Source organism: Thermodesulfobacteriota bacterium (assembly GCA_031082315.1).
GTDB lineage: Bacteria > Desulfobacterota > QYQD01 > QYQD01 > QYQD01 > QYQD01.
The window spans coordinates 1-99,116 of record JAVHLC010000011.1; the positions used below are offsets into that span (position 1 = coordinate 1).

At 51.2% G+C, this 99,116-nt stretch carries 89 protein-coding genes; 66 read left to right on the forward strand and 23 right to left on the reverse strand.

The annotated features are described in order from the left end of the window. Positions 1 to 371 precede the first annotated feature (371 nt). From RDU59_10355 to RDU59_10550, 40 genes are all read left to right on the forward strand, one after another. A complete protein-coding gene (locus tag RDU59_10355; protein ID MDQ7838874.1) occupies positions 372 to 1,937 on the forward strand; it encodes an FMN-binding glutamate synthase family protein in 1,566 nt (521 codons plus the stop codon). A gap of 249 nt (positions 1,938 to 2,186) precedes the next feature. Then, positions 2,187 to 2,396 (forward strand): hypothetical protein, encoded by a 210-nt coding sequence (locus tag RDU59_10360; protein ID MDQ7838875.1) that lies wholly within the window; start codon positions 2,187 to 2,189, stop codon positions 2,394 to 2,396. A 171-nt stretch (positions 2,397 to 2,567) separates the two neighbouring features. Beyond that, positions 2,568 to 4,397 (forward strand): aldehyde ferredoxin oxidoreductase family protein, encoded by a 1,830-nt coding sequence (locus tag RDU59_10365; GenBank protein ID MDQ7838876.1) that lies wholly within the window; start codon positions 2,568 to 2,570, stop codon positions 4,395 to 4,397. After that, complete coding sequence (locus RDU59_10370) at positions 4,385 to 4,759, forward strand: hypothetical protein (GenBank protein MDQ7838877.1); 375 nt, start codon at positions 4,385 to 4,387, stop codon at positions 4,757 to 4,759. The genes RDU59_10365 and RDU59_10370 overlap by 13 nt, the downstream gene beginning before the upstream one ends. Positions 4,760 to 4,785: 26 nt before the next feature. Next, entirely contained in the window at positions 4,786 to 4,980 is a 195-nt protein-coding gene (locus tag RDU59_10375) for an FAD-dependent oxidoreductase (GenBank protein MDQ7838878.1), read from the forward strand. Between the two features lie 18 nt (positions 4,981 to 4,998). After that, positions 4,999 to 8,004 (forward strand): FAD-dependent oxidoreductase, encoded by a 3,006-nt coding sequence (locus RDU59_10380; protein ID MDQ7838879.1) that lies wholly within the window; start codon positions 4,999 to 5,001, stop codon positions 8,002 to 8,004. A gap of 282 nt (positions 8,005 to 8,286) precedes the next feature. Next, positions 8,287 to 9,033 carry a hydrogenase iron-sulfur subunit gene (locus tag RDU59_10385; GenBank protein MDQ7838880.1) on the forward strand — a complete coding sequence of 249 codons (747 nt, stop codon included), beginning with the start codon at positions 8,287 to 8,289 and terminating at the stop codon, positions 9,031 to 9,033. Continuing rightward, complete coding sequence (locus RDU59_10390; protein ID MDQ7838881.1) at positions 8,999 to 9,466, forward strand: 4Fe-4S dicluster domain-containing protein; 468 nt, start codon at positions 8,999 to 9,001, stop codon at positions 9,464 to 9,466. The genes RDU59_10385 and RDU59_10390 overlap by 35 nt, the downstream gene beginning before the upstream one ends. A gap of 3 nt (positions 9,467 to 9,469) precedes the next feature. Further along, entirely contained in the window at positions 9,470 to 9,955 is a 486-nt protein-coding gene (locus RDU59_10395; protein ID MDQ7838882.1) for an NAD(P)H-dependent oxidoreductase subunit E, read from the forward strand. Further along, positions 9,942 to 11,795: an NADH-ubiquinone oxidoreductase-F iron-sulfur binding region domain-containing protein gene (locus RDU59_10400; protein MDQ7838883.1), complete on the forward strand. Its 1,854-nt coding sequence runs from the start codon at positions 9,942 to 9,944 to the stop codon at positions 11,793 to 11,795. Before RDU59_10395 ends, RDU59_10400 begins: the two co-directional genes overlap by 14 nt. Positions 11,796 to 11,811: 16 nt before the next feature. Continuing rightward, positions 11,812 to 12,534, forward strand: coding sequence for a 2Fe-2S iron-sulfur cluster-binding protein (locus RDU59_10405; GenBank protein ID MDQ7838884.1), 723 nt, complete (start codon positions 11,812 to 11,814; stop codon positions 12,532 to 12,534). A 342-nt stretch (positions 12,535 to 12,876) separates the two neighbouring features. Then, the gene (locus RDU59_10410; GenBank protein MDQ7838885.1) at positions 12,877 to 14,259 is read left to right on the forward strand and encodes a sigma 54-interacting transcriptional regulator; all 1,383 of its coding nucleotides are present in this window, start codon (positions 12,877 to 12,879) and stop codon (positions 14,257 to 14,259) included. A gap of 240 nt (positions 14,260 to 14,499) precedes the next feature. Beyond that, positions 14,500 to 14,877 carry a CGGC domain-containing protein gene (locus RDU59_10415; protein MDQ7838886.1) on the forward strand — a complete coding sequence of 126 codons (378 nt, stop codon included), beginning with the start codon at positions 14,500 to 14,502 and terminating at the stop codon, positions 14,875 to 14,877. 3 nt (positions 14,878 to 14,880) lie between these two features. Beyond that, positions 14,881 to 15,372 (forward strand): iron-sulfur cluster assembly scaffold protein, encoded by a 492-nt coding sequence (locus RDU59_10420; protein MDQ7838887.1) that lies wholly within the window; start codon positions 14,881 to 14,883, stop codon positions 15,370 to 15,372. After that, positions 15,369 to 16,004, forward strand: coding sequence for a NifB/NifX family molybdenum-iron cluster-binding protein (locus tag RDU59_10425; protein MDQ7838888.1), 636 nt, complete (start codon positions 15,369 to 15,371; stop codon positions 16,002 to 16,004). Before RDU59_10420 ends, RDU59_10425 begins: the two co-directional genes overlap by 4 nt. 49 nt (positions 16,005 to 16,053) lie before the next feature. Further along, positions 16,054 to 16,425 (forward strand): DUF5320 domain-containing protein, encoded by a 372-nt coding sequence (locus RDU59_10430; protein MDQ7838889.1) that lies wholly within the window; start codon positions 16,054 to 16,056, stop codon positions 16,423 to 16,425. Beyond that, the gene (locus RDU59_10435) at positions 16,422 to 17,327 is read left to right on the forward strand and encodes an ARMT1-like domain-containing protein (protein MDQ7838890.1); all 906 of its coding nucleotides are present in this window, start codon (positions 16,422 to 16,424) and stop codon (positions 17,325 to 17,327) included. The genes RDU59_10430 and RDU59_10435 overlap by 4 nt, the downstream gene beginning before the upstream one ends. Positions 17,328 to 17,489: 162 nt before the next feature. Then, positions 17,490 to 17,726 carry a hypothetical protein gene (locus RDU59_10440; protein ID MDQ7838891.1) on the forward strand — a complete coding sequence of 79 codons (237 nt, stop codon included), beginning with the start codon at positions 17,490 to 17,492 and terminating at the stop codon, positions 17,724 to 17,726. Next, entirely contained in the window at positions 17,714 to 17,938 is a 225-nt protein-coding gene (locus RDU59_10445) for a 4Fe-4S dicluster domain-containing protein (GenBank protein ID MDQ7838892.1), read from the forward strand. Before RDU59_10440 ends, RDU59_10445 begins: the two co-directional genes overlap by 13 nt. Before the next feature lie 24 nt (positions 17,939 to 17,962). After that, positions 17,963 to 19,009, forward strand: coding sequence for a hypothetical protein (locus RDU59_10450; GenBank protein MDQ7838893.1), 1,047 nt, complete (start codon positions 17,963 to 17,965; stop codon positions 19,007 to 19,009). A gap of 39 nt (positions 19,010 to 19,048) precedes the next feature. After that, a complete protein-coding gene (locus RDU59_10455) occupies positions 19,049 to 19,315 on the forward strand; it encodes a zinc ribbon domain-containing protein (protein MDQ7838894.1) in 267 nt (88 codons plus the stop codon). Positions 19,316 to 19,362: 47 nt separating this feature from the next. Next, positions 19,363 to 20,277, forward strand: a complete 915-nt coding sequence (locus RDU59_10460; protein ID MDQ7838895.1) for a radical SAM protein — start codon at positions 19,363 to 19,365, stop codon at positions 20,275 to 20,277. Continuing rightward, positions 20,274 to 21,107: an Mrp/NBP35 family ATP-binding protein gene (locus RDU59_10465; GenBank protein ID MDQ7838896.1), complete on the forward strand. Its 834-nt coding sequence runs from the start codon at positions 20,274 to 20,276 to the stop codon at positions 21,105 to 21,107. The genes RDU59_10460 and RDU59_10465 overlap by 4 nt, the downstream gene beginning before the upstream one ends. Then, a complete protein-coding gene (locus RDU59_10470; GenBank protein MDQ7838897.1) occupies positions 21,098 to 21,958 on the forward strand; it encodes an MBL fold metallo-hydrolase in 861 nt (286 codons plus the stop codon). The genes RDU59_10465 and RDU59_10470 overlap by 10 nt, the downstream gene beginning before the upstream one ends. Positions 21,959 to 22,070: 112 nt before the next feature. Further along, positions 22,071 to 22,688: an HAD family phosphatase gene (locus tag RDU59_10475; GenBank protein ID MDQ7838898.1), complete on the forward strand. Its 618-nt coding sequence runs from the start codon at positions 22,071 to 22,073 to the stop codon at positions 22,686 to 22,688. A 66-nt stretch (positions 22,689 to 22,754) separates the two neighbouring features. Continuing rightward, positions 22,755 to 22,919: a hypothetical protein gene (locus RDU59_10480; GenBank protein MDQ7838899.1), complete on the forward strand. Its 165-nt coding sequence runs from the start codon at positions 22,755 to 22,757 to the stop codon at positions 22,917 to 22,919. Between the two features lie 59 nt (positions 22,920 to 22,978). After that, entirely contained in the window at positions 22,979 to 24,208 is a 1,230-nt protein-coding gene (locus tag RDU59_10485; protein MDQ7838900.1) for an anion permease, read from the forward strand. A 12-nt stretch (positions 24,209 to 24,220) separates the two neighbouring features. After that, a complete protein-coding gene (locus RDU59_10490) occupies positions 24,221 to 24,889 on the forward strand; it encodes a TIGR00153 family protein (GenBank protein MDQ7838901.1) in 669 nt (222 codons plus the stop codon). A 143-nt stretch (positions 24,890 to 25,032) separates the two neighbouring features. Then, complete coding sequence (locus tag RDU59_10495; GenBank protein MDQ7838902.1) at positions 25,033 to 25,713, forward strand: glycerophosphodiester phosphodiesterase family protein; 681 nt, start codon at positions 25,033 to 25,035, stop codon at positions 25,711 to 25,713. Positions 25,714 to 26,290: 577 nt separating this feature from the next. Beyond that, positions 26,291 to 26,692, forward strand: coding sequence for a hydrogenase iron-sulfur subunit (locus RDU59_10500; GenBank protein MDQ7838903.1), 402 nt, complete (start codon positions 26,291 to 26,293; stop codon positions 26,690 to 26,692). A gap of 179 nt (positions 26,693 to 26,871) precedes the next feature. Then, complete coding sequence (locus RDU59_10505; protein ID MDQ7838904.1) at positions 26,872 to 28,113, forward strand: glutamate synthase-related protein; 1,242 nt, start codon at positions 26,872 to 26,874, stop codon at positions 28,111 to 28,113. 14 nt (positions 28,114 to 28,127) lie between these two features. Then, a complete protein-coding gene (locus RDU59_10510; GenBank protein ID MDQ7838905.1) occupies positions 28,128 to 29,645 on the forward strand; it encodes a glutamate synthase-related protein in 1,518 nt (505 codons plus the stop codon). A gap of 212 nt (positions 29,646 to 29,857) precedes the next feature. After that, positions 29,858 to 32,488, forward strand: coding sequence for a glutamate synthase (locus RDU59_10515; GenBank protein MDQ7838906.1), 2,631 nt, complete (start codon positions 29,858 to 29,860; stop codon positions 32,486 to 32,488). 200 nt (positions 32,489 to 32,688) lie between these two features. Continuing rightward, positions 32,689 to 35,751 (forward strand): FAD-dependent oxidoreductase, encoded by a 3,063-nt coding sequence (locus RDU59_10520; GenBank protein MDQ7838907.1) that lies wholly within the window; start codon positions 32,689 to 32,691, stop codon positions 35,749 to 35,751. A gap of 42 nt (positions 35,752 to 35,793) precedes the next feature. Further along, positions 35,794 to 36,234 carry a hydrogenase iron-sulfur subunit gene (locus RDU59_10525; protein ID MDQ7838908.1) on the forward strand — a complete coding sequence of 147 codons (441 nt, stop codon included), beginning with the start codon at positions 35,794 to 35,796 and terminating at the stop codon, positions 36,232 to 36,234. Positions 36,235 to 36,242: 8 nt separating this feature from the next. Next, positions 36,243 to 36,917: a methylenetetrahydrofolate reductase C-terminal domain-containing protein gene (locus RDU59_10530; protein ID MDQ7838909.1), complete on the forward strand. Its 675-nt coding sequence runs from the start codon at positions 36,243 to 36,245 to the stop codon at positions 36,915 to 36,917. After that, positions 36,914 to 37,840 carry a methylenetetrahydrofolate reductase gene (locus RDU59_10535; protein MDQ7838910.1) on the forward strand — a complete coding sequence of 309 codons (927 nt, stop codon included), beginning with the start codon at positions 36,914 to 36,916 and terminating at the stop codon, positions 37,838 to 37,840. The genes RDU59_10530 and RDU59_10535 overlap by 4 nt, the downstream gene beginning before the upstream one ends. A 41-nt stretch (positions 37,841 to 37,881) precedes the next feature. Beyond that, on the forward strand, positions 37,882 to 38,601 hold the full coding sequence (locus tag RDU59_10540) for a 4Fe-4S dicluster domain-containing protein (protein MDQ7838911.1): 720 nt from the start codon (positions 37,882 to 37,884) through the stop codon (positions 38,599 to 38,601). Positions 38,602 to 38,715: 114 nt separating this feature from the next. Then, positions 38,716 to 39,132: a (Fe-S)-binding protein gene (locus RDU59_10545; GenBank protein MDQ7838912.1), complete on the forward strand. Its 417-nt coding sequence runs from the start codon at positions 38,716 to 38,718 to the stop codon at positions 39,130 to 39,132. A gap of 280 nt (positions 39,133 to 39,412) precedes the next feature. Further along, positions 39,413 to 41,008, forward strand: a complete 1,596-nt coding sequence (locus tag RDU59_10550; GenBank protein MDQ7838913.1) for a glycogen/starch synthase — start codon at positions 39,413 to 39,415, stop codon at positions 41,006 to 41,008. Between the two features lie 108 nt (positions 41,009 to 41,116). Here RDU59_10550 and RDU59_10555 read toward each other — a convergent pair whose 3' ends face one another. The 9 genes from RDU59_10555 to RDU59_10595 form a co-directional block, all read right to left on the reverse strand. Further along, on the reverse strand, positions 41,117 to 41,905 hold the full coding sequence (locus tag RDU59_10555; protein ID MDQ7838914.1) for a hypothetical protein: 789 nt from the start codon (positions 41,903 to 41,905) through the stop codon (positions 41,117 to 41,119). Beyond that, positions 41,902 to 43,686: a RiPP maturation radical SAM C-methyltransferase gene (locus RDU59_10560; protein MDQ7838915.1), complete on the reverse strand. Its 1,785-nt coding sequence runs from the start codon at positions 43,684 to 43,686 to the stop codon at positions 41,902 to 41,904. The genes RDU59_10555 and RDU59_10560 overlap by 4 nt, the downstream gene beginning before the upstream one ends. A gap of 11 nt (positions 43,687 to 43,697) precedes the next feature. Beyond that, positions 43,698 to 44,231, reverse strand: coding sequence for a hypothetical protein (locus RDU59_10565; protein MDQ7838916.1), 534 nt, complete (start codon positions 44,229 to 44,231; stop codon positions 43,698 to 43,700). Positions 44,232 to 44,535: 304 nt separating this feature from the next. After that, a complete protein-coding gene (locus tag RDU59_10570) occupies positions 44,536 to 45,072 on the reverse strand; it encodes an EamA family transporter (protein MDQ7838917.1) in 537 nt (178 codons plus the stop codon). A gap of 106 nt (positions 45,073 to 45,178) precedes the next feature. After that, the gene (metG, locus tag RDU59_10575; GenBank protein MDQ7838918.1) at positions 45,179 to 47,080 is read right to left on the reverse strand and encodes a methionine--tRNA ligase; all 1,902 of its coding nucleotides are present in this window, start codon (positions 47,078 to 47,080) and stop codon (positions 45,179 to 45,181) included. Further along, positions 47,077 to 47,913 carry a regulatory iron-sulfur-containing complex subunit RicT gene (ricT, locus tag RDU59_10580; protein ID MDQ7838919.1) on the reverse strand — a complete coding sequence of 279 codons (837 nt, stop codon included), beginning with the start codon at positions 47,911 to 47,913 and terminating at the stop codon, positions 47,077 to 47,079. The genes metG and ricT overlap by 4 nt, the downstream gene beginning before the upstream one ends. A gap of 11 nt (positions 47,914 to 47,924) precedes the next feature. Beyond that, the gene (holB, locus tag RDU59_10585; GenBank protein ID MDQ7838920.1) at positions 47,925 to 48,911 is read right to left on the reverse strand and encodes a DNA polymerase III subunit delta'; all 987 of its coding nucleotides are present in this window, start codon (positions 48,909 to 48,911) and stop codon (positions 47,925 to 47,927) included. A gap of 1 nt (position 48,912) precedes the next feature. Beyond that, a complete protein-coding gene (locus tag RDU59_10590) occupies positions 48,913 to 49,983 on the reverse strand; it encodes an HD domain-containing protein (GenBank protein MDQ7838921.1) in 1,071 nt (356 codons plus the stop codon). 5 nt (positions 49,984 to 49,988) lie between these two features. Then, positions 49,989 to 52,967, reverse strand: coding sequence for a phosphoribosylformylglycinamidine synthase subunit PurS (locus RDU59_10595; protein MDQ7838922.1), 2,979 nt, complete (start codon positions 52,965 to 52,967; stop codon positions 49,989 to 49,991). Positions 52,968 to 53,194: 227 nt separating this feature from the next. Between RDU59_10595 and RDU59_10600 the strand changes: the two genes are divergently transcribed. The 5 genes from RDU59_10600 to RDU59_10620 all read left to right on the forward strand — a co-directional run bounded on the left by RDU59_10600 (position 53,195) and on the right by RDU59_10620 (position 56,422). Beyond that, positions 53,195 to 54,001, forward strand: coding sequence for a DNA-3-methyladenine glycosylase I (locus RDU59_10600; protein ID MDQ7838923.1), 807 nt, complete (start codon positions 53,195 to 53,197; stop codon positions 53,999 to 54,001). 163 nt (positions 54,002 to 54,164) lie between these two features. Further along, entirely contained in the window at positions 54,165 to 55,172 is a 1,008-nt protein-coding gene (locus RDU59_10605; GenBank protein ID MDQ7838924.1) for a transposase, read from the forward strand. Positions 55,173 to 55,349: 177 nt separating this feature from the next. Beyond that, a complete protein-coding gene (locus RDU59_10610; GenBank protein ID MDQ7838925.1) occupies positions 55,350 to 55,658 on the forward strand; it encodes an antitoxin in 309 nt (102 codons plus the stop codon). 140 nt (positions 55,659 to 55,798) lie between these two features. Beyond that, a complete protein-coding gene (locus tag RDU59_10615; protein MDQ7838926.1) occupies positions 55,799 to 56,077 on the forward strand; it encodes a type II toxin-antitoxin system RelE/ParE family toxin in 279 nt (92 codons plus the stop codon). Positions 56,078 to 56,089: 12 nt separating this feature from the next. Next, the gene (locus RDU59_10620) at positions 56,090 to 56,422 is read left to right on the forward strand and encodes a HigA family addiction module antitoxin (GenBank protein ID MDQ7838927.1); all 333 of its coding nucleotides are present in this window, start codon (positions 56,090 to 56,092) and stop codon (positions 56,420 to 56,422) included. A gap of 137 nt (positions 56,423 to 56,559) precedes the next feature. Here RDU59_10620 and RDU59_10625 read toward each other — a convergent pair whose 3' ends face one another. Next, positions 56,560 to 58,251, reverse strand: coding sequence for a glutamine--tRNA ligase/YqeY domain fusion protein (locus RDU59_10625; GenBank protein MDQ7838928.1), 1,692 nt, complete (start codon positions 58,249 to 58,251; stop codon positions 56,560 to 56,562). 300 nt (positions 58,252 to 58,551) lie between these two features. Here RDU59_10625 and RDU59_10630 point away from each other — a divergent pair, with 300 nt between their 5' ends. From RDU59_10630 to RDU59_10665, 8 genes are all read left to right on the forward strand, one after another. Continuing rightward, entirely contained in the window at positions 58,552 to 59,484 is a 933-nt protein-coding gene (locus RDU59_10630; protein ID MDQ7838929.1) for a DUF1566 domain-containing protein, read from the forward strand. Positions 59,485 to 59,867: 383 nt separating this feature from the next. Further along, complete coding sequence (locus RDU59_10635) at positions 59,868 to 60,587, forward strand: serine protease (protein MDQ7838930.1); 720 nt, start codon at positions 59,868 to 59,870, stop codon at positions 60,585 to 60,587. Positions 60,588 to 60,619: 32 nt separating this feature from the next. Beyond that, on the forward strand, positions 60,620 to 61,501 hold the full coding sequence (locus RDU59_10640) for a DUF429 domain-containing protein (protein MDQ7838931.1): 882 nt from the start codon (positions 60,620 to 60,622) through the stop codon (positions 61,499 to 61,501). Between the two features lie 602 nt (positions 61,502 to 62,103). Next, positions 62,104 to 62,760: a hypothetical protein gene (locus RDU59_10645; GenBank protein MDQ7838932.1), complete on the forward strand. Its 657-nt coding sequence runs from the start codon at positions 62,104 to 62,106 to the stop codon at positions 62,758 to 62,760. A 194-nt stretch (positions 62,761 to 62,954) separates the two neighbouring features. After that, positions 62,955 to 63,320 (forward strand): DUF2703 domain-containing protein, encoded by a 366-nt coding sequence (locus RDU59_10650; protein MDQ7838933.1) that lies wholly within the window; start codon positions 62,955 to 62,957, stop codon positions 63,318 to 63,320. A gap of 581 nt (positions 63,321 to 63,901) precedes the next feature. Then, a complete protein-coding gene (locus RDU59_10655) occupies positions 63,902 to 64,333 on the forward strand; it encodes a hypothetical protein (GenBank protein MDQ7838934.1) in 432 nt (143 codons plus the stop codon). Then, positions 64,330 to 64,566: a hypothetical protein gene (locus RDU59_10660; protein MDQ7838935.1), complete on the forward strand. Its 237-nt coding sequence runs from the start codon at positions 64,330 to 64,332 to the stop codon at positions 64,564 to 64,566. Before RDU59_10655 ends, RDU59_10660 begins: the two co-directional genes overlap by 4 nt. A gap of 116 nt (positions 64,567 to 64,682) precedes the next feature. Continuing rightward, the gene (locus RDU59_10665) at positions 64,683 to 66,191 is read left to right on the forward strand and encodes a catalase (GenBank protein ID MDQ7838936.1); all 1,509 of its coding nucleotides are present in this window, start codon (positions 64,683 to 64,685) and stop codon (positions 66,189 to 66,191) included. 174 nt (positions 66,192 to 66,365) lie between these two features. On the opposite strand, the gene RDU59_10670 is transcribed toward RDU59_10665, so the two are convergent. Beyond that, on the reverse strand, positions 66,366 to 67,442 hold the full coding sequence (locus RDU59_10670) for a hypothetical protein (GenBank protein MDQ7838937.1): 1,077 nt from the start codon (positions 67,440 to 67,442) through the stop codon (positions 66,366 to 66,368). 184 nt (positions 67,443 to 67,626) lie between these two features. Further along, positions 67,627 to 68,745: an SPFH domain-containing protein gene (locus RDU59_10675; protein ID MDQ7838938.1), complete on the reverse strand. Its 1,119-nt coding sequence runs from the start codon at positions 68,743 to 68,745 to the stop codon at positions 67,627 to 67,629. A 311-nt stretch (positions 68,746 to 69,056) separates the two neighbouring features. Between RDU59_10675 and RDU59_10680 the strand changes: the two genes are divergently transcribed. Beyond that, complete coding sequence (locus RDU59_10680) at positions 69,057 to 70,010, forward strand: bile acid:sodium symporter family protein (GenBank protein MDQ7838939.1); 954 nt, start codon at positions 69,057 to 69,059, stop codon at positions 70,008 to 70,010. On the opposite strand, the gene RDU59_10685 is transcribed toward RDU59_10680, so the two are convergent. Further along, positions 69,976 to 70,956: a hypothetical protein gene (locus tag RDU59_10685; GenBank protein ID MDQ7838940.1), complete on the reverse strand. Its 981-nt coding sequence runs from the start codon at positions 70,954 to 70,956 to the stop codon at positions 69,976 to 69,978. The two genes, RDU59_10680 and RDU59_10685, sit on opposite strands and share 35 nt — an antisense overlap. A 256-nt stretch (positions 70,957 to 71,212) precedes the next feature. Here RDU59_10685 and holA point away from each other — a divergent pair, with 256 nt between their 5' ends. Continuing rightward, positions 71,213 to 72,604, forward strand: a complete 1,392-nt coding sequence (gene holA, locus RDU59_10690; GenBank protein ID MDQ7838941.1) for a DNA polymerase III subunit delta — start codon at positions 71,213 to 71,215, stop codon at positions 72,602 to 72,604. Positions 72,605 to 73,036: 432 nt separating this feature from the next. On the opposite strand, the gene RDU59_10695 is transcribed toward holA, so the two are convergent. From RDU59_10695 to fusA, 3 genes are all read right to left on the reverse strand, one after another. Further along, entirely contained in the window at positions 73,037 to 73,525 is a 489-nt protein-coding gene (locus tag RDU59_10695) for a MogA/MoaB family molybdenum cofactor biosynthesis protein (GenBank protein ID MDQ7838942.1), read from the reverse strand. Between the two features lie 55 nt (positions 73,526 to 73,580). Continuing rightward, complete coding sequence (locus RDU59_10700) at positions 73,581 to 74,018, reverse strand: hypothetical protein (GenBank protein ID MDQ7838943.1); 438 nt, start codon at positions 74,016 to 74,018, stop codon at positions 73,581 to 73,583. Positions 74,019 to 74,243: 225 nt separating this feature from the next. Further along, positions 74,244 to 76,328 carry an elongation factor G gene (gene fusA / locus RDU59_10705; GenBank protein ID MDQ7838944.1) on the reverse strand — a complete coding sequence of 695 codons (2,085 nt, stop codon included), beginning with the start codon at positions 76,326 to 76,328 and terminating at the stop codon, positions 74,244 to 74,246. Between the two features lie 534 nt (positions 76,329 to 76,862). On the opposite strand from fusA, the gene RDU59_10710 reads away from it, so the two are divergent. From RDU59_10710 to RDU59_10735, 6 genes are all read left to right on the forward strand, one after another. Further along, positions 76,863 to 77,945, forward strand: coding sequence for a type IV pilus twitching motility protein PilT (locus tag RDU59_10710; GenBank protein MDQ7838945.1), 1,083 nt, complete (start codon positions 76,863 to 76,865; stop codon positions 77,943 to 77,945). Between the two features lie 9 nt (positions 77,946 to 77,954). Next, positions 77,955 to 79,127, forward strand: coding sequence for a PilT/PilU family type 4a pilus ATPase (locus RDU59_10715; protein MDQ7838946.1), 1,173 nt, complete (start codon positions 77,955 to 77,957; stop codon positions 79,125 to 79,127). A gap of 9 nt (positions 79,128 to 79,136) precedes the next feature. Further along, positions 79,137 to 79,760 (forward strand): zinc-ribbon domain-containing protein, encoded by a 624-nt coding sequence (locus RDU59_10720; GenBank protein ID MDQ7838947.1) that lies wholly within the window; start codon positions 79,137 to 79,139, stop codon positions 79,758 to 79,760. Positions 79,761 to 79,853: 93 nt separating this feature from the next. Then, complete coding sequence (locus tag RDU59_10725) at positions 79,854 to 80,228, forward strand: putative metallopeptidase (GenBank protein MDQ7838948.1); 375 nt, start codon at positions 79,854 to 79,856, stop codon at positions 80,226 to 80,228. 314 nt (positions 80,229 to 80,542) lie between these two features. Further along, entirely contained in the window at positions 80,543 to 80,890 is a 348-nt protein-coding gene (locus tag RDU59_10730) for a hypothetical protein (protein MDQ7838949.1), read from the forward strand. 565 nt (positions 80,891 to 81,455) lie between these two features. Continuing rightward, the gene (locus RDU59_10735) at positions 81,456 to 82,040 is read left to right on the forward strand and encodes a hypothetical protein (protein MDQ7838950.1); all 585 of its coding nucleotides are present in this window, start codon (positions 81,456 to 81,458) and stop codon (positions 82,038 to 82,040) included. Positions 82,041 to 82,482: 442 nt separating this feature from the next. Here RDU59_10735 and RDU59_10740 read toward each other — a convergent pair whose 3' ends face one another. Beyond that, positions 82,483 to 83,448: an ATP-binding cassette domain-containing protein gene (locus tag RDU59_10740; GenBank protein MDQ7838951.1), complete on the reverse strand. Its 966-nt coding sequence runs from the start codon at positions 83,446 to 83,448 to the stop codon at positions 82,483 to 82,485. Continuing rightward, positions 83,445 to 84,434, reverse strand: coding sequence for an ABC transporter ATP-binding protein (locus RDU59_10745; protein ID MDQ7838952.1), 990 nt, complete (start codon positions 84,432 to 84,434; stop codon positions 83,445 to 83,447). Before RDU59_10745 ends, RDU59_10740 begins: the two co-directional genes overlap by 4 nt. A 206-nt stretch (positions 84,435 to 84,640) precedes the next feature. Here RDU59_10745 and RDU59_10750 point away from each other — a divergent pair, with 206 nt between their 5' ends. The 5 genes from RDU59_10750 (at position 84,641) to RDU59_10770 (ending at position 93,625) form a co-directional block, all read left to right on the forward strand. Continuing rightward, a complete protein-coding gene (locus tag RDU59_10750) occupies positions 84,641 to 86,317 on the forward strand; it encodes a peptide-binding protein (protein MDQ7838953.1) in 1,677 nt (558 codons plus the stop codon). Between the two features lie 117 nt (positions 86,318 to 86,434). Continuing rightward, a complete protein-coding gene (locus RDU59_10755; protein ID MDQ7838954.1) occupies positions 86,435 to 87,409 on the forward strand; it encodes an ABC transporter permease in 975 nt (324 codons plus the stop codon). Positions 87,410 to 87,412: 3 nt separating this feature from the next. Next, on the forward strand, positions 87,413 to 88,267 hold the full coding sequence (locus tag RDU59_10760) for an ABC transporter permease (protein MDQ7838955.1): 855 nt from the start codon (positions 87,413 to 87,415) through the stop codon (positions 88,265 to 88,267). Further along, complete coding sequence (locus tag RDU59_10765; GenBank protein MDQ7838956.1) at positions 88,264 to 91,230, forward strand: tetratricopeptide repeat protein; 2,967 nt, start codon at positions 88,264 to 88,266, stop codon at positions 91,228 to 91,230. Before RDU59_10760 ends, RDU59_10765 begins: the two co-directional genes overlap by 4 nt. Positions 91,231 to 91,843: 613 nt before the next feature. Further along, positions 91,844 to 93,625 carry an aldehyde ferredoxin oxidoreductase family protein gene (locus tag RDU59_10770; GenBank protein MDQ7838957.1) on the forward strand — a complete coding sequence of 594 codons (1,782 nt, stop codon included), beginning with the start codon at positions 91,844 to 91,846 and terminating at the stop codon, positions 93,623 to 93,625. Positions 93,626 to 93,627: 2 nt separating this feature from the next. Here RDU59_10770 and RDU59_10775 read toward each other — a convergent pair whose 3' ends face one another. From RDU59_10775 to cimA, 5 genes are all read right to left on the reverse strand, one after another. Then, positions 93,628 to 94,362 (reverse strand): PEP-CTERM sorting domain-containing protein, encoded by a 735-nt coding sequence (locus RDU59_10775; GenBank protein ID MDQ7838958.1) that lies wholly within the window; start codon positions 94,360 to 94,362, stop codon positions 93,628 to 93,630. Positions 94,363 to 94,577: 215 nt separating this feature from the next. Further along, complete coding sequence (locus tag RDU59_10780) at positions 94,578 to 95,396, reverse strand: C39 family peptidase (GenBank protein MDQ7838959.1); 819 nt, start codon at positions 95,394 to 95,396, stop codon at positions 94,578 to 94,580. A gap of 250 nt (positions 95,397 to 95,646) precedes the next feature. Further along, positions 95,647 to 96,408, reverse strand: a complete 762-nt coding sequence (locus RDU59_10785; GenBank protein ID MDQ7838960.1) for a PEP-CTERM sorting domain-containing protein — start codon at positions 96,406 to 96,408, stop codon at positions 95,647 to 95,649. 296 nt (positions 96,409 to 96,704) lie between these two features. Continuing rightward, positions 96,705 to 97,289 (reverse strand): helix-hairpin-helix domain-containing protein, encoded by a 585-nt coding sequence (locus RDU59_10790; protein ID MDQ7838961.1) that lies wholly within the window; start codon positions 97,287 to 97,289, stop codon positions 96,705 to 96,707. 130 nt (positions 97,290 to 97,419) lie between these two features. Beyond that, positions 97,420 to 99,009, reverse strand: coding sequence for a citramalate synthase (gene cimA / locus RDU59_10795; GenBank protein MDQ7838962.1), 1,590 nt, complete (start codon positions 99,007 to 99,009; stop codon positions 97,420 to 97,422). Positions 99,010 to 99,116: the final 107 nt, after the last annotated feature.

Consider the following 99,116-nt stretch of genomic DNA (forward strand, 5'->3'; position numbering starts at 1 on the left):
GGCTTACTCCAGAACTAACAGACGCCTTTTTGCGCATTGGCAATACCTCTTCTTTCAGTTAAGATAATAAATTTCATACTCTTGATCTGTCTATGAGTCAAGATTTCTCCTGAAGATGTTCTATCAACAGAGGAGTTAGAGAAAATTAGTACAAATAACTTAGCTATTGACAAACCCCGGCTTTTATAATAGCAAGTTATCTGGTTGTGACCAACACAACGGCGTGCTGGTCGCAGATGACGATGATGTCCGCCTACCCTAAGTGGTAGTGCGGGCTTTTTTTTGCCCGGGTTGTTAAGTATAACTGTTTTGACTATTAATTTATTCAGTATAACTATCAGAAAAAACATTACACGGGAGGGAAAAGAATTATGTCATTTAGCAAACCAAATCGAAGCGCCGCCACCCTGACTACAACCAGGGTGACACCCGCCCCCGGGTCAGGAATTTGTGTGACCTGTGTGGACGGCTGTGAAGGACCGTGCGAAATCGGCCGGTCAGCCCTTAAGGGGAGAGAGGTGATATATCCTACGCCTTTTGGAGTCATCACCTCTGGTTCGGAAAAGGACTACCCGGTAGATTTCTCCCATTTTAATATCCAGGGTACGGCTGTGGGCGCTGTGGGAATTGAGGCTGATTCCGATAAGGCCACATTCCCGGCCGTGGATACGACTACGGCCGTGGGTGCGAGCGGCAACATCAAGCTGAATTTTCCAGTGTTTACCGGTGCAGTTGGGTCCACGGATATCGCCCGTATTAACTGGGAGGATGTGGCTGTGGGTGCAGCCATCTCGGGTGTGTTGGTAGTTGCGGGTGAAAATATTTGTGGCATGGATTCTCAGGCGGAATTCAAGAATGGGAAAATATCCAGGTCGCCGGAGATGGAACGTCGCATTAACGCCTTCCGTCAATGGTACGACGGGACCGGCGGTATTATTATTCAGGCCAATGTAGAAGACACCAAGTTGGGTGTGCCGGAATATGTGATTGGGCAGTTAGGCATCGAGATATTTGAATTAAAGTGGGGCCAGGGCGCCAAAGACATCGGCGGCGAAGTCAAGCTGCATTCGATCGAGAGGGCCTTGCAGTTGAAGGAGCGGGGTTATATCGTGCTCCCGGATCCAACCAATCCCGCCGTCCAAGCCGCCTTTAAGGCCGGTGGTATAACAGAATTTGAACGGCATTCCCGCCTCGGCATGGTAGATGAGGAGGCCTTTTACAAATCGGTCGAACACCTGCGGTCTGTCGGCGCAAAGCATGTGACCCTTAAGACCGGGGCCTATCGCCCGGCAGATCTGGCGCGGGCCATTAAGTTCTCTTCAAATGCCAAGATTGATCTTCTTACCATAGACGGAGCCGGCGGCGGAACCGGCATGAGTCCCTGGCGTATGATGAATGAGTGGGGGATACCCACCGTGTATTTAGAATGCCTGACCTATCAGATGTGTCAGCGGCTGGCGGCCAGGGGAGCCTATATTCCGCCCATTGCCATAGCGGGCGGTCTCTCTCTGGAAGACCATATCTTTAAGGCCTTGGCGCTGGGCGCTCCCTATGTCAAGGCCATTTGCCTGGGACGGGCCATTCTCACTGCGGCCATGGTGGGCAAGACCCATGGAAAGTTAATGGCGCAAAAAATGGAGTTGGAAGGTGAAGATGTAGAGCAAGGATACCTGCGCCTCTTTGCCGTAGGGGCGCAACTTAAAGAACGCTTTGGCAAAGACTTTATCAAACTTCCGGGCGGGGCCATAGGTATGTATTCTTATATTGATAGGCTGAAACAGGGCCTCCAGCAACTTATGGCCGGGTCCAGAAAATTTGCCCTCAAATACATTGATCGTAACGATCTGGTGGCCTTGACCAGGGATGCGGCGGAAGTTTCCGGAATTTCCTATGTCATGGAGTCCGATGCAGCAGAAGTAGATAAGATATTAGGCTAATCTTGATAAACTCGTAAAAAGTCAACATTGGGACGGCACAGTAAAAAGCTCCAGTTGCAAGGCGCGCAAATCCTATTATCCGTTGACCGTTGACCGTTGTCCGTCAACAAACCATGCACTTACGGTGAACTGTGAACGGTGAACTATTTCCATAGCTACGCCGCAGTGACGAAGGATGCCGCGCAACGCAGCAAATGGACTTTTTAAGAAGCCGTCAATCTTAAACATTAGTAAGGGAGGAAGCAAGCTATGTTAAATGTGATATGCAAACACAACTGCAAGTCCTGTTTTGCACTGCCGGTATGTGCAGTGGGGGCCATAATAGACCAGCAGGGTTCCATCTATGTGGATACCGACAAGTGCATCGGCTGCGGCTGTTGCCGCACCGTATGTGTCACCTTCGGATACGACAAGGCCCTGAAAGACAAGACCGTAGAGTGGCTTAAAGGAGCCGCGTAGGGATTTCCATCTCGGACGCAGATGAACGCAGATTGTCAAGATTTTAAATATAAAGAACTAACCGAAGTTAAAGAGAGGTTTTTGATAATTTAAGAAAAATAGTTTTCTGCGGGTATCGGCGAAAATCTGCGTCCTAAATGATTTAGCTGTAGGAAACAGGGAGAACGAGAGATGAACGGATGGATCGGGCGTTGTCTGAGGATAAACCTGACCGAAGGAAGACATAATATTGAGGAGATCGATCCCGGGCTGCTCGAAAAGTTTATAGGGGGGCGGGGCTTGGGCGCCAGGATTTTTACAGACGAAGTTTCCCCTCAGGTAGATCCTCTTTCCCCTGAAAACAAACTCGTCTTTTCTTCGGGTCCCTTGGTGGGCACAGGGGCTATAACCGGGGCCTCGTGCAATGTAATAACCAAGTCCGCATTAACCGGCGGACTGGCCTGTGCAAAGATGCGCGGACATTTTGGCGCCGAGCTGAAATTTGCCGGCTTTGACCTGCTAATCGTAGAAGGCAAGGCCGAGATGCCGGTTATTATCTCGATTATGGATGACAAGGTGAAGCTTACCCCGGCCCTGGAATACTGGGGCCGTACCACGGTGGAAACCGAGGAACTGTTTAAGAATAACCTGGGTGATCCGTGGAGCGCACGGGAAACCTATCTGGTTTCCATTGGTCCGGCAGGCGAGAAACTTTTGCCCCTGGCCAACCTGATTAATGACCGGTTCCTCCCGGTAGGGGGCGCGGGCATCGGCGCGGTTATGGGTTCAAAAAACCTTAAGGCCATTGCCGTCAAAGGCCGGCACTCCCTCCAGGTGGCGGACGGTAATCGATTTATGCAGGTGGTCACCACCCTGATTAATAAGCTCAATAGCGCCCCTCTTACCCAGTCCATGTCTCAAACCGGAACTGCTTTTCTGGTGGGTTTGTGTTACCAGAAAGGAATCCTGCCACAGAATAATTTTCGCCGCGCCCCGCTTCCGTTAAGAAATATCGCTACTGATGCCCTGAACAGCGCCTTTGCCTTGAGGAGTCGCGGCTGTTTTGCGTGCCCTATCGCCTGCATCAAAAAGGCGGATGTTAAACACTCTGCCTACGAAGGGAAAGGGATGGCTCCGACCTATCTGGCTATCGGTTCCCTGGGGGTGAATTGCGGGATTACCGACCTGACTACGATTGGTATGGCGAGTATGATGTGCGGGGAAATGGGACTTGATCCCGTGGCCACCGGAGGGACTCTCGCCACTATTATGGAATTAGTGGAGAAAAAAGTGGTCACCCCTGAGGAGTTAAAAATTGACCTGCGGTTCGGCAACGGGGAGGCCATGGTGGAGGCGCTACGCCTGATGGCCACTAAAAAAGGATATGCCAGACGCCTGGGGCAGGGCGGCCTGGCCTTGGCCAAAGAGTTCGGAAGGCCGGAGGTCTTTATGGGCGTAAAGGGTCATTCGCTGTCTCCTTTTGACCCGCGCGCCATTCAGGGCATGGGACTTCATTTTGCGACATGTAACTATGGGCCGCATCATCTATTCGCCTACACGTTCATTGACGAACTCCTTAATGTACATCAAAGTCTTGATCCATGGGAAATTGGCGGAAAGCCCTTGCTTGTGAAGGAGTATCAGGATACCACCGCTGTCATGGACTCTCTGGGGCTGTGCAATTGGCCTCTGATGGGACTCAAATTCAATAACTACGTACCCATGGTGAACAGTTGCCTGGGAACGAATTATAAGGCAGATGACCTTTTGTTTATCGGTGAAAAGATCTGGAACCTGGAGAGGATGTTTAACCTGAAAGCGGGATTTGACCGGACGCATGATACACTTCCGGAGCGGTTTATCAAGGAACCGGTTCCTGATGGGCCTGCCGAGGGGCAAGTCAGCAGGATAGGTGAGATGCTTCCGGAATATTATCATCTCAGGGGCTGGAATGAACAGGGTGAGCCACGGCCTGAGACGTTACAGGCATTGAACTTGGAGGTGGGAGAGTGCCAAGAATAAAGATCGATCATACCAAATGCACCGGGTGCAGGCATTGTGAGACGGCCTGCTCACTCAATCATGTGGCAAATACGGTAAATCCTAGACGGGCCCGTATAAGGGTGATGAGGGACGGCAATCGCTACTACCCGGTGATCGCCGGGCCGTTTGTGGATGCGGCCTGCACTTCAAAACACTACATCGTCATTGGTGAGCAGACTTATGACATGTGCGCCTTCTGCCGGGCCTCCTGTCCGGAAAAACCGTATTTCGTGGAGGCTGAGACCGGTATCCCTTTGAAATGTGATTTTTGTGGCATACCGCCCAGTCCTTCCTGTGTGCGCTGGTGCAACACCGGTGCCCTGGAACTGGTAGAGGACTAGACGCAAATATAAAAAAGATGGTCCCCATGGAGATTCAAATTAACGATAATCGACTCATCGGATCGGTAATGGTAGTCGGAGGTGGAATTGCCGGGATCCAGGCGGCTATGGATCTGGCGGATGGCGGTTTTTATGTCTATCTGATCGAAAGGTCATCGGCCATAGGCGGTATTATGGCCGGTCTGGATAAGACCTTTCCAACCAATGACTGCGCCCTCTGAATACTGGCGCCCAAGCTTGTGGAGGCCGGTCGGTCTCCCAATGTAAAAATCATTACCAACGCCGAGGTCCAGGAAGTATCGGGTACTGCCGGAAACTTCCGGGTTAAGGTACGGCGACAGCCACGTTATGTGGATGAAACCAAGTGTACGGCTTGTGGGGTCTGTGCGCAGTACTGCCCGGTTACCATCCCGGATCCCCATAACCAGAATCTATCCCAGAGAAAAGCCATTGATATTCTTTATACGCAGGCCGTGCCTTCCGCCTATGCGGTTAATCCTGATTATTGCCTGTTTTTGAACAAACGGGAGTGTAAACAGTGCACCCGGGCCTGTCAGGCCGGGGCAATCGATTTTAATCAGAGGTCAGAGGTCTCTACCTATCAGGTTGGCTCTATTATCTTAGCTACCGGCTTTAAGCAGGTCAACCCGGCAAAATTAAAGACGTATCGTTACCAGGACTCCCCTAATGTTGTTACCGGTCTGGAATTTGAAAGGATATCCAGCGCCTCCGGCCCTTACGTAGGCAGGATTCTCCGGCCTTCTGATTTACAAAAGCCCCGAAAGATCGCTTTCATACAATGTGCCGGTTCCCGGGATAATGCCTCCGGTAAAAGCTATTGTTCGTCAGTGTGCTGCAAATATGCGGTTAAAGACGCCATAGTGGCCTTAGAACATGAGCCGGATCTGGATATTACAATATTCTTTATGGATATGCGGATGTACGGCAAGGGGCTGGAGGCCTTTTATGAACGGGCGAAGGAATGCGGGATAAAATTTGTCCGCTCCAGGATCTCCGGGATCAAACGTGATCCCGAAACAGAAGACCTCACCATAAAATATGTTATAGAAGACGGCACGTTACGGCAGGATACGTTCAACCTGGTTGTATTACCGATGGGTCTGGAAGCGCCCGATGGGAATTTCTCTCTGGCCAGGGCCACGGGTATCGGGCTTAATTCATACGGATTTTGCGAAACCGGTCTGTTTTCGCCCCTTCTTACGCAGAGGGACGGCATATACGTTGCCGGTGGATTTCGCGGGCCGATGGCGCTTCCGGATAGCGTTATGCAGGCCAGCGGTGCGGCTGCCTGTGCGGCCGAACTCCTGGCTGCGGCCCGGCGTACCTGCATAGCGGATAAGGCATTTCCCGAGGAACGCCCGGTAGATCAAGAAGGGTTACGGATCGGGGTCTTTGTTTGTCACTGCGGGAAGAATATCGGTGGCGTAGTGGACGTAGGGGAGGTCAAAAAGTATGCGGCTACCCTTCCCGATGTAATTTTCAGCAAGGATAATCTCTATTCATGTTCTCAGGATACACAGGCCCTGATCAAGGAAACCATTGATAAGGAAAAGCTCAACCGGGTGGTTATTGCCGCTTGTACTCCGCGGACGCATGAACCGCTATTTCAAGAGACCATAAGAGAAGCGGGGTTAAACCGGTGTCTTTTGGAAATGGTCAATATCCGGGATCAGTGCTCCTGGGTGCATGCGCACGAAAAGGAGGCGGCTACAGAAAAGGCCAAAGACCTGATTCGTATGGCTGTGGCCAAAGCCAGGCTGATTAAACCGCTCTCTGAGCCGGTTACAGACGTAATCCCGAAGGGGTTGATTATCGGCGGCGGACTGGCCGGTATGACGGCGGCGTTGTCATTGGCCGGGCAGGGCTTTGAATGTTATCTGGTTGAGAAAACAGCTAGGCTGGGCGGCAATCTCCATAATATCCATTACACCCTGGAAGGGGAAGACCCGCAGCGTTATCTTGAAGAAATCATCCGCAAGGTAGGAAACCACAAGCTTATCCACGTACTGCTGGAGGCCGAGGTCGAGACTGTCAAAGGATTCGTGGGGAATTTCGAGACAGTGCTTACTATAAGGCAAAACCACAATGAAACACACATGTCGCATGGCGGCACAAAGGACAATGAAACTAATCCCCCCTCACTCCCCTTTACTAAAGGGGGGGATATGTTAAGCACCCCCTTGGAAGAAGACGGGGACCAATCAATTCCCCCTTTGGAAAAGGGGGATACAGGGGGATTTTCAGGTAAAAAGAAAGAGAACCTGCGGCACGGGATCATCATTATGGCTACCGGCGCCACGGCCTACAGGCCGGATGAATATCTGTACGGCCGGTCTGAGCGGGTGGTGCTCCAGCATGAACTGGAAGAAAGTCTGGCCTTCGGTCAATTCATCCCGGCTAATGAAGACACAGTGGTAATGATACAATGCGTGGGTTCCCGCGACGAGAAGCATCCATATTGCAGCAGCATCTGCTGCAGCATGGCCATTAAGAATGCGATCAAGATCAAAGAGATCAGTCCGGAAACGAACGTATACATCCTGTACCGGGATATGAGGACCTACGGATTTCACGAGGACTACTACAAACAGGCAAGAGAACAAGGGGTCGTTTTTGTCCGGTACGAGAAGGACGACAAACCCGCGGTCGCCGAGGTAGATGGGAGGCTGCGTGTCACCGTTACCGATCCGCTCATCAGAAAGAAAATCGTTATTGAAGGCAGTTTGCTGGTTTTAAGCACGGCCATCGTGCCGCGAGAGGACAAGACTCTGGAAAAGGCCGTATCCGTGCCACGTTCGGCAGACGGTTTTTTCCTGGAGTCCCACGTGCAGCTCAAACCGGTCGATTCCTATGTAGACGGAATCTATATCTGTGGCATGGCCCAGTTTCCCAAACCGGTTGATGAAGCCGTGGCTCAGGCCAAAGCGGCGGCGTCTCGGGCGGCGATCATGCTGGCCAGGGGCTACGTAAAAGCTGAACCCATCGTGTCATCCTGCGACCAGGAGAAATGCATTGGGTGCGGCATGTGCGAATATTTCTGTCCTTATGGCGCTATCCGGATGACGAAAGTGGGAAAAGTAAAGAAAGCGGAAACAATCATTGCTGCATGCAAGGGGTGCGGAATCTGCGCTTCGTACTGCCCGGCCAGGGCCATCAGCATGGGCCGGTTTACGCACGACCAGATCAGCGCTCAGATTGCGGCCTTTGGGTCAGATGGTTCATAGGGATTAGGGGATTCAGGGATTAAATCGGGCATTCACCGCAAAGGCGCAAAGGACGCAAAGAATTTAGGAAGACGTTTTAATCAGGAACGCAGGAAATCAGGAAAGTATTTTTGAGAAATTGATTTTTAGCAGTTCGGCTTATGGTTGCTCTGTTCTTTCATGAGTTCGTGAGTTCCAGATTAATAGCCTTTTCTGAGTGCGGGACTGTTTCAAACACCTAAAAAGTCTTCTCTGCGAACTCTGCGTCTCTGCGGTGAGATATTCGACTTGAGGAACAAAAGTATGGTGAATGAACCTAAAATACTTGGATTTTTATGCCACTGGTGTTGCTACGCGGCGGCGGATGCCGCGGGGGTGGCCCGGTTTCAGTATCCGTCCTACATTCGGACTATACGGGTCATGTGTACCGGCAGGATAGATCCCGTCTTTATTCTGGACGGTTTTGTCAAAGGGGCGGCCGGGATTTTCATGGGCGGGTGACACCTTGGTGAATGTCATTACCGGTCCGGTAATTTCGAAGCCATAAAAAAGATCAAATTAATCCACACCATCCTGGATCAGGTTGGAGTGGACAAGGGAAGGGTGAGGCTGGAATGGGTCTCTGCTGCCGAAGGCCCGCGTTTTGTCCAGGTGGTAACCGACTTCTCCCATCGAATCCGAGACCTTGGCCCGGTAGGGCAAAGTGAGGGCGTTGATCGCCAGCTTCTGCTCCGTAAGCTGGAGGCTGCCAGGCTGGCTGCGGAGGGCATGAAGCTGCGGGCGGTTTTTGCGAAACAGGCAAAGGAGATGAAGGAAAGCAACGCCGATTTTCCCTCTGAAGAAAAACTGAGAGCAACGCTAGTTGATGAAATGGACATCTTTGAGACTCTCCTGTTCCTTCAGAAAGACAAGAACGACATCGCAGAGCTGGCGGAATTGCTGAATCTTTCGCCGGAACGGGTCAAGTACTGTATCGACACGCTGGGCAGGAGGAATATCTGGAGCGGAGTACCGTATGGAAACAGTTCTGTTAACTCAAGCGGATCCTAATTTCAAATACGAAATCGCCGGGAAGATAGGCCTGGAGGAGATAAAGCCCTGCTATTCCTGCGGGTCATGTACGGGGGTATGCCCGGTTCGGGAGGTCATAGAGGATTTCGACCCGCGGCGCATCATACACATGATCGTTCTGGGTATGAGGGATGAGGTTCTTTCATCTGACCTTATCTGGTTTTGCTGCCTGTGCAACTCCTGCTATTTCGTTTGTCCGCAAGGGATAAAGTTCGCGCGTATAGCCACCGAGCTGCAAAAAATGGCGCTGGCCGAGGGGCGCGTTGACGATGACTTCCTGAAACGGTTGGAGCCGGTTAAGGCCTGTTTACAGGATCTATGCCGTCGTACTATGTTTATGAAGGTGAAAGAAGGCTTGCGGGGGACGCATATCATGCCCTGCTGGCGAAAGTATACGGCGAAAGCAGGTTAAACAATGGACCTCAAAAAAGTTGACTCTATATTGGAAAAGCACGGCTACCGTCACTCGGAAGTAATCGGCATCATGCAGGATTTACAGGAGATCGAGAATTACTTGCCGCAGGAAATGCTTCGCTACATATCCGGGAAGCTGGAACTCAAGCTGACAAGAATTTTCGACATTGCCACTTTCTACAAGTGTTTCAGTCTGGTGCCGAGAGGACGTCACATTATCAGAGTATGTTGCGGCACCGCCTGTCATCTTGGCGGCGCGGCGCGGAATTTGGAACAAGTAAAGAGGCTACTCAATGTGGAAGCAGGGGAAACGACAGATGACCGTAATTTCTCGTTGGAGACGGTTAACTGTCTTGGCGCCTGTGCCCTGGCGCCGGTTACCGTGGTAGACAAGGATTATTACGACGGCGTGCATCCCGGCAAAATCGAGAAAATTCTTTCGAAATATTATCCGGAGTCAAAAAGGTTACCCCATGAACAGGATTAGAGCTATATCAGACCTGGAAGAATTACGCCGATCGATTCTTGCAAAGAAAGATCCAAACAAGGTTGTAATTGGGGTTTGCTGCACCACCGGCTGTCAGGCCAGACGGTCCGGGGAGGTTATTGACGCCTTTAAAAACGAAATAAAAGAAAAAGGACTTCAAGACAAGGTAGAAATCAAAAAGACCGGATGTCATGGCTTTTGTGAAATGGGTCCTATTGTGGTCGTTGAGCCGGCTAATAGCTTCTACTGCCGGGTGAGCGCTAAAGATGTTACGGATATTGTTTCCGAGACCGCCTTAAAGGATAAGGTCATAGATCGATTATTATGGAGGCACCCGGAGACTAAAGAAGTGGTTGTGTCTCAAAAAGACATCCCTTTTTATAAAAAACAGAAGAAGGTCGTTTCTCATAACAGCGGCAGGATCGATCCGACAAATATAGAAGACTATATAGCGGTTGGGGGATATGACGCTTTGGCAAAAAGCCTGACCGCTATGACTCCGGCAGAGATAGTGGAAACCGTTGTCGCTTCCGGTATCCGGGGAAGGGGCGGAGGCGGTTTCCCCACCGGCATAAAATGGCGGATTTGCAGTAATGCGCCCGGTGACACTAAGTATATTATAGCCAATGGTGACGAGGGTGATCCTGGTGCGTACATGGATCGAAGTCTTATGGAGGGCGACCCGCATAGTATTATCGAGGGGATGATCATCGGCGGTTTTGCCATCGGGGCGCGTGAAGGCATTATATATGTGCGGGGTGAATATCCGATAGCTATTATGCACTTGTCCCGTGCTATAAAACAGGCAGAAGAATATGGCCTTCTGGGCCGGGATATTCTGGGCAGTGATTTTGATTTCACGCTTAAGATAAGCAGGGGCGCCGGAGCGTTTGTATGCGGAGAAGAAACCGCCCTCATGATTTCCATCGAGGGCAGGAGCGGCGCCCCGCGGCCCAGACCGCCTTACCCGGCCATCGAAGGATTATGGGGCAAACCTACAGTCCTGAATAACGTGGAGACCTTTGCCAATATCCCCAAGATAATTTTAAACGGCGCGTCCTGGTATTCTGATATGGGAACGGCCGGAAGCAAGGGGACAAAGATATTCTCGCTGGTGGGTAAGGTCAGGAATACGGGGTTGGTCGAAGTGGAGATGGGGACTACTCTCCGCGAAATTATTTTTGATATTGGAGGCGGGATCAGAAAAGGCAGGCGTTTCAAAGCGGTTCAGACCGGAGGGCCGTCCGGAGGGTGTATCCCTATCAGTAAGATAGGCATGTCTGTGGATTATGACAGTCTCAGGGATGTTGGGGCCATTATGGGTTCAGGCGGTATGATCGTGATGGATGAGACATCCTGCATGGTGGATGTCGCCAGGTACTTCATAAACTTCTTGATGTTCGAATCGTGCGGCAAATGTGTCCCATGCCGGGAAGGCCTGAAACAGATGCATGAGATATTGACAAATATCTGCGAGGGCCGGGGGCAGAGAGGTGATATTGAATTATTAAGTGATCTTGCCGGTGTTATGACGCCGGCCTCTCTGTGTGCCCTGGGCGGGACCGCTCCCAATCCTGTGCTCAGCACTATTCGGTACTTCCGGGATGAATATGAGGCCCATATATTTGATAAAAAGTGCCAGGCCGGGGTATGCAAAAACCTCTTTGAATATGTTATTGACGAGGAGCGTTGTAACGGTTGCACCCTTTGTCAGCTTAGATGTCCGCAGGGAGCCATTTCCGGCGAAAAAAAGAAACCCCATGTGATCGACCGTGAACGTTGTATTAAGTGCGGTATCTGTTACAGTATATGCAAGCGGGAAGCAATCAGAGTCAAATAGCCGTAGGAGAAAAAGGGTGAAGATAGCCATAATAATTGACGGCCAAAGGGTACAGATCGACCGCGGGGCTCCGATTATTGATGCGGCCAGGAAAGCCGGTATCTTTATTCCCACTCTCTGTTACCACGAGGCCCTTAAGGCGTATGGGTCGTGTCGTCTCTGTATGGTGGAGGTTATTCAGAATAGGCAGTCCAGGTTGGTGACGTCCTGCAACTTTCCGGCAGAAGGGGGGATGGAGGTCTTTACCGATACACCCAGGGTCAGAAAAATCAGAAGGGTAATCGTGGAACTCTTACTGGCGAGATGTCCTGATGTGCCGTTGTTACGGACCATGGCTGTGCAGATGGGGATTGACTTCAACCGTTTCCGGAAAAAAGAGGGGAAAGAGTGCATCCTGTGCGGACTCTGCGTCCGTTTTTGTGAAGAAGTCGTGGGGGTCGGGGCCATAGGCCTGGCCAATCGGGGTACGGAACGCGAAGTGGCGACCCCTTTTAAGGTGGCCTCGGATGTCTGTATCGGCTGTGGTTCATGCACGTATATATGCCCTACAGGGTGCATTGAGATGGTTCCTGACGAAGAAACACCAAAACTGCGGCGTATGAACCTGGGTAAACTCTCACTTTCTCCCTGCCCGAATAACTATCAGTGTGAGACATGCTCGATCGAACAAGAATTTCTTCAGGATATAAAGCAGGTTGTTGCCGATTTTCGGAGTAAGCAGAAGAGGACGCCGTTTTAAGAGCTTGTCCTCCCCCTTTTTTCCCTTTATAAAGCTGCCATATACCCGTCCGCTATTTTGGCCATTGACAAGAATACTCATACGCAAAAACCTAACCGGACAACGCTGTGTCGATTGGGACTAATCGCCTCTAAGCAAAAGAAAACTTGTTCGATGGATAAAGGTTCGGGGTTGGGTCCGGGGAGCTGGAAGATGGAAAGGCCCGATTGCATAGCTGGGCTTTTTTGTTTTTTGCAGGCATGTGGAATATATAGTATAGTATGCCTTTAAGAAAACCATCCCGATCGAAATGTAACATCGGCCGACGCAGAGAAGAATAACCTCAAGGAAGCAGTGGGAGGCATGACCCATAGAAAAGATATGAAATCCGCGAGCCTTACCCCCACCGAGGCCATCCTGGAGAGCATCTCGGACGGTGTATTCACGGTGGACTCGGGATGGCGCATCACTTCGTTCAACCGGGCGGCAGAAGAGATCACGGGCGTATCGCGTAAAGAAGCGATCGGCCAGCGATGCTCAGAGGTGTTCCGCTCCAACATGTGCGGGGCCGCCTGCGCGCTTCAAGAGACTTTGAAGACGGGCAAACCCATCATCGGGAAATCCGGATATATCATCGACTCAAGCGGAAACCACATCCCCATCAGCATCTCCACCGCCGTGCTACGGGACGCCTCTGGCCGCGTGATCGGCGGCGCGGAGACCTTTCGCGACCTTTCCGAAATTGAGGCGCTACGCCGGGAATTGAAGGGAAAGTTTCGGATCGGCGATCTTGCCAGCCGAAGTCCTTTGATGCAGCGATTGTTCGAGGTTTTGCCCGCCATCGCCGCCAGTCCCAGTACGGTTCTCATCCTCGGAGAAACCGGAACCGGCAAGGAATTGGTGGCGCGGACGGTTCACTCACTTAGCCCTCGTAACCGGGGGCCGTTCATTGCGGTCAACTGCGGAGCCTTGCCCGATACGCTTCTGGAGTCGGAGTTGTTCGGCTACAAGGCCGGGGCATTCACCGGCGCAAACAAGGACAAGCCTGGACGTTTCGCGTTGGCCAAGGGAGGGACCATTTTCCTCGACGAGATCGGCGAGGTCAGCCCGGCCCTCCAGGTCAGGCTGCTCCGTGTGCTACAGGAGCGGACATACGAGCCGCTAGGGGCAACCCGCTCGGAGACCGCCGATGAGCGGGTCGTCGTCGCCACAAACAAGGATCTGGCTGAGCTGGTACGTCAGGGCCTTTTTCGAGAGGACCTCTATTACCGCGTGAACGTGGTGCGCATTGAACTGCCTCCGTTGCGCCGGCGAAAAGAGGACATCCCCCTTTTGGTAGACCAGTTTATCACCCGGTTCAACCGGTTGCAGCAAAAAACTGTTGAGGGAATCACATCGGAAGCCACGTCTTTCCTTATGTCCCATGATTGGCCGGGAAACATTCGTGAGCTGGAAAACGCCATCGAGCATGCCTTCATTCTTTGCAATGAGGGGCGCATCGGCATCGAACACCTGCCCGAGGGGTTAATGGCTCATGTCGAGGCTGCGCGTACGGATTCCAATCTGCGGTTCGCCCACGATATTCTCGACGTCCAGGCCATTCACGCCGCTCTTGAACGCAATAACTTCAATAGGCTGGCGGCGGCAAGGGAACTTGGCATCCACAAGACCACGCTCTTTCGTAGAATGAAGAGGCTGGGCATTGCCCTCCCCCGGCAACCCGGCCATTCCACGAGCATACGGTAGCGTTTGCGCACCTCTGGCGGGCTATAATGGTAGCTTGTATGCAACATGGCCATCCCCGATATTTATCTTCTTTCATATAACAACATCGTATTTCAATAAGATATGAGTCCTGTGCCGAGGGTTACGCGTTGGCATAGTCTATGCATTATAATGGCCGAGGCGAAAAGCATATATTGAGTGAGGCATAAAATCACATTCAAAAACTACCGGTAATTGCCTTGTAATCGAAAGGAGGACGAAATGGCAAAAATTGGTTTGATCCGTTGTGAAAAAAACGAAAAGCGATGTCCCCTTACCGGTTGTCTTCAAAGTATGAAAAATACCACCCAGGGCTTTGCCCGCTATGCGGATGCCGAAATCGTGGGAGTTTTCACCTGCCGGTGTCCGGGGGAAGGCGTTGTAGAACTGGCGAAAATCCTGAAGAGTAAAGGCGCCGAGGTGATCCATTGGTGTACCTGTACCTTCGCCCGCCAGGAAAACGGGAAATGGTTGGCGGGCGGCGGCTTTTGTGACAGCGTGGATACGATCCTCAATCGTATCTCCCGGGAAGCAGAAATTACATGTGTAAAAGGTACGGCCCATCTTCCAGAGGGATATCAGCCGAAAGTATTCGAGTGAACATTGGGTGAGGTCAAGGCGATGACAGACGATTTGGATGCCTTTGTACAACAACTTCAATCAAGCGTTTTTGAGGAAACCAGGAGAGAGTGGGGTGAGAAGGCCTACCAGCGCTGGCGAAATCCCAGCTATCTGGGAGCGATGGACGATGCGGATGGCAAGGCCTCTTTGAGAGGGTCTTGCGGAGATCAAATGCAGATTTATCTAAAGGTTGATGCACATCGGGTGACCAAGGCGTCTTTTCTAACAGATGGATGCGGTCCCAGCGTGGTGTGTGGTTCTTTCGCGGCCGAAATGTCTTTGGGGAAGGATCCCGAAGAACTTTTTAAAATATCAGGGGAAGCCATTTTATCAGCCATTGGCGGCCTACCCAAAGACCATGAGCATTGCGCCTTTCTGGCCGCTGGAACTCTCCAGGCGGCGGCTAACGATTATCTTGTCAGGCAAGCGCAAAAATACAAAACCACAACAGTAGGTCAAGACGTTTGCGAATGAACAAAACCAGAATATTTGAAGGTAGGATGAATGGAGGCCGGACCGAGGCCTCTCCTTCCAGACAAGCGCTTCCTGAAACAAAAATAGCTTTCGCAACTCTGGACAATCGAATTGCACCGGTCTTTGACACCGCACGGCAGATTCACGTTATCGAGGCCAAGTTTGGACAGATTGTCCACGAAAGCCGGGAGCCGTTGGCGGACAATCTGCCGGTTCAAAGGGCGCTTCGTCTGGCGGAGTTGGAGATCAAAACGCTGGTTTGCGGCGCCATTTCCAGGCCACTGCATGCATTGGTCACCGCTTACGGAATCCGCGTTATCTCATTTGTGGCTGGCGATTTACATGATGTTGTCCGGGCCTGGCTCTCAGGGCGGGTCGATTGGAATGCCTTTGCCATGCCGGGCTGTTGCGGGCGCCGTCGCTTCAGGGGAATGCGCGACATTTATCAGGAGGGAGCCGTTATGAACGCAGGAGCGCACGGCGGAATGGGAGCATCTGGCGGCTCCTTGGCGGCCGGACCTGCCGGCTACTGCGTATGCCCACAATGCGGGCATAAAGAACCACACAAACGCGGCGTGCCCTGCATCGAGCGCAAGTGCCAAAAGTGCGGGGCCGCCATGACCAGGAAATAGAAGATGAATCAGATGTATCTTAAATAAACCATAGAAGGAGGACACGACAATGCCAGGAGGAAATGGAACCGGACCCATGGGAATGGGGCCAATGACGGGACGCGCGGCAGGATATTGCGCGGGTTCTGGGATGCCGGGATATGCGAGTTTTGCCCCGGGACGGGGTTTTGGAATGGGGTTTGGAAGGGGTCGCGGATACGGCGGACGCGGAAGGCGAAGCATGTTTTATGCCACAGGCCGTCCGGGCTGGATGCGATTTGGAGGGTATGCAGGGTCCTATGGATCCCCAATGCCATACCAGGAACCCAATGCGGAGATGGAAAAGCAGGCACTCAAGAGCCAGGCCGACGCACTGCAGTCGGAACTGGAATTAATCAAGAAGCGCCTCGCCGAGATTGAAACCGGATCTGCGAAGGCATGAATACATCTCTCGATTGCATTCCCTGCTTCATTCGCCAGGCATTAGAGGCGGTTAGGATGGTTTCTACGGACCGCATCGTTCATGAAAGAGTTGTGCGTGATGTGTTGCGCTGGACCGGTGAGATGGACTTGGATTTTCCGCCTCCCGTTATGGGCCAACGTATTCATCGGCGCCTCCGGGAGATTACCGGCGTAGAGGACCCTTACCGGCTGGCGAAAGGACATCAGAACCGCATGGCCTTGAGTCTGCTCCCGGAGCTGAAAGCTGAGATCAAAGCCGCGTCGGACCCGCTGGCCATTGCGGTGCGCCTGGCCATTGCAGGGAATGTGATCGACATGGGTGTGAACGGCAGCGTGACCGAGTCCGATGTGCGCCAATCCGTTAGCCAGGCGCTGGCGGGGGCTTTCATCGGGCAGATGGATGAATTTCGACAATTTGTCGCCAAAGCCCGAAGCATCCTGTACCTGGCCGATAACGCCGGCGAGATTGTCTTTGACCGGCTGCTGATCGAGCAACTTTCACCGGAGCGGGTCACCGTAGTCGTGCGGGGCGCGCCGGTCATCAACGACGCGACCATGGGCGACGCCCGGGACGTGGGACTCCACGAAATCGTCGAGATCATCGACAACGGTTCGGATGCGCCGGGGACGATACTTGAGGAGTGCAACCAGGAATTTCGACGGCGATTCGCCGAGGCCGACTTGATCCTTGCCAAGGGGCAAGGCAACTATGAGACACTCAACGACGGGCCGACCAATATCTTTTTTTTGTTCAAGGCCAAGTGCCCTGTAATCGCGGGCCATGCTGGACTGCCGTTGGGGACACAGGCGCTGATCCGTTCGGGAAATATGATATCAAATTTGGAGGGCGATCTTTCCGCTGAAAGATCAAATGTTCGCTGAGAGCATCAGCTTACAGGGCGCTGATTAACGAGCGTCCGGTCATCGCCGGGTTTTACCGGAAAAGGAAAATTCTGAATATGAAAATAACAGTCACAACGAAATCCAACGCCGCCAGACAACCCGATCTCGTCCCGGATTCCAAGCTTTCTCCGAGTCCTGCCCTTGACTCGACCCAAAGCGCTGGTCTGGCTTTTGCCGGTCGTGGGATGGGCGGTGGTCGTGGGATGGGCGGTGGTCGTAGGATGGGTGGTGGCCGTAGGATGGGTGGTGGCGGCCGTAGGGGTTCGATGGGCTTCGGAAGCGACATTGCCTGCGGCCGATATCCCTTGCCTGCTCATAACGGCCCCAAAGACGGAGAAATTCAATCCACACAGCAACCGAAGCAAATGCAGCAAGTGACCCCACCAGTTCAAGATATTAAGAAAAGGAAACGTTATGTCGCTATAGTTAACCAGGAACGGTGTAAGGGGTGCAACGAGTGCGTTGATATCTGCCCAATGGGGGCTATTGCTGTTAAGGGCGGCAAGGCGAGCGTTGATGCGCAAAACTGCGTTGGGTGCGGCGCATGTGTGAATATATGCCCCGCTGGGGCAATCAGTTTTCATCAATAATAGGAGGGAGCCATGAAAAGAAATTTGCTGGCCGGTTTAATTTTGGGAAGCGTTGTCGTGTTGGGAATGGCAGTTTTCAGCTTCGCACAGGGGATAAAGAAAGAGGATTGCTTTTTTTCATCCGGTCTTCACGCCACCGCCGGAGGAATGGCTTATTGGTATGACAAGTCAAGGGGGGGACTCGAAATTATCACCGGCGTCCCATACTCAGACCTTGGATGCAAAAATTGTCATGTCTCATCCTGCGATGCCTGTCATAAAAAAGAGGCTAATGGGAAATCGACGTACTCTGTTGAAACAGCTAAAAACCAAGAGAAATGCCTAAGCTGCCATGCCCGTGAGGGAGTGATCATGAAAATTGACAGGGAAGCTAATACGCCGGATGTCCATTTTGCAAACGGAATGAATTGCATGGATTGTCACACCGCGCGCGAGATTCACGGCGATGGCATTGAATACAAATCAATGAAAGAGCAAGGCGCAATGGATGTGACATGCGAAAAATGCCACGAATCCCTTACAAAAAGCGTTTCACACACGATCCATGGAAATAAGTTAGATTGCAAGGCCTGTCATGTCCGGCAGGTGGTGAGCTGCAATAATTGTCATTTTGAGACCATGATCAAAGAAAAGAAGCGGGTAAGTCTTCCTGTCTCCGGCTGGAAATTTCTAATGAACTATGAAGGGAAAGTGACCTCGGCCAATATGCAATCATTCGTTGCGCCAGGAGACAAAACATTCCTTATGTTTGCCCCCCAGTTCAGTCACTCAGTGAAGAGAGATGGGACTAAATGCGAAGAATGCCATGCCACCGAAACCGTCAAACAAATTCTTAAGGGAAGCATTGATCTTTCTTGGCTCGAGGGAGGGAAGAAGCAAAACAAAAAAGGTATTATTCCCGTTGTGAGTGGAGTTCAGTACAATTGCGTATATCAAAATTTTAACAACGGAACGTGGACGCTGATTTCCAATCCACCTGCCCCAAAGATACAGTATGTGGGTTTTGGCTCTCCACTGACTGAAAAACAGCTAAGGCAGATGGAAAAGCCTCAAAGAAGCAATAAAAAATAACGTCATGGCATATTGCCAAAGAAATATTGGAGGTGAGCCATGCCGACCTATGAATACGAATGTGAGGCATGTGGCTGGATATTCGACCGACGGCAGCGGATCATGGAGGACCCCATCAGAGCGTGTCCGGAATGCCATGGAAAGGTCCGGCGGCTAGTTAGCGGCGGTATCGGGTTTATCCTCAAGGGGTTTGGGCATAGCCGAGCAGGACAACACGGGAGCGAATATTCACCGGAACAAATGGGTAAGACCTGCTGCGGGCGAAATGAACGTTGCGGAGAATCGCCGTGCGGGGACAAATCATGAGCGTGGGCGGTTTTCGGCACGTATACGGGCCTGTTGCGTCGCGGCGCTTGGGTCGGTCTCTCGGAATCGATCTTGTGCCGTTCAAAACCTGCACCTATGACTGCGTGTACTGCCAATTGGGCCGGACTACTAATAAAACCCTTGAGCGAAAGGAATACGTCCCGGTTAAAGATGTCTTGGCCGAACTGGGACAGAAGCTGGCTGTGGGGGATGTTCCTGATTACATTAGCCTTGCGGGCTCCGGCGAACCCACGCTGAATTCCGGCATCGGTGACCTGATCCGCAAGATCAAGGGGTTGACGGATATCCCGGTGGCCGTCCTGACCAATGGCTCGCTGTTATGGATGAGTGAAGTCCATGATGCCCTGATGACAGCCGACCTTGTGCTTCCATCGCTGGACGCTGGTGATGAGCCGCTTTTTAGATACGTCAATCGTCCGCATGAAGATATCTCCTTTGAGCAAATGGTCGATGGCGTTGCTTCCTTTAGTAAACGCTTTCCGGGGGAGCTGTGGCTGGAGGTTCTTCTGCTTGGCGGCGTTACGGGAATCCCCGCTGAAGTTGAGAAAATCGCCGCCATCATTAGGCAAATCCAACCGGCACGGGTGCAACTGAACACCGTTGTTCGTCCACCCTCTGAAGAATTTGTCTTTCCTCTCTCGCCCGACCAGCTTCTCGCCCTGAAAGGATTTTTCCCGGGTCAAGTGGACATCATCAGCGGGAACGAACGTGACCTCTCGCACGCCACAGCCCTTTCCGGCTCCAGAAATGAGGAGGTCCTGGCGTTGCTTAGCAGGCGACCGTGTACCTCCGCCGATATTGCAAGCGGTCTTGGCATTCATATCACGGAAGCGGTCAAGCAACTCGATGCGCTCAAATCTGCTGGAAAGGTGACAACGGTTCTCGTGGGTGGACGGGTTTTCTATACCGTTATCGGATCGACAGAAGCTTCGAGGTCATGAAAAAGGAAAATGAAAGCGATGAGGAGTTTGATGATCGTCAAAAACTCCAAAACCGGCTCTCTCGTATTTGTCACAAAGTGGTGGTGTTGTCGGGCAAAGGCGGGGTAGGCAAGAGCACGGTGGCGGTAAATATAGCTATGGCGCTGATGATGTGGGGAAAGCGCGTTGGATTGCTTGATGTCGATATTCATGGCCCAAGCGTTCCCACCATGCTGGGCCTCGAAGGAAAAACAATCGAAGGTGGTGCGGAAGGCCTGCTTCCGGTTGAGCTGGGCGACATGAAGGTTATGTCCTTGGGGTTTCTGTTGCGCAACCAGGACGACGCCGTAATCTGGCGCGGACCGAAGAAAACGGGCGCGATCAAACAGTTACTCAAGGATGTGGCCTGGGGCGACTTGGACTATCTTATTATCGATTGTCCGCCGGGAACCGGAGATGAGCCGCTCTCGGTCTGTCAGTTCATCGGCAGGCTGGACGGAGCAGTAGTCGTTACCACGCCCCAGAAGGTGGCTGCGGTGGATGTGCGCAAATCCATCACATTCTGCCGGCAGCTGCAGGTGCCGGTAATCGGAGTAGTGGAAAACATGAGCGGGTTCGCTTGTCCGAAGTGTGGTGAAGTCACTCAAATCTTATGTTCGGGGAGTGGTAAACGAATCGCCGAAGACATGGATGTGCCATTTCTAGGTGCCCTTCCGTTGGACCCCAAGATCGCTGAGGCCGGTGACAGCGGAAAGGCTTTCGTTGATCACTATGCCGAAACATCCACGGCGGAAATCATGCGGGCCATTATCAAGCCCATTATGGCGTGGGCCGAGGCCAAATGCATATAGAAAAGACCTCCTTAATGAATGCGCATCGATTTCGGATAACGATATTGGTCGATAACCAGGCCGCTCCCGGGCTGATGTCTGAGCATGGCCTTTCATTATGGATTGAAGCTGAAGACAAAAGCATCCTTTTCGATACGGGACAAGGAAGTGCGTTGGCCGCAAATGCCTCGGTACTTGGCGTGGACCTGAGTGAAATCGACATCCTTGTGTTGAGCCACGGGCATTACGACCATACCGGCGGAATTCCCCAAGTCCTGAAGGTCAACGAAAAGATTGAGGCCTATTGCCATCCTGGAGTTGTGCAGCCCCGATACGCCATCCGGGATGGGACGCCAAAACCGATTCAGATGCCGCGTGAATCCATAGTGGCCATTAACAAGCTGCCCGCGCAACGTCTCCACTGGGTTTCACAACCGTTGTTGCTGTCCGAGAGAATCGGCATCACTGGTCCCATTCCCCGCCAGACAAGCTACGAGGACACGGGCGGCCCGTTCTTCCTCGATCCGGAGGGAAGACGCGTAGATCCGATTGACGATGATTTCGCCCTGTGGATTCAGACGGAAGATGGTTTGGTCATCTGTGTCGGGTGCTGCCATGCGGGATTGGTGAATACACTGAACCACGTTCGATGCCTGAATAAGGGGTCGAGGGTACGAGCCGTCATTGGCGGCTTCCACCTGCTCACCGCGAGCAGTCAACGTATCGATCAGACTCTGGCCGCGCTGAGATCCCTGGAACCAGATATGGTTATTTCTTGCCACTGCACCGGAGAGCATGCCGTTGCGGCGCTTCGGGACGCCTTGAGAGAACGGGTATTGCCCGGAGCGGCGGGGATGACATATCGGTTCTGAAGCAAGTCCAAAGACTAGACCAGTCCTCTGTACTAATAACTTGTCCTTTTTTACTTTTTCCTTTATAAGTCTGCCATAATCATAAGCTGGAGGTGAAGCCATCGAAGCGGTCTTGCCAATACGGGCGGTGCTCTTTGATTACGGCGGGGTACTGGCGGAAGAAGGTTTTCGCGAAGGGCTTAAGGCCATCGCCCGGCAAAACGGGATCGATTCGGCGGTCCTGCACCGGCTGGCGGTTGAGGCGATTTATGAGTCCGGATACGTAACCGGCCGGGGCACTGAGGTGGAATTCTGGGATATGATGCGCTGGCGTTCCGGCGTTCGCGGGAGTAACTCGGAGTTGACCGGTGAAATACTGCAACGCTTTGTCCTGCGGCCGAAAATGATCGAGGTGGCGCGCACCCTGCGCCGTGACAACTTCGTTACCGGTATCCTCAGCGACCAGACCAACTGGCTTGACATCCTGAACGAGAGAGACCATTTTTTTCAGGAGTTTGACCGGGTGTTTAACAGTTACTATCTGGGCAAGGGCAAAAAGGATCTAACCATATTTGACGATGTTATACGGACGCTTGGTGTCTCACCGCCGGAGACGCTGTTCGTGGATGACCATCCAGGCAATATTGAGCGTGCGAGCCACCGGGGATTAAAGACCATTCTCTACCGGGATCAAGACCCTTTCCTTATAGAACTTGAACAGATCCTCGGACGCTGCGCGATTCCGGATTAAAATCAATGTAACTACTCAGGTTCAAAGTTCCAAGGTTCACGGTTCAAGGTTAGAGAGCGATGAAGATTGAACGGTAGCGAACTTTATGTCGCCTTGGATGAAGAGTACATATCGCCCAACGAATTCAAAGATGTCTACGAGCAGGCCAGACGAACACGTGCTGCCGTTTGTGGATTCATCCACTATCTCAAAAAATATGAAAAACGCAAAGTAGCCAACCGTGAACCGTGAACCTGACAACCTGAGTAGTTATAAATCAATTAACTCGACTAACTCGACCTGGGGCAATCATGACCTTTGAATATACGATTCTAATCCTGGGTTATATCTTTGGGTTTTACATGGCCTGGAATATCGGGGCCAACGATGCCGCCAACGCCATGGCCTCAAGCGTCGGCGCTAAGGCCATCACCCTGCGGCAGGCAGTGTTTGTTGCCGGTATACTCAATCTCGTGGGCGCAATTTTTATAGGAGCTCACGTGGTTGACACCATAAGTAAGGGAATTGTTTCTCCCGAGGCCCTGACCGATCCAAAAGTGGCGATCGTGGGGGCCCTTTCCGCACTCATCGCGGCCGCGCTGTGGGTATTCTTTGCCACATGGAGGGCCCTTCCCGTCTCCACTACCCATGCCATCGTCGGCGCCATGGTCGGTTTTGGCATCATGGTGGGCGGTTTTTCCTCGGTTCATTGGTGGAAGCTGGCGGGCATAGTGGCGAGCTGGATCATCTCGCCTATCTTTAGCATGGTACTATCATTCCTTGTTTTCAAGATCATTTATCGATTTATATTGACGCAGGAGGAACTGATGGCCAGGGCGTTTGGATTATCTCCATACTTCATCGGCACCACATTTTTTGTGGTAATCATGTCTTTCCTGTGTAAGACGCCATTAGGAAAAAGAATGGCGCTGGATACCATCACCTCCACCGGGTTATCCCTGGCCATTGCCTCTCTGATGGGATATGTTGGAAAATACCTGCTTAAGCGGCATACGAAGAAAACCGGGGGGGAAGGTGTCGAACATACCTTTCGTCACCTGCAACTGGTTACCGCCTGCTATATGGCGCTTTCTCAGGGGGCCAATGACGTGGCCAATGCCATCGGTCCGCTGGCGCTTATCTATTTTTTCGTCAGTAACGGGTCTATCGGCGGTCAGATTGAGGTTCCCATCACCCTCCTGTTGTTTGGAGGAGTGGGCATCGCCGCCGGTATAGCCATGTGGGGGCATCGGGTTATCGAGACCATGGGACATAAAATCACCACCCTGACAAACACACGTGGATTTTCTGTTGAATTTGGCGCGGCTACGACAGTCCTTCTGGCCTCGAAGATGGGGCTTCCCGTCTCCACCACCCATGCCGCGGTCGGCTCCGTGATCGGAGTGGGTCTGGCCAGAGGTATCGAGGCGGTGAATTTTCGGATAGTAGGCCAGATTATGCTTTACTGGTTCATCACGGTCCCCATTGCCGCGATTACCAGTATGGTTATCTATAAGATACTATGTTTGATATTTTTCTAAAGCGGAGGGCTTATGCGCATACCTATTTTATCCATGTTTATGACTTCACCCTTTGAGGGACTTCAGGAACATGCGGAGAGGGTCAGAGACGGGGCCGCAATGTTCCGTATTGCGGTAAAGTGTTACTTAAGCGCTGAGTGCGAGTCCTTTGAACGGGCCAGGCAAGAGGTGTCGGATCTGGAACATCAGGCCGATGCAGTGAAGAGACGTATCAGGGGGCATCTCCCCAAAGGGACCCTGCTGCCTGTGGATAAATTCCAGATTTTCGACTACCTGAAGGAACAGGACAAGGTAATCGATTGTTTTGAACATGCGCTGGACTGGCTGGCGTTCAGACCCGCCGACAAGATTCCGGAATATTTCCAGGGGGGGATACTTTTTCTGGTAGATTCTGTTCTTGACCCGGTCGATAGGCTTAATGAGATGCTTACAGACGCGCGGCGGTACTTTCGGACTTTTTCCGAAGAAGACCGGAACGTTGTAAAGGAACACATCCGGGAATTGCGAAAAAAAGAAGGGCAGGCCGACATACTCGAAGCCACGCTCAAACACGACCTCTTTGCCAAGGAGACGGACGCTGTAACCATCTTTCATCTGATCCGGTTGGTGGAGACGCTCGGCGAGATCGCGGATCATGTGGAAAATGCCGGGGATAGGATGCGGGCCATGATTGCCAGGTAAGAAGGTTTAGATAAATGACAAATGACAAGGCTCAAATGCTAAATTAAGCTCAAAATCCAAACGACAAAAGGGAAATATGTTTTGACATCCAGGCATTTGGAATTTCAATTGACATTTGGATTTCTGAAATGGAGTAAATAGATATGATGATTATGGGACATCGAGGGGCCAAGGCTTTAGAACCTGAGAATACCCTGCTTTCTATAAGGCGGGCCATGGAGATCGGGGTTGATGCCGTGGAAATCGACGTCCATCTGACCAAAGACAAGGAGGTTGTCGTTATCCATGACTCAACGGTGGACCGCACTACAAATGGAAAGGGCCCGGTAGGGAGTTATACGCTGGAGGAGATAAAAAAGCTGGATGCCGGTAAGGGCGAGAAGATACCGACGCTCAAGGAAGTAATCGAGTTTGTCAAAGACAAGGTAAGGCTGATCATTGAGCTGAAAGAGGAGGGGACAGAAGATAAGGTTGTTGAACTCATAAAGGGATATAATATGTTCGACAGTGCTTATATTATTTCCTTCTGGCACATGCTGGTAAAGAAAATAAAGGAGATGGATAGCCGTATCAAGACTGGCGTGCTCCTGGTCGGCTGCCCGGTGGACACCTGTATAGCCAGAAGCGCTTCAGCGGACGCACTGGTCATGAACTACGCCTTTGTAAGCAAAGGGCTTGTCGATAAGGCGCACCAGGAGGGTCTAAAGGTCTTTATATGGAACATCGATGATCGTGATATGCTGAAACCGTATGTTGACATGGGGGTTGACGGCATCGGCAGCAACGACCCGCGCATACTGGTAGAATATTTTGTAACAATTTAGCGCTTTTAAAAATGCGCTAAATCTCATTGCAAAATGGAAAATGCAACATGGAAAATGTAAAATTTCGGACAAAAACCATCAACATTTTGAATTTTGCACTTTGAATCTTGCATGTTGAATTGAAGTTTAGCCAGTTTTTCAAAAGGCTAAACTGATACCAATATTTCAAATCAGTATAGCCCAGGCCCGGAGGACCTGCTATTTTTTCTGCCCGCCTTCCCTACGAAAAAGAAAATTTTCACTTTGATTGACAAGCGCATGGTCATATGTTAAAAATTTTTCATAACATAATTATCTCTCCGAATTAACTCCCCAAAGGTCAAGACAAAGCCGTCTAGCCGACACACAATGAAGTTGAGGGGGACACAAAAAGAAAGCGTTTTTGTGTTACGTGGGTTTCTCTCGCATGTGTGTTGACAAGAAGGAATCATCTGCTAATCCCCGAAGGTAAAGACAAAGCCGTCTGATCCAATACACAAAGAAGTCGAGGGGAGACACGAAAAGGGAGTATTCCTTTTTTGTGTCACTGTAATTCGTTTCGACCATATCTTGTGTTACGGAAAGGCGGTATCTTGCGTTGACGCCCCCCTGTAAAATCATAGGTTTTTGCTGCGAGCATGCGCTCAACAAGGAGAAGGAGTTGACCGGCAAGGATTGGCTGCAAAGTCAATCGACCGTCAAGGTGTCCGTATTGCCGTGCAGCAGCAAGGCCGATATGCTTGCCCTCATAAAGGCCTTTGAGTCCGGCGCAGATGGTGTCTTTGTCCTGGGGTGCAGGGAGGACGACTGTTCGCTCGTGGACGGGTGCCGCAGGGCCGGGAAATTGGTTAACTATACGAAAAGATTGTTGGATGAGATTGGTATCGGCGGTGAAAGGCTGGAAATATTTCACCTCGAAACACCGGGCTGCGAGTGTATGGAACAGGCAGTTGGAACGATGGTTAGCAGGATAGAAGCCCTGGAAGTAAAAGGCGAATAAAGGGGTCGAAGTTGCCTAAGAAGTACAGTATACCGACAAAGACATCACCCCCACGATTTACTCCTATCGGGAAGTCCACTATTTTAGACTGGGAGGGCGGCTGCCTCCGATGTTTTAAGTGCGTCAAACGCCAGTGCATCTATGACGTATATAATGAGCGTACATTTGATGTGCGACAGATGACAGATACCATCGATTCGCTGTGTAAGAATTGTTTGCGGTGCGTGCAATCATGCCCGGGACAAGTCATCACCAAAGTCGCCAATGCAGAATATAAACGCCTGGGAAACAGTTACTGGACGCCGGATATCATACGCAGACAGTGGTTTCAGGCGGAAACCGGGAGAATACCGGTATCCGGGGCGGGGTATGGAGGGCCCTTTTCGGGGCCGGGGTTTGATGATATGTGGACGGATATGTCAGAGATTGTCCGTCCCACCCGCGACGGTATCCATGGACGTGAGTACATCAATACGGTCGTTGACCTGGGAAGATCACTTCGTTATCTCCGGTTTGACGCGGCGGGGCATGTGGTTGGAGATGCGCCCAAAAAGATCGAGATCCCTATCCCCATCATACTCAAGGACCTGCCCCTGGGGAGTCTGAGTGAAAGCGTCTTTCTGGCTATGGCCGAAGCGGCACAGGCTATGGATACATTCATGATAGCGCCGGTTAAGGAATGGAAACCTTACCTCGAACCTTATAAAGCGCACCTTATTCCCTTGTTGACGGAGGCGGAGATTGACACGCACGGGGAACTCATCCGGGGCGTGCGGATTATTGAAATCCAGCTTTCAGACGAAACAGCGGCGCGGCTTTCCCGGATTAGAGCTGCTTATCCGGACGTGCTCATTATGGTGAGGGTACGGCTCGGTGAGCGCAGCGGGGAAGAGGTATTGGCGCTTACCCGGGCTGGTGCGGATATTTTGCATCTTTGCGCAGACAGGGATGGTAACGTGGAGTCCGGAAATGGGCCCCGATTTGTCAAGGACGTGGTCCGTTCCGTACACATGAGACTGGTTGAGGCGGGCTGCCGGAACGAGATTACCCTTTTTGCGAGCGGCGGGATTGCCATGGCTGAGCACGTAGCCAAGAGTATTATCGTCGGGGCGGATGCCGTGGCCTTAGATATTCCCCTTTTGCTGGCCCTTGAGTGCCGCCTCTGTTTTCGCTGTGAAGCGGGACTGTCATGCCCGGTCGAGGTGGAGAATATTCATCCGGAATGGGGTAAGAGCCGCATTCTTAATCTTATCGCGGCGTGGCGGAACCAGTTGATCGAGGTGCTCGGCGCCATGGGGATCCGTGAGATACGACGCCTGCGGGGAGAGGTCGGCCGGGCTATGTTTTTTGATGATCTCGAGAGGGAGACCTTCGGGAGACTTTTTGGCAAGAGAAAGAAAAGAGAGAGTGTAGGCAATTGAGTTCCATTCGAAATATGAACGCAGCCTTGCAATCAGAAACCGGACCGGAGGGGACTGCTCATAGTGGCAGGCCGGAAGTAAGGGTTACGCCGTCACGCTTCCGAAATGCCATCGGTAAGTACATAGTCCGCCGGAGTAAGGAGTGTATCGCGTGCGGCAAGTGTGCCGATATTTGCCCGTACGGCGTACATGAATTCGCCGGCAAGACGATGGCGCGTCCTAAAGATTATCGCTGTATCGGGGCTGCCTGTGAGAATAATGATTTTTACTGTGTCCGTCAGTGTCCGCAGAACGCCCTTTCCGTCCGGTTGAACCCGATACTGGAGGTACTCGGCGACAAAAGGTGGACGCCCGAACTTCTCATCAGCACCTGGTATATGGCGGAGACCGGCGAGGTCCCTCCGGGGGATATCGAGTATAAAATAGGAGATTCCGGGGGCGGTTTTGACCGTATTGAGTTCTGCTTTCCTCCCGGAAGGGAACCGGATGCGGTCCCGGATGACGAGGTTTCCCTGCGTATCCCTTTAAATAGACGCAACGACGGTCGTCCGGAGGTAGAGATTGATATGCCGGTGTACGGAGGCGGCATGTCGTATGGGTCGATCAGTCTGTCCGTCATGATCGCGCGGGCCAGGGCGTACCAGGCCTGGAACTCCTTTACCTGCACGGGCGAGGGGGGGTATCCGGAGGAGCTTTACCCCTACGATGACCACGTGATTACCCAGGTGGCCACCGGTCTGTTTGGCGTGCGGGAAGACACCATCCAGCGGGTGCGCATCGTAGAGTTCAAATACGCCCAGGGGGCAAAGCCGGGGTTGGGGGGCCACCTCCTGGGTGACAAAGTGACGCCTGCCGTGGCCAAGATGCGTGAGGCGGTGCCGGGGAACGCCCTGTTTTCACCCTTCCCATTTCACAGTGTCTATTCCGTGGAAGATCACAAAAAACACGTGGACTGGATTAAACATATCAACCCCAGGGCGTTGGTATCTGTAAAGGTGTCCACTCCTACCGACGTGGACATGGTCGCTGTGGGCAGTTACCATGCCGGCGCCAATATCATTCATCTGGACGGAAGTTATGGGGGGACAGGCGCTGCTCCGGACATTGCTAAGAAGAATATCGCGATGCCGATCGAATACGCGATCGTGAAAGTGCACAACTTCCTCAAGGAGGAAGGGATTCGGGATGAGATGACCTTGATTGTGAGCGGAGGCATTCGTACCGCGTACGATGTGGCGAAGGCCATTGCACTCGGCGCGGATGGCGTGGTGGTGGGGACCTCCGAGCTGGTGGCGGTGGAATGTATTCGCTGTGCGGCCTGCGAAAGCGGCCGGGGCTGTGCCAGAGGAATCGCTACTACCGATCCCGAGCTTTCCAAATTGATCGATGAAGACTGGGCCACTCAGAGGCTGATAAACCTCTTTGCCGCCTGGAGACGCCAGTTGATAGAGATCCTTAGAAAACTGGGGATGCGGGACATTCGGGAACTGGTGGGAAGAACCGATTGTTTGAAACACTTCGACTATGAATAAGGGTAACACGTTAGGTGTCTTAAACAGCCCTACATTCAGAAAAGGCTATTAATTTGGAACTCAGAAAATCAGGAAACGATAGACCCTCTTTATTTGGGTTCGCACTTCCCTGAGTTCCTGATTTCCAGATTTGTTATGGTTCTTTGCACTTTTTAGTATGCGTTTTCAAAACGCTAAATTGTTACGAATAAGACAGGCTGTTGGTTGCCTTTATGAATAAATTATTCAGCGACGCCATAATTCAATCGAGAAGAAGCCTTTATCCGACGCCTCCGGAAATACGCTACAAGGCTGATGAGGAAGGCGGATGCGGTGTCACCGGATTTGCCTGTAGCATACCGGTAGGCGGGAAACACATCCTGGAGCCGTCCCGTCTTATGCACAATCGGGGAAACGGCAAGGGAGGCGGTATCGCCGCCGTGGGTCTTGTTCCCGGGGATATAGGGATTTCGCGGGAGATTCTAGATAATAATTACCTCCTTCAGGTTGCCCTTCTCGATCCGGAGGTTCGGCGGACGGTGGAGGATAAGTGTATTACTCCCTTTATGAACGTGGATTTTTCTCGGCGCGTTTCTACAGTTGACGACTACCGCGAGATTGGGAGCCTGGAGATAAGGCCGCCGGATGTATGGCGCTATTTTGTACGCGTGAAGCCTGAGGTCCTTAAGTCGTTCATAGAAAAAAACGGGTTCGAAAACATGGACCCGATGCGGGCGGAAGACGAGTTTATCTATCAGAATTCAATCCGCCTCAACCGGACTTTCTACGAGACTCAAGGGGTGAAGCACGCCTTTGTGCTCTCGCACGGCCGGGATATGATGGTGCTTAAGGTAGTTGGCTATGCCGAAGATGTGGCTCGTTACTATCGGTTGGAGGACTTCAAAGCCCATGCCTGGATCGCCCATCAGCGTTACCCCACCAAGGGGCGAGTCTGGCATCCAGCGGGCGCGCATCCCTTTGTGGGCCTCGACGAGGCGCTCGTGCATAACGGCGACTTCGCTAATTACTATTCGGTTACGGAATACCTGAGGCAATGGAATCTCTATCCACACTTCCAGACGGATACGGAAGTTTCGGCGCTCATCTTTGATCTCATGAACCGGGTGCACGGGTATCCTCTCGAATATATTATTGAGGCCTTGGCGCCCACCTCTGAGATGGATTTCGATCGGCTTCCGCCGGAGAAGCAGGAGATCTACCGCCTTATTCAAACCACCCATATCCACGGTTCCCCTGACGGCCCGTGGTTTTTCATCATTGCGCGGAACGATTTTTACCGGAAACAGTTTCAATTGATAGGCATCACGGACACAGCCATGCTGCGGCCCCAGGTCTTTGCCTTTCACGACGGTGACGTGCAGGTAGGGCTTATTTGCTCGGAGAAACAGGCCATTGACGCCACGTTGGCGGGGCTGGCGGCCGAGGATAGCCGTATCTCCAGTGTGGCTGATAAATACTGGAATGCCCGGGGGGGGAGCCACACGGACGGCGGGGCCTTTATCTTTACGCTGGCCGATGATCCGGATAATCAGGGAAGGAAGAGAATCGTCTGCACGGACAAGTTCGGACACCGGATCAGGCTGCCGGAGAGCCGGAAACATTGCGATTTGAGCCTTGCCATTGAGGCCCCGGAAGATGCGGAGTCCCTCGCCGCTGCTATTTCCGGGTGCCTGGAAAGGAAAAAGACAAACCTTCTTTGCGAAAAACTCAGGGGAGTCCTTCTCCGTGGAGAGTTTGCCCCATTCCGCTGGTGCTGTGAAGTTATAAGCGAACAGGCATCCCGGAGTGACGGGCATCGGGAGACGGCTATCGAGGCGCTTACGCTCCTGAATGACCTTCGTTATCCTACCGGGTCTCTGAAACGGAGTTCTGTGCTCCGTATTGTGCGAGAGACTCTGGAGACGATCCTGGAGGGCATTGCGCCGATTGGAAGTAATTCACATAGTGTTTACCGTTTGATAAAGGCGGAGACCAGGAATCTTCTTCGTCCGCCAAAGGACGGAGAGAAGGCGCTGGTCCTGAACGCGAGGGATTTCCCGCCCGAAGGAGACAGTTGCGATGCCCGTCTCGTTTGCAGCGCCTATACTTTAGGGTGGCGCCGCTTCATCTGTTATGGGTACCGGGGACAGCGTTTCCTGGGAAGTGGATTGGGGCCGGACACACAGGATGTTCGAATCGATGTCTACGGGAGTTCCGGTGATTACCTGGCCTCGGGAATCGACGGCATGAGCATCTACGTCCACGGGAATGCCCAGGACCAGATCGGTCAGATACTCAAAACCGGGAAGCTGGTGGTGTATGGCGATGTGGGCCAGACCTTCATGTACGGGGCCAAAGGGGGAGAGGTCTATATAATGGGCAATGCCGCCGGCCGGCCGCTCATCAATGGCGTGGGGCGTCCGCGGGTGGTAATTAATGGCACGGCCCTGGACTACCTCGCGGAGTCTTTCATGGCCGGTGATCCTCACAAAGGCGGTGGTTTTGTCATTGTTAACGGCGTGGGGTTCGATGATGACGGCGCGATCCGTGCCCAGGCCACACCATACCCCGGCTCAAATATCTTTTCCCTGGCCTCCGGGGGGGCGATTTACGTCCGGGACCCCCACAGACTGCTCGTTGATGAGCAATTGAACGGCGGGATCTTCACGGATATGACAAGAGAAGACTGGCGGCTTATCCTGCCTTATCTGGAAGAGAATGAACGGCTTTTTGGAATCTCCATTGAGCGGGACCTCCTGACGGTGGATGGAGAGAGAAAGTCTCCCGAGGAGGTCTACCGGAAGATCGGGGCGGTGAGACTTAAGACCCTGGTGGCAACCACAGCAAAGGAAAAGGACCAGTAGTCAAACATGACGGCCTCGTAAAAAGTCCATTTGCTGCAAAATAGCGATCAGCCATCAGCTATCAGCGGTCAGTTTAAGGCGCTATTCCACTTTCTGAAAGCTGAGAGCTGAGTGCTGACAGCTCTTCTTATTTGCGCGCCTTGCAACTGAAGCTTTTTACTGTGCCGTCCAAACTTTGACTTTTTACGAGATTATCAAACATGTCTGATCAAGGGAAAAAAGAGCCTGTGGGCGCAGTGATGGTGGTAGGCGGCGGTATCGCAGGGATACAGGCGGCCCTGGACCTCGCGAACTCGGGATACTATGTGTATCTGGTGGAGAGGTCTCCGGCCATAGGGGGGACGATGCCCCAATTGGATAAGACCTTCCCCACGAACGACTGCTCAATGTGCATCCTGAGCCCGAAGCTCGTAGAATGTGGACAACACCTTAATATACGGCTGATTACCTGCGCGGAGGTTGACGGTATCCACGGCGAAGAAGGAAACCTGAAGGTTAGGGTAATAAAGCGTCCGCGGTATGTTGATGAAGATAAATGTGTGGGTTGCGGTGTTTGCGCGTCAAAGTGCCCCAAAGAGGTAAAAAACGAATTCAATTCCGGCCTGGATAAACGTAAGGCCATCTACGTGCCATATCCCCAGGCCGTACCCATGAAGTACACCATCGACCGCCAGAACTGCATATATTTCAGGAGCCTTGAGGCCGGCAAACAAGACCGGTGTATGGCCTGCCTGAAATACTGTGAGAATAAGGCCATAGATTTTGATCAGAAAGAAGAGGTGCTGGAGCTCGCAGTAGGCTCGGTTATCCTGTCGCCGGGATTTGAACCGTTTGATCCCGGTGAGTTTGACACCTACGGTTACGGCACGCTCCCCAACGTGGTGACGAGCGTTGCCCTGGAACGGATGCTCAGCGCTTCCGGTCCCTTCCGCGGACACCTGGTCCGGCCGTCTGACCAGAGGGAGCCGAAAAGGATCGCCTGGCTCCAGTGCGTGGGTTCCAGGGATATAAACCGCTGCCGGAACGGATATTGCTCGGCCGTGTGCTGTATGTACGCCATTAAAGAAGCGGTTATCGCCAAGGAACACAGCAAGGAGGAACTCGATACCGCCATATTCTATATGGACATGCGCACCTACGGGAAGGAGTTTGAAAAGTATTATCAGAGGGCGGAGCAGGAAAAAGGGGTGCGATTCGTCCGTAGCCGCGTCCATTCCGTCGAACGTGTTCCGGGTACGGATGACTTGAGTATAAGATACGTGACAGAGGCCGGGGAAGTGGTGAGAGAGGTATTTGATATGGTGGTGCTCTCCGTGGGAATGAGGATGGCGGAAAGCACCGTGAACCTGGCCAAAAGACTCGACGTTCGCCTGGACGGATATCAGTTTGCAGATACCTCCAGTTTCGCCCCGGCCCGGACATCCCGTTCCGGCGTGTACGTCTGTGGGGCCTTTCGTGAACCCAAGGACATCCCCGGCTCCGTAATGGAAGCCAGCGCGGCTGCCTGTGCCGCTTCACAGGCGCTGGCGGGCGTTCGACATACCAAGACGCTTTCCAGGATACTGCCGCATGAAACACACGTACTAAGGCAGGAACCAAGGGTCGGAGTATTTGTCTGTAATTGCGGGATCAACATCGGAGGAATTGCCGACGTGCCGGCCATAACCGCCTATGCCGCTACCCTCCCGCGGGTGGTACACGCGGAAGAGAACCTCTTTACTTGCTCCCAGGATACGCAGGAACGCATACGGGGGATCATTCGCGAAAAGGGAATAAACCGGGTAGTGGTGGCATCGTGCTCGCCCAGGACCCATGAACCTCTCTTCCGGTCTACCATCCGGGAGGCGGGGCTCAATCCTTTCCTGATTGAAATGGCAAATATCCGGGATCAGAATACCTGGGTGCATCAGAGCCAGCCGGAAGAGGCGACCGCAAAGGCCAAAGACCTTGTGCGCATGGCGGTAGCCAAGGTAGCGCTGGCGAAACCTCTTTACCCCAAACATGTTCCGGTGACCAAGTCCGCCCTTGTGATCGGAGGAGGCGTGGCCGGGATGGTGAGCGCGCTGAGCCTTGCGGAGCAGGGGGTTTCTGCCTGTCTGGTGGAAAAAAGTGAGAGCCTCGGCGGGCAGGCCCGTAATCTTTCGAGGACCTGGAAGGGCGAATCGGTAGAGGCGTACCTGGCGGGGCTGATCAATGCCGTTACCCGGCATCCAAAGGTTGAGGTCTTCCTCAATACCGAGGTGCGTTCTACCTCAGGGACGGCGGGCAACTTCACTACCACACTGGTGAGCAAGCGTCCGGAACTGCATTCCTCGAAGCTGACCCATGGAGTGGCCGTCCTGGCCACCGGCGGACGACCGTTCTCTACCTCTGAATACCTTTATGGACAGAACCCGGATGTCCTTTGCTGGTTCGATCTGGACCACATGATGGCAGCAGCCCCGGAGCGGGTGAAAAATGCGCAGACGGCAGTCTTCATCCAGTGCGTCGGATCAAGGGACTCTGAGAGACCATATTGCAGCAAGATATGTTGTACGCACGCCGTAACCAGCGCCCTGCAGTTAAAAGAGATGAACCCGGAGATGGATGTTTTCATTCTCTATCGGGATATAAGGACCTACGGCGCCCGGGAGGATATATACCGTGAAGCGCGGCGGAAAGGGGTGCTGTTCGTCCGCTACGGCCTTGAGAATAAGCCGCTGGTTGAGGAAGTCGATGGCGAACTCAGGGTTACGGTGACTGACCATGTACTGGGGAGGCCGCTGGTCATCAGGCCTGATTTCATCACCCTGATGACCGCCATCATTCCGTCCGGCCACAAAGAACTGGCGAAAGCCTTCAAGGTCCCTACGAACGCGGAGGGATTCTTCTTCGAAGCGCACATGAAGCTGCGCCCGGTGGACTTTGTCACTGAAGGCCTGTTCGTCTGCGGACTGGCACACTACCCTAAACCCATAGATGAAACCATTGCTCAGGCCCAGGCTGTAGCCGCTAGGGCCATGACTATTTTGTCCAAAGATGAGACCATTGCGGGCGGGATGGTGGCCGAGGTGGACCAGGAGAACTGCGCGGCCTGCCTGACCTGTGTCCGTACCTGTCCTTACCACGTTCCGTTTATTAACCGCCACGGAGTGTCCGAGATCGATGCTGCGAAATGCCAGGGATGTGGATGTTGCGCATCTGAATGCCCTGCGGGCGCGATAACGCTGCACCACTTTACGGATGAGGAGATTGCGGCGAAGGTGGGGGCCCTGTTTAAATAATAAGGGTGGGGAAAAAGGACTAAATAATGAGAGCGCACAGCCATGTCTGAGAACTTTGAACCACGCATTGTAGCCTTTTGTTGCCAGTATTGTTCGTATTCGGCGGCAGATCTGGCAGGCTCTATGAGGCTTTCCTATCCACCCAATGTAAAGGTGGTGCTCGTCCCGTGTACAGGCCGTGTCGATCCGCTCCATATCCTGAGAACGATTGAGAATGGTGCGGATGGCGTCTGCGTGGCTGGTTGCCTGGAAGGAGACTGTCATTTTCTGGAGGGGAATTTCAAGGCCAAGAAGCGGGTGGCCTACGTGCAGAGAATTCTGAGCGAGGCCGGCGTAGAGGGCGCGCGGGTGAGGATGTTCAATATCGCGGCCTCGGATGGGCCGGGTTTTGCTGAGGCCGCCAGGATAATGACCGAGACGATCAGGGCGTTGGGTCCAAACCCCCTGTCGATAAAGACCGAGAAGATGTCTGAGGAGTTATAGGTGTCATAATGATTATCGCAGAACGGAAGCCGATTAAAGAATTGCTTGAAATGCTTGCCGGGCACGACCGGGTTCTCCTCGTGGGATGTAAGGGGTGCGTGACCGTGTGTAATGCGGGCGGGGTAAGAGAGGTCGGTGTACTGGCCTCAGCCCTCCGTATCGCCCGGAGGCGGCAGGGGAGACCGATCGAGATTGATGAAATGACGCTGGACCGGCAGTGTGAGCCGGAGTTTATCTCCTGGCTGGAGGAACCCTTGCGGGAAAATGGCTATACAGCGGTTATGTCTGCGGCCTGCAGTGTAGGACCGCAATACATAGCGGAACGGTTTGACAATGTGGCCGTTATGCCGGCATTGAACACCAAGTTCATCGGGGGAACGCTTGAGCACGGGGTCTGGGCCGAGTTTTGCCGGGCGTGTGGTAATTGCGGGATACACAATTTTGGAGGCCTATGCCCTATTACCCGGTGTTCCAAGGGACTCTTACATGGTCCGTGCGCGGGATCGTCGGGGGGTAAATGTGAGGTGCGCCCGGAAGTAGATTGCATATGGCATCTCATTTATACGCGCATGAAGAATCTCGGCCAGGTCGATAAACTCAAGGCCCTGAAACCGGCCAAGAACTGGTCCGGCTACTGGAGCGGTGGCGTGCGCAGGGTTGTGCGGGAGGACTTAACTCTATGAAGGCAGGAAGCAACCTCGAAAGGCTCTTGAAAAGCGGTCAATTTACGATCACTGCCGAATTTGTCCCGCCCGCGACGGGAGACCGGGGGTTAATTGAACGGCAGGCCCGTTACTTTAAAGGTCATGTGGATGCCGTAAGCGTGGCGGACAATATGGGCGCCGTGGTAGGTACGGCGAGCTGTGCGGTATCCAAGGCGCTCCTGGACCTGGGTCTGGAACCGATCATGTCTTTGGTCACACGTGACCGGAACCGCATCGCCCTGCAAAGTGACCTCTTGGGGGCCTCGCTCCTGGGCATTCGAAATGTCTTCTGTACCACCGGCGACCATCAGAAATTTGGAGATCACCCTGAGGCCCTGAACGTCTATGATATCGACTCCGTGCAACTCGTGAATGCGGTGAGAGGACTGTCCGACAGCGGGAAACTGCTGGGAGGGGCGGTGTGTGATAAGGCGGGGTCATTCTTCGTAGGCGCGGCAGCCAACCCGTTCGGTGATCCGGCCGATCTTATGATCCTCCGCCTGGGTCAAAAAGTGAGGGCTGGAGCGGATTTTATTCAGTCCCAACCTGTTTTTGATCTGGAGAAGTTCGGGCATTGGGTGCAACTGGCGAGAGAAGAAGGCCTTATTGAAAAGTGCTTCATCCTGGCTACGGTAATGCCGCTTCGGTCGGCGCGTGAAGCGCGGGCAATCAATGAGAGAAGACGGGGTATCGAGGTCTCTAAAGAAATTATTGCCCGGCTGGAAGGCGTGCCGGAGCCGGAGCAGGCGCGGGAAGGGCTTAGAATCTGTGCCGAGCAGATTCAGGCCCTCAAAGAGATGAAAGGTGTTCAGGGTGTTCATATCATGAGTGCGGGGCGGGAAGAGGTGATCCCTGAACTAATTAAGGAAAGCGGCCTGGAGACGGCACGAGCAAGGGACTAGCCGTACCGGGAACATTTAGCCGGCGGGAGGATTTTTACCGGATGTCTCAACCAATTGTCATAGGAAAACGTAAATCCAGATTCAAGGAACTGGCGCAGGCCGCGATCCCTGGAGGGGGCAACCTGGATCTCTGCCTCACTTGCAGTTCTTGTGTCAATGGGTGCCCGGCCTCAGGCATCAGCGATATGGACCCCAGGAAGTTCCTGAGGATGGTGCTCCTCGGACTGGACGAAGAGGTTCTCCAGACTCCCTGGATCTGGTGGTGTTCTATGTGCCAGAGGTGCAGGCGTGCCTGTCCCATGGGCGTGGATATTGGAGCGTTGGTGTTCATGGCCCGTCAGCAATGGTCGCGGGAAAATACACCAAAAGGGATTCAGAAGTCATGTGACTTGCACCTCGAGTTTGGTAACAGCACGGGAATTCGCAGGGAAGATTGGGTTTCACTTTGTGCGGAGCTGGCTGAGGAGACCAGACAGCAGGAAGAGGACTGGAAGGATTTGCCGGCTCCCATGGATAAAAAAGGGGCTGGGTATTATCTCAACCAGAACGCCAAAGAACCCACTGTCGAACCTGAGGAGATGATACCCTTGTGGAAGATACTCCATGAGGTGGGCATTGATTGGACGTATTCATCCGAACAATGGGATGCCGTGAATTACTGTATGTTTTCCGGGGATGACCGGGACTGGGAGGCGGTAGTCAGAAGACAGTCCGAAATAGTGAACGACCTGGGCTGTAAGACGCTTATAAATACCGAGTGAGGCCACGCATTTTACGCGGTCCAGGCTGGACTGCAGAGATTCAATATCCCTCATAACTGGAAGTTTGAGAGTATAATCACCCTGTACGCCGCATGGATCCGTGATGGCAGTCTCGTGGTAGATCCGTCATGGAATAAAGAAGGCATTAAAGTGACCTGCCAGGACCCCTGTAACCTGGTACGAAAGGGTCTGGGTGACAGCGTGGCGGATGACCTGCGTTTTGTCATCAAACATGTGGCAGGCGAAGAGAATTTTGTGGATATGTGGCCGAACAAATCCAATAATTACTGCTGCGGCGGCGGCGGCGGTTATCTCCAGTCAGGATTTGTCGAGAAACGCCGGGCCTTTGGAAGAATTAAATTTGACCAGATACAGGCCACCGGCGCTGATATCGTGGTGACGCCCTGTCATAATTGCCGCTCGCAGATAACGGATATAGGCCAGGTGTACGGCGGCAAGTATCAGACTGTACATCTGTGGAGCCTGATCGTTAAGGCGATGGTCCGCAAGTCCACGGCAACACCCGGCTAAACCTTACTTAGCTCCCATCCAAAAACCATGCCCATCCCATTGTAGGAGCACCTTCCAGGTGCGAACAAATGCCCGTCGCAGCAGGATGCTGCTCCTACGGCGGCAGGCAGGCCTAATACGGCAAGGGGGATTTTGGGATTTCCGGATGAAAACCGCTTAATTTTCACTTTCCAAAATCTCTTTGTTCATGTCATAATCAACGGCGATGTCTTAAAGTTAATCTGAATAAGGGTCGAAAAGACTTAGGAGATCGTCTTTTGATGCACAAGGAGGCGCCTTTATGGCCAAGAAAAGCAGTGAAATCAAAAACGTGTGGATGGTTACACGTGAATACGATGGACTGGCGGGCGCCGGGGGGGTAAAGGACGTATGCAAGCAACTCTCCCATGCCCTGGCCCGTGCCGGGATTAAGATTACGGTGGTCATGCCGCTTTACGGGATGATGAATAAGGAGAGATTAAATCTGAAGCCGACCTCTTATTCCTTCAACGTAAGAATGGATTATACCGGTGAAGAGCGGCAGGAAGAGGTGTGTATCTGGAACCTGACGCAGGGCAAGGTCCGGATTTTATTTGTGGATAGCGCCCGTTTCAGCGAAAAGAAAAGCGTTTATACTTATACTGCCGAGGAAGAGGCGCAGGATCCCAGCCACAAACAGGGCGCAGGCCATTATGACTATTTTGCCATGAATGTCTTGCTGCAAAAAGCAGCCCTCGAACTGATGATCTATATGGATGAAAGGCCTGAAATCATCCACTGTCAGGACGGGCATACGGCTATTATGCCGGCCATAATCCGCGAAGTCGATGGATACCGGGCCTATTTTGCAGGGACGGGCGCCCTGGTTACGGTGCATAATGCGGGGGTCGGTTATCACCAAGAGGTGGGCGACCTGTCTTTTGCCAGGGCTATTACCGGGTTGCCGGGATATGTCATTGAACATTCCTTGCTTCATAATGCCTTTGATCCTTTTATTGCGGCAGCGCGCTATGCAGTTATAAATACGGTGAGCGAAAACTATGCGCGGGAGCTTCAGGAAACGGAGGCAGATCGTCTTACCGGCTGGCTGGGCCATAGCTTGAAGTCCAGAGGAATAGTCCTTGAGGGTGTAACGAATGGCATTGACCCGGAGGATTTTGATCCGGAAAAACCGGAGAAGCTGGGTATTCCGGCGGCCTTCAGCCCATTAAAGGACGATTTTCAGGGCAAAGAAATCTGCAAGAAGACCCTTATCGAGGATATAAACAGGCGTAAGTTTGAGAAAGTAAACGCCATCGGCCGGATTGATTATGCGGCAGGCAAACCCCTTTTGACTATGGTGGGCCGGCTGACAGAACAAAAAGGCGTGGACATCCTGGTTCGGGCCTTACAGATGCTGATGCCAAAAGACAAAGAGTTTCAGGCGCTGATCCTGGGTAGCGGCTCCAGGCATATAGAGAACTCTCTGGCCACCTTGGCCGGCCTGTCGGAGAATAGGGGGCGTATGGCGGTTCTCTTTGGTTATGATCCGGTATTGGCCAACCAGATTTATGCGGCAGGGGACTTTTTTGTCATCCCTTCACAATATGAACCCTGTGGACTTACCGATTTTATGGCCCAGTTAATGGGTAACGTCCCCATTGTCCATCTGACCGGCGGTCTGGTTAAGGTTATCGACGGGCAGACCGGCTTTGGTTATTCAGATCATAACCCGGAAGCCCTGGTTCAAACTATCAGAAAGGCCCTGGCTATTTATCGGGACACCCCGGCAGTTTTACGGCAAATACAGCGTAAGGCCGTGGAAACTATAGATAGCCATTATACCTGGGACAGAGTACTGGGTCGCTATAAAAGTCTTTATAAAAAAGCACAGAATATGAGTAAATTAATTGGATAACTTTAAGTAAAATATTAATAGATATTGGGCGTTCAAGGTTCGATTTGTTCGAGTCGTTCGAACATGTCGGACCTTTCAAACGTTTTTTGACCCCCGACCCTCGACTTCTTAAGGACTGCTTTTTATAATATCTTTTATAGCCTGCATGCCCTGTTGGACTTCCTTACTGTCCGGGTTAATATCCAGGGCCTTTTGATATGTATCCAGGGACTTTTCCATCCAGTTTCCTTCCCGATAACTTTCGGCAGCCAGGCAGTAACCTCTTTCCTTCTGACCGGAAAACATCTCCTCAAAAAGCCGGGGTATGGAATTTATCCCCCAGATCCGGTCAAATTCGGGCTCATTTTCTATTAATAGACGAAGCACAAGGTGGTTATCCGGGTATTTCAGCAAGACTTTATGCAATTGTCCGGCTGCCCTTAAAAAGAGGCGATTCAGATGGCCCATCGCCAAATTGACCTCTGCGGTTGTTTTTTCAAAAAGTTCCAAATAATCATCCATGCCTTGATTTTCTGTAAATTTCTTATGTTGATAGATCATTTTTTCATAAGCCGGTTTATAATGTTGCAATAAGTAAATATTTTCTTTGAGCTTCATGCCCTCGTGGAAGATAGAGCCAACGAGCCAATCCAGAAGGGCGCACTCGACGTCCATTTGCTCCTCATCGCCCCACACCGCATGACAGAGGTCTTTGAACTGCCACAGGGGCCCCTTCCGCACCTCGGTGCCGATCCAGTAGTCCATATTTTTAAAGGACATCTCTGCGCTCTCATTATATGTCTTGTATAGTTGTTCAAAAAAATTTAAGGTTTTTAGAAAGTCACGTATGGCATTTCGGACAAAGATGTCTTTATGTTCTTCAAACCAGTTATTGCGGGCCGACTTCTTATTGGTCACTCCCTGAGTCCTCCTTCTCTGACCGCCAGGCTAAGATATTGATCATTTTCTTTCAACATAATACGTTTTTGTACTAATTCATTAAAAAACTTTTGTAAAGACTCCAGCGAGCAGCCAGGAAATCCCTCTTTTATATCCTTGAGTGATTTTATGGTCGTACAGTAGAGATATACATTGCGGGAGGGACCGTGGAGTCTATGGATTTGAACACTACCATCTGATCTTATCTGTCGTATGCTGAGAAACCTGCCCCCATCCCGGTAAGAGAGAAGGGGTTGCGACGGATATTGGTTTCGCAGAAGAAAATAGTCTTTCCGCCACATTTCCACCTTTTTTGCTACCGGTCTCCATAAGGTATATTGTCGGGATCTATCGCCCCGATGAGCCTGCTGTATTAGTATTAGTCGTGCAAAGAGTTCCTTTGACAAAAACGATTTATACAGGTGGTGATTGCCTGTCCGTTTAACCCCGAATTCTTTGGCAGTACAAAAGACCGGACTGCCGTAGCCCAACCAGAAAGACGCCATTTTTAATGGATAAAAAGGCCATACGAAATCGAGGGCGTCCAGTGTTTCTTTCACTTCAGCCGGTGAGCTGCCAGGAAACATGGTGATCAGGTTGCCGGATTGAATAATGCCCAGCTCTTCGCAGTGCCTCATGGTCTCTATATTCTGGAGGGCTGTGGTTCCTTTGCCCATTCGTTTTAGCAGAGAAGAACTTAAGGCCTCGATGCCGATCTGGACCGTTTTCAGCCCGCCTTCGCGCATTAAGGCCAGGGCTTGGGCGGATTGTCCGGCGCGCAGCTCGGCGAAGATGCCAAGGTCTTTTTCCAATGTGGTGAGGGCGGTAAAAAGCTCCGGCCCCTGATGAGGCGGCAGCGCATTGTCGGTGAAGGCCAGATCAATGGACGGATAGCGATCGGTCAGGTCCTTGATCTCCCCTACCATCTGAGGTACAGATTTCTTTCTATAGCTGTGCCATTGGAGGTTAAGGTTACAAAAGCGGCATTTCCGCCACCAGCAGCCGCGTGAAAACTCTACCGGCAGGACCGGCAGGAATGGAATCCGGGGGGATATATCCTGTAGGAGGTTAAAATAATCCCCATAATCCGGCGGCGGAAGTGAGCTTAAGGCGTTGATCTCATCATAACTCCCCCCTGATACCATGCCCTGGCTGTTACGGTAAAAGACCCCGGGTCCTGGTTTATCGACCTCCCCCTTAAGAAGACGTACAATGGATAAGAGGGGTTTTTCGCCTTCACCGGAGACGACAAAATCTATCTCCGGCAAGCTGGAGAGAATGGCCCGTCCCATCTCGCCCGAACAGCTTGAACCGCCGGCTACAATGGTTATCTCTGGAAATCTCGCCTTCAGGGTACGTATGGCGTAGAGTGAAGATGTAAGCTGATTAAGGCAGATAGAGAAGCCTATTAGGTTGAACTGCCTCCAATCCCTCGACCGTATAAAAGCTTCATGGTGATCGCTGAGTTTAGACTTAAGAGCGGAGAGATCAAAATGAAGTTTATATTTTTTAGACCTTTTTTGTTTGTTTATTAAGGAATGAATCGATGTATTTTTTTCCGGAAAGAGGAGTGAGGCATAGATAGCCTCGGTAATCCAGCTATGTTTTGAAATCTCGTGGTAGAGTTCAAAACCGATCTGGGCGGCGACTTCCAGATAAATCGGGTAAGTGGAGATATCGAGGGCATCATCCTGCGATGCAAGGTAGGATTTAAGCGCACCGAGTTGTATGGAGGGCCGGTTAAATAGCGGCCAGGGCATGGAAATTAGGGCTATCCGGAACATTTCCTGTCAGCATGAACATGCATAGCGAGCGCATTCCCCGTTGCTTGCCATCCAGGTCCGACACTGGCGGGCAGCGGGGTTAGCGAGCGAATACGATGCATTTTACCTTGCATACGGAGATTCCCCGCAGCTTGCTGCGGGGGGGCTTCAACATGGCTTAACGATAATGAGACCTTCCGGGCGGGGGCCTTTTTGTCCGGCTGTTTATAATGCATCCTGTAATCTTCAATGGCCAGCATGAGGCCAAAGGCGATGGCTAAGACCAGAAATATCTTGATGATCCGTGGCCAGGATGGCCTTGTCTTTTCGATCCAGACAAGGAGTCTAACCAGAAGCCGGGTAAAAATCGCAGCCAGGCCTGAAGACCAGAAAATCTTTATTCCGGTTTCGCACATAGAGCGGCCAACGTCTCCGGGGTAATAACGCAGGGCGATGAAAAACCAGCCTAAGGCGCAAACGGCCACAATGATCTTATCCCGTGTAGTCCAGATAGGGTTAAGAGACTCAGATTTTGTTGCCACTATCCCGTCCTTCAAAACCTAACCACAGAGAACACAGAGTTTTTGAAATTTAAAATTTTTTCTCCGTGTTTTCCGTGGTAAAATTTTTCCTTTTTTCTCTTATTGATCCCTGTAATATTATTGTCATTCCGGGCTTGACCCGGAATCCAGTCTTTTTTCTCTGGATTCCCGCTTTCGAGGGAATGACGATAAACGGACATTTATTATGCAGCATTCAATAATTGCTATCTTTTTTTTGATTTCTTGATAAATATTTAGTTTTCTCCGTGCACTCTGTGGTTATTTTTATAAAACTTTTGTATTTTTATAAAGAGAACAACAGGAGGGCTGCCAGAGAGAAGAGTACGCCCAGGGCCTGTTTCAGGGTTAAGGTCTCTTTTAGAAATATGGCGCTCAGTAAGAGGGTAATCAGGGGATAAAGGGCGGTCATAGTGACCACCACCGATGCCTTGCCTTTAGCCAGCGCCAGCAGAAAAAAGACCGTACCCAGGGCAGCGGCCAGTCCGGCCAGTATGCTAAAGATGATCCCCCGGGTATTTATCTCAGGGCGGAAGTCTATAGATATGAGAACGGAGAAGATTACTATAAGGGTCCCAATGGCCTGGTAAATAAACACGCTCCTGGGAGGCAGGTAATTTGTGGCCAGTTTTGGGAAAAAGCCCCATATACCCCATAGGATTAAGCAAGCGATAGATGGCGAGAACCAGTTATGCATATATAGTCGATAGTGAATAGTCGATGGTTGATAGCTGAAGGCTGAAAGCTCAAGGCTGAAAGCCTTAAAACCAGAGAAACCAAAGAAAACAGAGAAACTACGGACAACGGACCACGGACAATACATACTTACCGGTAAAAAGACTTTGTTACGAAATCGTCAAGGTTGAGCCTTTAGCCTTGAGCCTTGAGCTTTCAGCCTTCAGCTTTTAGCTTTTAGCCTCTGGCTCCCCTCACGACACCCTCGTGCCTGCCTCTATCTCACCGTCAACGGTCAGTACCCGGAGTCCGGAGGCATCCTTGGCAGCCAGTACCATGCCTTCCGACTGGACACCCATCAGCATGGCCGGCTTTAGATTAGCCACGATAATAACCTTCTTGCCAATGACCTCTTCCGGTTTATAGAATTCGGCGATACCGGCTACGACTGTACGCTCCCGGTCCGCTAACACCTTTAGTTTTAAAAGTTTTTTGGACTTCGGAACCGGCTCGGCGGAGATTACTTCCGCCACCCGAAGGTCAGCTTTTTGGAAATCCGGAAAATCTATCATGGCCGTCTCGTTATTCACTTTAAGATCCCCTTTGGCTGTGTCTTCCGCTATCTTCTTTGTGGTCTCGAGGCGCGGGAAAAGAGGGTCTCCCTTTTTCAGGGTCCGGCCGGGAGAAAATAAACCCCAGGTCATGCTGTCTGCATAGGCCGGATGCTCCGTTTCCTGATAGCCCAGGGCCGTCCTCATCTTACCCGCCGTCTCCGGGAGAAACGGTGAAAGCTGGATAGCAATCACACGGAGCGTTTCCGTAAGGTTATAAAGCACGGTGTGCAGCCGCCCTCTATCTTTTTCATCTTTAGCCAATTCCCAGGGGGCGGTCCGGACAATATATTTGTTGGCGTGATTAATTACTTCCCATATCTCCGCCAGGGCCTTATGAAAGGCGAACTCTTTTATGTGCCGGCCATAGTGTCCGGAGGCCTCGAGAGTCCGTTGTTTCAGTATTTCGTCTATCTCTTCGTTGAGTCCCGGTTGCGGAATAACGCCGTTACAGTATTTCTCAAGCATGGTCAGTGCCCGGCTGAAGAGGTTGCCCAGGTCATTGGCCAGGTCGGAGTTTCGGCGGGCGATGAGGGCCTCTTCACTGAAGGTGGCGTCGAGTCCGAAGACCATTTCCCGCAGGAGAAAGTAGCGCACCGTATCCACGCCGTAGGTCTCTGATAAATCAAGGGGCCGTATCACGTTCCCCAGGCTCTTGGACATCTTACTTTCATTTATGTTCCAGTACCCGTGGACATGAAGGCGCTGATAAGGCTGAATCCCGGCGGATTTAAGCATGGTCGGCCAGTAGATGGCATGGGGTTTGAGTATGTCTTTGGCTATGATGTGTTCTGCCGCGGGCCAGAACTTCTGAAAATTAGCGCTGTCCGGGTAGCCGAGGCCGGAGATATAGTTTATGAGGGCATCAAACCAGACATAAGTGACAAACTGGTCATCAAAGGGCAGGGGGATTCCCCATTCCAGGCGTGAGCGCGGCCTGGAGATACAGAGGTCTTCCAGAGGCTCACTTAAAAATGACAGCGCTTCATTCCGATAGCGCTCCGGCGTGATAAACTCAGGGTGGTTTTTTATATGATCGATCAGCCAGTCCTGATACCGGCTCATACGGAAGAAGTAGTTCTTTTCCTTGACAAATACCGGCGTCACCTGGTGATCCGGACATTTACCGTCTATCAGCTCCCGTTCCAGATAGAAGCGCTCACACCCCGTACAATAAAGGCCGCCGTACTCGCCAAAATAGATATCACCTTTCTCATATACCTTATTCAGGATATGCTGAACCGCCCGTATATGGGCCGGGTCTGTGGTACGAATGAACCGGTCGGTGGCGACATTTAATCTGGGCCAGGTAGAACGGAAGATGCCGCTTATGTGGTCGGCATATTCCTTTGGAGACATCTTACGCCCGGCAGCGGCCTCGGCCACCTTATCTCCATGTTCATCCGTGCCCGTAAGGAAAAAGGTCTCGTCTCCGGCCAGACGGTGAAAACGTGTGGCCGCGTCAGCAACCAGAGTGGTATAGGTATGTCCTATGTGCGGCTCGGCATTCACGTAATAGATGGGCGTGGTTATATAAAAGGTCATGATGCAGGCACCTCATCCTGGGCCTTGCGTCCTTTTTCCGCCCCGGTTTCTATATCCGCAGGCGAGACTTCCATCTCGCTGCCGTCGGCCAGGGAGACAACTATAGTACTGCGGAGGGTGTTGTGCCTTATGACCCTTCCCTCACCTTGTTGCGTCTGAACTTTTCTGCCTATTTTAGGCAGGCCTTTCTTAAGTTCAGCATAGGTCTTACATTCATAAGCCAGGCAGCAGAGGAGGCGGCCACAGGCCCCGGATATCTTGGCGGGATTCAGGGGCAGGTCCTGTTCCTTGGCCATACGGATGGAGATGGGCTCAAATTCGGACAGAAAAGATGCGCAGCATAACGGAAGACCACAGTGGCCCATACCGCCCAGGAATTTGGCCTCATTTCGCACGCCGATCTGCCTCATTTCTATGCGTGTATGATATTTTTGTACCATGGTTTTCACTAATTCCCGGAAGTCAACCCGTCCTTCGGAGGTAAAATAAAAAATTATCTTGCTGCCGTCAAAGAATCTCTCCGTGACTATCAGCTTCATAGGGAGATTCGTCTTCCGGATTTGTTCCAGACAGAAGTCCCGGGTCTCTTTTTCTTTCAAAAGATTGTCTTTATGCCGGATGATCTCTTCCTCTGTGGCCAGCCGTTCTACTTTGGGGATTCCCTCCGGCGGGGTCTCCCTTTCTATGCTTAACGGCTGGTCTATAACCATTCCTGGTTCATGACCATGTTCGGTCATAACCATAACCGTATCGCCTTTTTTCAGATCAAAAGTGCCGGCGTCAGCATGTATTCCCCGAGTATTATCTCGGAAACGAACCGGGATCAGCTTCACTGTTTTCTCCATCAATGGGCTAGCTGCAAAAATAGATTTTCTAATATCAATTGCCGGTTATAATTCCTGGTAACGGCCTGCTCGGCGCTGTGCAGGAGTTCCAGACCATGTATAATCTCTTTCTCTGTCCATCGCCGGGCGCCTTCAAAAAGGACCTCTCTCAGGTCTTTATTTATGAGGTGTCTCTCATCCAGCCCCTGCCGTAAGAACAACGAGTCCCGGAGGCAGGTACTGAGCATGGCGATAATCTCCGGGAGCTCCTCTTTCCGTCCGGCCAGGTCTTCGGCCAGGAGCAGCAGGCCTTGCATGTCCTGCCTGGAAAGAGAGATTAATTGTATGCAGACATCCCGCCGCATCTCCATAAGCGGAGAATCGGCCAGCCTGACGGCCCTGCCCAGGCTGCCCCCGGAGAGGGAGGCCAGAAGGGCAGCCTGGGCAGGGGGAAACCTGTTATCTCCATAGGAGCAGAGATATTCGCTAATCACCTCCGGCGAGAGAGGGCGGAAGGGGACGGCCTGGCAACGGGAGACGATGGTGGGCAGAAGTTCATTTATATCCGTAGCCATCAGGATAATAATGGAGGCATCCGGCGGTTCTTCCAGGGTCTTGAGAAGGCAGTTGGCCGATTCTTTGTTTAACAGATCGGCATTGGTTATTATAACGATGCGGTAACGCCCTTCCAGGGGTTTGTATCTTAACTGCCTTTGTAAAGACCTTATCTGTTCGATCCTTATAAAGGCCCCGCTTGGTTTGATGACGACAAGGTCCGGATGGGCGCCGCTTTCCATCTTTAGACATGAGCGGCATTTACCAGCACAGGCCTCGACGCCCTGCGGTGATAGACAATTGAGGGCCCGGGCCAGGGCGCGGGCGGTCTTTTCCTTGCCGATGCCTTCGATCCCGTAAAAGAGATAGGCGTGGGCCACCTTGCCTCTCTCAAGGGAGTTTTTCAGCAATTTAATGGCCGGCTCCTGTCCCAATATCTCCGCAAACGACATACTATTTTTTCCCGGCATTCAATCTGTCTATCAGGCTGTAGGTCTCCCCGGCCGCCGGTTCCCGGACGCCGGTCTTTTCTTTTTCAGACTCCGGCGTTTCTTCAAGGTCTTCCTCCCCAAAGTAGATATAACGATCCAGGGGGCGGAAAAAACTACTCCAGCGGGCCGAGGGTTCCAAATGCGCCTTCTTAAGGCTTTTTATGGCGTTGACCTTGGCGTCCAGGTCGTCTAAAAGGTGCAAAACAAAGGCCTCGGCCGTCTTGGGACGCTTCGGCGATCCGGATTCGTATTCCCCGTGATGGCTGAGGATGAGGTGTTTCAAAAGCATGGCCTTATCCTCGGGAAAGTGGGGTATGGCCTCGATCTTTTCCTGTATCATCTGGGCCCCGATCACCAGATGGCCGACCAGGCGACCCTCATCCGTATAATCAAAAAAACTGGACTCCGGCGGATAAGTGAATTCTTTTATCTTACCGATGTCGTGGAGAATGCTTCCGGTGACGAGGAGGTCTTTGTCAAGTTCCGGATAATTTTTTACTGCGCCGGTTACTAAAGTAGTCACGGATAAGGTGTGTTCCAAGAGGCCGCCCAGATAGGCATGATGCATACGTTTGGCCGCGGGAGCCACTCTGAAACGCTGACGAAATTTTTTGTCATTAAAAAAGCCGTTTAATATCAGCATCAAATGAGGATCCCGGACGTTTCCGGCTAATTCCTTTAATTCCCGCCACATCTCTTCGCTATCTCTGGATGAAGAGGGCAGAAAGGCCGCAGCCTCCACGGCCTCCGGACTGCACGGGGTAAGGTGTATTATGTTCAACTGGGTCTGGTCACGGTAGGATTCGGCCTGGGCCTCTATAGAGATATAATCCCCTTTTTTAAAAAGGCCGTCCCTTTCCTCGCCCCTTTCCCAGACGCGGGCCTCTATCTCTCCGGTCTTGTCCGCCAGGGTAATGGCCAGATAAAATGCGCCATTTTTGGTCAAAGCGGAGGTCTTTCCCTTGACCAGAAATATCCCGCGCACCGGGTTATTAGGCCGGATATCCTTTATGTAACTACCTTTTTTCTGCATATATTCTACCAGCGCAGGGGTCTTTGCCAGGCCTCTTTGAGCCGGGCTATGGACGCCGATACCACTATATCACCTCTCAGGCCGTTACAAATCAGGATCGGCTCTTCAGTTACCCGGCCTATGCGGGCCAGGGTTGTACCCTGCATAACAGCGCTAAACGCCTCTTCTCTGTCCGGGTGAACAGTCACCACAAAACGGCTCTGGGATTCGGAAAAGAGGAGGAAGTCATCGCGTTCTATGTCCTCTTTGGGTACAGAGGCCAGGTCGATATTCATACCCAGCCCGCCGGCGAAGGCCGTTTCCGCCAGGGCCACCCCTAATCCCCCGTCCGAACAGTCATGGCAGGAGGCCACCAGTCCTTCACAGATGGCCCCGGTCAGCCTCTCATAGCCAGCCCTTGCGGCTGCGGCATCCACTACAGGGACATTGTTTCCTATGTAACCGTGCCGGGCGAAGTATTCCGAGCCGCCCAGCTCCGGTTTAGTGAGACCTATGACATATACCAGGTCGCCCGGCTCCTTGGCGTCCATGGTTTGCACCCGCCGGACATCGTCGATCTTTCCCAAGACAGAAAAGAGCACCGTGGGCGGGATGGATATCTTTGTATTCTCCACGATGTAGTCGTTTTTCATGCTGTCCTTGCCGGAGATGCACGGCACGCCATAGGCCGTGGTGTAATCGTACAGGGCCTGATTGGCGCGGACCAGTTGGGCCAGTTTGTAGCGGCCGTCCGGCGTCTTTTCGGATTGAATGGGATCACACCAGCAGAAGTTATCCAGTCCGGCCAGATGCCTGATATCTCCGCCGGAGGCTATGGCGTTGCGTATGGCCTCATCAATGGCACAGGCCATCATGTGATAGGTGTCTATATCACTGTAGCGGGGACAGATGCCGTTGGCTACCACAATCCCTTCAAAAGACGAGAGCACCGGCCTGATGACCGCGGCATCGCTGGGGCCGTCTCCATTTACACCGGAAAGGGGCTTGATAACGCCTCCGCCCTGTACCTCATGATCGTACTGCCGGACCACGTATTCTTTACTGCATATATTCAGGCGGCCGAGCATGGTCTCCAGGGTGGAAGTGAGGTCTTCTACCTCCGGAATGTCCGGTTCAGGGTATTTAGGAGGCGTCCAGACGGCCACCATTTCCATCTGGGGCAGCCCGTTGTGGACAAATTCCATATTCAGGCAGGCTACTGTCTTTCCCTCATAGGTGACCAGGAACTCCCCGTTGTCATTAAAGCGGCCCAGAACCGTGGCCTCCACGCCCATTTTTTTGGCCAGGGCCAGGAAGGCGTCTTTATTATCCGGGGGCACGGCCAGGGTCATGCGCTCCTGGGCCTCGGAGAGAAATATCTCCCAGGGGTTAAGGCCGGCATACTTGAGCGGGGCTTTTTCCAGTTGAAGCTCAAAGCCTCCACAGTCCTGGGCCATTTCGCCTACGGAGGAGGAAAGGCCGCCGGCCCCGTTATCGGTTATGCTCCGGTAAAGACACAGGTCGCGGGCTACCAGGAGAAAATCCGTCATCTTTTTCTGGGTGATGGGGTCTCCGATCTGCACCGCCGTGGCCGGTGATCCTTCATGCAATTCTTCGGAAGAAAACGTGGCCCCATGTATGCCGTCTTTACCGATGCGGCCGCCGGTCATGACGATAAAATCTCCCGGCTCGGCTTTTTTGATATGCGAAGGCCCGCCGCATACCACGGCCGGCATGATGCCGCCTGTCCCGCAGAATACCAGCGGTTTACCCAGATAGCGTTCATCAAATACGAGGCAGCCGTTTACGGTAGGGATGCCGCTTTTGTTCCCGCCGTGTTCCACGCCTTCCCGCACGCCCTCAAAGATGCGTTTGGGGTGGAGGAGCCGGGGGGGCAGGGGCTTATCGTAATCCGGGGGCGCGAAGCAGAAGACATCGGTATTGAAGATGAGTTTGGCCCCTTTGCCGGTGCCGAAAGGGTCGCGGTTAACCCCGACTATGCCGGTAAGGGCCCCGCCGTAAGGATCAAGGGCCGAGGGACTGTTGTGGGTCTCAACTTTAAGGGCCAGGCTCCATTCCTCGTTAAATTTGATTACGCCGGCGTTATCACGGAAGACGGAAAGGCAGAAGTCGCTTTCCCCTTTGGCCTCACGGATCAGTTGAGTAGATGCCTTTATGTAGGTGTCATAGAGACTGTTTATGGTGACAGTCCGGCCGGTTTCGTCCGTATAGTGGATGCGGCCGTTAAATATCTTATGCTTGCAGTGCTCGGACCAGCTCTGGGCCAGGCATTCCAGCTCCACATCCGTGACCTTTTCGCCCAGACCGAGACTCCGGCGATGGGCCAGCGCCTCAGGAGAGGTGATGTAATCCCGAATGACCTTCATTTCAGCAAGGTTAAGGGCCAGTACCCGCTCGCGGCTTATGGCCAGAAGTCTTTCATCACTCACCGCAAGATCAATCTCCTCAACGGTGGGACGTGTATCGGCGACTACCCTGGGAACAAGAGGCGGCATCCCCGTGGTCTTATCCCATTCAGATCGATCCTTGATGCGGAAACTCTGGATAAGGGTGTTGGCCAGGAGGCCGGTGGCTATGCGTTCTACGTCTTTCAGGGACAGATCACCGGCGAGGGCATACTGTGTAGAGGTATAAACCCCTTCGCCCCTGTTCAATTTCCGTCCGATGGCCAGTTCAAGGGATTCCCGGGCTGTTTTCCCCTCATTATCCGTCACACCCGGCCTGAACCCCACCTCGATAAGCCAATCAAATGCATCGGCCAAGGGGCGGTCAATGGAATACTCCTGGCTGATAGAGTCACAAAAGAGCTGGCCGGCCAATTCTTCTACCAGAGTGGAGTCAACCCCGGCATCAATCGTAAATACCTTGATAGTCCGCACGGAACGGACGGGGAGGTGGATATCCTCGTTGATCCTCTTTCGGATCTTCTCCCCAAAGGCATCACGCAGTGATTTTTTGAGCATTACTTCGATGCGGTGAATCATAGGCGGTAACTATAACAGACTCTATTTTTCTTTTCAAACACTTTCCCTCGCGCCCGTCTCCCGTCACTTGCGCGGGGCATGGAGGACTGAAACCCCACAACCCCCCCTTTTTGCTTGACGCCACCATCTTTTTTCTCTATGACTATGAAAAAAGACAGTCGACAGCTAAAATATAATGTTGGGCTAATCATGCCACTGTTGATACAGACACTGCGAGAGGTCCCTAAATGAAAAATTATAAAGCCATATTTGACGCTGTTGAGAAAACCCTAGTTGCGATTGGTTCACGAAATGTTCCAAGTGCAACAATTCGAGAACGGCTGGACGTTTTCAAGACTTTTGAGCAAAAGATCTTTTCGGATGGTGACTATTATGATCTCTTAGTTGCTATTCCTTTCTATGCAGGTATGCGGGCGGATGTTGTCTCCTCGAAACTCCCCACTATTCGCAGCCACTTTCCAGATTATGAAACAGTATCAGGATACACGGAGAGTAAGGTCAACGAAATTCTTAACGATCCCAGAATGATTAGACATGCAGGTAAAATATCAGCGTGCATCAATAACGCACGAGCAGTCAAGGCCATGGTACAGAAGTATGGCTCCTTTCAAAAATATATTGATTCCTTCTCTCCGAGGCAGTCCCTCGATAATCTCTTGCGGCTTCGAGCTGTGTTGATGCGTTCACCGTTCTCGCATTTGGGACGAGTTACTTCATACCATTTCCTCACAGACATAGGTATGCCTGTTCTAAAACCTGACCGCGTTATACAGCGCATCTTTTATAGATTAGGACTGATCCAGAGTGAGAAAGTCACAGACAAGCAACTGACGGAGACGATATTCGAAGGGCAAGCATTTGCGAAGGCAACCGGACACCCGATACGCTATATTGACGCCGTCTTTGTAGTATATGGGCAAGTCAGCCCTGAGAGTTTTGGCATACGTGAAGGCATTTGCCTGGCAAAGCGCCCCCGGTGCGAGGTATGTGGAATTCGCTCCTATTGTAATTACGAACCAAAAACGTCACGCTGAGAGGACTTGCTGTATCGCATCGATAGGATAGGGGCTAACTATCCGCCTGCAGCCGACGCCAGGTAACGTGGTTGGCTTTTCCCGGAGCGCAGTTTAGGACTTTAGGGGACGTCCATAAATAAATAAATTGACACCAGATTAATATAATGCTATTTAACCGTTCATGCCAAGATTAGCCCGCCTGGATGCGCCCGGCGTATTACATCATGTTATTATCCGAGGAATAGAGCGTCGAAACATATTTAAAGATAATAAAGATCGCGATAATTTTCTGGGGCGACTGGCTATCCTCCTGCCTGAAACCCAAACGGCCTGTTACGCATGGGCACTGTTGCCTAACCATGCCCATTTCCTGTTTCAAACCGGTAAGGTAGGTCTCTCCACTCTAATGCGAAGACTGCTTACCGGATATGCAGTCAGCTTTAACCGCAGGTACAATCGGCACGGGCAGCTTTTCCAAAACCGCTACAAATCGATTATCTGCCAGGAAGACGTTTACTTACAGGAATTGGTTCGCTATATACATTTAAATCCATTAAGGGCAGGGTTGGTTTCTGAACTGGGTGATCTTAACAAATATAAATACTGTGGACATAGCGTGTTGATGGGCAAGGTTAGGCGCCCATGGCAGGATACAAAATATGTACTGTCCTATTTTGGCAAGAATATTGGTGAGGCGAGAAGGAGTTACCTTTCCTATATAGAAGAAGCTCGGGATCAAGGCCGTCGGCCGGAACTGATGAGCGGGGGATTAATTCGAAGTCTTGGTGGGTGGGCAGAGGTAAAAAAGAGGCGGTTAAGAGGCCGGGATCGTGTTAAGGGAGATCAGCGCATATTGGGGGAGACCGATTTTGTAATGGAGATACTGGCGGAAGCTGATGAAAAGTATAATCGTTATTATGAACTGAAAAGCCTGGGATACGATTTAAAGACCGTGGAACGAAAAGTTAGTGAGATATACCGGATAGGACCGGAGGATATCTATAACAAAGGCCGGCAAAAGACGCGGGTAGAAGCCAGGAGTTTGTTTTGTTATTGGGCGGTGCGGGAACTAGGCTATGGGTTGACGGATTTGGCCAGACGTCTTGGTATGACCCAGCCAGCCGTGGGATATGCTGTAAGCCGGGGAGAGCGTATAGCCAAACAAAATAACCATCATCTGATTAAATGACTATTATTTACTTATTTATGGACGTCCCCAAAAGGCTTTCACGGGTCAGAAAATTGCAATAGTCAGCATTGATAATTATGCTTACCTCGTTCCTTATATACAGGAAAGCGAAGAGATATTTTTAAAAACCATTATTCCCAGCCGAAAAGCTACAAAGAAATATGTGAGGTCATAAAAATGAAAAAGACGATCTTAGACGCTGAAGAGAAAGATATTTTAGAATCATATGAACGTGGAGAATGGCGGACTGTAAAAAATCAAAAGCAGGAAATAATAAAACTCCGTGAATATGCAAAGAATACACTTCAAAAAGATAAGAGAATAAATATCCGGATGTCATCCAAGGATCTGGATCAGGTACAGGTCATTGCTGCTCAAGAGGGCATTCCTTACCAAACACTCATATCCAGCATTATACATAAATACGTATCCGGCTATTTAACAGAGAAAAAGAGGACAAGGAAATTGGGGACAGTCATAAAATAATGCAATTCTCTACGTGCTTGATTGAGAAGATCATATCACTTTAGTCTTTTGCGGACCCTGGGATTTTTAAATCTCTATCCCGATCGGGCCTCTATAATCACGCTTGACGTTATTCACGAGATGCGTTATTATGTGACGACATGATCAGATCATTCAAGTGTGAATACACCGAAGCGCTCTCAAAAGGCCGGCGTGTCAGGCAGTTTGTGAATATCGCTAAGGTGGCGCGGCGTAAGCTTAGACAGATCGAGATCGCCGGTCAACTTGATGATCTGAGGGTGCCACCCGGCAATCACCTTGAAGCACTCAAGGGTGATCGTTCCGGTCAATACAGCATTCGTATCAACGATCAGTGGCGTGTCTGCTTTCGTTGGACGGATGCAGGTGCAGAAAATGTGGAAATCGTCGATTACCACTAAGGAGAATCCATTATGAGCAAGCTCGAACCTATTACTCCCGGCGAGATCCTCTTGGAAGAATTTCTAAAACCTATGGGTCTTAGCCAGTACCGTTTAGCCAAGGAAATTGGCGTTCCCGCTCAGCGTATCAGTGAGATTGTCAAAGGTAAGCGTGCGATCACAGCTGATACTGATTTACGGTTGTGTCGGTTCTTTGGTCTATCCAACGGCTATTGGTTGCGCGCTCAGGCTGCCCACGACACGGAGGTTGCAGAACGCACTCTTGGCCCATCGCTAAAGAAGATCAAGCCTTGGTCTGCGTATGCGACCCAGCCAAAGCTGTTGAAGCATGTCACACGTCCTTAAGAATAAATGGAAAAGTAGCAATCCAAAAAGAAGACCCCACCGATAACATCTTCCTGACCCGGCCTTCTAACTGATTCATATACTTAGGCGACATCCCTATATTGGCAAAGGTCAAGAAAGTCTTATTATCGAGACCGCTACTTCTGCGCCTTTTCTACCTTGGCCCAGGAATCACGTAAGGGCACGGTGCGGTTGAATACGAGTTTTTCATGAGAAGAGTCGGGGTCCACACAGAAATAGCCCTGCCGCTCGAACTGGTATCGACTGCCCGGTGCGGCATTGGCCAGGCTCGGCTCCACCCGGCATGACGTTAACGTCTCCAATGAATCAGGATTGAGATAGGTTTTAAAATCAGCCCCATCCTTATCCTCGCCTGGGGTTGCCTTTACAAAGAGATGGTCATATAAGCGCACCTCGGCCTCCAGCGCGTGGGCAGCCGAGACCCAGTGCAGCGTGGCCTTGACCTTGCGCCCGTCCGGAGAGTCCCCGCCCCGCGTCTCTGGGTCGTAGGTGCAGTGCAGTTCCACGACTTCTCCGGTCTGTTCATCTTTAACCACCCCCACACAGGTGATAAAGTACGCGTAACGCAACCGCACCTCCCGGCCCGGGGCCAGACGGTAGAATTTTTTGGGTGGGTCTTCACGAAAGTCCTCTTGTTCAATATACAGCACGCGTGAAAAAGGGACCCTGCGTGATCCCATGCCGGGATCCTCCGGGTTGTTCACGGCCTCCAGTTCTTCCACCCGGCCTTCCGGGTAGTTGTCAATGACCACCCGGAGTGGCCGCAATACCCCCATGACCCGCGGGGCGCGTTTGTTTAAATCTTCGCGGAGGCAGTGTTCGAGCAGGGCCATATCAACTATGCTATCCCTCTTGGCTACCCCGATGCGTTCACAAAAGTCTTGGATGGACTCGGGCGTATAGCCGCGTCTCCGCAAGCCCGCCAGTGTAGGCATCCGAGGATCGTCCCAGCCGGTGACATAGCCCCCTTCCACCAATTGCACGAGCTTTCGCTTACTGAGCACGGTGTAGCTGAGATTAAGGCGGGCAAACTCGATCTGCTGCGGGTGATGGACGCCTGATTGATCGAGGAACCAGTCATAGAGCGGCCGATGGTCTTCAAATTCCAGAGTACAGATGGAATGGGTGATCCCCTCGATGGAATCCGAAAAACAGTGGGCAAAGTCGTACATCGGATAAATGCGCCACTTATCGCCGGTCCGGTGGTGTGCGGCCCGTAGAATACGGTACATGACCGGGTCCCGCATGTTTAAGTTGCCGGAGGCCATGTCGATTTTGGCCCGAAGAACCCGGGAGCCGTCCTCGAATTCACCGGCCCGCATGCGCTCAAATAAATCCAGGTTTTCTTCGACCGGACGTGTTCGATACGGGCTGTCCTTGCCGGGCGCAGTCAAAGTACCCCGGTACTCCCGGATATCCTCTGGGCTCAGGTCGCAGACATACGCCTTGCCGGCCGTAATTAACTGCACGGCGTATCGGTAGAGTTGTTCAAAATAGTCTGAGGCGTAGAACAGCCGGTCACCCCAATCAAACCCCAGCCACCGGACGTCTGCCTTGATCGATTCTACGTATTCAACTTCCTCCTTGGTGGGATTGGTGTCATCGAAGCGCAGATTGCAAAGACCTTTGTATTCGGCGGCCAGACCGAAATTGAGGCAGATAGACTTAGCGTGTCCGATGTGCAGATAGCCGTTCGGCTCCGGCGGGAACCGGGTGTGGACCCGGCCCTGGTTCTTGTTGGCCTTCAGGTCTTCTTCGATGATATTACGGATAAAGTTGGATGTAGGCTTGGCATCAATAGTGGTCATGTTTACAGGTCCCTTCTATAAAAAACACAGCATTTCGAGATTGATTCCGGTTCTCGAGATGCGTTGTGCGCGGTCGGTATGATCTCTATATCCTAATTTTTTGGTTATTTCAATTGATTCAATAACCGGTAAAGAGAAAGGGAAGGGTATAGGTTTCAAAAGCTTGACACAGGTACTGGCCAGGATTAATTTAATAACAAATGAGTGATGGGTTAGAATGAAATAGCTCATCGCATATTATAAAGAAATACTTAGGGCCAATCTCTCGAAATTTTTTATCATAAAAAGGGGGTATACGATATGGGTATTCGCGAAAAACTTGGGTTAAGCAGTGACGAGCCATTGAGCATTAATTGGGACATCACCCCGGCGGATACCTTCGGCATTTTCGAAAGCTGGGGCGGCAAGATACACGTCCGCAGCAACAAGGAACGGTACTACTATTTTTACATCGACGGCTGGAAAACGCCTCCACAGCTTCTTCTGATGGAGCGCGGGGTGAAGCATGCCCGGATCCTGGCCCGGATCGACGCCCCCCAGGACATGGTCGACGCCTGCGTGGCCAGTCAGGGCAGAGGCGAAACCGACCGGAGTTATGCCATTGACGACGCCTTGCGAAGCTGGCTGCAGGCCAATGTCATTGAGGCCCACGATGCGTCAAAGGTGATCCCTCTGGAGAGCGAATTGGTGGAGGAGACACTGGAAACAGGCCTTCCGGGAAAAGACGAACCGCAGCCTGCAATCGAGCCGGTAACGCTGCGGTCTGAACCGGCCGTTATCAGCGAAGATGAGGTGCCGGACATCATACGCCGGAACGGGTTCTACGACAGCCACCACAATACGTCCGGGGGGTTTGCCAATCACCTCGTCGACAACGGCGACGGCCTCACGGTGACGGATTTGAAGACCGGCATCCAGTGGCAACGGGGCGGATGCGATATCGCCGCCATGCCCAGCATCCGGAGATATGTGGCGGAATTGAATGGGCGGAATTTCGCCCGGTTCAATGACTGGCGGCTGCCGACCATGGAAGAGGCTTTATCGCTTATGGAGCCCGCGCCGAGCGGAAACGGTCTCCATCTGCATCCCTGTTTCTCCAAGTTGCAGCCTTTCATCATTCTGGCCGATCAGCGCAAACTGGGCGGCTACTGGTTCGTCGACTATAAGCAGGCCACCGTCTTCTGGGGGTCGGGCATACGGGGCGCCTTTGGCCGGGTCTGCCGGAGCCTGTAGCCTGTTTAGGGCTACCCCCGGTCATTTTTGTTTTTACCTGTATATTCAGCGCATACTTTCTGGTACAAATCTGGTCCAATACGAAAAAGCCAGGCTGAACATGCATAGCGAGCGAATACGATGCATTTTACCTTGCATACGGAGATTCCCCGTCCGCCCCAGGTGGACTGTGGGGAGCTTCAATTAGTACCGTCCCGCCTCTGACCACGAAAAATAGACTTCTGGATTTTATGCTATCGGCTTATCTAGTTGATATTTAAGGATAGTACCTTTTATTGTACTGTTTGCCAAATTGTAGTATCATCGCTTTTATATGCGAGTTTTGATGAAAAAAGTCGAGTCGATATAATATATAATGTTCGGCCGGAAAGGAGATTCAGACGATGGAATGGTCCCAGGCATTGGATGAGGTTCGCAAGTTCACATTCAAGATCATTACCCCGCAAGGCTCCGGGACTGGATTCCTCATCACCCTTCGCGAACAAGGGGTCTGCGGTGTCGCCACGGCATACCACGTGATTGAACACGCCTTCTCGTGGGAGGAACCAATCAAACTGCTTCACACCTTCACAAACAGGACGATCCTCCTCCGAGTACCTGATCGGTATATCCTCCCAAATCCCACAAACGACGCTGCGATCGTCATGTTCATGAAGGGCGATCTTGACGTCGACGGCAACCTGCTGACCCTCGCACCGGAAGACAAGTACCTTCGGCCAGGCAATGAAATAGCTTGGGCGGGCTACCCCGCAATCGCCCCTGACGAGTTTTCATTCTTCAACGGTCACGTCAGTTGTTACCTGAACTCGGCCAATGCCTATCTTGTTGATGGCGTAGCCATCAATGGTGTAAGCGGCGGGCCGACATTCACAATGATCGACAGCCAAGTTTATGTGATCGGAATTGTATCTGCCTACATTCCCAACAGGATCACCGGCGAGAGCCTGCCGGGGGTGTGCTTCGTGACGGCCGTTAAGCCCTTCCACGAGTTCATGAAGGACATCGCCTCTCTTGAGCAGGCAAAAACGAAAGCAGAGATTGCCGAACCAAGCACTGCAAGCGACATGGTACCCGCGACTGCGCCGCGTGTCCCACGCGCCTGAGTGCCGTCGTTGGGCTGCTGAGAGAGTCGAACATGAACACCATTGCCAAGCCACCCGTTTCTGGAGTCGTCCTCGGAATCGATGTAGGCTTTTCTGCGAAATCGGCGACGACGGGTCTTTGTCTGCTGAGTTGGGACACCAATTCTATGAAGATCTCGTTCGTACGCACACGGACAGGAAGTGTTGACCGGCGCAGGGATATACGTGCACTCGTCGGTAGCGCTCAATTGCTCGCTGTGGCGATTGACGGTCCCCTCGTTCGTGGCCTTCAGCGCATCTCGCACTATCGCGCAGCAGAGGCTCTTCTTTCTCGGAGTGTTCTCCAGAAGCGAGGCAAACCTGGTCAAACCAACTCGCCAGTTGGTCAGCAGTTACACGCTCACGCTACCGAACTGGCTGAAATCGTGCTCACTGAATGTGCAGTCGATGCAGCGGCGCACTACCAGGCGATTCACGAACGTTGTATCGTAGAAGCGTTCCCGAACATGTTCCTCGCCGCTGGCGTCCCTGAGGCAGAGCTTCCGAGTCTTCGCCGCAATGCATCCGATGCGTATTGGAGAGGTCTTGTGGTTCAGAGCGGGCGGTTACTTCAACTTATGGGCAGTCTCCTTCCTGGACGGAAACCTTCGTGCGAGCTTTGCACATTCATCAACCATGAAGACCGTGCCGCATTTGTTTGTGCGCTTTCCGCATTGTCAGTCTTATCACAACGGCACGTGGCTGTCGGCGACCCATACGATGGCGATATTATCCTGCCACCACGGATTTGGTGGGGCAAAGCGTCAATTGGTACCAACCCGTGGATGGAAGTTGTCCTTCGCGACAACTTGGCTTCAGTCCGTCGTAGCAGGAATGGCAGTAAGCATCATGGCGACGCGCGCGTGGTTCTGCATGCCGGCGAATGGCAGCTGTAGGAGTTACGTGGACTGGTTGGCCTAAGATATAACGTTCATGCAGAACGTGCTTGACGAATTGTGAATAAGCAGGACATCCGCTTGGGGCGGACGGCAGTTACTCTATCTCCCGAACCCCGGGGCTTCGTCATGTTATGCTGACTTGCCCGGATAGTTGGCTTTGTACGCCATTTACTCGCCACGTCCTGTGGCTCGCCCTTCGGGCCAGCAAATCTGTTCAAAATTGTTTATCCTGACGATTTTGTCTGTTCCCCGGATCAAGTCCGGGGCAGGCTTGACTCATAGCTTTGCAGTCCGGGTTACCGCTCCCTGCGGTCGCTCTCGCCGTTGGCTCGTGGTCTCCGCTACGCTCTGGACCCTTCAGACGGTCTCTCACGATTCCGCCCTTGCCTTCGGCTAGTACTTCTGCTAACGTATCACTAAGTAGGCAGGGTTCACCCTGTTAAATTCCCCCCAGGGAACCCTATTTAACAGGGTAAACGTACAGGGGGGACTTACACCCCATAAGCTCACGCCCATGCCGGGCGTACACAATTCGTTCAAGAGGGACGCGGCATAAGGCCGCCGCGCCCCTTAGCTTTGGAGTTCGGGCCTAAAAGAAAATGGACTTTTTCGATCCTAAGTTAACATTTGATCCGCAGAAACCGTTCTATGGGCTGGTTGTGGCTTACGTTGCTCAGGTACATGGCCTCCTAGATTTGGTAAGCCGAGGGCTTCGAGAGGAATGGGAAAAGCTTAGAGGTAGACACCAAAACAGTCGGCTGTCCTCACTTGAAATGGAGAAAATGCTCAGTGACGGAATCAGGGAGGGATACAGGGATCACATACAAGCGGTACTGCGCTCACAATCGGCACCGATTATCGGTGTCCAAAGGTTGGTCTCACGTTTGCGAGAAGGAGTAAAAGTAGATACAGTGCGTTTAGCAAATGAAATATTTTCGAAGCATCAATATCCGGTTGAAACCTATAACAAAATGACTGCGGGAGCCTTGCTAATTGTGTCTTGGGAAGTTACAAAGTCCGACCATAGCCAAGATCCACTCTGGGAGTTCCACCGTCATTGCAGAAACGCTGCTGCTCATAATGGGAATTTCAACTTCCAGCACGGAGAGCCAAAACGACCTGCAAAGTGGGGAGCGCTTGAAATCGTACTTACCCTACAAGACACGCCAATTTTCCCAAATTCCTCTGGCAGAGGCTTTATTGGTCCTGGTGATGTTTTGTATCTGCTGGCTGACATTGAAGCAAAATTCTATTAAAGCCCGAACAAATCAATCCAGCCGGGCTGTGCTCTCGCGGAATAAAATCGTTCCCTCGCGCGCTGATTCGCGCGTCGGGAACAATCCGCTCGAGCAGACAGCCCAAGGGCCGCAGCTCAGATGGGCCGTTGGCTGAGAGGGAAAAAGATGGAACAGTATATCGGTTTGCTGATTTTCCTTGGACTTCTGGTCAGTTGCACATCCCCCGTGAACAAAAGGCGATCGGAGAAAGCAAGATGAACGTACTTCAGATTCGTTGGCAACGTCTCGTGGACGAACGGGGCCAAACATGTGATCGCTGTGGCGCAACCGAAACAGCGATAGAGGATGGGTTCCAAAAGCTAAGGCGTTCCCTGAAGGAACTGGACATAGACGTCGTTCTCGAGAAAACAGCTCTCAATCCTTCTACGTTTTCCAAGGATCCGCTCCAGTCAAATCGTATCTGGATTGCCGGAAAGCCGATCGAGCAGTGGCTCTCGGCCACCACTGGCCAGAGCCGATGTTGCTCCACATGCGGAGATTCGGAATGCAGAACTGTCACGGTTGATGGCAATACCTAAGGACTGGCGGGACGTTCATGCAGAACGTGCTTGACGAATTGTGAATAAGCAGGACATCCTCTTGAGGCGGACGGCAGTTACTCTATCTCCCGAACCCCGGAGCTTCGTCACGTTGTGCTGACTTGCCCGGAGACTGGGCCTGGTATGCCGTTTACTCGCCACGTCCTGTGGCTCGCCCTTCGGGCCAGCAAAGCTGTTCAAGATCGTTCATCCTGACGATTTTGTCTGTTCGTCGGCTCATAGCTTTGCGCTCCGGGTTACCGCTCCCTACGGTCGCTCTCGCCGTTGGCTCGTGGTCTCCGCTGCGCTTCGAACCCTTCGACGGTCTCTCACGATTCCGCCCTTGCCTTCGGCTGGTACTTCTGCTAACGTATCACTAACTAGGCAGGGTTCACCCTGTTAAATTCCCCCCAGGGAACCCTATTTAACAGGGTGAACGTACAGGGGGGACTTACACCCCTTAAGCTCACGCCCATGCCGGGCGTACACAACTGCGTTCACGCGACCTCGTGACCTCGGCGCGTGACCCACATGTTATTATGCTTCTTGATAGTAAGAATTAAGAGGAGGGGAAATAGTATATGAATTGTTTTATAATTATGCCCATTACAACTCCTGAAGAGCTGTTACCCCTCTACAATAATCCCAATCATTTTAAAAATGTGCTTGACTACCTACTCACACCTACGGTCAATGAAGCAGGAATGGAACCTATTCCACCTAGTTCTGAGGCTTCAGAAATTATTCATGCAGACATTATCTCAAAATTAATATCTGCTGCAATTGTCCTATGTGATATATCAACACTTAATGCAAATGTCTTTTTCGAACTAGGAGTTCGTACCTCACTTAATAAGCCTGTTTGTTTGATTAAAGATGATCGCACAAATTCAATACCTTTTGATACTGCTCCCATCCATTGCAAGACATATAGAAGCGGTCTGACAATTATGGACCATGCAGAAGATAAAAAAAAGAAATTAAACGCAAAAGGTATTTGGAGTAAGCTATGAAAAAATCAAAACAGGCTTTACCGGGATTTGTGGTTTGTATCAATAACATAGATTATCCGGCATCATTAGAACTCCATAAAATTTATCGTGTGCTTCCAGATGAAGATGCTGCTGCCGAAGGGGATATTCGAATTATTGATGAAAGTGGAGAGGATTATTTATACCCCTCTTCCTATTTCGTTCACATCCAAGTTCCTCAAACGGTTGAAGAGTCATTACTTAGGGCGTCATAATTTAAGAACCCGTGCCGAACATCAGCTTGGAGAAGGATGCTCGTTCCGCTGCGCTTTGGCCCATAGAAAGGGCCGTTGACCGAAGTCTAACCAATTGTTTATAAAGGAGGCTAACAATGAAGGAGGACAAAAAGAGGTTAACCACAGCTTTCGGTATCCCAGTGGCTGACGACCAGAACAGTCTCACCGCAGGTGAACGTGGGCCTATACTCATGCAGGATATTCATTTGCTGGAGAAACTGGCACACTTCGACCGTGAGCGTATTCCCGAACGAGTAGTGCACGCAAAAGGAGCGGGGGCGCACGGCTATTTTGAGGTTACTACTGATGTGACCAGGTACACCAAAGCGAGATTTCTTTCGAAAGTGGGCAAGAGTACCGAGGTCTTCGTACGGTTTTCCACTGTTGGTGGTGAGCGGGGTTCGGCCGATGCTGCACGAGATCCACGCGGCTTTGCAGTCAAATTCTACACGGAGGAAGGCAATTATGACTTAGTGGGGAACAATACACCCGTATTCTTTATCCGCGATCCGCTCAAGTTTCCTGATTTCATCCACACCCAAAAGCGGATCCCTGCGAACAATCTACCAGATCCGGACATGTTTTGGGACTTTTTATCCCTGACACCCGAATCCATTCATCAAGTTACAATCCTTTTCTCCGACAGGGGAACACCAGGCGCCTATCGGCACATGAACGGCTATAGCAGCCACACGTTCAAGTGGTACAATGACAAGGGGGAATACTTCTGGGTACAGTACCATTTCAAAACGGATCAGGGCATCAAGAATCTGACCCGGGAGGAAGCGAAGAGAATGTGCGGCGAGGATCCGAATCACGCCACCCGTGACCTGTATGAAGCTATCGAACGGGGAGACTATCCTTCCTGGACTCTTGAGATGCAGATTCTGACACCGGAGAAGGCCAAGGATTTTCCTTGGGATATCTTTGACATCACCAAAGTCTGGCCGCATGGAGAAGTCCCTCCTATCAAGATTGGAAAGCTGGTTCTGAACCGCAACCCGGTTAATTATTTTGCAGAAGTGGAACAGGCGGCTTTCTGCCCGGGAAACGTGGTTCCCGGTATCGCCATCTCACCGGATAAGATGCTGCAAGCAAGGGTTTTTTCCTACCATGATACCCACCTTCACAGACTTGGCCCCAACTATCACCTGATTCCAGTCAATGCGCCCAAATGTGCCCAGGAAAATAGTTACCAACGTGACGGATTCATGCGTGTTGACACCAACGGAGGTGGTGGACCCAACTACTGGCCCAATAGCTTCGGTGGACCAGAGCCGGACCTGACGGCAGGCGAGCCTCCTTTTGAGGTTTCCGGCCAGGCTGGTCGTTACCCATTCACCTATCCAAATGACGACTTTGTGCAGGCTGGTACCCTTTACCGTAAAGTCATGTCAGACAAAGATCGGGAGCACCTTACCGGGAACATTGTGGATCACCTGGCTAAGGCGCAGAAACGCATCCAAATGCGCCAAACCGCCTTGTTCTATAAGGCAGACGAGGAGTACGGCCGACGCGTAGCCGAAGGATTAGGTCTCGATGTGAATGAAATCAAGCGATTGGCGGATATGTCTCATGAAGAAAGAGCGAAGGCTACAGAATAGGGAACCTACTCCAATAGTTGAGAAGTGATTAACGAATAAGCACTGCCCAATAATCGCGTAAGGGCGGGCTTTTCTCCCGCCCTCCCCACGGCACCCCGCAGGCGGGTCCGCACGGGGCGCTTCACAGAGCCTATCGGGCCGCAGGCCGGAAATGGCCGCCCGCGGTCAGGACAACTAAAGGGTTCTCGCAAAACTGAGGGCGCTCCTCTGGATGCTGTACTGAAGCTGTGGCTGGATGAACTCAGTGGAATTTGCCGCAAAGGGGAAGTAGACCAACAGAAATTCCTCCGCCTGAATGTGAATTTCCCCGAGCCTGGGGAAAAGACTTTTCTTGTCCATGGCGGTTTGCGCCAACACGACTTTCAGGCCGTCCGCGGCATCGCTCATGGGCAGTGTAATAGGGTATAGCTGGGACTTGGGGAGGTGTCTTTCGAGATTCTTCGTGGGCTGAGAAAGAGTCATTTGCCGGGCCAGCCTCAGGAAATGTGCGGGTTGAATCTTGAAAGCCGGAGACCAGAAGTAGAAGTCAAGATTATCCCATTCCTTCCTTATGGCCTTTGGCAGATTAGCAAGCCGCACCAGATCGGCATAGGATTGTAAGCTAAGCCCTTCCACCCTGGATTTTATCCTCCAGAACGGCAAGTATATGGCGCTTTCAACATTTCCTTCATCGGAGACGACCCCGAAGTCTATCTTCCTCAGGTCTTGCCCGAAGATCCCCCACACAGAATCACAATTGCTGCAATGGAGCGCCCAGCTTTCCCTCTCGCCCGCAAGAGTCCACCCGCAATTGGGACATAAGGTAGGAAGAAACTTTATCCTCCAAACCGGCCTCTCTTCAAAGGAGAAACGCTCATCGTCGGCCACATTCCCGGCATCCGTCGCAATGGGTCTATCGAGGATCGCGTCATAAATGACATTATTATGAATAAAAATCGGGGAGTAAACCAGGCTTCCTACCTCACCGATGAACGCCCGGTGAAACTCGGTGCATGTCTGCGCCAGGTCATCAGCCAACATCTCCGGCCCGCTCACCCCTGAGAAGAACTGTGCGAATGAGAGATGCGGTCTTAGGAATCTTGCATCCTCCATAGCCTCGGCAAAGCTTAGTTTCAGGGCCTGCGGCCGGAGCCCGAGGGAGACGGGCAACGATGCGTCATTCAAGGCCAAAAGAGTGGTATCGACTACTCTCTGGCACACCCGGTATGGCTCACAGGAAAAAAGCATGCCCCGGAAACGCCAGTACGGCACAAAAATGACATCCTTTCCGGACGATGGGGCAGGGGACAAACAGTATCTGAAATGACCCTGGGGGAGCAGGTATAATTTCACCCGACAAAAAGAACAGGAGAAAATCCGGTCAGTCTCCTCCAGGGTAGCAGGGGCACCGCACTGCGGGCATTGGTGTGCGATTTTCAGCAATTCTTAGGGCTTTCTAAAGTTTTTCACCGCACTGATTGCAGTAGATGGAATCGGGCAAATTTTCTGTCTCACAATGACGGCATTTCTGGGGGACAGGCTTTTCTTCCACCGACCTTCCACAGCGCGGGCAGAACCCGGCGTGGGGAGGCAGGTTTTTGCCGCACCCCGCACACTGCTGGAAAACGAGTAACTGGTGACCGCAGGAAGGACAGAATTTTGCGTCGCCGGCCACGGAGTTCCGGCAATCAGGACATCTAAAGGCATCCTGCTCCTTTGGGGCCTGTCCGTTTCTCAGAATATCCGCGAACATGCCTGGCATAATGAAACCGAGACCCATCCCCAGACCCGCTCCTGCCTCGCCTTGTGACGTCGCTGCGCTTTCCATCGCCATGGCCGCTTTCATCTTTAACAGTTGGTTCAAGTCGTCGAACACGCCCAGCCGGCTTTTATCGTCTATGGCCTGTTGGACCTCCGGCGGCGGGGTAATAGAATTGATATAAAGGTCTGAAAGCCCAAGGCCGTAGTGGCTCAAATCCTGCTGCAAACGTCTTTTGAGCCCTTCCGATATGGAATCGTATTGTCCGGGCAGCTTAAGCATAGAATCAAGATTCTCTCCCAGGTAATCATTAAAGCGTGAAACGATTACCCGGCTCAGATATTCTTCGATTTCTTCGGTGGTATAAATGTGCTGGGTTCCTACCAGGGTATTGATAAAAAGGACGGGCTGGATGACCCTGATATTAAAGACCCCGAAGGCCCGGAGGCGAATCAATCCCAACTCGGAATCCTTGAAGGCTACCGGATCCCTTGTTCCCCACTTCAGGTTTGGAAAGACCTTCATGTTTACGAAATAGACCTCGGCCCTGAGCGGGCTGGTCAAACCCCAGGGCAGGCTTAGCACCTTGGTGATGATAGGAATATTACCGGTAGCAAGTGTATGCCGACCGGGCCGAAATGCATCGTAGGCCTTCCCGTTATAGAAGAAAACGGCGGATTGGCTCTCTCTTACAATGAGTTGGGCTCCATACTTTATTTCTCCGGAGCCCTTCTCGGGAATCCTGTGGACCATTGCCTTGCCGGTTTCGTCAAACCACTCAATAACCTCTAAAAATATAATGTTGTCTGTCCCCACAGTCGTAATCCTTTCCGTTGCCAGTCTTTTTCTTTCTTTCGTCATTATGTCGATGAAGCTTTAACCCGAAGTTGCGCGGATTAACCCCTTGACCGTCGCCGGGAATCCGTCGATACACCTGGGACACAAAAAGGGGCGGGATGTCCTTAAATCTTTCGCTTTACAGGAATACAAGTCTATGATAGGAAGCCCTATGCCTCGTCAGAACAGATTAGACGCCCTTAGAATTTTTCCTATCCGATCAGGAAACGTTTGGCAGCTCACCGGACCTATCCCGACTTAATTCCTATCCAGTAAAAAGGAATCAACCCTTGAATCGAATACTTAACATCTTCAATCGCCTGTTTGTCCTCTGGATTGTCCTGGCCGGCGTAGCCGCCTTCTATTTTCCGGCCGTCTTCATCCCATTGAAGAAACACATGGAGCTATTCTTTGCCATAACCATGTTCGGCATCGGAATGGTCTTAAAACCCATAGACTTCGTGAATATCTTTAAAAACATCAAGGTAGTGGTTATTGGCACGGCTGCTCAATTTACGATCATGCCGCTATCGGCTTTTTTCGTTGCCAGGCTTTTTTCATTATCAAAAGAGTTTTCCCTGGGCCTGATTTTGACCGGATCGGCGCCGGGGGCCATGGCCAGTAACGTACTGAGCTATCTCGCCGGTGCCGATGTCGCCTATTCGGTATCGTTGACCACTGTATCCACCCTCCTAGCGCCGGTCCTTACCCCACTTTTAACCCTGCTCTTAGCCCATACCATACTGGAAATCCCCTTTTGGGAGATGTTGGTCAGCGTTTTCAACATGGTGGTTATTCCACTTTTTTTGGGCATAACCGTAAAAGGCATTTTCTCTGGCAAAGTGGAGTACCTGTCCAAAGTCTTCCCCGCAATTTCCACCACATTCATAGCCTTTATCTGCGCGCTGGTCGTAGCCCTTAACAAAGAATACCTTATGAAAGTAAACACCTGGATTTTTATGGCGGCGATTTTGTTGAATCTCTTGGGGCTGTTCTTGGGCTACATGACAGGAAAGACATTCGGTTTTGATATCCTGAAAAAACGGGCCTTATCCATTGAAGTCGGCATGCAAAATGCCGGTCTGGGCAGCGTGCTGGCCTTAAAACATTTTAATGAGAAAGTGGCCCTGCCCGCGGTCGTTTTTGTTTTTATCTGCATATTCACCGCCTCCTTTCTGGTGCAAATCTGGTCCAATACGAAAAAGCCAACTATTTCAGTCCCTTTATCTTTTGGACGTTTTTGAGGAGCCAGTTCTGGGTAAAGAGGTGTTCTCTATTAAGGCCCAGGTGAAGCCTGAGCTGATCTTTGATCTCGCCATCAGGGACCAGGGAGATAAGCCTTTCGTACCTGGCAATCAGGGTTTCTTCGGCCGGGATGAGAGCTTCCAGGACAGAAAGCCGGTCTTCCCCTGGATAGACAGAAGGCATGGGGTTTTTACTGATTTCTACTCCGTTTGCATCCTTTTTGGCATTTTCGATCTGAATTACATCTCCCCATTTGATTAAGGTGCCGGAGTTTTTATCCCAGTGCCTCATGTGATCGATGGAGTTTTTAAAGAGGCGCTGACTGAGATCCTGGTGCTCACTGAAAAGAAACACGTACTTTAAGTAGCGGTGCGTGAGTTCATTTTCCAGGCGCATGATTTCATGGAGAAGCTGTACTTCTTCCCGGTTGATATTTTCCGGGTTTGATGGGTAGCAGGGGGCATCTTCAGCTCCCTGCGCCTTCAGGGCGTCCATCATGGCCGCAAACTGGTTCGAGTGGCGCACCTCATCATAAGAGATATTCAGGACCATGTTCTGAATCTTGGGAAAAGCGCCCTCGGAAAACTCTGCCGACTGGTAGAGGTTCGTAACCAGGTCTTCCGTCATTTTGTCTCTTTTAAGGTTATCCATAATTCGAGGGTAGCGCATGACCTCATCGGTTTTAAAAGAGGGAACCCCTCCCATCTGGGCAATAATGACGGCAAGCTGAAGGGAATGGTACATCTCATCGATGCCGATTTGAATCATCTGGGCGCGGACATCAGTTCTATTCTTCATGATGGGGTCTTCATAGAAAAACTTGCCCTTCGGCATGGAGTAGGCATGGATCGTATATTCAAAGCTTACGGCCCATTCGTGCTCCAGGGCGATGTTCAAAAGCCTTAAGGCGTCTTCCTTGGTCTCCACTTTTTGAATTTTGTCCATAGGCCCTCCAGCATATCTTTTTTATTGTAACATTTAAGCACATTACCTGCCTTTTGACAACTGCGATCCGGACTATCTAATAAGTATATCTATCCCTACCTATGCGATAAGAACCGGGGAAATTGACTTTATTCAACCTGTTGTGCTAATCTCCCGAAGACTTTTACATTGGTCATTAGTCACCGGCCAATAACGAATAACTGGTTTCCATCCGAAAACCCCGGTTTTCTGGATGGAGCGGGAAGGCTTTATAAAAATGCCGGCTTACGAGAGAACTAACTTTAAAAGCCTGCTGAAGGCCATAGCAAAGGGCGAGGTAGCGCCTGTTTATCTCCTGTGGGGTGAACGGTATCTCTACCAGTCGGCCTATGAAGAGCTTATTGCCGCCCTCCTTCCTGAAAAAAACCGCGGCACCAACCTCCGGGTGATAGACGGGGCTAATGAAGACGTCTATCGTCTGGTAGAGGAATTGCAGACCCTGCCCCTTTTCCCCGGGAGGCAGGTTTTTGTGGTAAAGGACACCCGTCTCTTTCATTCCAAAAGTACGGCCGACCCGCTTCTGGCTAAAAGCCGTGAGTACTTTATAAAAGGCGACCTTCAGGCGGCGGCTCGGAGCCTCGTGCAGGCCATTTCCTCATCCGGTCTGGCCATTGAGGATGTCAGGGACGGGGGATGGGAGAAGATACCGGATAGTACCTGGGAAAAGATATTCAGCGCCCCAAAGAGTGGGGAGGATATTAACTGGCTGAATGAAGTGACTAACTTCGCCATACAGGCCGGGCAGGAAGAATCGGCCCCCGCCGGAGGTGGAGGGGATATTCTGGAAGAGACCCTGGCCAAAGGCATACCGGCTTCCAACCATCTGATCTTGCTTACAGATACTGTGGACAGACGCAAATCTCTCTACCGGCTGATAGAAAAGATGGGTGTGGTTGTGAGCTTCGCGGTCGATAAAGGAATTACCGCCGCGGCAAAACGCAGTCAGGATACGGTGCTCAAGGACCTGATGAAGGATATACTCACACGCCATGGAAAGGCCATGGAGCCGCGCGCAGCATCCGATCTTATCGAAAGGATAGGTTTTAATCCGGCTTCCCTGGCCGCCGCATTAGAAAAACTGGTCAGTTACAGCGGTGAAAGAAAGACCATCACCCTGAAAGATATTGACGCGGTAGTGAAACGGGAAAGGGAAGAGCCGATTTATGAACTGACCGGGGCATTCGGTGACCGGGATGCCGAGAAGGCCCTTTCTTCCCTGGGTCTGCTCCTTGACCAGGGTTATGTGCCGCTCCAGATACTGGCTGCCCTCATCAGACAGATTCGCCGCCTTCTCCTGGCCAGGTGGGCGTTGGATACGAGTCTGGATTTTTTGGGAAAAGGGGATGTCACGTATCAAGGCATTCAGCAGGGACTGCCGGGGCTTAAGAAAGAAGGAAAGATACCTAAGGAGCTGGAAAAACTTTCACCGTACCCGCTTTTCTTGCTTTTAAAACAGGCCAGGGGGTTTCAAATTGAGCACCTTGTTCAGTGTATGTCCGAACTCCTTAGGGTCGATATGGCCCTCAAATCCGGCGGGGTAGCGCCTAAACTTTTGCTGGAAGACTTGATCCTGAAATGCCTGGTTTTTCATCCTGAGACTGCCGGTTGATCTGCCAAATAAAAAGCCCCGGAGGGGTTCCGCCCTCCGGGGGTTCGGGGTTAGGTAGTTAGGTTGACCGACCACCTTATCTTTTTGTCTATCCCGGAATGCCGTTTAGAGCTGTCGAGCTCGAAGTGCTCTCTTTTTAAGTTTTGCCATCCATTACCGGGCATCTGCCGCAGATGAGGATCGCTTTTACTTTTTTAGTTATTAGACTCGGCCGACGCTCAAATCACGCACAACCCAGGAAGCTGTATATTATGGTTTTCTTATCGGCGGCATAGTCCGGTGACTTTAATTAAAATTTAATCCACATATAAATATACGTAACTTCAATTAAATAATTACAATACTAAATGTAATGCATTATGTATTTCTGTTTGGGTCATCACTTTCAGCGGTCATTTCACCTGAGCCGGGCTGATGATTATCAAACAGTGGCTACCGGGCACATTCCGAAGGATCGCCTTTGATCTTGGCCAGGGCATGGGGGAGAGCAGGCAGGAGGGTGGTTAGATTTTCACGGGCGCCTTTCGGGCTGCCCGGCAGATTAATAATCAGGGTCTCTTTCCTTATCCCGGCTAAGGCCCGTGAGAGCATGGCATGCGGCGTTTTTTGCAGGCTGGCGGCGCGCATGGCCTCGGCTATGCCCGGGACTTCCCGTTCAATAACCATGGCCGTGGCCTCCGGAGTCACATCTCGCGGGGAAAGTCCTGTACCGCCTGTGGTCACGATCATATCTGCTTTTCCCACATCTACCAAGCGCACTAAGGTATTGACAATAACGGTTAGATCATCAGGGATGATGGTATAGGCGGCGATACGGTAACCGGCCTTACTTAATATCTTTTTCAGTTCCGTGCCGCTCAGATCCTCCCGTTTTCCCTCGGACCCCTTATCGCTTATAGTGACTATGGCTGCTGTGTACATAGGTTTTTTAAGTTATGCGCCGCCCCAGGTCGACCGAAGGCTGGAGGCAGACTGGTTAATGTTTTTTTTGACCGAGCAGGCGCAGGGCCTGTGAAGAAATAGTCTTCAGGACATCCTTGCTCTTGGCTATATCTCGCAAATCTGCCTCGCGCAGGAGCGGCAGCAACCTTATGGCCAGCATAAGCGGCGTCTTCGGGTTCTTAACCAGCTCTACCTTAACCGGATAGACCTTCAGCCACTTGCGTTCAGTGGCCAGATGCCGGATAACGCCTTCGTCCATAGTGCGCATCTTGGCTATCTGGACTGCCTCGGCATCGGTAAGACGCGCATTCTGTACCACGGCTCCCTGGACCATCTTGTTCCCGTCGCGGATGAGGATGCCCCGGGACTCTTTGTCGCCGGTCATGGCCAGCTTGATCTTTTCGGCGACGTTCATCCGGGCTATCTTCTGGGATAGGGACTGGCTTTCTTTATCCGGTTCTTCGTTGGTCAATACCAAAATTCCCCGTAATCGTTCACCGTTGACCGTAAGAACCTGAAAAGCGTCTTTTTGGCAAAGAGTCACGGTGATCGCGTATTCCGTTTCGGCCTCCAGTCCCTGGTCCAAAAGACCAGGAACCAGAGTACAAGAGCCAAATATCCCCTGAAAAGCGCAAGGAACGTCTTTTCGGTGAACGGTCAACAGTGAACGGTGGACGGTTACAATTTCCCCTGATCTCTAAGCCTCGCCTTCCTTTTTACCCGCAGCGACAATCTTTTCAGTCAGGTGAGCCGGAACTTCTTCGTAGTGCAAGAATTCCATGCTGAATGTGCCGCGTCCGGCAGTCATCGAGGTGAGCTCGGAGGCGTAACGCAGCACCTCGACCATGGGCACATGGGCCAGGATGGCCTGCACCCCGGATCGTGTCTCTACCCCTATTACCTTTCCCCGGCGGCTGTTTATGTCCCCGATAACATCACCCATGCAGTCGTCCGGGACCAGAACAGTCATAGACATGATCGGTTCCAGCAAGATAGGCATAGCCTCCAGCATGCCTTTCTTGAAGCACTGGATGGCTGCAATCTTGAAGGCTGTCTCCGATGAATCAACCTCATGCGACTTACCGTCATAAAATCTGACTTTAACGCCCACGACCGGATAGCCGGCCAAAGGGCCTGCCTGCATAGCTTCCTGAATGCCCTTTTCCACTGCAGGAACAAAATTGCGGGGTACATTCATTCCGGTCAGGGCATTTTCAAACTCAAAGCTGCCCCCCTGGGGCAGGGGACTGATATCAAAGTGAACCTCGGCAAACTGCCCGGCCCCGCCGGTCTGTTTCTTATGCCGATAGACAACACCCTGTTTGGTTTTTTTGATGGCCTCTTTATAAGGGACCTTGGGCAGGGTAAGGTTGACGTCAACATTGTATTTTCTTTTTAACTTTTCTGCGACAACCTCGATATGGATTTGTCCCATGCCGGAAAGAATGGTTTCCCTGGTCGCCTCATTACGGGTAACCAGGATGGCATTGTCTTCTTCTTTGAGTTTCCCCAGGGCCGCGGATATCTTCTCTTCATCGGCCTTGGTTTTTGGTTTTAAGGCGTAGGAAATAACCGGCTGCGGCGGTTGCAGGGCCTCAATGATGACCGGCGATCCTTCAGTACAGAGGGTGTCACCGGTCACGGTGTCCCTTAATTTAGCGACTGCGACCAATTCTCCCGGTCCCACACCTTCAACGGATTTTTGTGCCTTACCTTCCAGGGACAGAAGCTGGCCGATACGCTCTGTGGTCTGCTTGTTTGAGTTGTAGAGGGTGGTGTCCGGTTTCAGTGTGCCGGAGTAAATGCGCAAGATAGAGAGCCGTCCGGCATACGGATCAGACAGGGTCTTGAAGACCAGAGCCGCCAACGACGCATCGGGAACGGGAGCTATTTCGACCGGTTCCTTGGTCTTGGCATTTAAGGCCATTTTTGCTCCCTTATCCAGAGGTGAAGGAAGATATTGATTGACGGCCTCCATAAGGGTGGTGACACCGATATTGCGTGTAGCTGAGCCACAGCATATCAGGACAAATCGTCCCGCAGTCATACCGCCGGCCAGGCCTTTTTCTATTTCGGCCACCGTCAGGGTTCCTTCCTCCAGAAATTTTTCCACCAGGGCGTCGTCTGCCTCCGCAGCGTATTCCTGGAGATTTTCCCGGTGTTTTTTAACAGAATCTTTCATGTCTTCGGGGATAGGACATTCCTTGTACTGGCCGCTTTGATCGCCGGCAAATACAAAGGCCTTTTCATTTATGAGGTCCACCACCCCGGTGAACTTATCTTCTGCGCCAATAGGGAGTTGAACGGGCACGCAGCGGGCGTTGAGGGTGGTGGAAATGCTATCTAATGTCCTGTAAAAATCCGCCCTTTCCCGGTCCATTTTATTAATGAAAATAATACGGGGCAGATGGAACTCCCCAGCCAGATTCCATATCTTCAGGGTTAAGGGTTTGGCCCCGTCAATGGCATCGATTACGAATACGGCGCTGTCTGCCACCTGCAGGGACATCCTGGTATCATTGAGGAAATTATCATCACCCGGGGTATCGATAAAATGGATCGTATGTTTTTGCCACGTATAATGATTAAAGGCCGAGTTTATAGTAATCTTTCTTTTGATTTCTTCCGGTTCGTAGTCCAGAATTGAGGTGCCGTCATCTACCCGGCCCAGACGGTTTGTCCGTCCCGATGCAAAAAGTATTGCCTCGGCCAGGGATGTTTTGCCTGCGCCGCTATGAGCGAGCAAGGCTATATTGCGAACCTTGTCTAACTGAATACCCATGTCTTCCCCTTTCTAAACTGAACATGCATAGCGAGCGCATTCCCCGCTGCTTGCCATCCAGGTCCGACCCTGGCGGGCGGCGGGGTTAGCGAGCGAATACTATGCTTTTTACCTTACATACGGAGATTCCCTGTCCGCCGCAGGCGAACTGCGGGGAGCTTCAATCTTTATTCACAAGTTTTTGCAAAATATCGACTTAAAATTTTAAAGTCAAGCCTTAATTGTAATAGTTCACCGCAGAGTGCGCAGAGAACGCCTCTGCCTGCCCGCCTTGCCTTGGATGCTTGAGTCCGGTGATTAAGGTTTTTCTTTTTTGTGTCGATATAGTTGGCGTAGCTTGTTGCCATCCGGCCACGGGCCGAAAGCCCCGGTTTTCCGGATGGAACGGTCAGCAGTCGGCTATCAGCGTTCAGCTTAAGATGATGTTGTTTGTCTTATTTTTTTGCTGACGGCTGAAAGCTGATCGCTGAGGGCTTTCATCCGGAAACGGTAGTTTCCGGATGAAAACTAACTCAAGCGGAGGATTGGCTAAAGATGGCCCAGATTGACGCCTTTTTTAAATTGATGCATGAGCAGGGCGCCTCGGACCTGCATCTTATATCCGGATCTCAACCTATCTTGCGTATTCGGGGTGAGATGGAACGGGTCAAATATAAGATCATGGAAAACGACGAACTCAAGGCCATGCTCTATGAGATCACCCCGGAGGACAAGATCAAGATATTTGAGGAGACCGGCGATCTTGATTTCGGTCATGAGATCCCGGGATTAGCCAGATATCGCGCCAATTTTTTCATGCAGAAATACGGCATAGGGGCGGTTTTCAGAGAGATACCGAACGATATCCTGTCGGCCGAACAATTGGGCCTGCCGGCGGTGGTTAAGAACCTGGCTACGCTCCCTAAGGGTATGATATTGGTGACCGGCCCTACCGGCAGCGGTAAATCAACGACACTGGCCGCGATTGTTGATCACGCCAATGCGACCCGCAAGGATCATATTATCACGGTTGAAGACCCTATCGAGTTTGTGCACAAGAGCAAAGGCTGTATTGTAAACCATCGTGAGGTAGGAACGCATACAAAGTCTTTTGCCGCGGCCCTCAGGGCCAGCTTGCGTGAAGACCCGGACATTATCCTGGTCGGTGAGCTGCGTGATCTGGAGACTATCGCTCTGGCCATGGAGGCGGCTATGACCGGCCATCTGGTCTTTGCCACGTTACATACATTGAATGCCTCCAAGACCGTGGACCGCATGATTGAAATCTTCCCGGCCAACCAGCAGCCCCAGGTGCGCTCTACTCTGGCTGATGCCTTGCGGGCCGTGGTCTCACAGACCATGTTCAAGCGCGTGGACATTAAAGGCAGGTGCGTGGCCCTGGAAATATTGATTGCCACACCTGCAGTGCGCAACCTCATCCGTGAGGGGAAAACCTATCAGATCCCATCTGCCATGCAGACCGGTAAAAAATACGGCATGCAGACCCTGGACGATGCCATTATGGAACTCCTGCAGAAAGGGTGGATCGATGCCACTGAGGCGTATAACAAGAGTATCAACAAAGAAAAATTTACCCAATTTTTAAAGAAGCCGCCGGAAGATTTCACGGAGGTATAAAAATTGTCTATAAATAAGGCTGACATCGATCATATCATAACCCGGATGCTGGAATCTCAGGAGAGCATCTCCGATCTCAACGTAACTGTGGGGCGGCCATTTCAGGTAGTTTCATCGGGCCGTCTGGTTCCGGTATCCCTGGATTCGCCCATTGAGCAGATTACGCCTTATCAGGCAGAGACATTTGCCCTTCACCTGATGGCTTCGGATGCAAGGTTGCTCAAGGCCCTGGTTCGGGAAGGTTCCTGTGATTTTTCCTATCAGCTTCCCGGCCGGGCGCGTTTCAGGGTAAACGTCTTTCAGCAAAAGGGTTATTACTCTACCGTGATGCGGAAACTGAGCACCCATATCCCGACCGTTAAGGAACTTGAGCTTCCCGAATCTTTTTATAAAATGGCCAGGGAAAAAAATGGGATAATTCTCTTCACCGGCGCCACGGGCACCGGTAAATCGACCTCTCTTGCGGCCATCCTCAATGAGATAAATGAGGCGGAGCCGCTGCACGTTATCACCCTGGAAGACCCGATAGAGTTTGTTCATGCCCATAGGAAGGCCACATTTAACCAGAGGGAGCTGGGCGCGGATTTCGACAGCTTTGCCCACGGGCTTCGTGCCGCCCTCAGGCAGGCCCCGAATGTAATCCTGGTGGGCGAGATGCGCGACCGCGAAACCATAGAGATCGGTCTGAGCGCCGCGGAGACAGGTCATCTGGTGTTTTCCACCCTGCATACGGTAGATGCCGGTCAGACCGTCAACCGTATTATAGGCATGTTTAGTAAGGATGAAGAACAGCAGATCCGCATACGCCTCGCTGATACCACACGCTGGGTGGTCTGCCAGAAACTCCTGCCCAAAGTGGGCGGGGGGAGAGTGGCTGTCTTCGAGGTCATGAACAACAACGTGCGGATCAAAGACTCTATTTTGAACGGCGAGTCGGAAGGAAAGACATTTTACGAGATCATAGACAGCGGTGAGGCATTCAACATGCAGACCTTCGATAAAGATATCCTTCGTTCTTACGAGCGAGGCCTGATTACGGAAGAAACTGCCCTGGCTTATGCCTCACACCGTGCGGTGGTCAGCCGGGGCATAGACCAGCTCAAGGCCCAGAAAGGTGAAAAGACCTCCGATATCGAGGGGTTGAAGCTGGACGGGAATTATGGCAAGGAACACAGGAGGTAAATCTTAAATATGGAAATCTCATGCCCTGGATGTCAGAAGCGCTTTCTTGTTCCGGATGAAAAGTTACCGGCGAACACCAAAGTCGTCCTTACCTGCCCGGATTGCAAAGGTAAGATTCCTATAGATACGAGGGGAAAAAGTGAAGAGCCCGGCCCTTTGCCGGATACCGATCAGGATGTCGCCATTGAATTCTTCGAAGAAGGGACGAAGACAGGGCTGGTTTGTGTGCCGGATGAGTCTATGAAGGAGGGCGTTGTTCGTGTCCTGGAGGAGTTTGACTACAAAACGAGTGCGGCCGATGACCTGCGGACCTTTTATGCCAAGGTACGTTATAATCATTATGGCGTGATAGTCGTAAGTGAAAAATCCGCGGAAGGAGGGACGGGAAACAATCCCATTTTAAGGTATCTGGAGCGCCTGCCTATATCTGTACGGCGCAATATCTTTTTATTTCTCATTTCCGCTCAGCACAGGACACTGGATACGTTAATGGCCTTCTCCCTCTCTGTAGATGCCATTATCAATGAAAAGGACCTGGGCGAAATGCGGGAGATTTTGCAAAAGTCGCTGTCCCAGCATGAGCATTTCTACAAGGTATTTAAGGATTGCCTGAGGGCTGAAGGCCGGATTTAAAGGTAACACCGCGTAGCCGGGACATTTACTAAACCCCCGCCATCTGATCGAAATCTCTTGATTTTCCCCCTTAGCTATGTTTATTTTTTGCCTATGATTCAGTACGAATTGGCCGAGGACATTGGTGCATCAATAAAAGGCATTATTCATAAACTACAAATGACCCATGTGGATGAATCCAGGCTGGTTTGTATAAGGAGCAAATACTCTAACAGCAAGAGGGTAATTGCCCGCTGCCACGGTCTTTCCAGAATCATGCAATTAGCCCTCAACCAGAGGCCTCATTATGTTATCGAGGTTATTTCTGAAAGGTTTGATAAGCTCAGCAAAGAAGAGCAGATTAAGGTTCTTATCCACGAACTCATGCATATTCCTCATTCCTTTGGAGGCGGGTTCAGAGTCCACAAGCCGTATGTGACTCAGAAGAAGGTTGAGAGGATGTACAGAAAGTTTGTACGGGTCGGATAAGCTTGCCATGCATACGGAGATTCCCCGTCCGTCCTCCGCCTGCGGCGGACGGGAAGCTTCAAATTTTCCACTGTGCCGCCGCCAAATAATAAATTGCCATAATTACGTCGAGTCGACATAACATCGATAATTACAATAAAAAGCAGACCTCCGGATTTTATGCTATCGTCTTATGTAATTGATATTTAATTGCATTTCATTTTATTGTACTGTTTGCCAAATTGTAGTATCATCGCTTTTATCTGCGAGTTTTGATGAAAAAATCGAGTCGATATAATATATAATGTTAAGTTTCTCAAGATAAGAGACCCATTATGGAAGTCATATTGAGTATTATTGGTTCAGCATTATTCTCGTGGCTAATTACCAGTATCTATTTTAGGAAAAGCCTTAAGCAACAGTCGAAGGAAGCTGAAAAAGAGATTTCGCAGCTTTTAAAGTCTTTTGAGAACATACAAAAAGAAAAAAATGAAAGAGTCTTGTATCAACATCGTTTAGAGGAATCTATTCAAGAGTACCGTAAAACTGGCACACCTGTGCGAGTTATAGACACTTATGATAATATGTCCGAAGAAGAGAAAGCCAATCTGTATGATGCTGTCATGTTAAGAGAGAAGGGCAGACTGGGTAAATCTAATAAATATAGAAATAAAAAAACTTAACATCCTGCTGCAAGGGATGGCGCAAAAAACCGCGCCACCCTTGAGCAGAGCGTTAGGCGCGTGAGGAAAAATTTATGAACACAAAAAGTACTAAACGCACAGCCCGTGCTTACGTTATCGAGGCCACTGTCGCGATACTGCTTTGTTACTTCTTACTCGGAGGTTCTGATTGGAGTCCTGCGCTCTGGGCGGTGTTCACTGTCCTTGCCATTTGGATCGTGGTAATGAATGTGCGCCGCGATGCTGGCGTAGAGAGTGCCGTAGCATACGATCGCTGGAAGTTGCAGGTAGCATTACTAATGGTTCTCGGCGTTCTCGGTGCGTCTATATGGAGGAGCTCATCATGGCTTTTTATATTGAGCTTGGTCTTGGGAGCAATTTGGGTCAGCGATTTGCGTGCCCACCAGGACACATATAAACGAAAGGCTGTTCAAGAGGGAAATGATGTTGCCCCTTGACATTAGACAAAATGAAAAATTGGCCTAACCATTCATTCCAACCGCCCGCTTAACAGCGGCGGCGGAATTCAACCGTTATGCGGAAGCGATGAACGGGATGTTTCGCTATGACTATTAAAACCAAAGCGGAAATTGTTTTCGAGGAATTCTGCAACTCAAACAGCATTGGATGGGAGAAGATAAAAGAGGGCGAAAGCCGCGCTCCAGATTACGAAATCTATCTCGGTGGCGAGCTGGTATTCGTAGAAATCAAGCAAATTGATAAAGACGAAAACTTTGGCATCGAGTCTTGCTCTAGAACGGTGGGGTCACATATAAGACGAAGAATACAGAGTGCCAGGAAGCAGGTACAGGCAGGTTCTAACGAAGGTGCTCCGTCCGTGTTGTTGGTGTACAACAATCTCGATCCGTGGCAAATGTTTGGTACAGAACAACATGATTTTATCGACGCGATGTACGGAGAGAGAACCGTGGTGTTAGATACAGACACAAATGCGATCACAGACTCCTTTCAAGGAGGGAATCGATCCTTAGAGGAAAACAAGAATACGTCTTTTAGCGCGGTGGGACTGCTATATAAAAAGGAAGATTGTGCCGGAGTTCATATTTACGAAAATGTTTTCGCTAAGAATCCGCTGGAGTTTTCAAAGGTCCCGAATTGCATTGAAGTCACTCGAATCGAGATAGAGTGAAAATTCCGCATAACAAGTTGTCCGAGCCGACGCCGCAAAAACCAGCCCCGTAGGGTGGGCTTTGCCCACCGAAACCCCTGGACACCGGGGTTCACCGGTGTGACGACTTTTGCAAGAGTCTCGGAGGAATAAACCTCGGGTCTTTGTCCGCAGTCCGCCACGACATCATCCAAGAAATGGCCCGGGTCATCGAGATTCTAGTGTCGCTTCCAGGCCTATCCCAGGCATGCTCCCCTTAGACAAAAAATAGCATGTTAACATTATGCAGGTATTATTTGACAAATAGTTTAACTTAATGTGAATTAACGGCATGACTAAGCCAAGAGAGATCTATGAAAAAATCATGCCGTATTTCGATTCTCTGGAGGCGATTATTATTACCGGCATGCGGAGAACCGGAAAGACCACGCTTCTCCATCTGGTCTTTGACCAGATAAAGGCCTTACCGGATATGGCAGGAGAGCCACTGCCTCTGGCCGGCTTCGTGCCAGAGGGGTTTATCCGTCGTACAGATGTCCTTTCGGTACGGACAGCGGGGGTGAAAGGGACAGCCTGATGGAATATTTAAGGGGCTGGGAGGGTCTCCCTCTAAAACTATACGCTTTTGACGGCGGGTAGGGTCAGGAGAAGGGGCGGCCGCCAAGAGGGCCTCGGTATAGGGGTGGTGGGGTACCTGTCCGAGGAGATTTTTGTCTATTATTTCCACGATCTTTCCGAGATACATGACGGCGATGCGGGTGCTCAGATAATGTACGACCTGAAGGTCATGGGCGATAAAGAGATAGGTAAGGTTGAATTTGTTCTTGAGGTCGAGAAGGAGATTGATTACCTGGGCCTGTATCGAGACGTCCAGGGAAGAGACCGCTTCGTCCGCCACGATGAATTCCGGATTCAGGGCTAAGGCGCGGGCGATACCGATCCTCTGCCTTTGTCCGCCGCTGAATTCATGCGGATAACGATATATCTGATCTTCACCAATACCTACTTCCCTAAGTATATGGGTAACTTTTTCGACCAGTTCTGTCCTGCCGGGGCAGAGCTTATGGATTATGAACGGTTCGGCCACAATATCGAATATGTTTCGGCGTGGATTAAGCGACGAGTAGGGATCCTGGAATATGATCTGCATATCCCTGCGCAAATTCCGCATCTGTCTATGGGATAGCGATGTGATATCCCGGCCTTTATAAAAGACCTGGCCTGAGGCAGGTTCCTCCAGTTTCAGTATGAGGCGGCCTAATGTGGATTTGCCGCAGCCGCTTTCACCCACCAACCCTAATATCTCGCCCGGCATGATGGTAAGGTTAACGCCGGCCACGGCCTGTAAGACGTGGTCTTTCCCGCCCCAGAAGCTGCTCCGCACCTGATAATGTTTAAATAGGTCTTTGACTTCAACCACTGGGTTCATGGCCGGTCTGCCTTTAAAAAGCACCGCACGAAGTGTCCTTTTTCTACCTCAAGAAGTTGTGGTTCGGTGCTGAGACATTCTTTATGCGCTTCTTTACAGCGGTTCTGAAAGGTGCAGCCTCCGGGCAGGGCGGAAAGCGAGGGGACCGTGCCGGGTATGGGCGTAAGGCGGCGTAAGGGTTCTTTATTCAATGAAATGTGCGGCAGGGAGGCCAGGAGCCCCCTGGTATAGGGATGGAGCGGCCGGGAAAAGAGGTTATCGACACCGGCCTCTTCAACTATGCGTCCGGCGTACATGACGATAACCCTTTGGCCTACCTCGGCCACCACGCCGAGATTGTGGGTAATCAAAAGGAGGGCCATGCCGGTTTTCTTTTTGATCTCGGCGAGCAGATCCAGTATCTGGGCCTGGATGGTGACGTCCAGGGCCGTGGTCGGTTCATCGGCAATTATGAGGTCCGGCCGGCAGGCCAGGGCCATGGCGATCATAACCCTTTGTCTTAGTCCGCCGCTCAGTTGGTGGGGGTAATGCCTTATCCGTTCGGCAGGGGAGGGGACGCCGACCAGGCCGAGGAGTTCAACGGCTTTTTGTTCGGCCTGATGACGCGTCATCTTTTCATGTACGAGTATGGTCTCTGTGATCTGGTCGCCTATGGTGAAGACCGGATTGAGCGCGGTCATCGGCTCCTGAAAGACCATGGAAATCCGCCGGCCCCGGAGGCGGCGCAGGTCTTTCTCTTCCAGTTTCATAATATCCCGGCCGTCGAACAGGATTGAACCGGAGACTATCCTGCCGGGAGGGTCCGGGATGAGCCTCAATATGGACAGGGCCGTGACGCTCTTACCACAGCCGGACTCACCTACGACGCAGACAGTTTCGCCCTTTTCCACAGTGAAGCTTACGCCATCAACCGCCTTTAAGGTGCCTTCTTCGGTGTAAAAATATGTCTTTAAGTCCTGGACGGAAAGTAGTGGCTGGGGTGTCATGCGTGGTACTCATTCGAAAAAAAACAACCGTTTCCGGCTGGGAGTTCTCCGCAATCAGCAAGTAGCTGTTGGAGATAGAATCCAGAATTCAGGAGTCAGAATACAAAAGAGCTGAAAGCTGAGCGCTGATGGCTGACTGCCGACTAGATTATAATAAAACAAAGATTGTTTCAAGGGAATGTTTGCCGTATAATACGTCTCTGGATATGAAAACGCCGGCAAAGATATGGGAAATCAGCGGCCGCATGCTCCTGGTCTGGGGGGTTCTTGCCCTCATATCTTGTCCGGCCTGTTCCCGGCCGGAAGACAGCGGTAAATCCCTGGAACGTCCGGCAGCAGCCGGACCGCCCTGCTATGGCGACACCCTGATCACCGGGTCTATCGGCGAGCCTTCAAACTTAATTCCGATCCTTGCTTCCGATAGTTCTTCTCATGAGGTGGCCGGCCTCATATACAACGGCCTCGTGAAATATGACAAAGACCTGAAGCTGGTGGGTGATCTGGCCGAATCGTTTAAGGTCTCAAAATCCGGGTTGGTCATTACCTTTCATCTGCGAAAGGGGGTAAGGTGGCATGACGGTCAACCTTTTACCGCCGCAGACGTCTTATTTACCTATAAGACTATGGTCGATCCACATACTCCAACCGCCTATGCCGAAGACTTCCTGCAGGTGGAAAGGGCGGAGGCGACGGACCCTTATACCTTCCGGGTTACCTATAAAAAGCCCTTTGCCCCGGCCCTGGCCAGTTGGGGTATTTCTATTCTGCCCGGACATCTTCTGGAGGGAAGGGATATCATGAAGAGCCCTCTGGCGCGCCATCCCGTCGGCACAGGCCCCTTTATCTTCAAGGAATGGAAGGCCGGGGAAAAGGTGGTCCTCACCTATAACCCTGATTACTTTGAGGGCCGTCCCTATATCGATCGGTATATCTACCGGATTATCCCCGATTCCGCCACCATGTTTATGGAGCTTAAGGCCGGAGGTATAGATAACATGGGCCTTAGCCCACTTCAATATGCCCGGCAGACCGAGTATCGAAAGTTTAAAGAGAACTTTAACAAGTACCGCTATCCGGCCTTTGCCTATACCTATCTGGGTTTTAATCTCGAAGATGAAAAGTTCAGGGACAGGCGGGTGAGGCAGGCCATTTCCTATGCCATCAATCGCGGAGAGCTTATCGAAGGGGTCCTCCTCGGTCTGGGGCAGGAGGCCACAGGTCCGTATAAACCCGGCACCTGGGCCTGTAATCCCAATGTAAAGCAATATCCCTATAACCCCGTCAAGGCGCGGGAACTTCTACAAGAAGCGGGGTGGCGGGATACGAATGGTGACGGCATATTGGACAAGGGTGGGATACCATTTCGTTTCACCATCATTACCAATCAGGGGAATGATACCCGTGCCCGGACGGCAGAGATCATCCAGCGCCGGCTGAAAGAGGTCGGCATTGATGTTAAGATCCGGATTATTGAATGGGCGGCCTTTATCAAGGAATTTATTGAGAAAAAGGCATTTGAGGCCACCATTCTGGGATGGACAATAAGCCAGGACCCCGATATATACGACGTCTGGCACTCTTCCAAGACAAGACCCGGCGAGTTAAACTTCATCTCTTATAGAAATACAGAGGTAGATGCCTTGCTGGAAAAGGGCAGGCGCACTTTTGACCAAGAGGAACGCAGAAAGATTTACTGGCGTATTCAGGAGATACTGGCCGAGGAAGCGCCTTATGTGTTTCTCTATGTCCCGGACGCCCTTCCCGTGGTTCAGGCCCGGGTTAAGGGCATTGAACCCGCTGCCGCGGGTATAACCTATAACCTGATTAAGTGGTATGTGCCAAAGACGGAGCAGAGATATAAAATGAATGATAGTAACCGTTGACCGTTGACCGTTCACCGAAGAAGACGTTTTTCTCCCTTTTCACGGGCAACGGTGAACTGATAACGGTGAACGGTTACAAATGATGGCGCATGGCTCATAGCCGATAGCTCATAAATAATGGCTACTTATATCCTGAAAAGATTATTTCTAATGATCCCAATCTTTCTGGGGATAACCGTGATCTCCTTTGCCGTCCTGCATCTTGCCCCTGGTGCGCCCACGGAGATGCAGACCATGATGCAGCCCAAGGTCTCTCTGGAGGCCCGGGCCCGCCTCAACGCCATCTACGGCCTGGATAAGCCCCTCCCTATACAGTATTTTGACTGGCTGAAGAGGCTGGTGCGATTTGACTTTGGCCGGTCTTTTTCGTCTGACAACCGGCCGGTACAGGAGAAGATCATGGAGAGGTTGCCGGTTACCCTCTTTATTAACATCCTCTCTCTGGTTCTTATCTTAGTTGTGGCCATACCCATCGGGATACTCTCGGCGGTTCACCGGTATTCTCTTTTTGACAAGGCCACCACGCTTTTTGTCTTTATAGGGTTTGCCGCTCCGACCTTCTGGCTGGCGCTGCTTTTGATGCTCGTTTTTGGCGTACATCTGGACTGGCTGCCTATATCCGGTATCAAGTCCCTGAACTATGAATACCTTGGTTTCTGGGGTAAAACGGTTGACTTGGGCAGGCATCTCATTCTCCCGGTCCTGCTTTCGGCGTTCGGCGGGTTAGCCGGCCTTTCGCGCTATATGCGGTCCAACATGCTGGAGGTAATACGGCAGGATTATATCCTTACGGCCAGGGCTAAAGGCCTGCCTGAACGGGTGGTTATCTATAAACACGCCCTGCGCAATGCCTTGCTTCCGGTGGTGACTGTTCTGGGCTTGTCTATCCCCGGCCTCATCGGCGGCAGCGTCATCTTTGAATCGATATTTGCCATTCCAGGCATGGGACAGCTATTTTACGGGGCGGTCATGGCCAGAGACTATCCGGTAGTCATGGGTGAGCTGGTCATCGGAGCGGTTCTGACTCTTATTGGCAACCTGGTAGCGGATATCTCTTATGCCCTGGTTGATCCACGGATACGGGTGCGATAAGTAATGACAAGGGCCTTAGTTAAAGAATTCTGGCAGCGCTTCAGACGTCATCGCCTGGGGTTAATAGGGGCGGGGGTTGTATGGCTTCTTTTTATCGTTTCTCTGGCGGCCCCTGTACTTTCTCCCTACGATCCAAGCTATATTGATATCAAATCTATCATGGAACCACCCGGTTATGAACATCTCCTTGGCACTGATCAGTTGGGCCGCGATGTCCTCAGCCGGATTATATGGGGAGGGCGCATCTCCCTTATGGTAGGGTTTGTAGCCGTGGGTATCGCTATGGTTATCGGTGTCTTTTTAGGGGCTATGGCCGGTTACTACGGCGGTTATGTGGATACGGTTATTATGCGTTTTGTGGATATCATGCTCTGTTTCCCGACGTTTTTTTTGATCCTGGCGGTCGTGGCCTTGCTTGAGCCCAGTATCTGGAATATCATGGTGGTCATCGGGGCAACGGGGTGGATGGGAATGGCCCGTTTGATTAGGGCGGAGATACTGTCCATAAAGGAGAGGGACTATGTCCTGGCGGCCCGGGCCTTAGGAGCCAGCCATACCCGTATAATATGGAGGCATATTATACCGAATGCCATGGCTCCGGTACTGGTCGCTGCCACTCTGGGCGTAGCTGCGGCCATACTGACCGAATCTGCCCTGAGTTTTTTGGGTATTGGTGTCCAGCCGCCCACGCCGAGTTGGGGTAATATCCTTACCGCGGGCAAGGACAGTATTGAAGTAGCCTGGTGGCTTTCTTTTTATCCGGGTATGGCTATACTTATTACTGTGCTTGGCTATAACCTCCTTGGTGAAGGTATAAGAGATGCTATCGATCCACGACTGAGGGAAGGAAGAGGATGATAAGAAAGGGTTGTGTCCTCCTAATCTGGTTTTTCCTGATGGGGGTTGCGGATGTAACGGCAGCCGACAAGGTGTCGGGTAATAAGACCGCTTCTCCGCCTGCGGTCCCCGGCACAAGAATAATTATGAAACAGGAAGATGCGCCGCGATGGAAAAGCAAATGGGATCTGGCGCGTAAATTTACCCGTCAGAAGAAATATGACGTAGCCCTGGTTCTGTACAGGGAAGTATTGGAGATCAAGCCTAACCTGGATGACGCCCGTTTTGAGATGGCCCAGATATTGAGATATATGGGGAAAGATACAGAGGCCATAGAGGCCCTGGAGATTTTTTTAGAGTCAAAGCCTGACCGCACCGATGCCATGCTTCCTCTGGCCGAACTTTTGGCTGCCCACGAGAATGAAAAAAGGGCCGTCAAACTTTACGAACAGATACTTTTAAAGGAATCCGCGAATTTTTCCGCCTTGAAGGGTCTGGGAGAGGCTTATCTTAAGCTAAAAAGCTATTCAGAGGCATCTAATTATCTACTTAAGGCATTGAGTTTAAACCCCCGAGACGTGGATCTGATTTATAAGATGGCTATCTGTCTGGATAACCTGGGAAAATACGGCGAAGCCGTAGCCTATTACCAAAGGCTGATCGGCCTTAAAGGCAACGACCCGGTTTTTATTCACCGTTATGTGGACTCTCTTATAAGCGCTGGTCGTGAGACAGAGGCCATAGATGTGCTTGCCGGATTTCTGAAAACTTATCCGGATAATCTGGCGGGCCATGATAAGATTGCCCAGCTTTATCTTAAGAAAGAGAAGAAGAAAGAGGCGCTGCCTCATCTGAAAGAGGCGCTGGCCAAAAATCGAAATGACAGTAAGCTCCTTTTTAAGATAGGGCAGATTGAAAGTGAACTCGGGCTTTACAAGGATGCCGCAGTCAGCCTCCAGGCCCTGTTAAAGATTGAACCGAAACACAGAGAGGGGATGGTTGTACTTGCTCAAGCCCTTTCTGCCGGCGGACAATACCCGGCAGCTATAGAACAGTATAAGACCTACCTGTCCCTTGCCCCAAAGGACGAAGAGGCCCTTAAAGAACTGGCCGGGATTTACCTGAAGACCAAAGAATATACAGAGGCCTCTGCCATATATGAGAAACTAAGCCAGGAGTACCCCCAAAAAACAGGCCTTAAAATTGATCTGGCTGATATATGGCTGAAAATGGGTGAACAGGAAAAGGCCCTTAAGCCCCTTGAGGATGTTTTATCCCTGGAGCCTAAGAATAAAGAGGCCCTGGTGAAGAGGGCCACAATACTACAGACATTGGGTAGGATAGGTGAGGCCACCCGGGCCTGGCAGACGGCGATTGAGGTTTATCCTGAACTGACATCGGCAAAGCTGGCCTTGTCCCATCTCCTTATTGAACAGGCCCGGACGGTTGCCGCCCAAAAATTATTTCGCTCTGTTCTGGCAGATGATGGTAAGAACCTAGAGGCACTGAAAGGACTGGCAAAAACAAATGAGAGGAGGGGTGAGCTGGATTTAGCCCTGGATGCATATAAAAAGATACTGTCTGCCTATCCCGATGATAAGGATGCAAAGTTCGGTCTGGCCCGCACTTACGAGGGCCTGAAGGATTATGAAGAGGCCGGTAAGTGTTATGCCCGTCTGTTGGCCGAAAATCCCGACTCCCAGGAGGTCCTGCTTGGCCTCGCTCGTCTGGCAAGGCTCTCCGGTAACTACTATAAGAGTCGGACGATGTATTCAGACATTTTAAAACGCTGTCCTGACCTTGAAGCCGCCTGCGGCGGACTGGCAGAGCTTTACATTGATGAAGGACGTGCGGATTATGTCCGGGCGGAATATCGGAAGATGATCTTAAAAGATCCGGGTTCGGCGGCGGGGGTTCGAGGCCTGGCCCTTCTCCATCTGAGAGATAATGAGTACAAAGCGGCTGAGGAACTTCTAAGGAGTTATCTTGCCTCTCACAGCGGCAGCGACGGGGATCATCTTCTACTGGCTCGAATACTCATGGGGCGCAAAAAATGGGACGAGGCCGCGGGTATTTATCAATCAATGTTTAGCAGGGGCGATACGGCCGGAGAGGCGCGGACCGGGCTGGCCGAAAATTACTATAGAAGCGAACGATTTCCGCAGGCCGTGGCCGTTTATAATGCGGCGTTACAGGAAAGGCCATACTCAGCGCTGGCATTAACCGGACTCAGAAAATCTCTGGTCGAAACCGGGGACGGCATATATTTTGAGACTATTGGCCTGGAGATCGAAGGGCTATGCCGGCGCCGTCCTGATATCTTTTGGAATGATGATTTCTTTAAAAGTGAACTCCTTGACTGGCCGGAGAAGGTGGCCCTGTACCAAGGGATCAAAGAGAACAATCCCGAACACTTCCTGGCCGGATGGTTCTTGGCCCAGGCCCTGGAGCATGTGGATGTGGATAGAGCACTGAAGGAATATGAAGACTGGGTGGAGAAATATTCGGATAATGAGGGGGGGGTGCTCAAGCTGGCCCGGCTTTACGCCCGGAAGTTTGCCTTTTCTAAGGCCCTGGCCCGGTATGATAAGCTCCTGGCCATCGATCCCAATAATGCCCTTTACCAGGGCGAAAAGATACAACTGTTTTTTGATTGGGGGCGTGGCGATGAGGCCTTGGTCCTTTTGAAAACGCTCCTTATCCCTCATGTCGATGACGTAATTGAAGAGAAGCTTAAACAACTAGCGGAGAACGAAGAGGACCAGGAGATAAAGGATAAGCTGGTTCGCTTTCTTTCCAAAAGACCTAAGGGCTCTGTCTATTGGTTGTATGAAAAAATTTCCCGCGAGATTGAAAAGAAAAGGTTCCCGCAAAAACTCCTCCTCGGCATGGAGCGAGTCCGCCTGGACCTGTATGGAGATTACCTGATTCAAAAAAAAGCGCACGATAAAGGGAGGATCTTCAGCATTATTCCCCGGAGGTAGAGATTGCCGGGGTCACATCTCCATATGTTATTACTGTTCCTACGTGTGTAGGGATGACCGCAAAACGATAAGTACATAAACTTGATCAATTCGTAAAAAAGCCCTCTCACCGCTGAGCACGCAGAGCCCGCAGAGAAAACATGTAACCTATTCAATATGTTATCTCGGCGTTCTCGGCGGCCTCTGCGGTAATTTTGACTTTTTATAAAATCATCAAACTTGACAGGAACTGTTTTGGGGTACATTATTAGGGTGGTAATGAAATGGAGACGACATGGAAGATGTGCTGATTATAATACTGGTCATAGCCTTTTTTGTGGCGCTGTTTAAGTGGGTAGTGCCTCGCCTAAAGCCGCCAACCTCCTTCGGTTGTCCTACCTGAGCAACCAAAAAACCTCACTCTGCGGGCCGCAGAAATAAGAAATGAATTGGTTTTCATCCGGAAAACCAAGTTTTCCGGATGGAGCAGTCAGCACTCAGCTATCAGCATTCAGCTTAACATAATGTTTGTCCTACTCTTTTGCTGACAGCTGATGGCTGAAAGCGTGAAGCCGGAAACAGTAGTTTCCGGATGAAAACTGGATTGATTTTTAGCAGGGCAGGACGGGACGAAATGGCTGGTTATTGGAAGAAGCTTCTTAGGATAAATCTTACCAGTGGGAAAACCGAGACAGAAGAGATACCTGAGGAGATTATCACCAAATACCTTGGCGCCAAGGGTATCGGAGCCTACTACTTTATAAAAGGCCTTAAAAAGGGCATCGACCCCCTTTCTCCTGAAAACAGGATTGTCCTGGCTACAGGGCCTTTTCAGGGTACGGAAATTCTATCCAGTGGCCGTTTCGCGGTTATTACCAAGTCTCCCCTTACCGGCATATTTCTGGATAGCTATAGCGGGGGGCTGTTTGGCCCCGGTCTCAAATACTGCGGTTTTGATCTGGCGATTATCGAAGGCAAAACAAAAAAGCCTGTATATATCTGCATAACCAATGGGCGGGCCCAGATAAAGGATGCTGCGCATCTATGGGGAAGGACCACGGCTGAAACAGAAAAGATCATAAGGTCAGCGGAAGGCGAGGATACGAAGGTAGTTTCCATAGGCGTGGCCGGAGAAAACGGGGCGCTTTTCTCCTGTCTGATCAGTGACAGGCGCCGCGCCGCGGGCCGGGGGGGAGCAGGGGCGGTCTTTGGGGCGAAGAACCTTAAGGCCGTAGCGGTAAACGGTACGCTGGCTATCCCGGTTCATGATGCTAAAAAGATAAAGGAATTAAATCGAAGGGCTGTGCAGGCCGTGGCACAGAGGCGTAAAGATAACGCCGGCCTTTATCTTTACGGTACCTCATCAGTATTGGAATATTCCCACAGGAAAGACCGCTTACCGGTCCTCAATTTTCAAAAAGGTGAGTGGGAATACTATGAGGGACTGGATGGGGAGACCATCCATCGGGAGAATAAGGTTAAATTCAACCCCTGTTGTCCCTGTCCGATTGCCTGTGGCGGTATTCTTACCTCTCAAGGTAAAGACCGGCCGGAGTATGAGACCCTGGCCATGCTGGGGGCAAACTGCGGCCTGAAAAGATATGAGACCGTGATTAAGGCCAATGAGCTATGTGATCTTTACGGCCTGGATACGATTTCGACCGGCAATGTCATCGCCTTTGCCATGGAATGTTCGGAAAAAGGGATAATAAAAGAAAAGATCAAGTTCGGCGATGAAACGAGGCTTTTGTCGTTGATTGAGGAGATTGCTTATCGCAGGGGCATAGGCGGGCAGTTGGGCTTGGGCGCCAAAAGATTAGCCGGGATGTGGGGACACGGTTCTCGTGATTTTGCCATGCATGTGAAAGGTCTTGAGATGCCGGCCTGGAATACACGGGGACAGTTAGGCCAGGGGCTGGCCTATATGACCGCTGATATCGGGGCCAGCCACTTACGCGATGGCCTTGCGGAGCATAGTCCACCTAATAAACCGGCCATGGAGGTTGTCAAGGAGCTGGTGGAGGCCCAAAACGAGACTACCGCCAGAGATAACTACATAATATGTGCTTTTGCCCTGTACACTGTCTCACACGAGATGTGCCTTGATTATTTTAAGGCGGCAACGGGTTTGGGATTAAATAAAGAGAAGATTCAGGAGATAGGCAATCGGATATTCACCCTTATTCGAAGCGTTAATTGCGGGGAGGGGATAACGCGCAAGGACGATAGCCTCCCGGCCAGGGCCATGAATGAACCCCTGCCTTCTGGAGTGGCCAAAGGCTGTAAGGCGTTTGTTAGTGAGGAAGATAAAGAGCAGTGTCTGAATAGATACTATGAACTGCGCGACTGGGACAATAATGGTATTCCCAAAAAGGAGACACTTGAGAAATTAGGGATAGAGAGACTGACCCGGTGAGATCACGATATTTTTTTAAAGAACTTTTTTCGCCTGATTCCTGCCAGACCAACCAAACCGGAGCCGACGAGAAGCATCGTAGCGGGTTCAGGAACCGGAGGATTTCCACCACCTGTATCTCCATCTCCGATCCAGCCACTTCCATCAGTGTCTATGCCTGGGGAATTTGGATCATCAATGCCCTGGACATGGGCTGCTGATCTATAGCTACCGTTGCCGCCTCCTGGAGCACTATAAAAATTGAAGGATGAAGCGGTAAGTCCTGGGATACCTGAAATTACGTAAACCGAATAATCATCCTCACCGAATCGAGTAGATACGCTTGCTGTATCAAAAGAGAATTTGATATCAAAATACCCGTCTCCATCTGCCTTAAAGGCGTTACTTCCGGTCAAAAACGAGGTTGCCTGGACGCTAGAGTAATATGTATCGTAAGTAAAGGTTAAGGAAGTGACAGCAAGATTGGGATCTAGATTGAGATACCAATCACTTACAAATTCTGATCCAGTCAGATTCGTAGCCTCCATCTTCAATACAACCGTACCATCAGTGTTATCTATAAAAGTCGCAGTGAGCCATGGAGTGAATGGGGAAGAAGGAGCCTGTGCGCCGGAGAACTCGGTATCAAGTCCAATCGTCAATGGCAGCGCCAGGACAGGTATCGGAGATAAAGCTAAACTCACCAGCGCAACGGGAACCATCCATACGAATATAAAAAAACTTTTTAAAGTTTTCATCCTCATTTCTCTCCGTCAATATAAGCCCTTTATGATAGCTTATTCCAAGAAAAGCAAATCTTATGCCATAGTTTTAACTTATTGTTTTTATAACATATGCTTAAATGAGTCTTTATAAAAAGTGGAAAAAGTTTACCACTTAAGGAGAAAAGTTTTTCTTCTTTTAGTAATTTATTTTCACCTTGTTTATGTACTGTGAGGTTTAACTTAGTAAATTAGGAGCGATGAGTTGTCCATTTTCTTATTACGAGGCCAATCAAGCCGCTGGCTAAGAGAAGTATGGCTGAAGGCTCGGGGATCGTTACATCTGGAGGATCGAGAGGTTGGATAAACGTGGCGTATCCCACTCCCCACGGGTTACCAAGTTCAAGAAATGGTTTCCATACAAGGGTTTCATCTTCGTTCCAGGTAGTATACAGTCCATAGCAAAAATTATCCGGGTCGTATCCCAATACCGGTACGAAGTGGTCCGTACCCCCGTTGCCGTCAGTATCGACCAGGAACATCAGAGGCCGTCCGGCATCGATTTCAGCAATCAAACTGTCCCATGTGGAATTGCTATTATATGGCTCGTACCAGGCATCAAAAGTATATCCACGATAGTCGGCGAATCCGGTAAAAGCGTCGTCAGCGAAAGACTGGTAACTCCAACCGTAGCCAAGAGGATCTTCCGAGGTATGAAAGAAGTCAGCGACACTGGTGTCGGGCGGTTCAGGTAAATCGGAATTATCCGGCGTCGGATCATACTTTTCATTGTGTGCCGGACTGGAAATATGGTCTTGGACATTCGCGGTTAGACAGACGCTATCCCATCCGCTGGCATCAAATAAATTGTCATAGCCGTGGAGGTCCCAGTAGCCGATAACAGAGGCGGCGGCAGTAGGCCCACAGCCGTGGTACCAATTGTAGGCCGGGACATTTGAGAGAGTCACCGGTAAGGCAGCAGCAGGAGGTATATTCATCAGCCATAATGCCGCTGTTTCTACCAGAAAGAAGCTTATCGTTATAAGTAAAAACTTACGAATGAATAACATCCTTCCCTCCCTGGATTGGATACCTCTATTATATCGGTTTAGACGAGAAGTTTGTTAATAAAGGAGGTATCCCTTCCTGTGACGATTGGGATATCTTATAGCACAGTGGGTTTGTGGATGCAAGAATTGATCGACGGCATCATAAGGGTTTGAAAGATGCGATGGAAGATATGTGACTAGGCCCGCGGCTGAGATGAAAAAACCTTACTTAGAACCACAGGATAGCAGCGTCAAATATTATATTGGCCCCCTATTTCTTTTTAGAAAATTTTTTTCTGCCGAAAGCGGCCAAGCCTATCAGCCCGGAGCCCAAAAGGGCCATGGTAGCCGGTTCAGGAACCGGAGTGCCACCTCCCGTAAACCTTTCATAGACTACATCGTTGGAACAATTCACGGTCCAGCTGATAATGAAGTCATCTGAACCAAGGTATATTGGGTAATCTGAGAAGTCAAAAAAAGAGGTGACTTCAGTGCCTGTTGCCCCGGGGATTTGCCAACCTGAAAAATGGGTGGTTTGTGCAGTAGTGGAGGTGCCTACATTAATCGCAATTGGGTGACTGTCCCTGATATAGTAACCAGACCAAGTACCTGTATTGTCATTACCCGAAAGTATATAGGATGAGTCATTATTACCCTTTATCGAGGAAAGATTAATAGAGAAAAGACCGTAATCGCCTGCTGTTTTTTGCCCATTTGTCTTCACCAGATAGTTCCAGGTATTATCCGCTCCAATATCAATAAAAAGGTCACTCGGTTTCAACACATTCCAAATACTCAGATAATTATCTGCCTTATAATTAAAGCAAATGTTTTCAAGATAACCATTACTTGATATAGATACCTTACCTCCGGTAAAACTTGGTATTCCAATGGTGTCCTTATAGTCATCAGCCGTTCCATTGTTCCATGTAGGCCAATAGTAAGAAGTATCGCTAAAGGGAATCTCTATCGCAACAGCCTGTGACGAGACAAAAATAATCAATAAAACAAGCAAAGCCAACCGCTTTTTCATACTGTTCTCCTGAGATGTAATGCAATGCCCACATGCCATATGGCAAGGGTAATTGTTACTAGCACTTTTTGCTCAAACAAAAAATAGCAACTTTTATGCCAACGTATTTAAAATGACCCCGGAATATAATAAATATAATGTTGTCAATTAGTTATAATAAATGGGAAAATCTGGTACAGGCCGTCAATCAATTAAGAAGTGGAAATGAAATACCAATTGTGAGAACTTCATTTCCACTGTGTGTAAAACTTTTCACATTTTTACAGGTATTGACCCAAAATTAGGAAAAAGGGGGTTCAATTTTCTACAATTACATAGGGTGCTATTTCTTTTAGTTTCTTTTCCCCGATCCCCTCGACATTCATAAGATCAGCAATGTCTTTGTACGGTCCATTTTGTTCGCGGAAGATAATGATGCGCCGGGCAAGTTGCGGCCCGATGCCGGGGATTAGTTCCAGATTCTGTTCCGTGGCCGTGTTTAAAGGCATTGATATGTCCAGGAGAAGGCGTTCGGGATTGGTCATGGGGATAATTTTAATCTCATTTGTCCCCTCCGGTTTAGGGGTAACCAGAAGCTTTGTACCGGTAGGCACTTTCTGTGACAGGAGGACAGGGGAGTGCGAGGGATTTCGTTTCAACCCGCCGGCCCTTTCAATTACTTCTTTGACTGATGGTTGTAAGTAGAAAGTGTAGAGGCCGGGGGATCGTACTCCACCCATGACTCGGACGTATTTTAGACCCTGGGTGGGAAATGACTCTGTAGGTGAGGCTGACCCGGGAGTTCTGCCATAAGAGAGGTAAAGACAGACACCGAGCAGGACGACGGCTAGTAAGAGGACGGCCTGTTGCTCGTATCTGGTCATGATTATTGGGGGTTTCATTATATGGCGGTCAGCTATCAGCGCTCAGCGTTCAGCTTAAGATGCTGGTTGTCTTGATTTTTTGCTGAGAGCTGACGGCTGATGGCTGAAAGCGTGAATCCGGAAACGGTAGTTTCCGGATGAACACTAATTAATTTAACCCCTTTTTCTTTTTGCTGTCTTTAAGGAGCTTATAATTAATGCCATCCACGAGGGCCTGCCAACTGGCCTCGATGATGTCTGTGGAAACGCCCACCGTGCCCCAGGTATCTTCCCTGTCGCTGCTTTCGATAAGCACTCTCACCCGGGCGCCGGTGCCGGTCTTATCAGGGATGACGCGTACCTTATAGTCATCGAGGTGAATTTCCTTGAGTTCCGGATAAAACTTTTCCAGGGCCTTACGGATGGCATTGTCCAGGGCGTTTACCGGCCCATTGCCGATGGCGGCCGTATGCTCGACCTTCCCGCCGACTCCAAGCATGATGGTTGCTTCCGCCTGCGCCTCATCGTCTTCTTTTGATTTCTGGTCAATGACTCGGAACCCAAGAAGATCGAAATATTTTTTCTGCGTACCGAGGGCCCTTTGCATCAAGAGTTCAAAGGAGGCCTCGGCTCCTTCAAACTGATATCCCTGATTTTCCAGTTCCTTGAGTTGCTTCAATATCTCCAGTACAACCGGATCACGACTTTCGAGGTCCAGGCCGTACCGCATAGCCTTATGGAGGATATTGCTCTTTCCGGAGAGGTCGGATATAAGTATCCGCTGTATATTTCCCACCTTTTCCGGACGGATGTGTTCATAGGTCTCCGGATTTCTCTGCACGGCGCTTACGTGGATGCCTCCCTTGTGAGCAAAGGCGCTGGCCCCTACATAGGGTTGATATTTGTTGTGGGGCAGGTTGGCAATTTCCGTTATAAACCGCGATATCTCACTGAGCCTGGTGAGCTGCTCATCTGTGATGCATGGTATCTTCATTTTCAGCATCAGGGTGGGAACGATCGTACACAGGTTGGCGTTCCCGCAGCGTTCACCATAGCCGTTCATCGTCCCCTGTACCTGAGAAGCCCCCAGCTCCGCGGCAACCAGGGAATTAGCCACCGCCAATCCGCTATCGTTGTGGGTATGAATGCCAAAGGAGACATTTTTAAATTCTTTTTTTACTTTATTAATGATCTTGGCCACTTCCTGGGGCAGCGTCCCGCCATTGGTATCACAGAGGACAAGGCAGTCCACACCGGCAGAGACGGCCTGCCTCAGCGTGGCCAGGGCATAATCCGGCTGGGCCTTAAATCCGTCAAAGAAATGTTCGGCATCGTAAAAAAGCTTCTTCACATGGGGACGGAGATAAGCCACGGAGTCACGGATTATCTCCAGGTTGCGCTCCAGGCTGATACGGAGGGCATCACGGACGTGGACATCCCAGGTCTTGCCAAAGATAGTAATAACCTCTGTCTGTGCCTCTACAAGGGCGCGCAGGTTAACATCTTGTTCCGGTGTGTTACGCGGATTATGGGTGCTGCCAAAGGCCGTAATCCTGGCCGAGGAAAGGGCGTAATTTCTTATTTCCTTAAAGAACTGTACGTCCTTGGGGTTTGACCCGGGCCACCCACCCTCGATATAGTGGATACCTAATTCATCGAGCTTTAGAGAAATCCGTACCTTGTCTTCGACCGAAACGTTAAAATCTTCGGCCTGGGTGCCGTCTCTTAATGTAGTATCATAGATTTCCATACGTCGCATTCTTGATACCTCTTAAAAATTCGAATTTCGAAATTCGAATCAGTTTAGCTGGTTGAAAAAGTATTCTTAAATCCCTCCCAACCTCCCTTTTTCAAAGGGAGGAGAAA

Excerpts from the sequence above, each read along its gene's own strand:
- RDU59_10355 (MDQ7838874.1), top strand. The coding sequence starts at position 372 with ATGTCATTTAGCAAACCAAATCGAAGCGCCGCCACCCTGACTACAACC.
- RDU59_10360 (MDQ7838875.1), top strand. The coding sequence starts at position 2,187 with ATGTTAAATGTGATATGCAAACACAACTGCAAGTCCTGTTTTGCACTG.
- RDU59_10365 (MDQ7838876.1), top strand. The coding sequence starts at position 2,568 with ATGAACGGATGGATCGGGCGTTGTCTGAGGATAAACCTGACCGAAGGA.
- RDU59_10375 (MDQ7838878.1), top strand. The coding sequence starts at position 4,786 with ATGGAGATTCAAATTAACGATAATCGACTCATCGGATCGGTAATGGTA.
- RDU59_10390 (MDQ7838881.1), top strand. The coding sequence starts at position 8,999 with ATGGAAACAGTTCTGTTAACTCAAGCGGATCCTAATTTCAAATACGAA.
- RDU59_10395 (MDQ7838882.1), top strand. The coding sequence starts at position 9,470 with ATGGACCTCAAAAAAGTTGACTCTATATTGGAAAAGCACGGCTACCGT.
- RDU59_10400 (MDQ7838883.1), top strand. The coding sequence starts at position 9,942 with ATGAACAGGATTAGAGCTATATCAGACCTGGAAGAATTACGCCGATCG.
- RDU59_10410 (MDQ7838885.1), top strand. The coding sequence starts at position 12,877 with ATGACCCATAGAAAAGATATGAAATCCGCGAGCCTTACCCCCACCGAG.
- RDU59_10415 (MDQ7838886.1), top strand. The coding sequence starts at position 14,500 with ATGGCAAAAATTGGTTTGATCCGTTGTGAAAAAAACGAAAAGCGATGT.
- RDU59_10425 (MDQ7838888.1), top strand. The coding sequence starts at position 15,369 with ATGAACAAAACCAGAATATTTGAAGGTAGGATGAATGGAGGCCGGACC.
- RDU59_10430 (MDQ7838889.1), top strand. The coding sequence starts at position 16,054 with ATGCCAGGAGGAAATGGAACCGGACCCATGGGAATGGGGCCAATGACG.
- RDU59_10435 (MDQ7838890.1), top strand. The coding sequence starts at position 16,422 with ATGAATACATCTCTCGATTGCATTCCCTGCTTCATTCGCCAGGCATTA.
- RDU59_10445 (MDQ7838892.1), top strand. The coding sequence starts at position 17,714 with ATGCAGCAAGTGACCCCACCAGTTCAAGATATTAAGAAAAGGAAACGT.
- RDU59_10455 (MDQ7838894.1), top strand. The coding sequence starts at position 19,049 with ATGCCGACCTATGAATACGAATGTGAGGCATGTGGCTGGATATTCGAC.
- RDU59_10465 (MDQ7838896.1), top strand. The coding sequence starts at position 20,274 with ATGAAAAAGGAAAATGAAAGCGATGAGGAGTTTGATGATCGTCAAAAA.
- RDU59_10470 (MDQ7838897.1), top strand. The coding sequence starts at position 21,098 with ATGCATATAGAAAAGACCTCCTTAATGAATGCGCATCGATTTCGGATA.
- RDU59_10485 (MDQ7838900.1), top strand. The coding sequence starts at position 22,979 with ATGACCTTTGAATATACGATTCTAATCCTGGGTTATATCTTTGGGTTT.
- RDU59_10490 (MDQ7838901.1), top strand. The coding sequence starts at position 24,221 with ATGCGCATACCTATTTTATCCATGTTTATGACTTCACCCTTTGAGGGA.
- RDU59_10495 (MDQ7838902.1), top strand. The coding sequence starts at position 25,033 with ATGATGATTATGGGACATCGAGGGGCCAAGGCTTTAGAACCTGAGAAT.
- RDU59_10505 (MDQ7838904.1), top strand. The coding sequence starts at position 26,872 with ATGACAGATACCATCGATTCGCTGTGTAAGAATTGTTTGCGGTGCGTG.
- RDU59_10510 (MDQ7838905.1), top strand. The coding sequence starts at position 28,128 with ATGAACGCAGCCTTGCAATCAGAAACCGGACCGGAGGGGACTGCTCAT.
- RDU59_10515 (MDQ7838906.1), top strand. The coding sequence starts at position 29,858 with ATGAATAAATTATTCAGCGACGCCATAATTCAATCGAGAAGAAGCCTT.
- RDU59_10520 (MDQ7838907.1), top strand. The coding sequence starts at position 32,689 with ATGTCTGATCAAGGGAAAAAAGAGCCTGTGGGCGCAGTGATGGTGGTA.
- RDU59_10525 (MDQ7838908.1), top strand. The coding sequence starts at position 35,794 with ATGTCTGAGAACTTTGAACCACGCATTGTAGCCTTTTGTTGCCAGTAT.
- RDU59_10530 (MDQ7838909.1), top strand. The coding sequence starts at position 36,243 with ATGATTATCGCAGAACGGAAGCCGATTAAAGAATTGCTTGAAATGCTT.
- RDU59_10535 (MDQ7838910.1), top strand. The coding sequence starts at position 36,914 with ATGAAGGCAGGAAGCAACCTCGAAAGGCTCTTGAAAAGCGGTCAATTT.
- RDU59_10540 (MDQ7838911.1), top strand. The coding sequence starts at position 37,882 with ATGTCTCAACCAATTGTCATAGGAAAACGTAAATCCAGATTCAAGGAA.
- RDU59_10550 (MDQ7838913.1), top strand. The coding sequence starts at position 39,413 with ATGGCCAAGAAAAGCAGTGAAATCAAAAACGTGTGGATGGTTACACGT.
- RDU59_10560 (MDQ7838915.1), bottom strand. The coding sequence starts at position 43,686 with ATGCCCTGGCCGCTATTTAACCGGCCCTCCATACAACTCGGTGCGCTT.
- RDU59_10570 (MDQ7838917.1), bottom strand. The coding sequence starts at position 45,072 with ATGTATTGTCCGTGGTCCGTTGTCCGTAGTTTCTCTGTTTTCTTTGGT.
- metG (MDQ7838918.1), bottom strand. The coding sequence starts at position 47,080 with ATGACCTTTTATATAACCACGCCCATCTATTACGTGAATGCCGAGCCG.
- holB (MDQ7838920.1), bottom strand. The coding sequence starts at position 48,911 with ATGTCGTTTGCGGAGATATTGGGACAGGAGCCGGCCATTAAATTGCTG.
- RDU59_10590 (MDQ7838921.1), bottom strand. The coding sequence starts at position 49,983 with ATGCAGAAAAAAGGTAGTTACATAAAGGATATCCGGCCTAATAACCCG.
- RDU59_10595 (MDQ7838922.1), bottom strand. The coding sequence starts at position 52,967 with ATGATTCACCGCATCGAAGTAATGCTCAAAAAATCACTGCGTGATGCC.
- RDU59_10600 (MDQ7838923.1), top strand. The coding sequence starts at position 53,195 with ATGAAAAATTATAAAGCCATATTTGACGCTGTTGAGAAAACCCTAGTT.
- RDU59_10605 (MDQ7838924.1), top strand. The coding sequence starts at position 54,165 with ATGCCAAGATTAGCCCGCCTGGATGCGCCCGGCGTATTACATCATGTT.
- RDU59_10610 (MDQ7838925.1), top strand. The coding sequence starts at position 55,350 with ATGAAAAAGACGATCTTAGACGCTGAAGAGAAAGATATTTTAGAATCA.
- RDU59_10615 (MDQ7838926.1), top strand. The coding sequence starts at position 55,799 with ATGATCAGATCATTCAAGTGTGAATACACCGAAGCGCTCTCAAAAGGC.
- RDU59_10620 (MDQ7838927.1), top strand. The coding sequence starts at position 56,090 with ATGAGCAAGCTCGAACCTATTACTCCCGGCGAGATCCTCTTGGAAGAA.
- RDU59_10625 (MDQ7838928.1), bottom strand. The coding sequence starts at position 58,251 with ATGACCACTATTGATGCCAAGCCTACATCCAACTTTATCCGTAATATC.
- RDU59_10630 (MDQ7838929.1), top strand. The coding sequence starts at position 58,552 with ATGGGTATTCGCGAAAAACTTGGGTTAAGCAGTGACGAGCCATTGAGC.
- RDU59_10635 (MDQ7838930.1), top strand. The coding sequence starts at position 59,868 with ATGGAATGGTCCCAGGCATTGGATGAGGTTCGCAAGTTCACATTCAAG.
- RDU59_10640 (MDQ7838931.1), top strand. The coding sequence starts at position 60,620 with ATGAACACCATTGCCAAGCCACCCGTTTCTGGAGTCGTCCTCGGAATC.
- RDU59_10645 (MDQ7838932.1), top strand. The coding sequence starts at position 62,104 with ATGGACTTTTTCGATCCTAAGTTAACATTTGATCCGCAGAAACCGTTC.
- RDU59_10655 (MDQ7838934.1), top strand. The coding sequence starts at position 63,902 with ATGAATTGTTTTATAATTATGCCCATTACAACTCCTGAAGAGCTGTTA.
- RDU59_10660 (MDQ7838935.1), top strand. The coding sequence starts at position 64,330 with ATGAAAAAATCAAAACAGGCTTTACCGGGATTTGTGGTTTGTATCAAT.
- RDU59_10665 (MDQ7838936.1), top strand. The coding sequence starts at position 64,683 with ATGAAGGAGGACAAAAAGAGGTTAACCACAGCTTTCGGTATCCCAGTG.
- RDU59_10685 (MDQ7838940.1), bottom strand. The coding sequence starts at position 70,956 with ATGGACAAAATTCAAAAAGTGGAGACCAAGGAAGACGCCTTAAGGCTT.
- holA (MDQ7838941.1), top strand. The coding sequence starts at position 71,213 with ATGCCGGCTTACGAGAGAACTAACTTTAAAAGCCTGCTGAAGGCCATA.
- RDU59_10695 (MDQ7838942.1), bottom strand. The coding sequence starts at position 73,525 with ATGTACACAGCAGCCATAGTCACTATAAGCGATAAGGGGTCCGAGGGA.
- fusA (MDQ7838944.1), bottom strand. The coding sequence starts at position 76,328 with ATGGGTATTCAGTTAGACAAGGTTCGCAATATAGCCTTGCTCGCTCAT.
- RDU59_10710 (MDQ7838945.1), top strand. The coding sequence starts at position 76,863 with ATGGCCCAGATTGACGCCTTTTTTAAATTGATGCATGAGCAGGGCGCC.
- RDU59_10720 (MDQ7838947.1), top strand. The coding sequence starts at position 79,137 with ATGGAAATCTCATGCCCTGGATGTCAGAAGCGCTTTCTTGTTCCGGAT.
- RDU59_10725 (MDQ7838948.1), top strand. The coding sequence starts at position 79,854 with ATGATTCAGTACGAATTGGCCGAGGACATTGGTGCATCAATAAAAGGC.
- RDU59_10730 (MDQ7838949.1), top strand. The coding sequence starts at position 80,543 with ATGGAAGTCATATTGAGTATTATTGGTTCAGCATTATTCTCGTGGCTA.
- RDU59_10735 (MDQ7838950.1), top strand. The coding sequence starts at position 81,456 with ATGACTATTAAAACCAAAGCGGAAATTGTTTTCGAGGAATTCTGCAAC.
- RDU59_10740 (MDQ7838951.1), bottom strand. The coding sequence starts at position 83,448 with ATGAACCCAGTGGTTGAAGTCAAAGACCTATTTAAACATTATCAGGTG.
- RDU59_10745 (MDQ7838952.1), bottom strand. The coding sequence starts at position 84,434 with ATGACACCCCAGCCACTACTTTCCGTCCAGGACTTAAAGACATATTTT.
- RDU59_10750 (MDQ7838953.1), top strand. The coding sequence starts at position 84,641 with ATGAAAACGCCGGCAAAGATATGGGAAATCAGCGGCCGCATGCTCCTG.
- RDU59_10755 (MDQ7838954.1), top strand. The coding sequence starts at position 86,435 with ATGGCTACTTATATCCTGAAAAGATTATTTCTAATGATCCCAATCTTT.
- RDU59_10760 (MDQ7838955.1), top strand. The coding sequence starts at position 87,413 with ATGACAAGGGCCTTAGTTAAAGAATTCTGGCAGCGCTTCAGACGTCAT.
- RDU59_10765 (MDQ7838956.1), top strand. The coding sequence starts at position 88,264 with ATGATAAGAAAGGGTTGTGTCCTCCTAATCTGGTTTTTCCTGATGGGG.
- RDU59_10770 (MDQ7838957.1), top strand. The coding sequence starts at position 91,844 with ATGGCTGGTTATTGGAAGAAGCTTCTTAGGATAAATCTTACCAGTGGG.
- RDU59_10775 (MDQ7838958.1), bottom strand. The coding sequence starts at position 94,362 with ATGAAAACTTTAAAAAGTTTTTTTATATTCGTATGGATGGTTCCCGTT.
- RDU59_10780 (MDQ7838959.1), bottom strand. The coding sequence starts at position 95,396 with ATGTTATTCATTCGTAAGTTTTTACTTATAACGATAAGCTTCTTTCTG.
- RDU59_10785 (MDQ7838960.1), bottom strand. The coding sequence starts at position 96,408 with ATGAAAAAGCGGTTGGCTTTGCTTGTTTTATTGATTATTTTTGTCTCG.
- RDU59_10790 (MDQ7838961.1), bottom strand. The coding sequence starts at position 97,289 with ATGAAACCCCCAATAATCATGACCAGATACGAGCAACAGGCCGTCCTC.
- cimA (MDQ7838962.1), bottom strand. The coding sequence starts at position 99,009 with ATGCGACGTATGGAAATCTATGATACTACATTAAGAGACGGCACCCAG.